The organism is Candidatus Lernaella stagnicola (assembly GCA_030765525.1).
In the GTDB taxonomy this organism is placed as follows: domain Bacteria; phylum Lernaellota; class Lernaellaia; order Lernaellales; family Lernaellaceae; genus Lernaella; species Lernaella stagnicola.
This window is the reverse complement of the sequence record JAVCCK010000035.1, coordinates 1-115,343: the sequence shown is the minus strand read 5'-3', so window position 1 is coordinate 115,343 and position 115,343 is coordinate 1. Positions and strand designations below refer to the sequence as shown.

Genomic DNA, 115,343 nt, shown 5'->3' with positions numbered 1-115,343 from the left:
CTCGCCTTCCAGTTTCGCGGCAACGCGGTCGACGACGGTCGCGAATCGCGCCACGCCGCCGGTAAAAGTGAACGCGCCGCCGCCGCGAAAACGTCGCGCCTGTGCAGCCAGAATATTCGCCACGGACTGGCAAACACCGGCGAGTATGTCCGCCGTCGCCCGCCCGTCGTTGGCGTGCCCGATCACCTCGCTTTCGGCAAACACGCCGCACTGATTGCTGATGGCCAGCGGCTGCGTCGACGTGGCGCAAAGCGCATCGATTTCCTCCACCGGCACTTCCAACTTGCGGCTCATCATTTCGATAAAGCGCCCTGAGCCCGAGGCGCACTTGTCGTTACGCACGAAATCGGCGACGTCACCCTCGTCGTCCATCCGGATCGCGGCAATGCTTTGCCCGCCGGCGTGCAGGAAAAATCGCGCGCGCGGCGCGAAAAAGCCCACAGCGACACCGGCGCAAATCACTTCGTCTTCGGTAAACGCCGCCTGCTCGACCAGCCCCGCCCCGCTGCCGGTCGCCGCCACGTACGCGACATCGCCAGGGGCCACTTTCGCCGCAGCGATGGTTTGCTCGATGAATTCCGGCAACTGCGCGGCGATGTTACCCACGGTCGGAATGATCCGGCCCGCGCGAAGGGTATCGTCCTCCATCACGACGACTTTGGTCATCAAACTGCCGACATCAACGCCCACGGTAATCATCGTTCGCTCCACGCTCGGCGGGCCAGCATCGCCGCGCCGTATGCGCCGACCAGTTGGGGATCCAATTTCAGCGTCGTGACGCGCAAGCGGAGCCGCCGTTCAATCTCCGTGCGCACGCCGATGTTTTTGGCGACGCCGCCGGTCATCACTAAGGCCGGTTGCGGCTTGATGCGTTTGACCAGCGACGCAACACGTCCGGCCATGGCTTGGTTGATGCCAGCCGCGACATCCTCGCGCGCGACGCCGCGCTGCAGATAGTGAATCACCTCCGTCTCGACGAAGATGCTGCACCGGCTGCTCATCTCGGCGGGTCGCCGGGCCCGCATGCCCAGGGGGCCCAATTCCTCGAGCGGCACATCCAGCGCGCGGCTCATTAATTCCAGAAAGTGCCCGGTGCCGGCTGCGCACTTGTCGTTCATGACGAAATCCTCGAGTTCGCCGGCGGGACCGACGCGAATCGCCTTGGCGTCCTGACCACCGATGTCAACAACCGTTCGCACCTCGGGCACGAGGCAGTGCGCGCCGAATGCGTGGCAGGATATTTCGCTGATGTTATCGCCGGCCATCCCGGCGGCCTGCACTTGTTCGCGTCCGTATCCCGTGCTGACAGCAAAATCGACCTGTTCGAGTCGCACGCCGTTCTGCTGAAACAAGGTTTCACAAACCTCGCGGGCGGAAGCCACCGGATGCGGTCGCACGCCGATTCGGGAGTGCCCGATCAGGCGGTCGTCGCACACCAATACGGCCTCGGCGGTCAGCGAGCCCACGTCGATGCCAACGAAATACAAGCTGCTACTCCTTACCCGGCGCAGGCGGCGAATCGGCCGGCCGCGGCAGGCGCCGTTTGGTTTTCCGCGCCCGTTGGTCTTTGGGCACGACCACGTTTTCGATGAACTCGGTCAACTCTTGTTGAATCACGGTGATGGGTGTGGTGGTTTTCATCCAGGAGTCGCCGTGCAGGATCAACGTGGGGATGCCGGCGCGGCGCATTAGCTCTTCACGCAGGATGGACACGACGCTCCAGGTCTGCTTGCAGGCATCGTGACCGCAGTAGACGACGCAATCCGCCCGCATTTCGCGCGCGGCGTAAATCATGTCCTCGATCCACGCGCGCGACATCGACGGCGCGCCCATCTGGCGGTTCATGGGGTAGTTCCAACAGGCTTCGATCAGCCCCCGGATCATCGTTTCGCGTGAGGTTAAATCGATGGGTTGCGGCATGCTGAGGTCGAGCGCATCCATCAGGTGGACGTACTGCTTTTCCTCCATCCACGTGTACAGGCCCGTTAGGTCGAAGTAGTAACTGGTATAGGCCCACAACACGCGCGCTTTTTGCGGCCGCAAGGTATCTTCCTTCAAACGCCGCCGCGTCGTTTCGACCAGGCACTCCATCATTTTCACGCCCGTGTCGGTGCCCCACATGCTGAAGCGCGTGCCGGCCAGCATCAGCGAATACAAATTGGGAACGGGGCACGGATTCGGTTTGTGCAACTCCCAGAGTTCCCAGTACAGCTCGGCGCAGCGATTGGCGCGCGATAGGACGTACCGCAGTTTCTCTTCGGTCAACTCTTCACCGAGAAACTCCTCGAGTTGCCGAATCAAGCCGCCAAAGTAGATTTCGTACTGCCGGTGCCCGGCCTCGGACTCGTCAACCGGTTTTTCGATAATAAATTGCGGGATGCCCAAGTAATGCGAGGCGAATTCGTGAATTTTTGAGTTCGCGTCGCACGCGCCGGGCGCGGCCGAGACAATCGCCTGCGCCATCAGATCCTCGCCCGCCAACATCGAGCCCAGTTCGATACTATTGGACGAGCAAATGTGATCGGGCAGGCCAAGCGCCATCATCACTTCCCAATACCGCTCGCCGCCGCCCTGCAAGCCCGCCGCCGCCAAGGTCGTGAGCACTTCGGTAGTGATGGGGTACGCGTTGTCGAAAGCGGTGATCAACTCGGGCGGAAAATTGAACGGCACGAGAACCACTTTCTTACCCTCGGCGGCAGCACCCTGGGCATTGCTCAACCACTCCGAGAGCATGTCGAGAAAGGTGAGGCCGGCCAGCCGCACGTGGGGTTGAAAGAATGCCGCGAGCGAGTGACGCGCCTCAGGCGGTAACAACTCGAGCAAGCCCGCCGTCGACTCCTCGCTGATGTTTTTGGGCATCCGCGGGATCAGGCTCAGCAATCCGCTAATGCGGTCGATCAGTCCGGTTTGTTTGGTCAAGGTCATGGCCGCTCCCCAATCCGCTCCAGAAAGGCCTGAACGCGAGTGCGCATACGCCCGAGGTCCGCCAGTCCGCCGTACTCTTTTTCGAGACACAACACCGGCATTTCCTTTTCCCGCAAACGCAACCTCAGCAACGCGTTGTCGATGCCATGCACGTCGCAGAATTTGTTGTGCACCAGGATGACGCCGTCGACTCGCGCCCGTTCGGCGGCGGTCAAGAGATACGTGAGTCGGTCCGGAAATTGGTCGTACATACGCGGGCACATGGATTGTCGCAGGTAGAGTTCGGCCAGCGCGCGGTAGGGCTCGTCGTCGACAACATCCCGCCGCGGCCAAAACGCCCGCGTGCCGAAGCAAAGCGTGTCGGTCACGACCGCGCCGCCCATTTCTTCGATCATCCCGACGAATTCCACCTCGTCCGTCGCCGAGCCGCCAAGCAAAATGCGCGCTTTGAACGAGCCGATGTCATGACCGGTCCGCTGCTTCAACACGTCGTCAAGAAGTTCCTCGAATTCCTTCGCTGGCACGGCCGATCCGGCCAGGATGAGCGCCAAGGTTTCGGTGCCGGTGATCGCCGGTCGCTCCGCTTCCCGCAACCCGTAAACGAGGGCGAGCTTTTCGCGGATGCGGGCTTGGATCGCAGTCGCCGCGGCCAGGTCGGCGTCCGTCGTTTTAACACCGAAATAATCGTCCAAGGCTTCGGCGAAAAGGCGCAGTTCATTCGCAAAGTAATCCACGGATTCCGGCGCGAGAAAATGCGGCCCCTTCAGGTAGTGAAAGAAATCGACGGGCCGCGCGTACTGCCAGTTCTCGAACATGCCGCGAAGCTGGTCGCAGCCGTTGGTCTCGATCAGTCCATCCAGAAAATCGAAGGTGCCGTCGAGGCCGAGTTGCAGGCAGGAACGGCAGAAACTGCAATTGAACCGCGACAGGCGGGCGTCGGCCATTTCCGTTTCCGCGTTGCCCGCGCCGCGAATACGAAACGGCAGCAACCCGGCAGCCTCGATGATTTCCACGGGCGTGAAAACGCACGTGTAGCCGACGACCTTGCCGCCCGCCGCTTTCCATTGTGCGGCGCGATCGAGGTCGAGACCGCGCACTCGTTCGAACAATTCCTGCATCATTTATTTTCACCTCGTTCGGCCTTCCGCGTCCGTCGAAACGGCCGCAGCGCCCACGCCACGGCGCCGTGCCACACGGCACCCAGCACCGGTTTCACGATTGCGGCAAAGCGCTCTCCGCTGCCGAAAAGCGCCCGCATGAAACCGCCGACCGCGTGACGCCACGCACGCGCCAACTCCCGCGTGTCCACGGCGTCGAAAAAGCGCCGCAGCCAGTCGCGCCAGCCCTGCGGATTCTCGTCCATGGCGCGGTTGAAGCGCACCAGCCACTCGTTGACCCGGGCGCCCAGCCTCTCCGGTTGTGTTTCAAGACGCACGTCGGAATCCGCCTGCGCCGCCACCCAAAAACGGCGAGCCGCTCCCTGGAACGCGCGGCCCGCTTGCTCCTTGTCCACGCCCGCGAGGAATTCCCGCGTCGCCTTCGACGGTGATTCGCCTAGGCGTTCGGCCACCGCCGCGAGCGCGTTGACCAGTCGTGCCGCTTCCGCTCCATCGACGCGCTCTTCGCACGTCGTCATGAAGCGGTCGAAGTCTTCCGGCGGCAACGTGCCAATCGCCGCAACGCCGTAGCATGTTGTCTTGATCGCAGCGTTCACGATGGCCGCTGCCGCCTCCGCGCTCGCCGACACAGCTTCGGACCCATGCAACGCGCGCTCGGTCACTACTTCAGCAATGAGTGAGAGATCTTCGCTGAGCGCGGTTACTGCCGCCGCCATGTCCTCCGCGGCGCATTCCGCCGCGACGCCGTCTACGATATCGCGACAGACCGAGCGCAGATGCGGCTCGCCGCCGCCGAGCACGCTGCTACCGGCGTGCAGTTGGTTCAACCGTCCGGCCGTGGCTGAAATCAGACCGCCGAGTTCCGCTTGATCCACCTGCAGCAAGAGGTTGAAGACCGAACTGGCAAGCACTTCGTCCGGCAAGTCGATTCGCTCGACCACGAATCGCAACGTGCGGAGAGCGGCGTTGACGACGACCGGTGCAAGGCCGAAGACGTTAGCCAGCACGACCGGATCGTCGATGGCCGGGCCGAGCGCCTGGCGGGCCAAGGCGTCAGTCATTTCGCCCAGACCGGCGACGCCCTCGCGCAACAGGCCGAAGTCGATGGCCGCCACCGCCGCTTCCAGACCCGGCCCGCACGCTTCGGCAAATGCGGCGTCTTCCGACCCGAGAGCTTGCAGCCCCGCCGTCAGCCGGTTGATCGCTTCGCCCGCGGCAAGCCCTTCGCTTTCGGTCAAACCGTTTTCGCGCCAGTGGCCGATCAGCAGCGCGGCCGTCATGCCCGTAAGCGACATCATTGCCTGGACCATACCGGCGCGAATTTCCGGATGTTCCCGCAGCAAGCGCTCCACAATCGGCGCCCACGCCTCATGGATCTCGGCGACGCGAGCGGTTTCCAATTCAGCGGCGAGGTTATTCAAGAAAGCCGCAGTAAGATCGGGCGGAAGTTGCTGGAGTTGCCGCCCCAATTCGGCGATGGAAGCAAGAAGATGGTTCACAGCGCGCGGCGCACTTGCTGCGGCACTGAGCGAAAGGTTCGGGTCCTCCCACATCAAGGTTTTGACCAGATCGCCGTTCGCCGGGGCGTCGGAATCGCGCATCACAAGTTTGGCGATTTCACGAAACGCCGGCGTGCGTAATAGTTCACGCATCACGCGCGAGGACAGGTCGGTCGTTTCGGCGGTCGGCTCGGTTCCGCGCGCGTCAACCGGTTCCATCGTCGGTCTCCTTTTGCGTCGCGTCGGTTTGCGTCGCCGCAAGAGCGTCTCGGATCGCCGCCACGAGCGGCGCTGCAACCTCGCCGGCGAATTTCGGATGCGTTTCCGGCAGGCGGCGAATCGCCGTCGCCACACGGTCCACGTGTTCCTTCACCGCCACGGGGTCCTTCTCGGCTGTTGCGTCGAGATGGGCCACCAGCCGTTCAACCAACGTCGCGGCCCCGGCGAGCAAGCTTGGCGTGAGGTCGCCATCGGCGGCGGCGGCTTTCGCAAAACCGTTTTTGAAACGTTCGGCGAAGGACGCGGTCGCCTGCGATACGTCGGTGTTCGCGGCGGCTTTTTTCCAGAGGGAAAGCCAAGACCCGAGCGCGGCGCCGAGTTGTTCGGCATTCACTTCCTCGCCGATATTTGCGACCAAGCTCGCTCTAAGTTGGGGCGGATACTGACCGATCAGCACCGCCAGTTCGTGACACATACCGATCAAGGCGTTGGCAAGCGCGGGCGTCGCCGTCAGCCCGGCCAGAAAGAGTTCTGGGTCTTCGCGGCAAACTGTGCGCACGAACGCCGGCGCGTTCTCCGGATCGAATTCGCGCAAAATAATTCGCATCGCCTCGCGGTATTTCGGCGTCCGCAGAAGTTCGCGCAGCACCCTGGCGGTGGCGTCGATGACGCCGGGCCGCGGCTCTTTAGTCTGATCGTTCATAACGTCTCGCATTCGTAAAACCACCGTGCCGTTTCCATCTGGCACAATTGCTTGCCGCCCATCCACAGTTGAATGATTTTGAAATCGCGCCAGTGTTTTTCGATGTCATGCGCCCGCTCGCAGCCGAAATGCGACATCAGATTCATCGCCGATTCGATTTGCGCCAGCGCGCGATCGCAGGCGTCGTATTTGTACGCCCTACCCTTCGTCACAACTTCCTCCGACCAGCGGGGACCGTAGAGGTCGGGCCGGTCGAGCATGCGGGCGTACTGGTAGCCGACGATGCGAATGATCTCCGTGTTCGCGGCGAGATCGGCGAGTACGCCCGCTACGTCGTCGTTTTCCTTGAGCGCCTTGCCGCGGAAGAAGTGCGTTTCACAGAAGTCGCGGATGATTTCGTACACGTTGAGCATGACGCCGCCGGCGAACGCCAAGCTGCCGAGGTTGCCCAGCGACACGACTTCTTTGAAGTACGTGAAGTCATCGCCGGGACCGCACGCGCGATACCACTTCGGTACGCGCACGTTTTCAAACCAGATGTCACTGTTTTTATCCGCCGCCATGCCCGCCTTTTGATACGGCTTGCTCTGCGACACGCCGGGCATATTCGCGGGCACAAAAATGAAGGCGAAATCCGCAGGGTCGGTCGAACCGGGATTCGTCGTGCAAACCACGCCGAACAAATCCGCCACGCCGCCGCTGTTGGTGGGCCACAACTTATGGCCGTTGATCACCCATTCGTCCCCGTCGAGGCGGGCCGTGGCTTGGATCGTCTTGCCGCGCAACAGGTCCATGTTTTCGATGTCGGCCCCGCCCTGCGGCTCGGTCATCGCGTTGGCGGCGAAGACCGCTTTGTCGGCTTGAAACAGCGGCGCGAACTCGGCGCAGAGCCGGCGGTTGACGTGCGGCTCGACGCAGATCATCGCCAGCGGCCAGAACACGACACCGAAGGCCACGGCCATGGCGGAGTCGGCGCGCGCGACTTCCTCGAAGATGCGAAACGCGCCGGTGCCCAGGTAATCGGAGTGCCCCATGCCCATGCCGCCGAATTCCTCGGGGAACAGCATGCGCTGCAGGCCGTAGTCGGCCATGAGCGCCTTGAAAGCGGGCTCAATGAGGGTGTGGTCCTCCCAATCCTCGTCGAAGCGCCGCCGGTGGGGAATGACATGTTTGTCGGCCCAGTCGCGCACGATTTTTCCCAGATGCTTGTCGAGCGGCGAGATGTAGTCGAGGGGGCGGGTGAAGTCGTCGATGGTTCGCATAACGCGTTCCTCACAAAGTCTGTAAATCGAAATAGTGACGCGCCATGTCCGCGCGCGCCGCGGCCCAAGGCCCGAGTCGGCTTTCCACGGTTTTGACGTCGCGCCAATAACGCTCGAGTTCCCACTCCGTCGCGTAACCGGCGGAGGCCATCAGTTCCATCGTGCGGTCCAGCACGTTCATGCTCTCCCGGCACACCCGTTGCGCGATGGCGGTGGCGGAAGCGAAAAGACCGGAGGCGTTCCCGGCGGCGTTGGCGTACTCATCGGCGATCAAGCGCGCCAGATCGAACACCAGCAGGCGGTTCGTGCCGATGGCACCGCCGATCTCCCCCAGGGACGATGCGACCAGCGGGTTCTCTTTGAAGATTTGGCCTTTACCTTTAATGACGCGGCTCTCGCCCCATTCTTTGAGGATCTCCCAACCCGCCAGCGTCGCGCCCACGCACGCCGCCGCGCTGCCCAGGCAGAGCCACGATTGAAACCGCCGCCAGTGCATCAGCCCACGGAATGCGCATGCGTCGTCGCCCGCGACCACATCGTTGAAATCAACCAAGGCGTCGCGACTAATCGCCAGGCCGGTGGTTTTGTACTCGTCGCCGACCGTGATGCCGGCGGCGTCGGCGGGCACCAGGAACAGAGCGGGCTCCCCTTCGACCGCCGCGCATACGGCAAAGAGCGTTGCGTCCCGCGCCATGGCCTGAGCGCGAATGTCGCTGCCGGATAAGGTCCAACCACTGCCGTTGCGGGTGGCGATAATGGGGTACGCCAAGCCGTGAAGGGTTTCGGCCGCGGCGTGGGTCGTCAGTCCCGGAAGGGCCACGCTCACAAAGCAACTTTGCCCGCCGCCGAACGCTTCGCGCCACGGTTCCGATGAGGCCGCGTCATCCTCCCGCCCCACAAACAACATCGCTTGCACGGCCAAAGCATGGGCCAGCACGAAGGCGATGCCCACGTCACCGCGCGCGGCTTGCTCCACAACCGCCGCCGTCGCCACGGCCACCTCGGGCTCGTTGCGACCGCTGCCGCCGCTTTCTTCCGGCCACATCATCGTTTGCAGGCCAATGTCCACAGCCAGACTGCGGTACGCCGGCAGCAACAACGTCTCGCGGTTCTCGCGATGCTCCAGTCGCTTGGGGATGACATCTTGCTCGGCCCAGCGGGTTACGGTCTCCGCGGTCATTTCGTCGATGTCCGAAAGCCGCCTTCCGACGAGTGGAAAAACTTCCGCCAACTTCATGCGCGTCCCGCCTTCTTGCGCCCGCCTCGCTTGGCGCGCGTGGGTTTGTCCGCTTGTTCCGTTTTCTGATTGCCCGTCGCTCGAAAGTAATCGTCGGTTTCCCTTAGGCCCGCGTAGAGAATCCATATCGCTTTCGAAATCAGTTCCTCGCGCGTGCTTCGTCCGAACACCGCCTGGCTGCCGGCGAGTGACAGCAACAGAATGCCCGTCGCCATACCCCAAAACATCACGGCCGTTTCCCAGCGGTCGATGCGCGGCATGCGCCCCTCGGTGACCGCGACATCGACGACCGTGGCCACGACGTTCAAGCAAGCGTGCTCGTGATCTTCGAGGCGCCGCCGCAACTCCTCGGACACGTTCGCGACCATGTCGGGCGAACATTCGCGGAATATCATGCGGAAATACTCAGGATTTTGGTGCGCGAAATCCATGTAGATTTCCATGATCGCGGCAATGGACGGCTCGACACCCAGGTCGGCGACGGCGACGGTTTCCAGATTTCGGCGGAGTTTTACGAGGCCTTCTTCGGCAACCGAAATAAACAAGTCATCCTTGTTCTTGAAGTAAAGATAAACCGTCCGTTTGCTGAATCCCGCCGCTCGGGCCGCTTGCTCGATAGTCGTACCGGCGTAACCCCGGCTGAAGAACAACCGACGCGCCGCCCTGATCAGATCGGGACGTCTCCCGCCTCTTTTCGTATTGCTTTTTGATGACATGATTGCCCTAGGTGAAAGTAACTGTTGGTTACTTTAGACATCATTGAGACTCTTCGTCAAGTGGAAAGAGCGCCCCCATTTGGCTGTTTGACCTACTGCCATGATGGTGTTAACAACGGACTGCTCTGCAGGGGCGAAAGCGGTTTTCACCGCAGGATCAGGGGGGACAGTTGAATAGGCACGCAACCCAGTGGGGTCGAGAATGCACACACGACGATTGTCCCGCCGCATCTATCCGATTCTTATCCTCGTTTTATTACTGATCGCGGCGAATTTCGCATGCGATGGTGATGCCGACGACGAGGACGACCCCGGCGCATCCCACGACGACGACAACGATCAAACCGACGATGACGATGACGGCGGCGAATCCACCGGCGGTCGCTTGGTGGCGGGTGCGGCCTCGGGCTATCTGAAAGTTCCCATTGGTGTTTCGCTGGGCGGTTTCGCCATGCGGTTCGGCCCGCGCATGGCCTACAACGCGGCAATGGGAGGCTCGCGCGGTTATCTGGATCGCCCCGTGGCCAAGGCGGTGGCGCTGCAAGTGGACGACCGCCGTCTCGTGATCGCCAAGGTTTCGATGATGGGCGTCACCGAAAGCCTGCGCACCCAAGTAGTGAATCAGGTACGCGAGCAGATCGGCGTCGACCTCGACCGCGGCTTGGTGCTCACCGCCTCCCACACGCACTCCGGCCCTGCCCGTTTTCTGCCGGTGCCGGATATCATGAGTTTGGTGGGCGCCGACAAATACAGCGCGGAGATCGTCGACCGAATCGCCGACAGTCTCACCGAAGTGATCGTCACGGCGATCCAACAAGCTGAACCGGCACGTATCGGTTTCGGCTACCGCGAGCCCTTCGACCCAAACAGCCTGCTGACCCGCGATCGCCGCTGCGCCAACGGCCCGGGGGATTTTCGTGAAGACCGCCTTTGGGTCGGCCGCGTGGAAAACGACGACGGCGAAACCATGGCGATGCTCGTGGGTATGGCGATGCACGGCGTGGTTTTCGGTTTCGGGGCTTTCGACTTGACCGACGACGCTCCCGGCGGTGTCGAGCGCGCCATCGAAGCGGGCTACGACCACCCGGTAACGGCGTTGTACATACAGGGATCCGCCGGCGACGTCGTGCCGCAAATGTGGGGGCCGCAGGGTCACCGCCGCATGCAGATCATCGAATGGATCGGCTCTCAGGTCGCCGCCGCCGCGCGCGAAGTCGATGAAACCATCGTAACGGACGACCAGCCGGAATTTCGGGTACTGACGCGACGCTACGTCACCGACCGCGAAACGCTCGGCTACCAACCGGGCGAGTTCGGCCATTACAACCTGGCCGGGCAGTTTGTCGAATACCGCAAGGGCGCGATGGAATGCGGCGTACTGGCGAACGAACGGCAGGGCAGCATCAGCGATTGCGACAACCCGGAAACGACGTTGGTTGACGGCTATCTCGGTTGTCTGGTCGATTTGGATTGGCCGCTGGTGAACAAACACACAAAGTATTTCATGCAATCGCCGATCACAGTGGCGCAAGTTGGCGACCAGTTCTTTTTCACGGCGCCCGGTGAAGTCACCTCGCATCTGGCCGTCGATATTCGCCAAACCGTCGCGAACAAACTCGACGTGCCGTTCGCCAACGTAAACCTGATCGGCTACGCACAGAACTACATTTTTTACATCTTGCAGGATTGGGATTGGTGGCAGGGTGGCGGCGAGGCTGAGGGTTCGCTATTCGGCTGGCGATACGGCCCTTGGCTCGAATCGGAAGTCGCTCGCTTAACCGACTTGATGCATTCGGACACTCCGCCGTTGGACGACGACCCGCCGCCTCTCATGTACCACCCCGAGGGCGAAACGGTTCCCGTGGAACTGTCCGAATCTCTGGGAACGATCACGCAACAACCGGCGTCGCAGGCTTCGCGTTTCGACACGCTGGAATTCGCGTGGCGCGGCGGGCATCCGGGCGTTGACTGGCTGACGGTGATGCTGCAGCAGGAGAAGGACGGCGAATTCGTGGACGTGTTGCGTCCCAACGGCAAGCCCTATGACGACAAGGGCTGGGAGATGGCCGTGCGGCTTTTCCCGGCGCCGAGTTACCAAGCGGAACGCGAACGCGCATCGCGCGAGTTCGAATACCGGCTCGAATGGGAAACCAGCTATAACGACCCGTCCGGAGTTTTGCGTTTCAAGGTAAGCGGCCTCGCCAAGACCGACGAGGGCGTGGCGCCCTACGAGCTTTTCTCCGAGCCCTTCGAGCTAAGCCCGGTTGATAGCGTGACGGTTTACGACCTTGCGGCAGTGCAGGCCGACGGCGTGATGCGCATTAAGGCGACGGCCGCGTATCCGCCCAGTCCGCTCGCTGCGCGGCGCATTCGCTCGGTTTGGGCCGGCGGCAGCCATCCGGCCATTTGCGGCAACGGCAGCGCCACGGCCCGAGTCACCGACGCCAATGGGAACGAGTACGAGTGCGAACTCGTTTTTCAAGCGCAACATCGCGCCCTGGTCGGCGAGCTTACGTGGGACCGCTTGGCAACTCCGTTGACCATCACGATTGAACGCGGCGCCTTCAACGACGGTTTCGGCAACACGAACGGCGAGGCCTCGGAGCCCCTGGTCGTCCAGCCCTGAACTGAAGTTATGAGGTGGTCGGCGAGTCGCTAAGCACTGCGCCGCTATTCCGGGATCGTGGTCTCCCCGCCGATCGCGTATTCGCCGTTGGCATAGATATCCACGGTGTAAGTTCCGGGCGGCAGGTTGGCGATTTCGGTTTCGACGTCAAAGGGACAAATGCACCAGCACGGATCCGGCGTCACTTCCACTTCGTACAGCGTGATCTCGAAATCCTGGATTTCCATCGTCACGTCGACGTGATCCATGCAGCAGTTGAATTCGACGTTGACGTGGGTGACGGTCAGCACGCTGTCCTCATAGGAAAACGCGATGTCTTCATCCCAGGTTTCTTCCTTTTTATCCGGCGGCATTGAGCCGTCCTTGCAGTCGGAGTGACTGATGCCCTGTATCCCTGGCACGTCGTCATCATCATCGCCGACGGCGTCGTCGTTGTTATCGTCGTCGTTGTTGTTGTCGTCGTTATTGTTGTCGTCGTTATTATCGTTGTCATCATCATCGGGATCACCGGCGCCGGGGTTATCGTCGTCGTTATCGTCGTCGTCGCCTTGGCAGGAAACCGCGAAAAGCAACGAGACCAACGCGACCACCAGCAGCAACGCCCAAATTCCGTTTTTCATGGGATTTCTCCTTCTACGAATCCTACCGATATGTTTACGCCTGTTCTCCGGGCTTTTCAAACCCAACCGCTTGGCCTCGACGACGCCGGTCGCCTGGATCGACGCGCACTTCTTGTGCATCATTCATGATTCCATACAATATGCCGTGTTTGTGAATCTTCCTCGAAAGGCTCGGACATGAAACAAATTGCGTCACTCGCCTTGGTTATATTGTTCCTGCTGCTGATCGTCGGCGCGCTTAGTTGCGATGAGAGCGATTACGATGCCGCCGATTACGGCGACGACGATGATGATGACGACGATAATAACGACGACAACAACGACGACAACGATGATGACAACAACGACACATCCGAGCCGTACCCGCCGGTGTTGCCGTTCTCCTTTGTGCGCGAGGACGACTCCGAACCTATTTCGCCTGCGGAACTGCAAGCGTTCTCCGAACAGATGCGCGATTTCTATGCCGACCGTGAGTACATCGATTGGCTGCTACGCATGAGCCACGGCATCGACGCCTCCACGGGCATGTCCGATTACCGGCTGTGGTGGGGCGAAGTGTTGGGTATCAAAAACGGCGACACGGTGTCGATCGTGCATGAATATAGCGAAGAGCACGGCGGGCATAACATCCTGAAGGGCAACTCCTTGGTGCTGACCTCCGCCGTCGCCGGCTACTTGAGCACGGGCGACGCCACGCTCGGCGAACTCACGCGGCAATTCTGCAAGGGCGTTTCTTCGACCATGCTGGGGATGGTCTACGACGAAAACGACCCGATCAAGCACCTGATGGCGCGCAACGTCGTGACCGCCAACCACACCTACACCACCCACGACGGCCGGCGGAAAGCTGTCGATTACTCCAACTGGACGTTCCCCTACGACCGGTGGAACTGTTCCCGCTTCTCCTACGAACACAACCCCTATTGGGGTGAAGTGTGGGTAACCAACACACGCTCCAAGGACGGGCTCGGGTACTTGTACCGGGCGGCGCTATCGGCGAATCACGCCGCAACCCACGGTGCGGACCCGGCCGTGCGCGAAGCGTGCGGCGAGACATGGAACCTGCTCACGCTTCTTGCGGCGGACATCGTCGATCACGACTACATCATCCGCTCCAAGCATAATGACGGCACCGCCTACCGGCCGGGTGTCGATCCCGAACCTGAAGAGGCCGACATCGGCGACATCGCATCACTGGTCAAATGGGACATCCTGTTCCCCGACGCCGAGTGCAACGCCACCCAGGCCACCGCCTTCTTGGGTTACGGCGAACGCCTGGACAACAATTGCGATCCCTTCGGCGGGCATCGAATCTATGAACTGGGAGCGATCCTCAACAATCCGCCCAACGGGCACATCATGCGTTCGTTCCATATCGCCAACGTGGCGCTGGCGTTGCATAACAGTGATAACCGGGCCGCGTTCCAAGCGCTTGAAAGCCTCGAGCAGCGCTTCACGCGGGACACGAATCTCAACCTCGCCTTCGTCGATACGCCGGAAGACTCCTGGCAACGCGACATCGCCGTGAGTCTGCTGCAATCCACAACGGTGGGTTACTACCTGACCAACGACGAAGTGCGCGTGATTCATCATTACGCCCGGCGCGCCATGGAGGAATACGGCGCTTGGGAAAATTGGGATCCGTGGGCGTCTTCCGTTCCCGAAGGCGTCGAGATCGAGGTCATGCCGCCTACCGGCAAAACGTTGCCCGATGAGTCCAAAGTTTCTTGGCTGCAGCCCTACGTGCTGGGTCTGTTCATGGATTACTGCTGGGGGATGTACCGCAATCCAGACAGCCCGCCGGTGATCGACTGCGACGTATTCACGTTTTAGCGGCGGGCGGCCGATTTCCGAAAAACACTGGTTGTTGAAAAACCGGCGTATGCGGTAAACTCCCGCTGATTGGACCGTGCGGCTACAACTTAAAGAAAATCAAACGGAAGATAACCCCAATAACGAACCGGGGAGTCTGTTATGCGTTTTCTTATTCGCTTCGCACTGTGCGTTTCGTTCCTGATGATGACCGCGTCGGGAGCCATGGCTCTCTCCATCGTTTCTCAGGATCCGCACCTCGATATGTACCAGAACCTGACGATCGATCCGATGGTCCTTGTTTTCGACCAAAGCCTCGATCGGACGTCGGTCGGCGCGACGTCGGTGAACGTGACGTACGAGAGCGACCCCGGCGTTCGGGTGGAAGTCGCCTACGCGTTCGAAACGACGACACTGCTCGACGACACGCTTGTTTTGACGCCCACGGAAAACGAGTATCGCTGGCCCTTCGCCAAACGCCTGGAACTGCACATCACCGATCAGGTACAAAGCGCCGGCAGCTCACCCTTTGATGAAAGCTACCCCTTTGGGGAAATCTTCGTCGCCAACATCCCCAGCGACATGGACATTTTGCAGGAGTGGGATCCCACCGATCCCTTCGACTTCGTCGACGCCTTCGCCAACGCGAATGTGCTGCTCGGGTACAACCCGGTCCATCCGGAGCAAACGGAGCCGTGGCGTCCGGAAACGATTCCGGGCATGGGCGCGACCGAAGCGTGGAAGGTTACGGCCGGAAGACCCGACGTCATCATCGCCGTTGTCGATGACGGCCTCGAACACTACGACTATGATGAGCTCGAAGAGAACTATTTCCTCAACCGCGGCGAACTGGACGCGCCAACCTTTCGCGGCAACCCCTGCACGCCGGATGCCTATGACTGCAATGACGACGGCCGCTTCAACATTCGCGATTACGACGAGGACCCCCGCTTCGCCAGCCTGGGCGAACCGCCGACGATTCCCGATCTGTTCGATGAATTCGAAGACGACAACGACGACGACGGCAACGGTCTTGTCGACGATATCTGCGGTTGGGATTTTCTGCGCAACACCAACAAAGCCAAGGGCGTCATTGATTTCCCGGAAGGCGGGCACGGTGAAGATCGCTCGCGCGACGCGGCCGGTATCGCCGGAAACAACAATGGCGACAAGCCGGGGTACTGCCCCTTCTGCACGATTTTGCCGGTGCGCATTTCCTCGTCGGTCATGCCTGAAGTCAACGTGCTGGAAGCCGGCATTGCGTACGCCTACGAAATGGGCGCGGACGTGGCAGTATTCGCGTCCGAATCACTTAACCAATCCGGCGACATCAACCGGGCGCTGACCATGTATTCGGAAAACGGCCTGACGCTTGTCGGCGTGGCCAGCGACGAAGACAGCTACCACCACGCCTTTCCCGGCTCCTTCGACGAGGTCATCAACGTCAAGGCAATCTTCCCGATACCGCCGATCGATTTTTTGGGTTTCTTCCCGATGGAAGTGTTCGGCTTCACAGAAACCTACTGCACCATGTGGGGCGAGCACGTGCACCTGGCCGGCTCTTCGGGCGCCTGCTCTTCCGAAGCGGCGGGGAATATTGCGGGCTTCGCGGGGCTGATCATTTCGCGCGGCCGTGATTTGGGCATCGAACTGAGCGCGAACGAAGTGAAGCAGATCATGACCATGACCGCCGACGACATCAAAGACTGGTGCCTCACGTGGACCGGCGGCACGTGCCAGCCCGGCTGGGACGCGCATTTCGGCTACGGCCGCCCCAACGCCAAGACCGCTCTGGCTATTTTGGGCGATGCCGCCAAGGACGAACCGGCGCGCGTTCCACCCGAAGTCAAATTTCGGGCCCCGGCATGGTTCAGAGTGATCGACCCCGTCGCCACGCCCCAGATCGAAGTTGCCGGGTATCTGCACGCCCGCGGGCGTTCGTTTCAGTGGGACCTGCAAGTGGCGGTCGGCAAAGAGCCGCTCGACAATGAGTTCACGAGCGTGGCCACCGGCAACGGCACGGCGGCGATCGACGACGTACTGGCGCAAGTCGACATCAGCCACCTGCTGCCCGCCGACTACGTAACCCGCCCGCCTAAGGAATCGTTCGACTTTACGGCGACGCTACGCCTGGTCGCGGGCTACAACATGCCGGGCTACGGTACCGTGCGCGGCGAGGACCGCCGCACGATCAGCATCCACCGCGACCAGAGCGCGGACTTCGGCCTGCTGCCGCAGATGCCGCTGAATCTGGACGCCTCCGGCCGCTCGTCCATCACGCTCTACGACATGGACGGCGACACCGATGGACGCCTGGAAATGGTCGTGGCCGCCAGCGGCCCGCAGAGCGTCATGGTGCTTAAATCGACGGACGACGGCTACGAAATGTCGGCCGGCTTCCCGCTGAACGTCATGGATTACAACGGGCTGGACGACGCCGCCGACGCGACACTCAGCACCCCGGCGGTCGGCGACTTGTTCGGCGATGGCGAACCCTACATCGTGGTCACGACCATTGCCGGGGCGGTGCTCGCCTTCCATCGGCAGGGCACCGAGCATCTAGACGACAACGGCCAACCGGCGCCGCTGCTCGAGGGCTTCCCGGTGCACGCGGCCGACCCCGACAACTCCTCGACCGACGCCTTCGGCCACGGCCGCACTTTTCTGGGATCGCCCGTGCTGGCCGACCTGGATCGGGACGGCATCCTGGAAATCATCGCCGCATCCTACGACGGTCGCGTCTACGCCTGGAAACCCTTCGACGCCGACAACGACGGTGCCGCCGACCCGGTGCCGGGCTTCCCTGTTTTCTGCAAATGCGAAGCGGGCAACGTACCGCCGGACAAGGTCTGCCACTCCGAGATGGAACGCTTCAATCCGCAGATCATCACGACGCCGGCGGTCGGCATTTTCGATCCCGGTTCCAACAACGACGACATCGCGCTCTACCCGTCGATTCTCGTCGGGACCAGCGAGGTTTGTGAAGATTGGCTCTTCGGCCTCAAGGGCACGCGGTTCTACGCGATCTACCACGACGGCACCAACAACGCCTCGGGTTCTCCCTTCCTGCCGAATTTCCCAGCGAAGCTTTTCGGCCCCGCCAGCGATATCTTGCCGCTGCCGCCGGTGACCATCGGCATCACCTCCAGCCCGGCACTCGCCCACCAGGACGGCAAAACGTACGTCGGCGTCGGGTCGGCGATTTGGTACCCGCAGCTTCTGGAAATCGAAAACGGTGAAATCACCGTAAGCCATTTGGGCGGTACGCCGAGTTTCAACGCGTTGGCGCACGGCAGCTTCGGCAGTTTGAGCGCCGACGGCCGTTTGCACTACGTATTGCCCTCCTCCAGCATCCTCGACGTTATCGACGGTTGGATTTCACTGCTCAAACCTAAGCTTCTTGCCTATTCGCTGCAGAATCTGAGCAAGCCGCTTTTCGCCGTCGATCAGCACGACAGCAATTGGTACACAAACCCGGCTATCGTTGACATTTCCGGCGACGGCTACGCCGAAGCGATTTGCGGAACGGGCGGCTTCACGGTGGACGCGGTGGACGGCTCCGGTTCGCAACCGCCGACCTGGCCGAAGTTCACCAACCAGTGGTCCGCCTCCGGGCCGACGGTCGGCGATGTCGACGGCGACGGCTCGCTGGAAATCTACCAGTACACGTTGGAAGGTTGGCTGTATGGCTGGCGCACCTTGGGCGACGCCTGCGGACCGCAAGGCACGACCGCCGAGTGGTGGACCGACCGCCACGACGAACGTAACACCGGCACCTACGGCACCGACACGCAGCCGCCGATTGTCGTCACCGATTTGCAGGTCGAGGAAACGGCGAGCGGCTATCGCTTATCGTTCACCGCCCCCGGTGACGACTGGCGCTGCGGCACGCCGGTTTCGTACGACATTCGTTACGCATCCAGCCGCGAAAGCCTGGAGGGACCCGCGAACTTCTACGATGCCGAGCAGCTTCCGGACATTTTGGTCCCCGCGCCGGTGATCGGTGGTCAGCGTGTCGAGATCGATGTGCCCGCCGGGAAGGGAAGTCCCTGGTTCGCCGTGCAGACTCTCGACGACGCCGGTAATCACTCGTTGATCAGCGTGCCGGTCACCGTGGGCGGCGCGGACGACGACGATTCCGGCGATGACGACTCCGGCGATGACGATGACGACACCAGTTACGGCGACGACGACGACAACGATGACGCGGGTTGCGGCTGTTAGCGTCGCGTTTGCGGCGTGAAAAGGGAAAATGTCATGAAATCCGATCGGATGCGAATCCTTCGCTGGGGCTGTTTCATTCTGGTGATTGCGGCGTTGCTCTTGCCGCTCGCCTGCGATGACGACGAGGAAGAGGAAGAGGAACCGTCATATTGTGAGGCGGTGGAGCATGCTTTCGAAAACGCTCGCGAATGCCTTGATGAGGCTGACTATTGGGGCGGCATTTTCGCATGTAACGCCGCATTTTGGGCGGAATTCACGGTCAACGCTATTTTCGCGCCCGAGGTTCTCGACGCGCTTTATTGCGTTTTTTCCGCGATGGTGGAAGACCCCGGGTCCGGCACCGACAATTGCGATTTCGAGAATCTGCAATGCGATTGGGATTGGGCTTGCTTCGGGGACTGCAACCAATCGGCCGTTTCGTGTCTTTCCGCGTGCAACTTCGGTGACTACGACTGCCGCAAAGGCTGCTATCAGGAAAACTACGGCGCGTGCATGGAAGAGTGCTTCTAGGACGCATCCGAAACCGCGAGCCTGAAGTTTTCACTTCTTGGCGCACGCCCTTTATTCCGCCCCACAAACTCGGTAAAGTACGGCGCCGCAAAGGAAAAATGGCAAGGAGATAGCCGTGCGACTTTCACAAATGTATGTTCCCACGTTGAAGGAGACTCCCGCCGACGCCGAGGTGGTCAGTCACCAGCTTATGCTGCGCGCCGGTATGATTCGCAAACTCGCCGCCGGGATCTACGACTACCTCCCGCTCGGCCTGCGCGTAATCCGCAAGGTCGAACAGATCGTACGCGAGGAGATGGACCGCGCGGGCGCGCTGGAAGTGCTGCTGCCCTACGTGCATCCGGCCGAGCTGTGGCGCGAATCAGGCCGCTGGGAGCTCTACGGTCCCGAACTGGCCCGGCTCAAGGACCGCAGCGGGCGCGAATTCTGCCTGGCGCCGACCGCCGAGGAAGTCATCACCGACCTGGTCCGGCACGATCTGCGCTCGTACAAGGACATGCCGCTGAATCTCTACCAGATCAGCCCGAAGTTCCGTGACGAAGTCCGGCCCCGCTTCGGCTTAATGCGCGGGCGCGAATTCATCATGAAAGACGCCTACAGCTTCGACGCCGATGAAGAAGGCGCCAACGCCGCCTACGAGCGGATGCGCGAAGCGTACAATCGAATCTTCCGTCGTTGCGGCCTGCGCTTCCGTGAAGTCGCCGCCGACTCGGGCAACATCGGCGGCAGCTTCAGCGCCGAGTTCATGGTGCTGGCCGATACCGGCGAGGACGCCATCGTCTATAGCGACGAGGGCCACTACGCGGCCAACGTGGAAAAAGCCGAACTACCCGAGGTGCCCGATACGCCTTTCGACGGCGAACCGGCACCGCTGGAGAAGGTCCACACGCCGGACCAGCGCACGATCGAAGAGGTCAGCGCCTTCCTGGAAACGACGCCACAGCAGATGGTCAAAACCCTGATTTTCCTCGCTGACGGCGAGCCCGTCGTGGCGCTCGTGCGCGGCGATCACGAAATCAACATGGTCAAATTACAGCGCCTGCTTGGCGCGGAAATGCTGGAATTGGCCGATCCCGACACAATTCAGCAGGTGACCGGCGCGCCGGTGGGTTTCGCCGGTCCGCAGGGATTGAAGGTCAAGCATTTGATCGCCGACTACGGCTTGCGCGGCCTGGGCAATTTGACCAGCGGAGCCAACGAGGCAGACTACCACGTCACCGGCTTGAACGTCGGTCGCGATTTCGAGCCGACGCAATGGGCCGATATCCGCGTGGCCGAAGAGGGCGATCCGTGTCCGCACGGCGGGACGTACAAGGTCGTGCGGGGCATCGAGGTCGGGCATGTTTTCAAGCTCGGACAGAAATACTCCGAGTCCATGCGCTGCACCTTCCTGGACGAAAACGGCAAGGCACAGCAGGCGGTCATGGGTTGCTACGGCATCGGCATTGGCCGAACCGCAGCGTCGGCAATCGAGCAAGGCCACGACGACAGAGGCATCATCTGGCCGATTCCCCTGGCCCCCTATCACGTTGTGATCGTGCCTGCGGGCAAGCCCGGCGGCGCCGAGGAAGTTAAGGCGCAAGAGATTTACGAACAATTGCGCGGCCTCGGAGTCGAGGTCGTTTTCGACGATCGCAAGGAGCGGCCGGGTGTCAAGTTCGCCGATGCGGATTTGGTCGGCTACCCGATTCGCATCACGGTCGGCAAGCGCAGCCTGGCCGAGAACGCGGCGGAACTGAAATTGCGGGCCGAGGCCGACGTAACCCTCGTGCCGCTGGAAGAAGTGTCCGCGCGCGTGCAACAAATCATTACGGAGGCGTTACGTGACGATGCGTGAGAAACTCATCGTCGCTCTGGACGTGCCGAACCTGGCGACCGCCGAACGCTTGGTGGACCGCTTGGCCGATTTCGTCGGCGCGTTCAAAGTGGGCAAGGAACTATTCGTCGCCGAGGGACCTGACGTGCTGCGCGCGATTGCCGAGCGCGGCAGCCGCGTGTTTCTCGATCTCAAGTTTCACGATATCCCTAACACTGTGGCGCGCGCGGTCGGCGCCGCCGCCGCCCAAGGCGTGTGGATGCTCAACGTACACGCGTCCGGTGGCCCGGCGATGTTGCAGGCGGCGCGGTCGGCAGCGGAGAACGTGGCGCTCGTCAAAAACCGCGAACGAACGATCGTCATTGGCGTCACCGTGCTGACGAGTCTGGACGCCGCCGATCTCGCAGCGGTGGGACTCGCGGGCAAACCCGACGAAGCCGCTCTTCGCCTGGCTGAACTGGCGCACGCCAACGGCCTGGACGGCGTGGTGGCCAGCGCACAGGAAGCTGCCGCGATCAAAAAAGCCTGCGGGTCGGATTTCCTGATCGTCGCACCCGGCATCCGCCCGGCCGCGGCCGAGCTCGGCGATCAAAAACGTGTCATGACGCCAAGCAAGGCGATCGCCGCCGGTGCCGATTACCTCGTAGTCGGCCGTCCCATCACGCAAGCCCCGCTGCCGGAAGCGGCGGCGGAAGCGATTGTCGAAGAAATGGAAGCGGCGGCGCGGGGCGTTGCGTAATCGAGAAAAGGAAACGCTTTGCGAACCGTCGTGATCGACAATTCGGTCATCCCCTTTTTCCTGCGCGAGGGCGAAAAGACCGCTCGTTGCCTACCGGGTGACGTGCGCCGGGTCAGCGGCGTACACGATACGCTCCCGACGCTGCTGGATTTTGACCGGCTGATCGTCACCGGCTCCGAGGCGTCGGTTTTAGCCGACGATGATTGGATCAAACGGCAGGCGGATCTGGTGTCGTACGCTGTGTTGGCGGGCAAACACGTGCTGGGCATTTGCTTCGGGCATCAACTTCTCGCGCGAGCTCTGTGGGGCAAAGACCACGTGTGGCGCACGGCGCGCGCGGAATTCGGGTGGTACCCGGTTGCTCTGGATGTCGCGGAGCCGCTTTTTGAGGACCTGCCGCAACGCGCGTATTGGTTTTGCTCGCATTATGACGAAGTACACGATCCGCCCGCGGCGGCGCGGGTTCTGGCGCACAGCGAGAGTTGCGGCGTGCAGGCGTTTCAAGTCGCCGGATTTCCGAGTTGGGGCATTCAGTTTCATCCGGAATTCTGGGGTCCGCACGCCCATTTGATGTTAGCGGCCATGACGCTGCATGATAAAATGCTGGTTGTTGCGAAGCAGTCCGCCCCCTCGGCGGCGACGGCGGCAGAGCGGGCGCGACGCCTGTTCGTCAACTTTTGGAGGCAGATGAATTGATCGACTATCCGCAACACCCGGAAATCATGGACCGCATTGCCGTGGTGTTGGTGCGCCCGATGGGCGACGGCAACGTCGGCCAGGTGGCGCGCGCGATGCGCAACTTCGGCATGTCGCGCTTAATTATCGTCCAGCCCCAATACGTCGAAACGGAATTGTGCCGACGTATGGCCGTCAGTGCCTACCAGCTCGTGCGCGACGCTGAATATCAAGACGACCTCGCCACGGCGTTGAAGGATTTTCATTACGTCGTCGGCGCGTCGCGGCGGCTGGGGAAATTCCGGCAACGTTTCTGCTCCTCACGCGCCCTGCCCGATTGGTTGCTGCCGCGTCTTGCCGACGGCCAGACGGGCGCGCTGGTGTTCGGCAACGAGCCCAGCGGTCTGAACAAGCAAGAGATGGATTTATGCAACGAGTTGGTGGAGATCATCACCGACCCGGCGCATCGCAGTTTGAACCTCGCGCAGGCGGTGCTTCTGTTGGCGTATGAACTGTTCACGCGGGCCTGCGAGGCGCCGCTGGACGTCAACAAGCACGTGCCCGCCCCGCACGACAAGATACGGCGGTTCTATGAACACATGCGCCGCGTGTATCTCGAGGTCGGTTTCATCGACAAAGACAATCCCGAGCGGAACATGCGTCAGTTGCGGCGGTTGTTTTCGCGCGCGGCGCCCAATGAACTCGAAGTCAGGATTTTGCACGGGCTTCTTTCGGATACGGAATGGTACTTGAAACACGTTGCGGAAGTGGGGAAACGAGATGGCTACCGTGAAATGGCTGGGGACGGCGAATCTGGAACTGGAACATCAGGGGAAAGTACTGCTGATCGATCCGCATCTGAGCAGGCCGAGCAAGTGGAAGACCTTCACGAAGCCGTTGATCCCCAACAAGACGAAGATTGACGACTACCTCGAGAACGTGACGGGCGAGATCATCGGCGTGGTCATCACGCACGCTCACTCCGACCACTTGCAGGACACGCCGTACATCGCCGAAAAACTCGGCCTGCCCGTGTGGGGTAACGAGAGCGTCGACACGTGCCTGAAGATCCACGGCTTGCCGGGCTGCCGGCGCGTGTTGGCGGGCGGCGAGTGTTTCGATATTGGCCCCTTCCGCATCGAGCCGATCAAAACGCGTCACGGTCTGGTGGCGCTGGGCAAAGTGCCTTTCCCCGGGAAAATCGACCCCAAGCGGAAGCCACCACTGCGGGCCTGGCATTTTCGGCACGGCGAGCCACCGTTGTTGCTGCTTGTCACCGCCGGGGGCAAGACGATCTTCCACCAGGGTACGGCGAATTTGATCGACAACCTGATCCCGCTTCGCTCGCTGGATTCGGCCTGGGTGTGTGCGTCGGGCTATCGCGCCACGGTGGATTTCATCCCGCGATTGCTGGCGCGCATCCGCCCCAAGCGCGTGATTCCGTTTCATTTTGACGATTTCTCCTTGCCACTGTCGGAAAACACGCGGTACATTCCCGGTAGCGACCCCCATGTGTTTGGCGAGAAAGTTAAGGCCGTCGCGCCCGACGTGGAGATCATCGTGCCCCGACCGTTCGAGCCGATCCCCTTCTAAAAGGACGCGACCGCCAATCCGCAAGGAGCGAGGCTTATGCGAATCCGCACGCGCATTTTGTTGTGGACGCTGCTGTTTTCGATCGGCCCCGTTGCCGCATTGTATCTGACGCTGGGCGACTTGCTTCACTCCACAGCTACACTCATCGTAAAAGATGCCGGCGATTATGCGCAGCGTAAAAGCATGCTGCTCAATTATGCCGTGCAAGACGACATGGAAGACTCCCTGCACCAAACCGCCCTGGCCGTGAGCGAAGTTTGGCGTCGCGCCTCGGACGACCACGACGGCGACTTGGACGATACGATGAGCGACGTGTTCGCCGTTTTGGAACGCACGCCCACCACCGCGTTTGTTTTCAGCGAGGCGGGAGAATTGATCGGCGCGTCCAAGGACCATCGCGCGATGGATGGCATTCAAAGGCTCGAAGAACTCAATCGGCGTCTCCAAGATCAGTATGTGACCAGCTCGTGCGAGTTGAGCGCCGACGGCCAACTGCTGTTGTTGGCGATGCCTCGCTCGCGCAACCCGCTGTGGCGCAGCGCCTCGCAGAAATTCCGCGATGACTTCACGGCCACCGTGCGGGCGAAAGTCGACGCCACCATCGGGCAACTTCGCTTGCTCGTCGTTTCTCTTTTCGTTGCCATCGGGCTGATCGCCTTACTGCTCTCGCGGTGGTTGACGCGTAACCTGACCAGCCCCTTGGACAAACTCGCGCAGGCCATGACGGAATTCAACGGCGTCGCGCCGGTGCACATGGCCGCCGAACGGCGAGACGAAATCGGCTTGTTGACCGAGCGCTTTGCCGACATGACACGCAAACTCGTGGAGACGCGCCAAAAATTGGGCGAACAGCAAACGGCATTGGAGCGCGCCGATCAGGAACTGATGGAACTGAATCTGAACCTCGAGCAGCACATCGCCGACCGTACCGCGAAATTGTCGATCGCATTAGAGCGATTGCGGGAAGTGGATAAGAACAAAGATGACTTCCTGAGCCTCGTGTCGCACGAATTGAAGACCCCACTGACCTCCATCAGCGCCAGCGCCGAAGCGTTGATGGTCGACGACCTGCCGCTCACCCCTGACGGTCGCAAGCGTTTCCTGCGTATCATCCGCATCGAAGCCGTCCGCCTCGCGCGTCTGATCAACGATCTGCTGGACCTGACCGGCTTGGAGAGCGGGCGCCTGCAATTCCATTTCGAATCCGTGGATTTGATCGAACTTGTCCGCCAAACCTGCGAAGTGCAACGGCCGGCGGTGGAGAAAAAAAAGTTAGCCTTCGAATTGAACGTCGAGGAAGATGTGCGGCTGCGTGAAGTTCGTCTTGACGCCGGCCGTTTCGTACAGATTCTCACGAACCTGCTGAATAACGCGATCAAGTTTACCGATCGGGGTCGGATTTCCGTGGCCCTGTCGGTGGCGCACGCCGATAGTGAACCGACGATTCGCCTGGTCGTGGCCGACACGGGCATCGGAATACGAACCGAAGACGCTCACAAAGTGTTTGACCGTTTTCAACAGATCGAGCGACTCGACACACACCACGAAGGTTTCGGTTTGGGCATGCCGACCAGCAAAATGCTCGCGGAGGGAATGGGCGGCAATATTCGCTTTGCCAGCAAGCCGAGCCACGGCACGGCGTTTACGGTCCAATTTCCCCTCGCCTCGTGGGAGGTGACCGGTCGAAAAAAGGAACCAGAAAACAATGTAAACCGTTGATCGACCGCCCGCCGTAAGCCTATAGTTGGATGTGTGGAATAAGCGGAAAATCGAAGGAGCTTGCATAACGCTTTGAAGTGCTATTTTCACCCGGAAGAAGACGCCATATACGAATGCACGAGTTGCCGCAAGGCGATTTGCGGCGACTGCATGCGTTTCGACGACGAGGATAACGTCGTCTGCCCCGCCTGCACGCTGGAGTACGCGGTCGATATCGCCGATGAGGATCAAGCCGCGTACCTCGAGAAGCGCCACCGCGCCATCGAGCAGCGAGAGCGCCGTAAGCGTGCGAAACAGTCACGAATCGCGATGATCAACCCTTTCTTCGTCGTGGCGATCATTTTGCTGGTGGCCCTTCACATCTTCTTCCGCCATTACGTGGGACGCGCCGGGCAGCCGGCCGTGTTTGATCCGGCGGCGTTCGCCAAGCAAGGCGACCCGGCTTTGGAGCTTTCCTACATCGCGGCGAAACTATTCGCGTACGCCGAAGACCACGACGGCGAGTTTCCGGAAAAGATCAAAGCGTTGTATCCGAACTACCTGGAGGCTCCGCCCAACGTGTTGGGTTCGAGCGAGAGCTACAATTTCACGCCGGTCAACGGAGAGGAATTGTTCGTGCTCAGTTTGTTGAAAGCCGATCGTTTCAGGTATCGGCGCTTGTACATAACCGGCGACGGAGTGCTGAAAACCGAATGATGAACCAACGCGGCGTCACCATTGTCGACCTCATGCTGATCCTGGTGATCGTCGTGCTTTCCCTTGTCAATTTCTCCTCGCTCGATGACGTTTACGACACCTATCAGCGCAAGAACTGCTACTACAATCAAACGAATCTTGACAAGATTCTGTGGGACACCTGCTTCGAGCGGCAACGCGAGATTTTTGACGTGGCCCTCGCTTATGCGATCAAATACCCCGACACAAGGCACCCGGTGATGGTCGTGCTTTTCAACCCGAACCGGAATGCCGAACTGCCGCAAAAGGACGTCGTCGTCGTTGACCTCACGCAGCAAAAGTGGACCAACGAACAGTTGTGCCCGCTGCACACCGCTTCCTCAAAGCAACCGATTATCGACTACTGGTTCGCCTTTGGCCGGTGGCACTGTTTGTACAACCGCTACCACTCCGAGTGAGGTTCCGCCCATGTTTGCCTTCACTCACCGAGCCGCGTCGTCCTGATGAGCAAGGCGAAGCCGCCAACGGGTAACGCGGGCACAAACCGGTTCGGCCGACTCTTCTCTTTTCTGCAACACAACATCCGCGAGCATGGCGTCGTCGTTCGAGTGATTCTCACCGGTGCGTTGCTCGGCGCCGCGATGACCTCTTTGGAACTCGCAGCCCTCTTTTTCGTCGCGCCGACCTACGAGTTTTTCGTGCAATGGAAACAGGTGGCCTTGAGCGCAATGCAATCCGGGCTTATCGCCATGGTCGTGCTGTTGTTTATCGACGGTCGACGCCCGCGACGTACCCAGCTCTTTGCCGCATGGGCGACGCTTCTGCTGGGTCACCAAGCGCTATGGGTCTCGCGATCCGTCGTCGTCTACAGCAACCAAACGAGTCATCTGAACGTGTATTCCATCGCGTTTGCGTTGCTGGCCATGCTGATGCTTTGGGTGATCGTCCGTTACGTGCTGCGCCAAAAGGAACGGCGTGTCCACTGGGCGGCGCTGGCGGCTTTCGTGGTCATCACACTTCTTTTTACCGTGTCGATGTCCCGCCTGCACCATGACGACACGGTTTTTCTCACCGACTTCCGCAAAAACCACGCGCCGGTCGACCATCGCCTGATCCGCAAAAACGCCCCGCAAGAAGCCAACAACGTGTTGTTGGTCGTCGCCGACACCCTGCGCGCCGATGAACTTGGATGCGCCGGGAATCCTGCGAATCATACGCCGCATTTGGACGCCCTGGCGGCCCGCGGCACGCTCTTTACCCAATGTTTCAGTGTCAGCAGTTGGACCGCCCCGGCCATGGGCACGCTGCTGACCGGGCTGTCGCCGCGCCGCCACGGCAAGACGGAATTCTACTCGCTACTGGACAACGAATTGATCACCGTTCCGGAGTACTTCCGCGCCGGTGGCTTTCACACCTTCGCCGTTTCCACGAATCCGATTCTGAAAAGCTACTTCGGTTTTATGCAGGGCTTCGATCGTTTCATCGAGACCGCCAAGAGTTACGACGCCGCCTGGTGGTTGACCGGCACGTCATGGCGACGGTGGCTCGGTCCGCTGGCCTATAAGTGCCCCGCGACGATTCCGGTCAATGACGCCGACATGGCGGTCGAGCGTTTTCTGGAATTGCTGGATATTGCCCCGCCGGATCGTCCGTTCTTCGCCTGGGTCCACCTGATGGACCCTCACACGCCCTACGCGGCGCCGGAGCCGTATCGCCAAAAGTATGTTGACGGGGACCCGCCGGATTTCACCTTCCGTAACGATTTGTTGGATGTTCCGCGGACCACGGACGCGAAATCTCTGAAAGCGTATCGCGGGCTGTACCGTGGCGAAGTCGCTTTTCTCGACGACCAGGTCGGCCGTTTGATGGCGGAGTTGGAACGCCGCGGCCGACTCGAAGATACGACCATCGTCTTTACCGCCGATCACGGCGAACACTTCCGCCGGCACGGCTTGTTGCTGCACGGTTATTCCCTCTTCGACCCGGAAACCCACGTGCCGCTGATTGTCGCGCCGCCCAAGCCGCCGGATCGCCGCCTAGTCGAGCAGCCGCGGCAACTCCTGGACGTCCCTTCCGCCCTGTTCGATCTGGCCGGGCTGGCGCGGCCGGTCGACCTGCCCGGCGACGGTTTGCGCTATCTTTTTAGTGAAGAAGAGCGCCCGCTGTTTTTGGAGACGCAAGCCAATATGCACGGCGTGCCGATCAACCAGATCGCCGTCATCGACGGCCCGCGACGGCTGATTCTCGACCGCACAAAACGCCTGGAGTTTTTCTTCCCGGACTACCCTACCCAAAGCCTTCACAACGCGTCGCCGCAAGCTAAACATCTGAGCGGATTGCAGGTCGGCGCGATCCAACTCGACGCCTTTGCGCCCAATAATCAACCCGACCCGTGTTGGAAAAAACGCTCTTGCTCTTACGCGGACGACTACCGACGCCTGCGTGATTTGCTGAAAACCTACGAGGCGACCACGCCGACTCGCCCGGCCAATCCTGTAGGAGCGATGCTCGACCAAGCAACCCGCTCGGCATTGCGCTCGCTTGGCTACATCCGTTAGCGCCACTTGTTGACTTGCCTCGTCAGCGTGCTAAAAGTGAGCTTTCTACGCCGTTGGAGGCCATCATGGGAGAACCGTTAGGTAGCTGGAAACGTTCTATTTTCTGTGGTCATTTGCGTGGCGAACACGCCGATCAAACCCACACATTGATGGGGTGGGTACACCGACGTCGAGATTTAGGGCAGCTCATTTTCATCACTTTGCGAGATCGCGAAGGCTTGGTTCAAATCGTATTTGATCCGGAACTCGATGCCGGTCTGCATGAGAAGGCGAAGAGTATTCGTCCCGAATTCGTCCTGGCCGTGCAAGGTCAGGTGCGCCGGCGGCCGGAAGGTCAGGCAAATAAAGATATGGCGACCGGCGAAATCGAAGTTGTGGCCGGCGACCTGAAAATTCTCAACGAGGCCAAAACGGTTCCGATACCCATTGACGAAGCCGCCGAAATCTCCGAGGACGTCCGCCTGAAGTGGCGTTTTCTGGACCTGCGCCGCGCCGGCGCGCAGAAGATTATGTTTTTGCGCCACCGCGCGTACCAGATTATTCGTAATTACTTGTCCGATAACGGTTTTCTCGAAGTGGAAACGCCGATGCTGACCAAATCGACACCGGAAGGCGCGCGGGATTACCTCGTGCCCAGCCGCGTGAATCCGGGCCGCTTCTTCGCTCTGCCGCAAAGCCCGCAGATTTTCAAGCAACTGCTGATGATCGCCGGCTTTGACCGCTATTTCCAAATCGTCAAGTGTTTCCGCGACGAAGATTTACGGGCCGAGCGCCAGCCGGAGTTTACGCAGATCGATATCGAAACCAGTTTTCTGGATCAGGAAGATCTGTTTGCCCTCATGGAAAGTATGATCTCCCAATTGATTCACGCGATCATCGGCTTGGAAATCGAATTACCGATTCCGCGCCTAAGCTACGCCGACGCATTGGACCGCTACGGCTCCGACAAGCCCGATACCCGTTTCGGCCTGGAAATCAAAAACGTGTCCAACATCGTTGAAAACAGCGAATTCGGCGTGTTCAAGTCGACTGTCGCCGACGGCGGCAGCGTGCGCGGTTTCGCGGCGCCCGGCCAATTCAGCCGCAAGCAAACCGACGAACTCACAGAGTTTGTTAAAGTCTACGGCGCGAAGGGGCTGATTGCGTTGAAATTTGCCGAAGGCTCCTTAAGCGGCGGCGTGGCCAAATTCCTGTCGGATACCGAAAAGGACGGCATCGTCGCGGCGACCGGTGCGCAGGAAGGCGACACGGTGTTTATCGTCGCCGCGCCGACCAAGGTCGTACTCGATTCACTCGGGGCGTTGCGCCTGCGAATCGGCAAAAAGCTGGGCTTGATCGACGAAAAGCGGCAAGATTTGCTGTGGATCGTCGATTTCCCACTGCTGGAGTACAACGAGGAAGACGGTCGCTACTACGCGATGCACCACCCCTTCACCAGTGCCAAAGAGGAGGACTGGCCTTTGCTCGAGAGCGATCCGGGCAAGGCCCGCGCGAATGCCTACGACATGGTGTGGAATGGCCACGAGATCGGCGGTGGATCTGTTCGGATCCACAATCCGGAGCGGCAAAACGCCATGTTTCGGGCCCTGGGCATCGACGAGGAGGAAGCGCGCCGAAAATTCGGTTTCCTACTCGACGCCCTATCCTACGGCACGCCGCCCCACGGCGGCATCGCCTACGGCCTGGATCGAATCATCATGCTGCTGACCGGCGCACCGTCGATTCGTGACGTCATTGCGTTCCCGAAAACGACCAAGGCCGCCTGCCTGATGACCGACTCGCCCAGCGAAGTCGACGCGGCGCAACTCGACGAGTTGCACATCAGCATAAAAAAGTAACGGCAGGCCGCGGGTCGCAGCGGGCGCATCGTTTCGTGGGCAAAACCGGAACAAACGATGTGCCCCGCGCCAACTCCGAAGAAAGAGGAATGAGCCATGAGCCAATTTGTTCTAATCAGCGACGCCGCCAAGCACATCGGTGAAACCGTGATCTTCCGCGGCTGGCTGTACAACCGCCGCAGCAGCGGCAAGTTGCATTTCCTGCAAGTGCGCGACGGCACGCAGATCATCCAATGTGTCATGTTCAAGGGCGATTTCGACGAAGACACGTTCAAGACGGCGGACACCCTGCCCTACGAATCCAGCATCGAGCTGACCGGCGAGATCAAGGAAGACAAGCGCAGCCCGCTGGGCGTTGAAATGAGCGTCAAAGAGTTCAAAGTCGTCGCCGAAACAACGGACGAATACCCCATCACGCTTAAAGAGCATGGCACTGACTTCTTGATGAATCACCGCCATTTATGGCTGCGCAGTCCCAGGCAGCACGCGATTTTGCGGGTGCGGCATACGATCGTCAAAGCGATACGCGATTTCCTTGACGACCGCGATTTTGTGCTGATCGACGCCCCGATCTTCACGCCCAACGCCAGCGAAGGCACGTCCACGCTGTTCGCCACGGACTACTTCGGCGATACGGCCTACCTGTCGCAATCGGGCCAGCTCTACATGGAACCGGCCTGCCAAGCGTTCAACAAAGTGTATTGCTTCGGCCCGACATTCCGCGCCGAGAAATCAAAGACCCGGCGGCACCTTACGGAATTCTGGATGGTCGAGCCCGAAGTGGCCTTCATGGACCTGGCCGGCGACATGGACTTGATGGAGGAGTTCGTCGAGTACATCGTGCAGGAAGTGCTCAAACGCCGCCGCCCCGAACTGGAGCTACTCGAACGCGACATCGGCAAGCTCGAGAAAATCGTCCGCCCCTTCCCGCGCCTGCAATACGATGAGGCCGTGGAGATGCTGGCCAAGTTGGGACATCCCTTTGAATGGGGCAACGATTTCGGCGGCGAGGACGAAACCGTGCTCTCCCAACAGTTTGAGAAGCCGCTGATGGTCCACCGCTATCCCGCAGCCGTGAAGGCGTTCTACATGAAAAAAGACCCCGATCGGCCCGAGTTATCGCTGAGCGTCGATATGCTCGGCCCCGAGGGGTACGGCGAGATCATCGGCGCCGGGGAGCGCGAGGATAACATCGAGAATCTGATCGCGGAGATCGAGCGCCACAATCTGCCGATGGAGCACTTCCAGTGGTACCTCGACGTCCGGCGCTTCGGTTCGGTTCCCCATGCCGGCTTCGGCCTCGGTCTGGAGCGCACCGTGGCCTGGATCTGCGGCCTGAAGCACATTCGGGAAACGATCCCCTTCCCACGCTTGATGGGACGTTTGAACCCCTAAACCGCATAAACCACCGGCCGGGCGATTCGCCTGGCCGGTTCGTTTTTCACCAATTGACCCCAAATCGGGGATATTGCACAAAAAGCGCTTGCCGTTCAATTCGTAAACCCTTACATTTGGAGAACATTAGGGCAAAACTAGGGCAAAACCTTTCGATGAAACATTGTTGTTGGCGTAAGGAGCGGGTTATGCGTAATTCGATTCTATGGGCGTGTCTGCTCGTCGTGTTTTTGGCAATACCGGCGATGGCGCAGGCTCAAGGCGTTCGATACGGCGGTTGGGGCGGTGTATCTGTCGGCCCGCAACAAATCGACACTGGCGATCTGTCCAGTAATTTGTATCCGATCATCGTCGACTTTTCCGACTTCCAGCCGGTGTTGGGCGGACATGCGTACGGCGTGATCGCCAAGTACGTCGTCCTCGGCGCACGCGGCAACTACGTACACGTGGTCGAGGACGGTCCGGTCAGTAACGCCGAAATGACCTCCTACAATTACCAAGGCGAACTCGGCGTTTCGATTTTCAATAACGAGTGGGGGATTCTGTTTCCCTTCGGCGGTTTCGGAATGGTCAAGCATCGCTTGGAATTCTCCGACAAATCGCAACCGGAAATCGTTGAAGCCTTCGGTACGGCCAACCACCTGAATAAAAACGGGATGTATGCGGTCGCGGGATTTTCATACCTCTACGCGCTGAACATCAGCGAAGAGGACGCCGCGAAACGCGCCCTGTTCGTCGGCGGCCTGCACCTGGGTGCAACCTTCGAAGTTAGCGATGAAGATTGGACGGACGAAGACGGCGACGATGTAAACCGGTCGCCCGCCTATAAGTTCGACACTTTCTTCTTGCTCTTCGATATCGGTTTCGGCGGCGGCGTCTGATTTTCGCAGCCTTTAAACAACAAGCGGCCCTTGCGATGGGCCGCTTTTCTTTTGCCTGATTCTCCGGCTTTAGTAGTCCGTCGACTCCACTTCCTTTACACCACCACCAAAGGCAATTTCGATTTGCAGGAAACCGCCGGTCGGTGAGAGATCCGGTCCGCCACGGTACAAGTCGCCACGGTATTCCCAACCTGAATCGAGCAAGCCCAGGTTAAGACCCGCGGTGACCCCCGGCATGAACATCCCGAACGCGCCGTAAGGGCTGCGGGCGAAGCGGACCGGCCAGAAGTAGCTAAAACCAACTTGCGTGTACAGATAGCTGCGTCGAATTTCGCCCTCGTCTTTCAACAGCGCCGCGTCTGCGGCGGCGATTTCGCTCGGATGGGGACCGATTCCGGCCTGCCACACATCGCCCTCGAAATAGATCCGCGTGGCGCCACCGCCCAAACCCAAGTAGGCAAAGCCGAATCCGTGGGGGCCGTTGAGCACCGCGTAGCCTACGTCGATTTGAAAGTACGTGGCGGCCATGTCCATGTTGATGCCGTCGGCATCGACGGTTGCCCCGCGATCAGACGCACCGCCGTACGCGACCACGCCGCCGGTGTCGCCCTCTGCCGCGAAAGCGGAGATTCCGCCGCGAAAGCCCGCGACCAGATGCTCGAATACGACGCCGTGTCCCTGCAATTCCAGGGTCGGCCAGAACGATGAAACACCGTCGATGCCCAACTCGTCGAGGTAATCGTTCAAATCCGTCGTGTCGACGCTGCGCACGCCGATGGCGAAGCCGCCCCAACCGCCGTGCAGAATCGGCTCTTCAGCCCACGCCACGCCGGTAAAGCCGGCCAGAAAGACCGCCGCCGTCAGGAGAATGCATAAGTGTTTCATGCCGATCAAGATACGTGATGCCCCGATCCCAGGCAAGTCGTTTCCGGCACCGAAAGAGTGCCCCTACAAGTCGTTGTCGTTTTCGTTTTGCGGCATGCGATGCCACAGGGAAGCGATTTCGCGACCGCCCCACAGTTCCACGACCGGGCCTTCGACATCCAGCGTTATCGCTTCGACGATGAACGGAGCGCGATTGAGTCCCCACTTTGAGTCGCTGACCATCACAATATGGCCGACCCGTAGATTCAGGAACTCCGGGCGTAAACGGTACGCGACACGAATCGCGGGAACCGAAAACCATTCGATAACCCGCGAGGCTATCTGCTGCGTCGAAATCTGGCTGGTCAGGTCCGGGCAATCAATGCGTAGTCGCCGTTCGAAAAACTGCCCCCGCGATTCCCGCAACCGGCCGGCATCCACCGTCGGATGATAAGTAGCGATGGCCTGCGCCAAGGGATTGCGCTCCATGAGTTCCGCCCATTGCGTGAACGCCAACTGCGAGCCTCCGAGAACCGGATTCGCAAAATGAACTTCCCGGTTTCTCCTCGGCGCCTGGGGCGCGCGGCTGTAGAACGCCTCGACGGTGTTAACGACATCCTCCAGCGGCGTGGTTTTCGGCTTCTTCGCCATTTCGAGTATCTCGCGGTCGCGGCGCAAATGCGGTCCGCCCCGGCGCAACTCCCGCGGCAACAGCCACACCGTCAGCGTTCCTCGATTCACAAAACCCACGGCTTGAAGCTGCGCAAAAATGCGGTCGTTCACGACGGACAATGGTGTGCCCTGCTCGTTGATTACGATTTCGAAATCGAGTTCGGAAATCTCCGTGTCGATTGCCACGGCGTCCAGTTCCAAGGGCACGGGGACCTTTGCGTAATGCTGCATAATCGTTTCAATCGCCGCAGGAATCGTATCGGTTTCGCGCCTCGGCCAATCAAGCGTGAAGTAAAATTCCGGAAACTCGAAATCGAGCGGCAATTCACCGGGATCCGGCTCCGGCGTATCGGGAGGAAGTGGGCAGTTAAATATTACGCCCGAATAGTCCTCTCCCGGGTCGAAACCGCCCGCACCAACCAACAATTGCTCGCCCATATACTGTTCGAACATCTCGATCAGGCTTTCCGTGTTGCCGGCAATACCACCGTTGACCAGCACCGCATCCTCCACATAAGTCGTACCGATCGATTCAAAAACACCTTTCCACGGAATGTACACTTCAATGTCAGCCAAAGTGACATTCACGGGCAGCGGCTGCTCGGAAATAATGACGAATATTCGCGCTACATCCGGCGTCTCGGTCGGTCGCTTTATTTCCGCAAACGGCAGTTGGATTCGTTTGACACCCCCCGACGAGAAAATTACCGCCGGGTAATCTACGACATCTCGCGGTTTGATTTTTTGCGTAGGCATCCAGCAATAGCGACTGCGGGGAATGCGACCTTGATCCACCTCGGCCTCAAACCGGATTTTCGCCGAAACCGTCGTCGCTTCGTCCCATTGCACCTCCTGCGCGGTGCCGCGTGCCAGGACAATGCGCTGCGCCATATCGCATCCGTATCCCACGACGCTCAGTTCGCAATAACTTCCCTCCAACACTTTCTGCGCCGAGAAGCGAAGGTCGTCGTGTGTTACCGAGAACGATGCCTCCGTACCAAGCTTGAACGTCGGATTTGGGCGCAGTTCCATCTGTTCCTTCGGCGGCGTCACCGAAATCAGCGACGGATCAACACGAAGCTCCCGCCCCCACTCAGCGCAGGATACGTATTGCAGCGACGCGAGATTGGTGAAATACCGAGTCTCGCCTTCCACCGCCCAAATCAACAAATACGCCGGTCGGACAAGTCGCTGCGAATCCACCGGACTTTGAGAAACTCTCGGGAAAATATCCATAAGCCATGCTCCGTTTTCGTTTCGAAGGGAAAGGTTTGCCGTGTTTCCCACCGCCGCGCGCGGGCCGGCGCGGCCTCATCGGCACCCTACGAAATCATCGGTGTCAGGGGGACGGGCTCTCTTTTTCGGAACCACATTCGTGGGAACACCGGGCGATTCGGCAAAAAAAAGCGGCGGACGAATCCGCCGCTTGCCCGTTTTTTCGTCACAACCGAATTACGTCTTGCGTTGCGGCGGACGCATGGGAATCTCTTCCAGCGTGACCGTCGCGTTCTCCCAGACTTCAGCAGCGGTGATGGGCTGTAACACCGACCTCTCCGTCACAATTCGTCCGAGAACCGCCTCGTAGCAGCCGCGTACGCTGTCCACGTCATTGCGTCGCTCGATCGGCAAATAGACAACCGGCGTTTCAGCTCCGCCAAGTCGCCGGAAGAATGCTTCGAGGCCGATTGCTTGACTTGGACTCAAGCCGTTCCATTTCAATGTGATTTCCCGATAGTCGTGCCCTTCGCGCACGGGATTCAACAGGCCGCTGGCGAAGCGATCATGGCGCACCGGGAACTGCAGCGTGTTGGAAAGATCCGACCACGTCCGACAGGAAGCGTCGGTGGCGACTTGATGCAAGGGACCCACGGCGATGGCGCCTAGTTGGAAGTAGCCCTCGTAGGTCCGCCCGGCGGGAATCAGCAGACGCAAGTAACGATAGTTCGCCGAGTTGGAATCCAGTTGCATCGGCAGCGCCACCAAATTGTGTCCGAAGATGTAAAACTGGTCGCCGTTCTGGGCGCTGTTATCCACGGGATTCGCGCCCGCAAAATGCAGCGTGCCGCCGACATTGTCCTCAAGCAGATACACGCGGCCGGTTGCGTCGCCCGAGTATACCTTGAGATAAAGGCCGCCCAATTCATGATCCTGCAGCGCGCTTTGCCACTGCTCGTCCTGCGTGGTCTTGCCGGTTCCCGGTCGCCACCGTCTGGTGAAGCCCAGGACCTGCAAGCCGTTACCGCGTTCTTGGCCAAACGATCCCCGCGACCGCCAGCCGTCGGCCTCGATTTCGACTTCCGGATCGTCCCACGAATTCTCATTGTTGAATTGTGCGATGACACGCGGGAAGTTTGCGCCGAAAAAGCCAAGACCGCCGGGGATGAAGCCGCGGCCGTTCGCGCGCGGATCGCTGTCGAATACGATCTCGATACCCGTATCGTCGGTGGCGGAACGCCAGGTTTCGAAATCCGGCGCAATGGCTTGCTCGATCGGAAAGTCACTCGCCGCCGAAAGCAGCCATTCATCTCCCGCCACCGGTTTGCGACCGAAGGGAATTACCTGCGCGGTGTCACCCACGTAAATACCGCCGACCATGGGATCCAACTGGCCGCCCGCAGCCAGGGCGCGATCCATCTCCGAATAGTTGTCTGTCCGACAATGCATGTTGTCGGCGGCCTGTCCCACTTGTACCGAACGCCACCGAGTTGCCCCCGGCGCGGTAGGTGAATCGTCCACGACGCCGAAATGGAAAAAGCTGTCGCCGGAGACACAGTCGGTCTTCAAGCGCACAAATCCGGCCATCGTGAAATAGGCGGTTTGCCGCTGACCGCCGGCCTGGCGCAGCCAGAGCTGCGCGGCGCGGTTTTCCACCCCGAGGTCATCGGTTTCCGGACCAATGGCGAGGATTCCCTCGATCTCGCCGGGATACTCGTCAAACTCGAACGTGGCCGCAGGCGTTGCGGAGGCGTTCACGTCATAAAGGTGTACCGTATCACCACGGGATTTGATCGTTGATGCGTCGAAACGAACCTTAACTTCCACCGCTTGTGAAATTCCCCCGCTGTCGGTTCTCAATCGTAAGTGCAAGCCGTGTCCCGACAAATCCGAGACATGCCCGCACTGGACGACGAAACGGATTTTCACGCCGTCGCTCCAATCAAAATCGGCGTCGTCAAGGCTTTCCCGATAGTACTCGCCAACGTCGGTCGCCAACGTCATGCCGTTGTCCTCGCGCAAAACCTGAACCGCGGTGTAACCGCCGCCAGTCGATGCGCTCCAAACATCTTCGTTGGGTATGTTCGGCATGTAGATTCGCGCCGGCACCGTGCGATCGGCGGGTCGTTGCCAACGCATGCATTCCATCACGATCAACCTTCGGTTCTCATCCGGACGGCAGACGATGAAGAACACGGGCCGCCCCCGCCATATGGCAAAGGCCATATTCTTGGCGGGTCGATCCGACGGCAAAGGCACGCGTGTTCGCGTCACGCCGCCGAAAGCAAACTGGAACTTTTCCGGTGAATCGCCGCGCTGCGGTCGATCGGCGATGGTCTCGTCTTCGTCGGGAAGCCAGATGTCCGGCCAATGATGCGGACCGCTGTGAAAATGTGTCAGTTCCAAGAACCGCTCTCCGGAATCATCGATTCCCGTCGACATTGCCAGCCAGTTCGACACCGACGAGTGTGACAATCCTTCCTCGACACTGCTGTTGGCGATCCGCGCCGGCAATGCCGCGAAAGTTAGTTTATAGCGTTGGTAGCTGTTGTCGCCGCTGGAGTCCGAACCCCAATAAGGACCGATCCAATACCAGTTGCTGCCGTCGCCGGACACGACCGTGTGGCAGGTATCGTAAATGTCCGGATAAGGGTCTTCGGAGATGCGAACGGCCAGGACCGCGACTTCACCGCTCCCCGAAGGGCCGGCGGTCAACGTAATGGTATTCGGGTGGATCTCCATGTCGTCCAATCGGTCTTCGTCGAACAAGTCCGCGCTTTTCGCCCACCGAAGCCAAGTCTGCCCGGCATCGTAGCTTCCCCAAATTTCCACCTCGGCGCCTTCTTCGGTCGACCCCATCGCCAAGACCAGTTTCTCACTTCCGAACGACTTGAGCGAAACGAGGCGAATCGATTGAATCGTGTCCTCTGATTTCCGAATGACAATGCCGATGCGCTCCCATCCAAAACCGCGATCCTTCCAACACGTCACGACCTTGCGGTCGATTGAGGCCACGACCATCACCTTGTGACCACTCTCCCGGTGCAGAGCGACCGCGGGCAATTTCGCGGTCGGCAACAAAATGTCGGGATTCCCCGCCTCGCCCGTCGTGTGGTCAAACGACACGGCCATGATCTGGGCGCCGTTTTCGTACACGACGAACAAGTCGCCGTTTTCGTCTTCGATGCCACTGATGTGTCGCAAGGGGTGAGTCTCCGCGCCGACATCGATGATGCGAGGGTCGCTCCACCCGACTGCCGCGCCGCGAGCCATCCAGCCGCCCGGATCATCTTGCCCCGAGCTGGATTCTCCTTGAATTTCGGCAAGGATCCCCTCTTTTGGTTGCAACACGTACTGGCCCGGCGAATTGCTGATGGCTCGAATCCGCACTTGGAAGTCATCGTCTTCAAGCGCTCCGTCCAGGGCAAGTAACGTGGTTTGGCTGCGATTCGCCTCATGCGGAGTCGGTTTGCCTAAATGCCGCCCCGACTCCGGCGGACGCTGCACGACTCCGATGTTGGGATCCACCAAGGTATCGGCGATGATGAAGCTATCCACCCACGGGTTGGCGTCGTCCACAAAGTCCGGCACGACGATTTCTTCAATGCCGGTCAAGCCCGACCAATTACCCGCATCGTCAACCGATCGCACGTAGTACCAGTAGCCGCCCGTCAGGTCGCCTATGGCTTGGCCGGTCAGGAAATCATAGTCGGGTCGCCCGTCCACCTGCAGATCGTCGAACCGAGCGACGACCGCGGTTGAATCAGGTACGGTCCCGACATCGGCGTTGCGCAGATACATGGCCGGCAACAACGACGTGTTTGTAAAATCGGCGTATTGGTCGAGCAAAATCCAGCGCTCACCAACACGACAGAAACCCGCGACTCGCGATCCGCGACGGTACAGTCGCAGCCAGAGGTCGGTTACTCCGGAGTCCACTTCGACGGCCGTGTTTTGTTCGATGGAACCTGACACATACACTGTGAAGCGCAGGCGATCCTTGACCGAGGCTCCGTCATGCTCCCTTTCGCGTTGCACAAGGATGGCATCGGCGTCGACGTCACCGAGTACGAGACCCGCCTCCACCAGATCGCCCGAGGAAGCGCATTGCCAACTTCCCGCCGCGAGTCCAACGACCGCGTCGAAATCGCCGTCAAGTTCCGTTTTGCCGCAGCATTCGGAATAGGCGGTCGTGCCGCTGTTCTCCGCGACTAATAACAGTTCACTGTTGTCGATTTCGACCGTTCCGAGGGTGTCCCACCGGTCGGTGTCGAGATTCTCGTCCGAGAAGTCCTCCGACCAAGGATCTTCCCTGAGCCACGTTCCATCTGATAACAGCCACTCGACCAGAACGTCGTCGTACGCCATGGTTTTGCTGAGCCGGCCGATATTCGTCGCGTAGAAATCACTGTCCGTGGGATCTTCCCAATCCGCGTCCCACAACTGGTCCAACTCGTTTTTGAGCATCGTTGCATTCTGCGGAACGCCCGTTGCCACGCAATCAGGCGAGAGAAGCCCGGCGCCGTTTTGGGTCCCGTAAAACACCCATCCCTGAGCTTCGGCAAGGAAGGTGATGTTCTCGTCGACCAAGGGCTGCGAAGGCGCCGGCGACACATGGAAGTTGTTCTGCAAATCGTAGTTGGGATAAGACAGCTCCGCGATTCCTTGCTCGGTGCCGACAAAAATGCGGGATAAATCATCGGCAAACGCGATGTTGGTAACATTCGCCGGCGGCAGGACGCAATGCGCCTGCGGGAAGTCCTCCGGGTCGGCGCTCTCGGCGGCAAGAGGCAGATCGATCACGGGCGAGCCCAACGCATAAACGGAATCGGTTACACCCGTGCTGTGCCGCAACATTCGCACGTGGTCTTCAAAGAGCAGAGCATTGGCGTATTGGCCCCTCATCGTGCCGACACCGGCTCCTTGCAGGCTGCCCGGGGCGATAAGATCCCGATATACCAGCGGTGAATCGTCGGTGACCCCGAAGTCGTCGAAATATGCCTGTAGAGAACCACCGGCGGATTGACCGGTGGTCACGGCTCCGATGACGCAGCACAATGCGGATTCGTCGTCGGTGTAGTGGGTAAAGAGCGTGACCCAGTCACCGCCGTCTTTGTATTGCATTCGAACGCGGTATTTCGGCGCTTCGCTCTCCCATCCACTATCCGTGTAGTGATCGACGCCGCTCGTGTTGACCTCGTCAACGTTTTCGTCTTTGGAAACGCGAAATTCGCCCGTATCGGCCGTCGAAGTTATTGAGTTGCTCGTTTCCTCCGTTGGCGCGGCGTTCCAAATGCCGACGGCGGCAACAAGGGAGTCCACGTTGTTCGCCCCGTCGAAAACCCTTTCCCGGTAGACGTGATATTGCGCATAGAGCGTGCTTGAAGAACCCAAAAACCTGACGTCGGCGCCTTCATCGGTCTGCAGGGTCGGCCAATTGGTCACCGTCCACGACGTTTCCACCGTCACCGGTCCGGCGAGAGAACCCTTTACTACACTCAGTACACCCTCACGTTCCGTAAGGGCTTCGTTGGCGTACACGGAGAACTCCCGTCGCTGATTCTGTTCGACAATCGTACCGGTTACCTTGCTGTTAACGATGTCGTACCAAAGTGTGGTGTCGTTGGTGTTGTCGTTGAAATCGTCCGCGACGCCGCCGAAAGAAAACGACGGGAAGACCGGATAGGCCTCGCGCCCGCGTACGGTATAGGTTGACACTTCGAGCAGAGAATGCAGGAAACGCCCACTGGACCAGGCCAACGTGTTTTCCCCGTAGCCACCGTCGGCTATGGTGTCGCCGCCGAACTCACAAACCGCTTTCGTTTCGTCGGTCACGTTGATAATGTTGAGGATCTCGTCGATCAACACATACAGCATATTCAGGCTTCCGCCTGCGTCCGAGGATACGCGTTCAGCCTTGATATCCTTCGCCGTGTTGGTCGCCAACCGCACGCTTCCCGGACCGACGCTCGTCGATAGATACTCTTCCAATTTTGCCGTTGAGTCGCCGTCCACGTCGTCCATTTGCAGTCGATACACTTTGTTGTCCGCGTCGGCAACGGCGAAAATATCTCCGTTCGGCAATGCCGCGACGGCAAGAAAACCGTCCGCCTTTGTGGCATAGCCTGTGCGTTGCAGCTTGCTCAGATCAATGACTACGATATCCGCCGTCGTCGTAACGATCAGATAAACTTCCTCGGGTTGCGCTAGGGCCGCAGACACGGCGCGCCAAAGCACAACCGCATCGGTGACAACGTTGCTTCCCACCAAAAACGGTCGAATCCATGGCTCCGTGGCCGTCGTTTTGAAACCAATGGTATTGCTCACAGTATGATCTCCTTATCGCCCCGGATGCCGCTGCGGCTTGTTTCCGGAAACCTATTTCTGAATGCCGTAATGAACGTTCTGTCCCGACCGCGTGCCGCTCGACCGCGATATGCGCGCCACACTCTCGTCGATGACGTTCTGGACGTCCTTTGCGAAAATGGAGCTGTTGAAATGATATTCAATGGTTGGCTGCCCAGACGCTGCGGCGAGCGCCGCCGCCGCCAGACGCGGTACTTCGAAGCTCATTCGCGCATTGATGGCGTCGCTCATTTGTCGCCCGAAACGTCCGGTCAAAATGGCGTTGGTTAAATCGCGCGGCAAGGTGATTTCGCCCACCTGCAAAATACCGGGGACTTCGTCGCCGCGTAAATCAAGCAACGCACCCAGGAAGCTGTCGACCTGGTCGCCACCGCTCTTTCCCCACAACCGGCCGCTGTGCGCGAAAACACCGCCCCCGTGGTGTAAACCGAGCGCATTCTTGACTGAGTCCTTCGCTTTGTTGAACGCGTTTTTGACTGACTTCCCGAACGATCCGCCCGCATGTTTCAAGGCATTCCAGATGGCTTTTGCCGCTTTCTTGATTTGATCGTAGAACTTTTTGGCTGCATCACCGATTTTTCCGGCTGCCGATTTCACGCGGTCAAAGAACTTCCCCGCTGCATCCTTCACACTTTTGAATAACTTCTTGGCGGCATTCCTTATTTTCTTGCCGCCGCTATTAACCCATTTGAAGAAGGTCCTGGCCGATTTGATTATTCTCTTCCCCGCGCTCCTCACCCATTTGAAGAACGTGCGGGCCGCTTTCGTGATTCTTCGGCCAGCGCTCCCGACAAACCGGAAAAATCTTTGCGCCGCCCTGACGATATTCCTCGCGCCCCGCACCACGGCCTTGGAGAAAGACTTCGCGCAAGCCGTGATCCGTTCGCCAATGTCCCGCACCATGTTACTGACCGTGTCGCAGAGGGCTTCGATCATGCCGTGTATCGTCTCGGCGACCAATGTAACAACACACATGATGGCTTCCACGAAAGCCTGAGCCATCATGTAGATGAAATCCGCCACCGATTTGATCACTAGTAACAAGAACTCGGCGATCGCTCCCAAGACGATGCCGATCACGCGGAGAACTCCCATGACCACGCCGAGAATGATCGATGAAACAAGCACGGCAACGGCTTCAATACCCCGTTCTTTCAGGAACTCAAGAATGCCGACCAGTGTGTTGTAGATCAGGTCAACCCATTTTTCGTCGACGAACTTCTTTAGTGCGTCGACAAGAACCTCGCCGACCTTTTCGAGCAGGTCCGCGAGTGTAGTGGAGATCGTCCCGACCAACGTGTTAACGACCTTTTCAAGAATCGTTAGCAGCGTGTTGATGTCCCCGTATATTTTTGTCCATAGCGCCCAGATCGCCGAGCTTAGCTTCCCCAGGACGATCATCACGTTCTTGAAGACTTCTTTCATCAAATTGTGGACGAAATTCGCGATGGGACCCAGAGCCCCGAGAACGGCGGCAACCGCCCCTTCGATCGTCTTCTTGAACTTGACAGCCGCAATGACAACCGCCGCGGCCATTTTGGTGACGGCCTTCGCTAGATCGCCGATCGCCTTCGCTAGTTTGTTGAACATTCTTTCACCTCTCGTTTGTCTTACTGATCATTTGGGGCGGGGCTTCGTGTTGGCCACCCGCGGAAAGCGGTGCAACTGGGAGATATTTTGAATCTCGTGGCTCGTTTTCCCTTTGCCCATATCCAATCGGCCCACCGAATCAAGCACCGAGGCCAACAGACGAGTCGCCCCTTCGGCATATATGTCCACTTGCCGCCACGTGGTCGTTTCGATGAATGCTTCGGGATGTTGCCCGTACGATTTCGCCAGTTCCGCCAAATTCACGGCGGTGTCTTCGTCCTTGGGCGAGCCTTGTTGCGACGAAGTTCCGCTCGTTTCGTGGAATCCGGCGATTTCGTAGGCTTGCGTGAAGACATTGATCAGTTCGTCGAACCGCAAGTGATCAGCGAGGCCCGCCCCCGCCTCGGGCACCAGGATCTTGACGATTTCGCAAGCCGTCTTCACGTCAAGGCGGCACAACGCCTCCCATAACCCGGCGGGGGCCGCTTTATCGTCGCCGGTGAGGTCGCCCGTCGCCGTTTGCAGCCGCCGGGCAACCTCACCGACTTGACGGATCGATGGCTCCAATAACCGGAATTTCTCGCCACCGATCGACACTTCGGTCTCTCGGCGTGCGACATCAAGGGCACGCAGAAAGACCATGTTTTAGTACCCGTACCCGTATCCGTCGCCGCTAAAGTCGCCCAGGTCGATGTACACGAGCGGACGTTTGCCGTCGATAATGGGCGTGCCGTACTCGCCCGAGCCGTCGGTCAAAATCGTCGCGCGCACCGGTAGCGGGTAATTGGTGTTCGGACTGAGGTTGAGTGCGTGGTCGCTGCTGATCTTCGCCTTGTACACACCGAAGCAGAAGATGCGACCGTCGTGATGCTCGTGATAGAACTCCAACCGTACCGGCGGCACGTCGCCCAGGCCCAGGTAGAAACGCCCATCCATGTCGGGCGGTTTTCCGGTCAGCAGTTCGAGGTTGTCGTCGTTCCACTCCTCCACCGTGAACGTGACCTCGCCGTTGATCGCCAACGTGACATCCATCACGGTTTGCGCGTAGCGCGCGTTGTCCTTGTGCGTGTAGCGTTCTTCGGTGATGTTAATGTTCACGTCCTTCACCGACCCCAAGACAATCGTCTCGTTTTCCCTGGTGATCGCCACGACCTTGTTGATCATGCCCACCGGAATGTCGTTAGGATCGCCGACGCCCTGTTGGCTCAATACCGCCATGTCATTCCTCCACTTCGTTCCTGATTGGTTCGTTGCAGCGCCAATCGCCGGACCGCCCGACGCGCACTGTCGATTCGCGTGTCAAACCGCTTCGCGGCAGCCTGTCACGCGGTTATGGTGTAGGTTTCCACGTCTTCCACTCTTCGTTCGTTGACGTAGTCCTCCACCAGCTTCATTCGAAAGGTCACGACCTGACCTTGCAGGCCGGCTTCCCGCGTAACTTCCAGAATCGCCCACGCCCCGCCGCGCACCCGGTACTGGCTTTTGACCAGCAAATGGGTACCCAGCGAACTCGGCTCGTCCTCCGGTTGCACGACGCCACTGAAATCGAACATTTCGATGGCGCCGCTATTCAGCCGAAACACGCTCATCACCGCGTCGACCAGACGCCGCAAGTCGACCTGCGTCGCGTCGTCTTCGCTTTTGGTGATGCAGTAGATTCGAAACTCCAGGTACCCGCCGCTCCCGGCGCCGCCGTATACGACGTGGTCGAAAACCTCCACGCCCGCCGCGTCGCCGCCGCCTAGTACGGCCTCGACGTTGTAAGCCACGACGCACGGAGTCACGCTCGGTGTGAAGTTGCTCTGAAAATGCCGCTGGACCGACCTAACCTGGTTGTCCAAACTGAATTCTGTATTCGCTATCGACATCTTTGCTCCCCTTTTTGCTGATCGCGATTGTAGTGACGGCGTCTTTTTCGCCTAGTGGACGGAATCATCTGACGGCGCGGCACCGGGTCTGTCCCGCGCTCCGGCAAACCAAGCGCGCTCGCCACCGTGCGTGCTCGAGCACCGCAGACGTATCGGATTCGTGAAAGCGCAGTTCCTCGTCATAGGCATCGTTTCTCGGCATCCGCCAGTACCGATACAGGTCAAGCTTGTATCGGAGCAACGAACACCAATTCATCGGCAGCGCGGTTTTTCCGGCCGCGATCGACAACCGATAGGCGGGTCCCTCGTTGGCGGGCTTCGCGGTTTCGTTTAGCTCCGTTCCCGCTCTCGAAACGCAACATTCGATTGAGCTGACGCGCCCATCCAGTGCCGCCGACCGCACAATCGACTGAAGCACGTGCTCCGGCGTGTTTTTCGTGACTACAATTTCAACGCCGGTATCGGCGCGAGGTTGGCTGCCGACAGGCCGGCGCTCCTCGCCTCCGAACGCAACAGCCACGGCGTGCGTCAGCCTCTCGGCGGAAAGATCCATGCACACATACGGCGACAATTCGTTTCGGCACTCTTCGCCGTGGGCGTAACAGGGCGCACAACGGCTGCCCGCTTCCAGCGCCACAACCGTTGGGTAGTAAGGAATTACCGCTGAGGCGGGAAACGGGCCGACCAATACCAATGTCGGCACCCGCAATGCCCCGGCGACGTGCAAAAGGCCGGTATCGACCGTCATCAAGCGCCCGCATCGCGCGATCTCGCGCCCGGCTTCAAGGATCGTTTTCGTCTTTCCCGTGCGATCGATCACGCCACTCGGGAGGACCCGTGGGCGACGCCGGCCGAATATCACCGGCCGCCACCCGACCGCCACCAATCCTTCGAGAAACTGCGCGCACAGATCGTCGGTCAGCGATCGCATGCGCCGGCACGCGCTGAACGGTACGACCGCCAGCAATGCCCGGTCGCCGGAACCATTTCCGAGAATTGGCAATGTCGGTGTCTTGCGACGCGGCCAAATACCGGCGGCCCGGCAAAAGGCGTCAACGCCGTCTGGGACAGGCCCCTGAACCGACTCCCGGGCCGTGCTTAGGTCGATCTCTTGACCGATCGGCCGGTCGTCAGTTCGACGAAAGCGCGCGCCGATAGCCTGCACGACCGCTCGATGCCGCGGCGCCGAGTGGCAATATACGGTCACGCCGCGGCGCTTCAATTCCGCCACAATCGGTTCGAGGCGCAGGATATCGCCCGCCGCGCCTCGCCGAATCAGGCTCACCGCGCCGCTGGCCATGTCATCCGTTTGCGCCGGTGGCGGCGGCGATCGTCTCGGCCCACTTTTCGCCGACATCTCGCCAGGTGAACCGCCGCGCCGTTTCGCGGCCCGCCTTGCCCAACCTGTCCCGCAACGCCGCATCGTCGAGCAATTGACGAACACACTCGAAAAGACATGCCGCCGTCTGCTCGGAGGCGACGAGCACATTTTCGCCGTGGACGCCGTACTCGCGCAGGCCGCCGTTGTCGAATGTCGCCACGGGAGTACCGCAAGCCATCGCTTCCAACGCCGGTAACCCGAATCCTTGATACAGGCTCGGTTCCACCAATACGGTCGACTCCGCCAATAGGTCGGCCACCTCCTCCCGATTCAATTCGGGAAAACATGTGACGTGCAAACTATCCAGGCCGTCCGCTGAGCCAACCGTGACCAGTTCGATTTTGGAGCCGTAAGTCTCGCGCAGTAAGCGGAACAGAGCGCGAAGGATCGCCCCTCCCCGCCGTTTGTGGCGAGGGCGATGAAACGCCGTCACCTTTACTTCCGCCTTGCCGGAACGCGGTCGGAACTGCTCGATGTTGACCCCGGGCGGGATAACGCCGATCGATTCTCCACCGCTGTGCTTCCGGTAAGCCTCGGCTGCGAACTCGCTGACTGCGACCGCCGGTAAACCGAGGCGGTAACATCGCTGCATGTGACGCAGGCCGCGACGCGACTTTGGCGGTTCGTCGGCGTCGTGAACCATGACGTCTTCCCAGAATCGAACTTCATCGTCCTGAACGAACGCCAGGTTCCGCAGGCTCGGGCGGCCATGACACACTTGGGTCGCGACCTCGCAGAGACCCATCGTCCCCGCGACGATCGTCCCCTTGCGTAGGCTCGTTCGCAGGCCCCGCACGAGCGCTTCCGATCCGTTAAAACCCCACGGGCGAAATAAGCGATCGCTCATCGGCGGCTTTCGCTTTTCCATCGGTGTCAGCACGGCCGCCGTGGCCTCAAGGCCGCACAGAATGAGTTCGTTACAAATCTCGACGCATGCCTGCACGCCGCCTTCAGGCCCGAACCTGTGCAAAACAAATACGATCTTCTCCGCACTCGGCCGGGAGTGCGCGTCCTGTGCGACACGCGTTTCCAAATCCCTCACCGCCGCCGCATTTCGCCGACGGTCCTCCGGACGACGCCAATCCCGGCCCCACCTCTTTGCGAGTTCCTGCAACGCGGCCCGCCCCAGTCGCTCCCGAGCTTTGCCGAATGAACCGCCGACCGCGTGATGCACAAAGGAGCGCGTGGCGAGTCCCGCCGTCCACCCCTGCCGGAGCCCGCGCAGCCAGTAATCCGTTTCCTCGCCGTAACCAATCGGCCAAGCTCCGGCGTCGAACAGCCCGACGTCGTCCAACATTTCGCGGCGCACGAGCAGGCAGAAACCATGCGGGTCTGAAAACGGCTTGATGGTCGGCGCGTCGATTTCTCGCAACCGACGGGCGACAGAAAAAACGGTTTCACCCGGTGGCATTCGCAGACAGCCAAGGCCCGGGTCGTCGCTGGCCGGGTTGACCAAACCGATGCTTTCGTCTTCCTGCAAAACAGCGATCAGGCCGCCCAGCCAACCCGGCGTTACTACGGTGTCGCTATTAAGCAGGCAGACGTGTCGTTGCGGCGCGGCCGCTTGCACACCGAGGTTGGCACTTCTCGTGTAGCCAAGACGATCGTCGGATTCCAGCAACACGGGCGCTTCGATCTCAGCCTCGCCGACGGCGGTTTTCGTCCAATCTCGCAGCCACACGGTCGTCCAATAGTCGGATGCGTCGTTGACCACGATTAGTCGAAACGGAAACCCCGTGTGAGACCGCACCGAGCGAATACAGCGCGCGACGAGATCGGGGCGGTTGCATACCGTGATGACAATGTCGACCGGATTCATGGGCGTTCTTCGACTCGCGCCTGCTCGGCCGGTTGCGTCGCTTCCAGCGTTTGAACTTGGCCCACGATCCCGGCAAGCAATTCTTCGTCCGTCGCGATCGCCTGCACCAACGCAATGAGTTCCGTGAGTTCGGTTTGGTCGCACACCTTTTGTTTGAACGCCGCAAAATCGGCCCCCGTCCCCAACTTGTCTCGGTTTGTCGGATGCCACAGCATCGCGCTGACAAACTGACCCAATGCAGCGGGCCGCCGGCTCATAAGATCGATGAGGCGGGAAATCGCCAACACGGATGCTGACTCGTCCTCGCTCGCGAACTCCCGCGCCACCTGCTGCGCAACCTCCGCCAATTGCAGCCCCTCAAAGGCTCCCAGCAGCGGATCGAGTTGCGACAGGACCGGCGCCTTAAGTTCGAGTTGTTGGTCCTCAACGTGTAAAACCAGTTCTGTACGAACGCCCATAACTTTCTCCTTTCCAAATCGTGAATTTCGTTTTCGGCCGCGTGCGATCAAGCGGTCCGCGCCGCGGTTCCCACCACCGGCCGCCGGGGAGGAAAACATAGATCAGAGATTTGTGTCATGGGTCCGAGGCGTGAGAAATGCCGACCCGTGTCATCACCGGGTTCGCCGCCGCATGATCTTCCGCGAACAAAGTGGAGTAGATATGGCAGACGTGAAAATTTTTGTTTCGGTGTGGAATCGCGCGGGATGCACTAAGCAATGCGTGCAAAGCCTCATCGCCACGACGCGCGGCAAGGCCGACATCATTCTTTTCGACAACCACTCCACGACCGATGCCCGTTCTCTCTGGTCCCTTTATCGCCGTTGGATGCTGCAAGGCGCCGTGGCTCAGATCGTGTGGAACGGAGCGCCGGTGCTGACCTCGGCGTTTTGGTCGAAAAACTATGCTTGGGCGCAGTTTCTGAATCTCGTCGATCTGATCGAACCGGACGAGCGCCGTTTCTTGGTGATGGTCGACAACGACGTCGTCTTTCATCCCCGCTGGCTGGAGACAAGTTTGGACATTCTCACGTCCGAGGCGGCGCGCGATAAGGGAGTCGTCGTGGTTTCTCCCTACGACGGAGTCCCCAACCCGAGCACGGATCCTGACACCTACCACGTAATAGAACGGCTAAGCGTCGCGGGCCATCCTGTCGAAATCCGTAACGCAGTTGCGTCTCGGGCCTGGGTAGCACGCGGCGATTTTTGGACGCGCTGGCCGCCGCCGACATGGAAGGAAATCCTCCGCAACGGCCGTCCGGATCGCATGCCGACCGATACGTACTACTGGCAAAAGATGCAAGCCGAAGGATTGCGGTTCGCCGTCATGACTCCGCCGGCGAGCGTCGATCCACCGTTTCCCTGGCGATCAGCCCGCCTACAACGCCGCATTGGCGACGACGCACGAAGATCGTGACGGTGTCGGAGATTCGACGCTTCATAGCCTCGAATCACGTTCCAATGACGCTTAGATATCACAAGGCGGCGATTCCCCAAACAACAGCTCATGCGCGCCGACATCGCAAAGCCGTTCCACTTCCGGGTCCCCTGCTTCCGGTGGTCGCCGCGTATTAAGTACAATTTCGCGGTGCGCCAATTCGTGCGCCATCGCGAATTTCGTGCGGACGTCACCTTGACGCTTGTTAACCAACAACAACCATTGTTCATTTGCACGCAGTAATCGCGCGTCCCAGTCCGTGCGCTCGTCCTCGGCGAACACCACGCGCACCCCTTCCATCTCCGCAATTACGAGCGGATCGTCGGTTCTCCATTTCTGTCGCAGTTCTTTCATCCATCCCCGCACCATGCACTCCCCCAAAAAACTGCCATGAATGCATCGCAGTGCCACGACACCTCCGAATGTCGTTTCTCAATGTTGCTTTTCTATTATCATTCAGCAAATAGCATGCCAGCCCTTTGAAACCGATACGTATAGCGCGCGTCACTCCTCGAACTCTTTGCCGTTTAGCACGGATTCCCGTCACTTCCGCCGCTTGCGCCGGTTTACGGCGTTACAGCCCCTTCGAATTCCCTCTTTCGATTTTCGTATTGCACGTCCGCTTTTCAAGAGTCCGCACCATTTTTTTGACGCTTTTGCACTCACGTGCACATGTTTATTTACGGATGAATGTCCGGATTACTTCGCGTTGGTATTGTCCCTAATCCCTCTTCACGCGATCTCGAATAAGCCTCGCCAGCTCCCTCTCGGCAATCGTTACGAACTCCTTCGACAACCGTTGTGAGCCCCGACTATAGATAGTGATACCCAGCCTTTGCTCGACGTCCAAGGTGTGTGGATCGACCGGCTCCTCCTCGCGCAGCATTCGCCCCTCGCCGAGCAACAGCCACTTGGGCGCCACGTTGACGATCGTGCAGATACGCGTCAGGACCTCGCCGTTCGGCGTCTGCCGACCCGACAACCAACTGCGCAATGTGCTCTCCGGGATCTCCAGCGTCGCAGCCATCTTTAGATTCACGCCGCCGAAAAAGGCGTCCCGAATCTCCATCAAACGTTTCGCGTACATATCATCCTCTCCGTTACCTGCGTATCGCTATTTTGACTTTTCCGTTGACAGGATCGCGAATTTTTGCGATACGTTATTTACCCTGCTTGTCTTTCATTGTATTGGATTGAGGCACATATTGCAACAAAAAACTGTATTGCCCTTATATTACAATGTCTTTACGCGCTCGCACCAAAGCATCAGTCGCATCGTCCGGCATACTCGTCACGGTTTATGTATCGCAATATACAACGCCTGCACGTCCTATACGCTAATTATTGCGCGCGCCCCGCTGTTCAGGTCTCACTCAAACAGCCGTCACGGCCTCGTTCCGGCGGTATTTATTTGTTGCCAGTCGGTTCGATGGAGCGGATTTTTCGTATTATATAGGCCCTGGGTCGTATTCGTCGGAACTGATCGCTCAGCTATACGCTACGCCAACGTCTGTGTTTTTCTTACATTCGATTTTATGGTTCGCAATATATTGCGCTTTCAAGGCTCTGGGGGAATAGTCATGTGCAATACCTTCATTACATCCAACAGATTGCATGAGCCAGGCGACGGTATGCGGGGCCGTTCAGCGCTTCCCGGCGCGATATGTTGGCCGGAGTTGCTTCGATGAGCTGGCGGGTGTGTCGACATTGCTTTTACTGCAAGCAACTTGCCCTAGACGCCGAAGCGAGGCGCCAGGGTTATCAACCCTTGGTACGCTGCGCGAAAGGCCACTTCGATTCGATAGAGCCGGCATGCATTCCGGTTCAATGGGACGTTTTCGACGGAAGAATGTGTCCTGATTTTCCGGAAGAGGATCTCGACGCTCTGCGCGAATCCTTGTCCGAAAAATCGAGCCGGCCCGCCCGGAGCGGCGATTCGTCTTATGTAAACCTGCACGACGCGCTGCCAACGAACTTATTCAGGGCGGTCGAGCGTTTCGTACACGGCCCCCTCATGGTCTACATTCCCGCCGCGCACACGGCGCGCGAACAACGGCGCGCCGAAATACTCGAAACCTATCGGGAGACGCGCAGCATACGGCGAACCGCCAAGCTGCTTCGCTGCAGTCGCACCACCGTCCGCCAGCTTGTTCGCCAAGAGTGCGAGTCGGCGTCATGATTTTCGTAGTCTTGTCAGAAAACGTCGACCTACGTCGCGTGCTTTCCTCATCGGACTGTCACGTCGGCCCGTCGGAACCACGTCGTTCAATCTCGTACGCTCGGCACGCCGAACGTCGCCCGGATCGGCCGAGGGCGTCGGCGCCCGCCTTTTACCCCCTCTCCCCAACCGGGCCGCATTGCGGCCCCTTCCTTCCACCGATTCGCGATCTGCCGAGTGAGGCTGGATCGCTTGTTCAATCTTCAGAGGTCATATGATTCATTCGAGATCAAACCTTTCGCCCGCCTGGCACGGCCAGCACGCGAGTGATTCAAAACGGCGCGTCAAGGCGCTACGAATTCGCTGTACGGCCGACCGCCTACAGCATCTGCAATTCTACGTGTGCATCACCACCTATAATCGCCCTGAAAATCTATTGGCCCTGCTTCACGACATACAACGGGAAACCGATGGCCGATGCGTGCGGGTTTCGGTTTTCGACGACGCGTCCAAACACCCGTACGACAACGTTCATGATTTCGTGCGCCGGAACCAGCACTGGATGTCCTATGTGCGCAACTCGCGGGCTTATCGCAAGGAGGGATTCTGGCGTCTGTGGAATTCCATGTTTCGCGCCGCACATCAGGAGACTCGCCCCGAATTCTACGTTTTTCTACAAGACGACGTTCGCCTGCTACCCGGATTCTTCACGCGGATCGAGCGGATCTGGGACGCCATCGACGATCCCAGGAAAACCGCGCTGAACTTGCTGGTCGATCGCCGCGGGTGTCGTGCCCATTGGACACCCATCGAGCCGCAGCTAATTCGCTTCGGTGATATTGAAGTGGCCCGCCTGGGTTGGTTGGATTGCATTTTCATGGCCGCACCATCGCTGTTCAACGTCCTGCAATGGAAAATCAAGCCGATCCGTCGCGATCGTTGGCGGCAGAATCCCGATTTATCCAGCGGCGTCGGCGAGCAGATCTCGTGGCGACTTTACGAGACGAAGCGCAGCATCTACTCGCCCATTTCCTCGTTAGTCACATTGGCCGACTGCCCCAGCGTGATGCACCCCGAGTTACGCCGGCGCCACCCGATTGTCCCCACAACGCTAAGGCTGTCGCAAGGAGTCGATTCATGAGTGACGCCGTGTTGTTCGGCAACGGCATCGGTAACTTCGTCTTGGCGACACCATTTCTGCAAAACCTGACCGCGCCGCACATTTTCATGCGCGCCGACGACCCACGCATCACCGCCATTCGATCGCTCTCGCTGTGGCCGGTACACGCCGTTGTCCCCGGCCATATCACCTCGGTTATCTTCGACCGCGTGTTTCAACTTTGGGCGGCGCCGGACATGCCCGAAGTTCGAGGCATGGAACGCATCGCCCAGCCCAAACGTGATTGGCGGCTGGGCCCCCACGAAGCAGATGTTTACTTGTCCCTGCTTCCCAAGAGCAGACGGCTGCCGACTCAGATAAGGTCGGAAAGGGTCGCGTTGCCCGCACACAAACGGCCGATCATCGCCCTGGCCAACGGCTCACACCCGGAATGGATGACGAAACGATACCCGCACGAGTATTTCGTTCGCCTCGCCACGATGTTGGTGGACCGTTTGGACGCGCAACTTGCTTTTCTCGGACGGGATGAACACGAACGAAAACTCGGCGACAACATTTGCCGCCAACTCGGTGACCGCTGCTGGAACTACGCCGCGCGACTCAGTGCCGCCGCCACGGCCGGTGTTCTGCAACATTGCGCCTTGGCCGTGACCAACGACACGGCGCTCATGCACGTCGCCGACGCCCAAAACGTGCCGATCGTGGCAATCTGGGGATGGACCAATTGGCACAAGAACCACCCGTACAACACCGGTGGGCATCGGGTGCAATGCGACTCTGGGGGCTGCCGGCACTTTCCATGCTTCCGCACACCGGCTCAAAACCGATGCCGCGACAATCTTTGTCTTCAGTCGCTGCAACCCGAGCGTGTCTTTGAGACCGTCCTCCGCCTTTGGCCCGAGGTGAAAAAATGACCGTGAAGAAGCTCTGCGTCGGCAGCGGCCGCGCCGGTGAAACCGGCCCGGAATGGATCAACGTCGACGCCGCCGATTTCGGCAACAATGTCGTGTGGGATCTCAACCGCCACCCTTGGCCCTTCGCCGACGAAACCTTTTTCGAGGTCAAGGCCATCGACGTCGTCGAACACCTCTGCGAATGCGCCGCGGCCATCAGCGAGATCATCCGCGTCGCGCGGCCCGGCGGACTCATCCTCATTCAAGTGCCCCACGCGGCGCACGCCCGCACGTGGATCGACCCGGGACATAAGCGGGGATTCATGCGCGAGAGCCTCGACTACTGGATCCGCGGCAATCGCCGAGCCAAACAATACGGCGAACTCTACCACCAGGGGCGATTTTTCATCACCGACCTCACCGTGCGCGAACAGGGGGCGAATCTGGTCTTTCGCTGCCGACGGGCGCCGGCGCAGAAATCAACCGTTTCGCTTTGACGGGGTCTGCCTTCGTGTGATAATCAAGAGCAGTTTTACGCACGACGCGAATCAGCCCCGATGGAGGAATTGGTAGACTCAGGGGACTTAAAATCCCCAGGTGGCAACACCGTCCCGGTTCGAGTCCGGGTCGGGGCAATCCTTTGATACGTTACGTAGAATCGCCGGCCGAATCGGCATCCAATCACAGTCTTGTTTCCTCCTCCTTTAAAAGGGCCGACCACGTGTGACGAAAGCAGCCGCCGCGGCCGGGGAGCGTCTATCCTCGACTGTTTTTGAATATATCTTATAATATCAACGGCTTATCCGGATAGCTGGGTCTCTGTCTCGTGGCCGGATTGCTTTCCCCCGATTTTTTTTCAAAAGTTCCTAAAGAGAATCTCTGAACATGACGATAAGTTGATTGTAAGTCGCGAAAGGCCCCGCAAAGGCCGTTCCGTGACAAAGGCAAACCCGCCGCGAGGCGGGGGCGCAAAGCAAGAGGTCTCCGGAAGGAGATAGCTCGGCTGCCGTAGGAACGGATCTGTCCCCATACAGACCGTTTCCTCAAACAACGAATAACGTGTTGTGTACGGAGGAAACCCCCATGTACCGTCTGACTGCTGCTGCCCTGATGATTTTTGCCATGCTCTTTTTCGTAACCGCTTGCGGTGATGAAACCGACAACGCCGATTTTGACAACGACGACGCCGCCCTAACCACTGAAAACGACGCTGATCTGCTTATCGAGGAAATCGCCCTGCAGGTCGGTGAAGCTTTCGCTGACGCGCTCGATCAGCAAGACTTCGGCCCGCCGATCAACAACGAAGTGGACGGGCCCAACGGCGAATTCGACCCCTTCGCCTCCATCAAAGTCCTCAACCCTGAAGAAGCTCTGGATAAGTACGCGAAACACGCCACGAGCGCTGCCGCCGGAATCGACGGCAACGAAGTTGACGAGCCCAACGGCGAATACGACCCCGCCAATTCCGGCAAGGTCCTGAACTGGGAAGAGGCTGTCAAAAAGTACTTCAAAACTCCCCCCATCGACGCCGCCGACGGCAACGAAGTTGACGAACCCAACGGCGAATACGACCCCTTCAACTCCAACAAGGTCCTGAACTGGGAAGAGGCTGTCAAAAAGTACTTCAAAACTCCCCCCATCGACGCCGCCGACGGCAACGAAGTTGACGAACCCAACGGCGAGTACGACCCCGCCAACTCCGGCAGGGTCCTGAACTGGGAAGAAGCCGTCAAAAAATATTTCAAAACTCCCCCCATCGACGCCGCCGACGGCAACGAAGTTGACGAGCCCAACGGCGAATACGACCCCTTCAACTCCAACAAGGTCCTGAACTGGGAAGAAGCCGTCAAAAAATATTTCAAAACTCCCCCCATCGACGCCGACAACAATGACGTCGAAGGTCCCGAAAACGAAATCTTCGTGAAGTTCCTTCGTACCAACGAAGTGGACCCCAACACCCTCGATTTCCACTTCCTGATTTACCGCAAAAACAAGGACAAAGGCGCGGACGACGCCGGTGAAGCCGACGGCGGCACCAACGACGACGGCGACGACTTCGGCGCTACCGGCGATTACTACTACGACGAAGAAATCAACAACGACGTCCCCGGTGGCGAAATCGACCCGGCCATCTTCAAAGCCTTCATGTACCTCGTGATCCGCCAAAAGGCCGGCGACGATGCTCCGGACGGGGCCGCGTCGATGCCGGAAACGCCGGTGAATGAGAACGTGAACAACGACAGTGAGAATTCTTACTGGATCGATGTCTACGTCTACATGCTCAAAAACTACAACTTGGGCAAAAGCTTCCCGGTGATGAACGCCCCGATCACGCCTGACAACCACGAAGCCGGCGGCCCGCTGAATCGCGAACAGCTCGAAATGCTGCGCGACTTCATCATCCGCCTCCTGAAAAGAACCGACACCTTCAATCAAACAGGTTGCTAGCAGCAGCAATAGCAGACACCAGCCGGATGGGCCGGCAAAGCGGAAAGCCCCCGGGCTTTCCGCTTCTTCGTTAATCAGTCACGGCCTTGGAAGAAGTGCGTTGGTTACAGAAGCGTGCGCATTTTCTTTTCCGGCGTCATACCGTCCTGCCACGCGAAAGACTGATCGCTTTTCCGACCCCAATACAATACGTTGAGGTCCTCGGTCGTGAAAAACGGCATCCTTTTGACCAACTCATCGGGGTCACGTTTGGCGTCAATTCGGCACGTAAATACAATGTTGATGCCCATCCCGTAGGCGTATCCGAGCTGGAAAAAGATGGCCGGCGTTAGATGAGTCACATCGGCGAGAATCAGTTCACAGACGTTGATTTCTTGAAATAGCTTCTTGGATATCACGGCCGGATTCTCATCGGCGTCCAAGCGGATCGGTTTGTAGCCGACTTCGATACAGGCCGGACCGAGTTCTTTGGTGAACAAGGATGCAATTTGTTTGTCGTGGAAGTGGCCAAGCAGGAAAATATATTTCCGCTGTTCGATCGGAGGCCGCACCAACGCCCGCCGTCCGCCCTCGATGACGTCGTAGATTTTCTTGCCGGCGCTGGTGAGTTCGAAAGCCGTGGCGTTGCGACCGCGGTAGTCCAGGCCGGTGCGCTTGATCAGCCCCAGCATGTTCATCAAGGCGAATATTTCCTGGTCGTAGATCTTGGACAGCATGCTGTATTTGAAGGGAGGCTTGCGGTCGCTTTCTACATTGCTCAGCACATGGTCGTATAAAACATCGACGGAATCCTGAGCGTTCTGCTCAAGAACAATGCTGTACATGAACAATTCCAGCAACACTTTTCGGTCGACCGCGCCAACTTTTCCTAGGACGTAAAGAATCGTTTTGTGCCGTTCTTTCAGCTCGATTGGTACTCTAATTTTTCCGCCCATTTTTCTTGATTCTCCCGCTTCGCCGATTAATTGTAGCCTCTATCCGGTACACAAATTTAACGCGCACGGATGCCAACTGATTAATGCATCGGTCGAATTACGGTAAATCTTGATCGACTTGGTTGGTCTGAGCGCCATCCCAATTTGCACGGTAGAAGTGATAAGTATGTACGATGAACGACCGGTCGGCCTTGCCCATCGTCTTCTGCATGGTATGCGCCCGCGACAAAAATCGACCATTGTCGGTCTTAATGATTCTCATGTACTTCTCATTCCATTCCGGATGGAAGTAAATAACCGCCGGGCGACGCTTTCGGAGCAGTGAGTAAAGCGCTTGCGCCCGCTCGCCGTGACCACGGCACGGTGGCGGTGTATCGGCATAAACTGCCGCCACTTCCGGGTCCGACAAGCCCACGAGGTCCAGTACCTTTCTCCCTGAGAAAAAGGTGACCAAGCCGATGTCATGCGCCGCCACGACCTCGTCCGGCTTGGTGTTTTCCTGTAACCACTGCACCACGTTCATCAAGTAGCCGCCCTCGCTGGCTGTGGCGATGGCGTTGCGGTACACACCTCGCTGAAGGGATCCGCCAAGTCCCACGATCAGCAAGAACGGAATAAGCAGTACGAGCACGATCTTTCGCGGCCGATTGCTTTCCGCGTCGTGCCATCGATTCAGCAAACGGTCGGCCCCCAGCGCCATGCCGCCGAAAACCACCGGCAGCAGCGGGTGCTGATACCGCCCCCAGTAGTGCGTTAACGCACCGGGGAACTCCACCAGGTACGCCGCGTAGAAAAGCCCGATAAACAGCGCGGGCGAAACTCGACGCCACCATGCGCCGGCCCACAAAAACAACGGAAGAAATAGGAGGAAAACGCCCAAAAGAAGGATCGGCGAAGTCGCCACCAACCCCAATCGCGCCAGGGGCGGCATGCACGCCGCGGCGAAAAAGTGCTTCTTAGCCGAAACCGTCACCGGCATGATGTGACCGACCAGCTTATAATTCGCTAACCAGTACGGGCTGATAACCACCGCTGCCACCACGCCGGCCGCCACCACCCACGCCAAGCGCCGCCAATCACGCAATAAGAGAGCCCGCACGGCCAGCACGCCAAGAATCGCTGCAACCAGAAAATACCCCTCCGGGCGGGTCAGCACCGACAGGCCGAGTAATGCACCGATGCCCACGGTGCGTCGCGGCGAGACTTCACTTCCTTCCACCAAAATGAGGGTCCACACGACCAAGGCCGCGAAGAGATTGGTTTCCAGACCGTTAAGCGCTCCGAAGGCCATCGGTCCGCCCAAGGTGATGGCAGCGCCTCCCAACAAGGCTGCGGGAACGCTGCCGTCAAGTTTTCTAATCCAGCGATAAGTTCCGGCAATCACGGCGAAAAACGCGAGCAAGCCGAGTAGGCGGTCAGCCCAGATCACGCCGATGAGTTTGCCCAGCAAGCCCACCAACAACACGTGCAGCGGACTCGTGATGCCGGCCAAGGGCGCGTCTGGATTGACGGCGAACAAGTTCCGCTCGGCCAGGTTCCGCGCGGCGCTCAGGGTGATGTAGGAATCATCGATCGGAAACGCGAGTTCCCGGCCGGCCAAGGGCAATAGATAACTCAGATAGGCCGCCAAGCCTGTCGCCATCAGCAAGCCCAACAGTATCCATTCCCGCTTCGCGCCCGATACGATCTTAGGCCGGTACAAGAGCCAGAAAATGGCGATCAACCAAACAACGGCGAGCGCAAAGCTCAATCCGCGATCCTCCTTGGCGTGCCAAATGCCACGGTCTTCCTCGAGTTAGTAACGCATGCGACTCGCGGCGAGCACGCCGGGCAGTTTACGGATGTCCTGAAGAATCTTGTCCAGTTGCGCGATATCGCGGATCGGCAGCAGAAAATGCAGCTCGACGGATTCCTCGCTCGTGGACTTACCGGAGTGAATCTCGTGGATGTTGACTTCCATCATCGCCAGGCGGTTTGTGATTTCAGCCAGAACTCCTTTGCGGTCACTGACGGTCACCATGATTTCGGTCGGAACGGTTTTCGTGTCGCCGGACAGGTCCCATTCCACGTCGACGCGGCGCTCCTCGGGCTGATCAAGGGCGTTTAGACAATCGGCCCGATGCACTGAAATGCCCTGCCCCCGCGTCACGAAACCGACTACTGCCTCGCCGGGTACCGGGTTGCAGCACTTGGCCATGCGGAACAAGACGTCGTCGATGCCGTGGATTTTTATGCCGCCCGCTTTACGGCGCTTCAGCGGGCGCAACAGGCGATCAAACGCGGATTCCTCGGGCTCGGTCTCGAGTTTTTCGGGTTCAACGAGTTCGGCCAGAATGTACTTGACCGAAAGCTTGCCGTATCCAAGGCTGGCGACCATGGTATCCGCGTCGCGGAAATTGAACTTCTCAGCCACCTCGCGTAAGCGGCCGGATCTCTCCATGCGGTTTAGGCTAACTTTATATTTTAACAGCGCTTTCTCAAGCATTTGCCGCCCGGCGGCGAGGCTTCGTTCCCGTTCTTCGGCTTTCAGAAAAGCCCTGATCTTCGCGCGCGCTGTGCCGGTTTTGACCAACTGCAGCCAGTCGCGACTCGGGGTCTGATCCTTGCGGGTGACAATCTCGACGCGATCGCCGCTTTGCAGTTCGTACCGCAGCGGCACGATGCGGCCATTCACTTTTGCGCCGACCGTCGTGTGTCCGACCTGCGTGTGAATGCGATACGCAAAGTCCAGCGGCGTGGCGCCTTTGGGGAAATTCAACACATCGCCCTTAGGCGTGAAAACGTAGACTTCCTCGGAAAAGAGATCCATCTTGAGGCCGGACAGGAAGGCGCGGGGGTCGTCGGACTCCTTGTGCCACTCCATGATTTGCCGCAGCCACCCGAACTCTTTGCCGTCGCGGTCCGGACCGCCCGATTTGTAGCGCCAGTGCGCCGCGATGCCCAGTTCGGCGACGCGATGTATCTCCCACGTGCGAATCTGCACTTCCATGCGTTCGCTCTTCGGGCCGATCACCGTCGTGTGCAGGCTTTGATACATGTTCGCTTTGGGCATGGCGATATAGTCTTTGATGCGCCCGGGCACCGGCCGCCATTGTGAGTGGATCAGGCCCAGCACTTCGTAACACTCCGCCACCGAAGAAAGGACGATGCGGAAGGCGATGATGTCCATCACCTCGTCGAAACTGAGCCGCTGCGCCTGCATTTTCTTATAGATCGAGTGCAGACTCTTCACCCGCCCGCTGATCTCCGCCTGGATGTTGTTGTGAGTCAACAACTTGCGCAGCACGCCGATGGTTTCCTCGATATACAGGTCCCGCACTTTGCGGCCTTCGGAAAGGCGCATGACCAGGTTGTAGTACGCGTCGGGATTGAGATACCGAAACGAAAAGTCTTCCAGCGCCGATTTCACCCACTGCATCCCAAGCCGGTGAGCCAGCGGCGAATATATTTCCGACGTCTCCCGCGCGATACGCCCGCGCTTTTCCCGCGGCACAAACTCCAGCGTGTACATGTTGTGCAAGCGGTCGGCGAGCTTGACCAGCAGCACGCGAATATCCTGCGCGGTCGCCACAAGGATTTTCTTGAAATTCTCCGCCTGGCGGTGTTCCAAGCTGCTGAATTTCATCTGCGAAATTTTGCTGACGCCGTCGACGAGCTCGGCGATTTCCTCACCGAATAAATTTTGGATCAGCGGCTTATCGACGTTGGCGCAATCTTCCAGCGTGTCGTGCAGCAACCCGGTAGCAATGGTCACTTCGTCCATGCGCATTTTGGCCAGCAAGAACGCGACCGCGATGGGGTGCTCGATATACGCGTGCCCCGAGTACCGCTTTTGCCCCTCGTGATGGTGCATAGCGAACACGTAAGCTCGACGGATCAACTCCACTTCGGGATTCGGCAGATAGCGCCGTACCTCGCGGATAATGTCGTCCGGTCGGACTTTACGGGGTAGTAAGGTATCGAGCGATTGCATCGCGCATATTCTCCCGTCGCTGGCGGCCGGCGCGAACTATGGCCTCCAGCGTCGTCACTGCTGCTTCAAGCTCGTCGTTGATGATTACATAGTCGAAGTCGTGGATGAATTCGATTTCCCGGCGTGCATTCTCGCAGCGCCGTTCCACTTCATCTTCCGAGTCTGTGCCGCGCGCTCGCAAACGCTCGCGCAACACTTCCATGCTCGGCGGCAGAATATAAACCAATACCGCATCCGGGTAGCGGGCGCGGATCTGCATGGCGCCCTGGCCTTCAATATCTAGAAAGATGTCTTCGCCGTTTCGGCGGGCGTTTTCGATTTCGGTGTGGCTGGTGCCGTAATAATGCCCGTGAATTTGAGCCCACTCGACCAGCGCTTCGCGGTCGATCATGCGTTGAAATTCATCGCGGTCGACAAAGTGATACGCCACACCGTCCACTTCATCGCCGCGCGCCGGTCGCGTTGTATGACTCACCGAGAAACGGATTCCCGGCAGGCGGTCGATAACCGCGTGACACAACGTCGTTTTACCGCCGCCGCTGGGCGCGACGACCACGATCAAATTACCTTGTCGCTTCTCACTCGACATTCTGCACTTGCTCCCGAAACTTTTCGACTTCCGCTTTCCCTTCCAACACGAGGCGACCGACTGCCAGCCCCTGCACCTTGTTACCCAACGTAGTCACTTCACGGTGCATTTCTTGTGCCAGAAAATCCAGCCGCCGGCCGACGCTTTCCGCGCTATCGATCATCTCGCGGGCCTGCTCGATATGGCTGTTGAGACGGACGACTTCCTCGTTGACATCCAGTTTGCCCAACCACATCGCCACTTCTTGGTGGAGGCGCGTTTCCTCCAAGCCATATTCGCCCGCCGCCTGCTTGGCTTTTTCACGGTAACGGTCCGCAAGTTCCTGTTGTGTCGGCGGTATCACGACCACGAGTTCCTCGCGCAGAGCCGCGAGGCGACCAAGAGTTTCCTGCAGATCGCCGGCCAGCCGTTCGCCTTCCCTTTCGCGCATACCGCGGGCCGCAGCGGCGGCCTCGTTGAACGCGCTCTGCAGAACCGGGCGCACCGTTTCGGCGTCCTCGTGTTCCTCGCCGAATTCCAACACGCCGGGTTGCCGGACGATCAACTCGAAGGGCGCGGCGTTCTCGTAATCGAGGCGACTGGCTAACTCGTCCATGGCTTGCTTGTATCCCGTCGCCAGAGCGGGGTCGACACGGATTTTGCCGGCGTCGTGACTCAGGCGTTCGTAGATCACCGCCACTTCCATCCGTCCGCGCCGAAACGCCTTTTTGATCCAGTCGCGCAGCTCCACTTCCAGCGGGTACAACGCCCGCGGCAAGCGAAGTTGAATGTCCAGATACCGGTGGTTGACGCAGCGGATATCGACCTGCACGCGACACGTTTGTGCGGCAGACTCCCCGCGGCCGAAGCCGGTCATCGAATTAATCATCAGCAGTCTCTCCCCTTCCGCGCTGCTCCTGTAGGATGCCGCGGTAGATTTCACGCCAATCGGCTAAGGCTCTCTGCAACACATCGTCGCGGTAATCGGCGTAGGTCCAAGGTAATTCGCGCCAGGCCCCGTCCTGCCAGAAAAGCGTCAGGTCGGCGTAGATCCCGTCCCGCAGATACGGGCGGTGCGCGAAGCCTTTGCCCGTCGCCAAGACGAAATTGTGTGAGCACAGGTACCCGGGGTCCAAGTTGACAGTGCGCCCCGCCGCGTCCGCCCATTCGTCTTCGACGGCGTTGGTGCGGAGCTTGATCGAGGCAATTTCGCTCGCATCGATGAGCCGTGCAAAAGAAACGAGCCGGCGTTTCAATCCCGGCCCCATTTCCTTGTCGTAGTAATCCGAAAAGTTGAAGTCGATCACCGCCGATTGATCCTGCATCGGCCCGAATTCGTTCTCCAGCCGCGCTTTCAACGCCGCATAGTCGCAATCAGGGCGAAAGAGCAACCCGATCACCAACATGACCGGTCCCATTTCGTGCGGTTTGCTCATGTAAGGCCCTTCGCGGTTCGAATGGCCGCCTGCAGTTGCTTACCGCTAACACTGGCGGCGCCGACCTCGGCGATGACCAACCCGGCGGCGAAATTGGCGATCAGCGCGGCGTCGTGCAAATTCGCACCGACTGCCAGCGCGCAGGTCAATGTCGCGATCACGGTATCGCCCGCACCGGTAACGTCGTAGACCTCGCGGGCCATCGTGGGGATGTCGATGATTTTATCGTCGCCGAAAAAGAGGCTCATGCCTTCTTCACCACGAGTGACGACCAAACTTTCCAGACGCAACTTACGGCGCAGGCGCCGCCCAGCGGCATGGATTTCCTTGTCGACGTTGGTCAGCTTGATGCCCAACGCTTCGCCGGTTTCGTGGTGGTTCGGCGTCATTGTCGTGAAAGCACGGTAGTGCGCCATGTTGCGAATCTTGGGATCGACGGCCACCCGCACGCCGTATTTGCGCGCCGCCTTGCGAAGTTCATCGAGCAGGTTCTTGTCGATAACACCCTTGCCGTAATCGCTAACGATGACGGCGTCGAGCTCCGGCATCATCGCCTTAAACGCCTCCACGATCCGCTTGCGGTACCGTCCGCCGATGGTCTCCGGATTCTCCGTGTCGATCCGCACGACTTGCTGATTGTGCGCGACCACCCGCATCTTGACCGTTGTGTCGCGCTCTTTGCTGACCAGCAGGCCGCGCTCGATCTCCACGCCGGCGAGCATATCGCGCACTTTGGCGCCTGTTTCGTCGTTGCCGATGACGCCACACAAGCTGACGCGTACGCCGAGTTTGCGCAAGTTGTCGGCGACGTTCGCCGCGCCGCCCAACATATGCCCCACGCGTTTGACGCGCACGACCGGCACCGGCGCCTCGGGGCTGATTCGCTCGACGTCGCCCCAGACATATTGGTCGGCCATCACGTCGCCGATGACCAGCACGCGTGCGTCGCCGAAGCGTTTGACGATTTGTTGGAGGTGCTTTTTCCGTTCGGTCAGTGTCATCGGTTGCCTTCATCCCTGGCGGCGTCGCGGGCCAGAAAAACCGCACTCGCCACCGCGAATTGATACAGCATGCACACTTCGGCATCCCCGGCGTTGTGCTGCAACGCGCTGGCGGCCGCAAAACAAACACACGCCGCCAGCGCGCCGGCCAAAAGCCGGTCGCCCTTCTCCGCTTGTTTTACATCAGACCGACGCCGGGCGCCAACGCCAATGGCCAGTCCGATCATAAGCGCGAACAACAATCCGGCCACAACACCTGATTCCGCCGCGAAATGAAGGTAGCTGTTGTGGGCGTGACTCGTCGCCGTCCAATGGATGTTATAGCCTTCACGGTAGGTCTGGGTCATCTGCCGATAAGCGCCGGGCCCGATGCCGAAAACGGGGTGGTCGGCGATCATATCCACGGTCGTTTTCCAGGTGTAGATACGCTCGAGGTTCTTGTCGACGCGCACGACCCTCTCCAGGCGATCGGCCAGGCCCGGGCTGGCAAAATACGCGACGCCAACCACGACGAACGCCCCCGCGATGACGGCCGCCAGAACGCGACGACCGAGTGCCGCGCCGAAGGCGATCAGCCCGGCCAACAGGCCCACCCAAGCCGAACGAGCATAGCTCCACAACAAGGCCATCGACATCGTGCCGAGGCAGCACGCCAACCAAATTCGGTCGCGCCAAACCCGGCCCGCCGCTATCAACCCCGCCGCGAGCAAGAGTGTCAGCGCCAGGCTGTTTCCGTAGGTCAAGTGGTGATCGAACAAGCCGACCGCCTGCACGGCGCCGGTCGTCGTCACCGGCAATTGCTCCGGCGGCATAAAGGGAAGCAGAACAGCGTTGCCGACTAGGTGCTGCGCGATGCCGTACAGCGCGACGACACCGCCGGTCGCCGCGAGCACTTTCCACGCGCGAACCAACACCTCGCGGGACGGCAAGGCCGCCAGCACCACGAAGTAGCTCAGCCAAATCCAGTATTTCGCCAATCGTGACGCCGCGCCTTCAGGGTGGAGCGAAAACGGAGCGGCAAGCACGGCCCAGGCGACCATCGCGACGATCACCCATCCCACCGGTCCCGGCCGAAATCCCAAGCGGCGACGCAAGACGGCCCGAGCGAAAACGGCCAACACCAAAACGGCCAAGACCGCCTGGCTACCGCTGATCGAAAACGGCAGGAAGAATGCGAAGACATACAGAAACCACGGCAACGCGGTGTCGATTTGCCCGGCCCAACGTTCCGACCGGTTCATCGCACGTCCGCCAAACGCCGGAAAAGCGTCTCGACACGTTCGACGCGTTGCTCCACGGCCAATTCGCGTTCGGCGTGGCCGCGCGCCCGTTCGCTCATGAAGGGCACCGCCAGGACTTCCAGGATCGCCGCCGCCACGTCGTCCGGATCATGTTGCACGAACACGCCCGATTCGCCGTCTTGAATCGACTCGCTCAGCGTGCCGACGGGCAGCGCAACCACCGGCGTGCCGCACGCCATAGCTTCCAGCGCGGCGCGGCAGGACCCATCCGACCCCTCGCCGAGCAACAGGCTGACATCCAACGCGGCGTATACCGCGGGTAAATCGTCGCTGCGGTAACCCAGGAAATGCACGCGATCGGCAAAGGCCGTTGATGCCACCTTTTCCTCGAGCGCCTCTTTACCTTCACCGCGCCCGACGACCAGTAAGCGCACGGCCGGCGTTTGAGCCAACACCTTTTCGAAGGCGGCCAACGCCAGGTCATGGCCGCGCCCCGCTTTAATACGGCTGACGATGCCCACGAGTCGGTCCTCGGCCTCGGCGCCCACTTCGTCGCGGATGGCTTGTACCGGTTGCGCGGGGTGGAAGTGCTCGGTGTCCACCGCGGCGGGCAGGACGAACACGCGTGAGGTGTCGAGCCCGTATTCGGCGATGAGTTTTTCCTTCCACGTGCGGGCCGCGACAATCACCATCTCGGTGCCGCGATACAACCACCGGTACCCGAAGCGTCGTCGCAATTGCCTGCTTTCGTGAATTTGCCGCACAAGAATCGGCGGTCGTTTCAGCCCGCGCACGACAAAGCGCGCCAGCCAATGGTCGTGCGTGTGGTGGCAGAAAACGATGTCCACGTTCTCTGCCGTGACAAAGCTGCGTAAACGCCGGTAGTCGTGCAGGATCGAAAAAGGGAAGAATCCTTTTCGTCGCAAATGGACATCCGGGAGGACCTGCAGCAAGTCAGGATTTACGTACCCCGCCAAATGCCCCAGCGGCCGACGCGTGTAAACGAATGTGACCCGATGCCCGCGCCCGGCCAACCCTCGCGCAATTTGTAGCACGGGCTCGGCCGCTCCCGTCCAATGCCGTTGCGCAAGCAGAATCAGCACATGCATCACGACTCCAAAAGCTCGACCGCGGCGCGCACGACCTGCTCGACCATCACGCCGTCCACTGGCCGATGCTTGCTGAAAGGTTCCAGCGGCTCGACACAACGCGCCTGATCCGTCCAGGGCGCCACGCGCTTCGGATCGGTCGGGCCGAACAGCCCGACGACCGCGCAGCCCATCGCCGCGGCCAAATGCATCGGTCCGGAATCATTACCTAGATACATGCGGCACCGCGAGAACAAATACGCCAATTCCTTGATCGTCGTCGGCGGCGCGACAAGCGGCGCGTGTTTCATATACCGCTGGACCGCCTCCACAAGAGGCTCTTCGCCCGGCCCCCAGGTGATCAGCGGCGTAACCCGGTGGCTCTCGACGAGTCGGTCGGCCACTTCGGCATAGCGCTCGGGCGGCCACAGCTTTTTCTTCAAGCTCGCTGCGGGATTGATCGCCACGATCGGGCCGCGTAGATTTTCACGGCCGAAAAAATCGTCGACCTGAGCCTTCTTATCCTCCGGAATATGGATCGGCTCCGCCGGAGGCGTTCCCTCTACCACAACGCCCAACGGCCGTAACAACCCCAAGTAGCGTCGGACCATGTGGTGGCTCTCCGGCAGCACCGGAACGCGCGTGTTGGTGAACAGCAGATTCCCTTCGCGCAGGCGACGAAACCCGATGCGTATCGGTGCGCCGGACTTCCAGGTGAAATAGCCGGATTTGATTAGGTTCTGAAAATCGATCGCCACGTCGTAGCCAACCTGCCGGATCTCCGCCACCGTTTCGCGCAGCGGCCGCCACGCCTTGATCGCGTGGCCCCGCTTGAGTTCCGCAGAGCTTTCTTTGCGCCGCCAAATGTGCACGTGATCCAGCAGCGGATGCCCCGAGACGACTTCCTGGCTCTTCGTCTCGACCACCCAACCCAGCGTCGCGTCAGGAAAGTGCTCGCGTAGCGCACGCGCCGCCACAAGCGTGTGCAGGCAATCCCCCACCGCCCCGAGCTTCACGATGAGAATCCGTTTCGGATCAGCCACGGGAAAAATGTCCTTTGTTTGGTCCCTATCGTATGCGGCGCCGCCCGGACCGGCAAGCGCGGCGAACTCGGTTTATCGTTGCCGTCGCGCAACGCTTATTCTATAAATAAGATGATGAAACGCGCAAAAAGGCCACCGCCGGATAAGCCTTGGATCGATTCGTTTGTTACCGGTCCGCTTGTGGGACCGGCTGCTATTACGCTCTTGCTCGGCAGTCTGTTGTCCTTCGCGCTTATCGTGTATGCGGGCTTTCCTTGTTACACGGCGCTCATTATTTATCCGATTTGCTTCGCGGTCTCGATGACCGTTTTTCTGATCTTTTTTCGCCACGGAGATCAGGTCGGTGATTTTGTATACGGCACCCGACGCAACGTGAACTCAGACGAGCGCGACATCGAACTGTGGAAGCACGAAATCAAGGCGGCCGAAACCGCCGGCAATTTCGACCGAGTTGTCCGTTTGCGCAAGGAACTGCTCGCCGGCGACTTGCCGCACGACCCGGCGGTGCAGGCTTTTCACATTGCGCGCATTTACGAGGATCGGCTTCAACGGCCCTTGGATGCGCTCCATTGGTATCAAAAGGCGGTTTCCCTGGCCGATGAAGGCGGAACGCACCGTATCGAGGCCGAAGCGGGAATCGAGCGGCTCACCGCTGCCAGCCATTTGTCGGTCCACGATCGGGACTCTCGCCTTCGGGAAATCGCCGAGGCCATCGAATTGGGCACCCTGGGTACCGCCACAAAACACTGCCGCGACATGCGGCGGATCTATCCCAACGACTCTAACCCCCTGTTTTATTTGGGACTTATCGCTTCCCGCCGGAACAACCACGTCTATGCGGCGGCCAGATACCAGGAGGCGTTGGCCTTGGATGCGAATCATGAGAGAGCCGCGTTCAATTACGCGATCGCCCTTCAGAAAGCCGACCGCGACCTCGAAGCGGTGGCCGCATGGAAAGCCTACCTGGAGCGATTCGGCACTCCGGAATCCGATCACACGAAAATAGCGCGGAAGGCCGTCGAAACCATGAGTGAGCGGCATCGTGCGGAGCTTTCGATCGGTGACGGGAGCGACGTCGATTTGACCACCGACCCTTCCGACGACAATCTTTGAATTCTTCTTTTTATAGTAAAGTTAGGTTTATTTACGCCCGATAACATAATTAGAGACTAAAGAAAGAGATTGTTCTTTGCATTACGAGTAATCACGGTTAGCCGCCGCTCGAAAGGGCAAACCCGCCGCGAGGTGGGGACGCAAAGCCAGGGGTCTTCGCAAGAAGACAGCCCAGCTACCGAAGGCGACGGGACGAGCGATCCGGATACGCCGGTTCCTCCTTGTCCCGCCCGCACTTTCGATGTGTGGCACCGGAACAAGGAGAAATTGTTATGCTGCGATACTTCTGGATCGCGTTTTTGTTACTGAGCCTGCTGGTTATCTCGGGGTGTGGGGACATTGAGGAGATGATCGAAGAGGCGACCCGCCAGGAAATCACCGTTTCACGGACCATTCATAACAGCGACAGCGAACGCAACGTGAAATCGACCATCGTGATGGAAGACGTTGCAGTCGCCTTAGGTGATCGCGTCGCCGCCGGCGCGGTAGATATCAGCAAATTGTCCGAACGCATCGACGTGTATCGCCTCGGTTTGGGCGAGGTGCGATTCTTCGTCAAGGGCTACATGCGCAACCACAGTGACTCGCCCGCCTTTGTCACGTTGAGTGCGGTTCCCAACAATAGCGCCGACGGCCAACCGGAAATGATCGGTACCGTGACCCTGCAAGCAGGCGAAGCGCTGGAACTGACCAATCCCAGCGACATGGACCAAGGTTCGGAAACCATCCATGAGAATCTCGCCGCCGTGTTCGGCGCGCTCGGCGAAGGCTACGTCATCAATCCAATCGTGGAAGTCCAGGGCGCGAACCAGGGTGAAGTGATCGTGGACTGGATCCAACTTTCCGCCCTGCCCGCCTATTGGAGAACCGGCATCCTGTCGCCCGGTGGTCTGACAAGCTACGAGAAGAACGTCAAACGAATCTACCAGGCCATGCTCGAGGGTTCGGTCAAAAATAGAGGTGACCAACTCGCCGAAGTGACCGTGTACATCAGTCCCAAGGGCGCGACCGATATGGAGGAATCCATCATCGCCCACGCCTTCCTCGAACCCGACGAAAAACTTCAGGGTTACGAAATGCTCGTTGAGGGCGGCGCCACGCGGATCAAGGAAGCTTTCGAGAAGATGGTAAGCGGCGAAGACATGCACTTTGACTTCGTCGTTGTCAGCGAGCAGCCGCTCGCCGTGAAAAGTAGGAACCTGAGAATCCAAGCCAAACTCACCGTCGAAGCCAACATTTTCTAGCCAAGCGATCCTCTTTCTCGGCGGAGCATCCCCTGCTCCGCCATTTTTTTATTCGGCGGTAAGCAACTCACGCGCGGCAGCGGTGACTTCGGCTTCGGTCACGTGGCGCATGCAATGGAAATGATCGAGGGGGCAACTGCGATACCCGTGCGGGCCGCAGGGGCGGCAAGGCAGATGACGCTGCAGGATGCGCGAAGGCGATCCCACCGGCGCGTAACCCAACTCCGGCGTCGTGCTGCCGAATACCGCCGCCACCGGTGTGCCGACCGCGCCGGCAATGTGCATCGGCCCACTGTCGTTGGTCACCAAAAGCGCGGCCCGGGAGAGCACAGCCGTCAGTTCGGTCAACGACAAGCGGCCGGCCAGATTCACCGGCAACGTGCGGCAATGATCCTGCACGATGTTGGCCAGTTCGATATCGTCCCGCCCGCCGAGCACAACCGGCGTGTAACCGTCGTCGGCCAAAGCCGACAGCACCGCCGCAAAGCCCTCGGGCAGCCACCGCTTGGTCGCCCATACCGAACCGGGATGCACGCAGACATAACGGCCGTCTTCCGGCAATCCCCATGACGCCAAGCGCCCGGCGGCTTCCGGATTGATCACCAATCGCGGCGTGCGCTGTTCGTTCGGAACGCGCCAACCCAGGGCGGTCGTGAGCGACAGAACGCGGTCGACTTCGTGTTGCGACGTATCGCGGTGTACGCGATCAGTGAAGAAGAAGCGGCCGGCGGAATCCGCAAAACCCACCCGATGGGGAATGCGCGCCATGGCCAGTAGCAGGGCGCTGCGGAAACTCGGGTGGGGGCAGAGTGCCAGGTCGTAGTGCCGCCGCCGCAAGTCGCGCGACAGCCGGAGCAGGCCGGCCAAACCCTTGTCGTGCTTTCGCTTATCGAAAACCAGCACTTCGGCCAGAGCGGCGTCTTGTTCGATCAGCGACGCCCACTGCGGCTGGACCAACACGTCGACTTGGGCTTCCGGCCAATAGGTTTTGACCGCCGCCCACAGGGGCTGCGAGAGAACGACGTCGCCGAGATAGGCCGTTTGCACGATGAGTACGCGCTTCACCGCCGCCGCTCCGCCCGTCCTAACTCCCACAACTTGGCGTACTTGCAAAACACGTAGTAGGCCGACAATCCGCAGACCAGAAAGCCATGCAGGCCGTCGAGGAAGCCGCGCTGCAAAATGTACTTTTTCAAAAACGCGAAGGGCGGCCGAAACACGAGGTCCGCCGCGGTGGCCCGTTTGCCCCTCTCCCAATACTCGTGCGCCATGATCGTCGTGTATTCGTTGATTCTCGAGAGGTGGTGCGCCAAATCGCGGTAGCTGTAATGGTGCAGATCGCCGTCCAGTTCGGCGACCGAACCGTCGCACACCACTTCATCGTGCGGATCGTAACCGCCCCAGTGCGCCCGGCCGCGGTGAAACAACCGAATGCGCTTGTCGGGATACCAACCGCTGTGATCGATCCATTTGCCTAGGTAAAAGGTTTTGCGCCGCACGGTGTAAGCGTCGCTTTTCGGCCCGGCGACCTTCAGTTCCGCGATGAGCCTCGCTAACTCCTCGCTGACCTCTTCGTCGGCGTCGAGACTGAAAATCCAGTCGTGCGAGGCAATGTCCACCGCGTGCTGCTTCTGTTTGACGTGCCCGAGCCAATCGTGATGCACGACCCGCTCGGTGAAACGTCGCGCGATTTCCACCGTGCGATCTTCACTGCCGCTGTCGACCACGACGATCTCGTCGGCGAACGGAACGCCCGCCAGGCAGCGCTCGATGTTCGCCTCCTCGTTTTTCGTGATCACAGCGACGGTGATTTTCATGGCCCGTTTACCGCCCCGCGTCGGCCAGGAATTGCGCGATGCCGGCTTCGGTCAGCGGGTGCGCCATCAATTTCTCGATCAACGAAAACGGCACCGTGATCGCGTGCGCCCCGGCCAGCGCCGAGTTTTTCACGTGCATCGGCGAGCGTACCGAGGCGACAACCACCTCGGTCATCAGGTCGTACCAATCGTAGATCTCCACGATCTCCGCGATTATTTCCATGCCGTCGGTGCTGATGTCGTCGAGGCGACCCACAAACGGCGCGATGAATGACGCCCCGGCCTTGGCTGCCAAAAGCGCCTGCGCCGCGTTGAAAATCAGCGTGACGGTCGTCCGAACGCCCTTCTCGGCAAAGTAACTGACGGCGCGCAGGCCATCTTTGCACATCGGGATTTTGACCACGACGTTATCCGCGATCGTCGCCAGTTCGCTTCCCTCGGCAATGATTTCGTCGTAGGAAATGCCAACCGTTTCGGCGTTGACCGGCGTGTCGGTGAGGCGGCAGATTTCCGCAATCACCTCGGCGTTGGGCTTGCCGGTCTTGGCAATGAGCGTCGGATTCGTCGTCACGCCGTCGCACAGTTTCATTTCGACCGCCTGCGCGATTTCGTCCACGTCGGCTGAATCAATAAAAATTTTCATCCAATTCCCCTAAAGGTTCACGCCCTGCGGCGCGTGGTAATTTGTTTACGCAATGCCTTTTTCGCGCAGCATCCGCGCGATCGCTACGATTTGGTCGAGCACTTCCGGAAGCTCGTCGCCCATGCAAACCATGCTGGCCGCGTCACATGCGGCCTCAAAGGGCGACGGATGCGTTTCAATGAATATCGCGTTCGCGCCCGCCGCCACACCGGCCCTGGCCAGCGTCGCCGCAAACTCCGGTTCGCCCCCCTCCGGGTCGGCACTCGAGCGGCCATAGATGCGCACCATGTGCGTCGGATCGACGACCACCGGATGCCCGAGGCCTTGCATGATCGGCACGGACCGCGGGTCGAAGACCAGCCGGTGGTAGCCGAAACTTGCGCCCCGATCGGTAAGCAGAATCTGCTCGTTGCCCACGTGGTGCAGCTTCGACACGGCGCTTTGCATGTCTTCGGGCGCCAGGAACTGGCCCTTCTTCACGTTGACGACCTTCGCGTACCTGCCGACCTCCAGCACGAGGCTGGTCTGTTGACACAAGTAGGCCGGGATTTGCACGATGTCGAGCACCTCCGCCGCGGCCTTCACATCGGTCTCGCGATGGATGTCGGAAAGCACCGGCACGCCGATTTTGCGCTTGATCGCCGCCAGCATTTCCAGGCCTTTATCGAGACCCGGCCCCGCGTACCCAGTCGGTTTGCCGCGATTGTCCTTCTCATAAGACGCCTTGAAAATGTAGGGCATGCCCCGCTTGTCGGCCTCGGTTTTGACAAAGTCCGCGATCGCGAGCGCCTCGTCGAGCGTTTCGAGCACGCAAGGCCCGGCAATCAATGCCAGCGGCTCCCCGTGGCCGATAGAGATATCGCCGATCTTGACCGGTATCATGTTTTGTCTCCTGTTTTTTCCGCCGCCTCGGTCCGCAGTCGCGCCACGCCGTCCTCAATGGGGTACCGCACGCCCGCCGCGTCGCTGATCAACCATTGTCGGTCATCCGAAAGCCGCAGCGACTCCCCCGAGATCGGGCAACGCAACGCGCGGAGAATCGCCTCCGGAATCATTTCTCCGCCGCGAGTAGATTTCGCATCCATTCGTACTCCGCCCGCAGGCCGTCTTCGAGAGACACCTGCGGTTTGAAACCCAGAAGTTCGCCCGCCCGCGTGATATCCGCCGCTGTGTGCCGCACGTCGCCTTTTTGGTTTCCCTCATCGGCCAGACGCAGGGGCCGGCCGTGAATTTTGGTGAGCATGTCCAGCACGTGGCGCACGGTCACGCGATGGCCACCGCCCAGATTGATCACTTGTCCCGCGCAATCGGCCGAGGCCGCGGCGATCACTCCCGCGACGATGTCATCCACATAAGTGAAATCGCGGGTTTGGTTGCCGTCGCCGAAGATCGACAGCGGCTCGTCGCGCAGCGCGGCGCGGCACCATTTATGGAAGGCCATGTCGGGTCGCTGTCGCGGGCCGTATACCGTGAAGTAGCGCAGCGAGACCGTCGGGATTCCGAAAGCCTTGTGGTACAGCATGCACAGGTGTTCGGCCGCCAGTTTCGTCACACCGTAGGGGCTGATCGGTCGCGGGTGGTCGTCTTCGTGCTCCGGGAACTTGGCGGCGTCGCCGTAGACGCTGGAACTGCCCGCATACACGAAACGAGCCGGTCTTTTTTCTTTGCATACTTCAAGCAGTTTTTGCGTGGCGTCGAGATTGAGCGCCGTGTAAACCCGGAACGACTGCCCCCAACTGGCGCGCACCCCGGCTTGCGCTGCCTGGTGATAGATCACATCGCCGGGCTCGATGAGTGACGCCAGGTCCAACTCGTTGAGGTCCGCCTCGCGGAAAGTGAAGCGCTCGTGCGCCCTGGCCGCGGCAATGTTCGCCTCTTTGAAAGTGCGCGGATAGTAATCCGTGAAGCAATCCACGCCCACGACCTCGTGGCCGTCGGCGAGCAAGCGATCACACAGATGCGACCCGATGAAACCCGCCGCCCCGGTGACAATGCATTTCACAGTTCGTTCTCCTCACCCCTCACGCGGGTGACGATGTCGGTGGTGTTGTGATCTTTCGGCCCGCCGGTGATGGCCACTCGGCCACCGTAGCTGCGAACCGTTTCGACCTCAGGCACCGTGTCCACAGTGTAATCGCTGCCCTTGGCGTGCACGTGCGGTTTCAACAAAAGCAGCAAGCGGCTGACATCGGTTTCGGTGAACGTCGTCACGTAGTCGACGCATTCCAGCGCGGCGATCATTTCCACGCGCTCGACCAGCGGCGTGATCGGACGACCCGGCCCCTTCAGTTCGCGCACGCTTTCATCGGAATTCAGCGCCACGACCAGCACGTCGCCCTCCGCCGCCGCCCCTTGCAGATACCGCGTGTGGCCCACGTGCAGCAGGTCGAACGCCCCGTTCGCAAACACGACCACGCGGCCCGCGTCCTTGTGCGCCGCGACCTCCCGCGACAGTTCGGCTTCGTTCATTACTCTTGCCACGGATGCTTCTCCAACGCGGTGCGAATCTCATCGACCGTGACCGTGGCTGTACCGTGTTTCAACACCGCCAGCCCCGCCGCGACCGTCGCCAGGCGCACCGCGACCCCCAGGTCCGCCTTGCAGGCCGCCGCCAAGGCAAATACGGCCATCACGGTGTCACCCGCGCCGGTGACATCGGCGATTTGATCCGTGCCGTATATCGGTATGAACTCGCCGCCCTTATTCGCATCGCGCACGTACATGCCTTCGCGCCCGCGGGTGATGACCACGCGCTCGGCGTTGGCCCCGTGCAACAGGCGCTCGGCAACCAGTTCCACATCCTGCCGGGTCCGAATTTCCATATGGCACGCCGCCCCGGCCTCGGGCTCGTTCGGCGTTAAAAGGTGCGCGCCCTTGAACTGCAGGGCCCGGTAACGACTATCGACCAGCACCTTGATCCAGTCGCTTTCGGCGATGGCCGACATGCGCGTAATCATGGATTCGGAGAAAACGCCGTAGCCGTAGTCGCTGGCCACCATGATATCGCTCATACCGGCGGTTTGGTCGGCCAGGTCGAGCAGCTTTTTCTCCACGTCGCCACTGACCGGCACGCGGCTACCGCGATCGACGCGCACCAATTGTTGATAGGTTGTGTGCAGACCGCTGGCCACGATTCGCTGTTTGGTCGTCGTGTCGCGGCTTGGATCGCGCAAAATGAAATCCGTGCCGATACCGCGTTCCTGCAGTGTTTCCAGAAGCTGCGCGCCCTGCAGGTCGTCGCCGATAATGCCGACGACAAGCGGGTGCCCGCCCAGCGCCAGGACATTGTGCGCACAGTTCGCACCGCCGCCCAGCGCGATCTTGTCGGCCTCGTGTTCGACGATCAATACCGGCGCTTCGCGGCTGACTCGCTTGGCTTCGCCGTAAATGAATTGATCGGCCACGAGGTCGCCGATGACAGCCACTTCGTGTTCCGGAAACTGCTCCAACAACGCCAGTAATTTGTCGTTCATCGCGTCAGCTCCGCCAAGATCCAGTCCGCCGCGCTTCCCAGATCTTCGGTGATATGGTCCGGCTCCGTGGGCCATGTATCGCGCCGGTATTCCAACTCGCCCCGGCCGTAGCCGGTCAATACGAACACGCCCTTGCCCCCGACGCCTTGGATCATTTCCACATCCGTGATTTTATCCCCCACGGCGACCGACCGAGGCAGGTCCAAATCCAAATCCCGCGCCGCCATCTCCAGCATACCCGCGTTCGGTTTGCGCCAGGGATGATCGACATTGTACGGAGGCACCTTCCCCTCTTTGACAAAGGGCGAAAAATACACGCCGTCCAGCCGGGCGCCCGCCGCGGCCAGCAACGCATCGAGTCGCGCGTGCACCTCATACACCAGGGCAATCGGGAAATAGCCTCGCGCCGCGCCAGCCTGATTGGTCACGAGCACCACCGGCACCCCGGCCTCGTTGCAGCGTCGAATGGTCACGGCGGCGCCGGGTATCAATTCCAGCCGGGAAGGATGATTAACGTAACCGACTTCCCGCGTCACGGTGCCGTCACGATCAAGGAACAAAGCGCGTCGAGACAAAGGTTCCTCCGCCGGGTGTTGTGGTCTTCGTTATCGATCCGACGCGGTCACCAGCGCCAGCAGCGCCGACAAATCGTCACCCTCTCCGATTAGTTCAATTCCGGCGACCAAAATTTGACCGGTCGCCGAAGCTCGGGCGGGTAGTTTTACCGCGTCTTTTTCGGTGGTGACAAGATAGCCGATGCCACGTTGAGCGGCAAGCTCCGTCAGACTCTGAAGATCCGCCTCGCAATAGGCGTGGTGATCGGGAAACGCTTTGGTTTCCACTACTTGTAGGTCGGCACGGCGTAGCGAAACGAAAAAATCCGCCGGCCGAGCCGTCGCCGCGAACGCCAGCACCGGCTGGTTCGCCAGCGTCTCCCCGGCCACCGTCTCCCCGCCCGGGTGGCGGCGAAAGCCCGGCGCGCCGTAGCGCACGCGAAAAATCGGCCCGCGAAAACCGGCTCGCAGCAGTTGGTCGGTGACGGCGGGGTCGTCGGCCGTGGTCGTGTTGATGATCACCGCGTCGGCCCGACGGAGCGCCGAGGGCGGCTCGCGTAGGGGACCGGCCGGCGTGACGCGGCGGTTGCCGAGTCCGTCGCGTCCGTGAACCAGAACCAGGTTCAGGTCCCGCCGCAAGCGCAAGTGGGAAAAGGCGTCGTCGCACAGGATGATGTCCGGCTGGAACTCGGCGACCGCCCGCTCCGCCGCTTCGCCGCGATTCGCGCCGATCAGCACGGGAACGCCGGGCAAACGGCGAGCCAGCATGATGGGCTCGTCGCCCGCTTCACGCGCCGTGAGGCGAACGCTGCTCCCGTCGGAAACGACCGCCGTGCGTCCTTCCAAACTGCCGTGGTATCCCCGGCTGACCACCGCCACGCGGTGACCCGCCTGGGTAAGCGACGCGGCAAGAAAAACGGTGACCGGCGTTTTGCCCGTACCGCCCATGGTCAGGTTGCCGATGCTGATCACCCGGCTATCGGGGTGCGTGCTACGCAGCCAGCCGTTGGCATACGCGGCCTCGCGAACACGCATAAACGTGCCGTATAGCCACCCCACGGGCGCCAAAATCCAAGACAACGCGTTCCACGGAAAAGGAGGATGACGCCGATAAATAGCCCGAGAAAGGCGGTCGGCGAAACTCAAGCGACCGCCTCGCTACTTCTTGAACATCTTGGTGAAGCGATTAAGAAACCCTTCGTTCTTCTTTTGCAGCAACTGACTGAGTTCGCCGTCATCCAGATAAATGCCGCCGCATTCGGTGCATTTGTCGATTTTGACCGTCTCGAATTCCAGTTCCACCATTTCCATGCCGCACTTCGGACAGCGCATCCAGTGCTTTTTCTTGAGATTCTCACGCTCCACCTGTTGCATGCGCGCGTGTTCTTCATCGAGCAGCTTTTTCCGACGCTCAAATTCAATACGCGCGAAATATTCTTGCTCCGACTGGACCGATCGATTACGTAAATCAGCCATGAAAAATCCTCCAGGTCACGTCTTCAAGATTCCCGGATAATCTACCCATGCAGCGACATTCATACAAGCGTGTTTTCAGCGGACGCTCAACACGACGTGGCTGGGGTGTTGCTGGTCGTGGTACACCCGCACGCGTGAACGCTCGAAACGAGTCGTGGAGCCGGGGTCGGCCTTCGTGCATGGATTGGGCGCAAAGCGCGGATAGTTGGATGCCGCTACGTGAACCCGGAGTTTGTGCCCCTCCTTAATCACGTGGCTCGCGGCCCACAAATCCACGTCCACCGCGGTCGGGCTGGTATCGGACAGCCACGCGTTGTCACCGCCTTTGCGGTAGCGGGCGCGGGCGATGCCGTCGGTGATGATACGGGCCTTGCCGTCGGGATACACATCGAGCAGCCAAACGACGACGTCCGCGTCGGGCGTGTCGGCGGTAACGTACACGGTCGCGGTAATCGGACCGGTGACTTCGAGGTCGCGCTTGAAGGTCGAACTCGTGTACACGAGCACGTCGTCGCGCTTCCCCTGCCCCGAGATGTCGGCCGGACCGGCGTCGCTCGGCGGATACAACGCGCCGCCCTTGGTAGGTACGGGTTTATCCGGATTGTGCGTGAAACGATCGTTGCTCTCGCGGCCCGGCTTCGTGCGGTTGAATTCGCCGTCGCCCGGCCGGTGAGCCTGCCCGCCGGAGTGAAAATACCACCGTTCGTTTTCGGCATCCGGCGGCGGCCAGTCGGCCAATTTTTGCCACTCGTTTTTGCCGGTCGTGTAGACCTTGACCCGCGGCAGTTTTGTCGAGCCGTGGTTCATCAAGTGCTCGTCGAACCATTCCACGTAGATTTTCGAAAACGTGATGACATCGGTGTCGCCACGGTAGCGCATCCCGTGCATCGAGGTGCTGAACTGATGGTTCCACGGCCCCATGACCAAACGGCTTTCCTTCTTGGCGCGCGGCCCGGCGTGGCGCCGCATGGTCTGCCAATCCTTTAGCGTGCTGCCGGCGAATAGGTCATACCACCCGCCGACGAACAATACGGGCGCGTCGATCTTGCTCCAGCGATCGGCGAGGCTGGCCGGTTCCCAATATTTGTCGAAGTCTTCGTGCTTAATCCACTGATTGAAAAAGGGAAGATCGCGCCCGGCGCGGTTGTCGATTCGGTCCAGCGGCGGTGTGAACGCGGAACCCGGGCGAAACTTCAATCCTTGTTTCGGCGTGCGACCGGCGTTGCCCAATCCCCAATGCCCCCCGGTCGATAAGCAAAAGGCGCCTTGGCGATAAAGAATGTCGTAAATGCGCGAGCCGGTTAGCGCGGCTACTGCGGCGTCTGCCTTCCCCGAATACCCGGCGCCCTGCCACGCGGTGTAACCGAAGTAGCTCATGCCCCATACGCCGACTTTGCGATTCGACCACGGCCGCGACTTGATCCACTGAATGGTGTCGGCGCCGTCCGGCCCTTCCTGCCGGAAGGGATCCCATCGGCCTTCGCTGCCGAAGCGCCCGCGCACGTCCTGCACGATCACGGCGTAACCGCGCTTGGCGTACATTTTCGCCGGTAGACTCATGCCGCCTTTGCCGTAAGGCGTGCGGATCAGCACCGTCGGGAACGGCCCTTCGGTCTTGGGCAAATAGAGGTCGGAGGCCAAACGCGCGCCGTCGCGCATTTGCACCGCGACCTTGCTCGTCTCGACGGCGTACTCGCCGGGTCGCACTCCCACGGCGCTCGAAATGAGGCGGGCGCACCCCGCGGTGGTCAGGGCGAGCAACGCCAAGACGATTCCATACCGGCGCAACCATCGACTCATGATTTTTCCTTTCCGACGGTTCTGACACGCCATTATGGAAGACAATTCAAAGCAATGCCAGCATCCCGCTTCGTGGTCCGGTGGGCCGAGGACCCCACGCGTGCTTAGTCGATCGAACTTTGTTAGGATTTCCCGGACGATAGGAGACAATCCACCATGCGACGCGCTTTGATCATGCTGGTTTTGGCGATTTTCTGCGCAACCTGCGGTGTCCTCGCCGGCTGCGATGACGACGACGGCGCGCCCACCGCCATCGACGAAATTAGTGACATCGACGATGACACCGACGCCGAATGTGACGATGACGCCATCGATGACGACGATAACAACGACGATAACGACACCGATGATGACACAATCGATGACGATGACACATCTCCGCTGCCCGACGACTACCTCGCGCCGTGGCCGCAAAGCAATATCGAGACGCCGGACTACGACGAATCACCGCCCGCCGGACCGCTCCGCGCGAAGGCTGTCGCCTATGACGACTGGTACGACCAATGGCACGCGCCGGAATACGGCGGAACCCTCACCGCCTACTTCACCGACGAAACGCGAAGCACGGTGGACGCCTACCACCACTGGGCCGACAGCTGCATTTGGACCTCGACCTATGCCGTCAGCCAGATGATGCGCTATCACGTTACCGCCGAAAGCGAAGCCAAACAGCAAGCGACCCGGGCCGTCGAAACGCTGCTAGACCAAGCCGATATCACGGACGTGCCGGGGTTGATCGCCCGCTACTACGGGCCGCAAGAGGCGACGCACCCCGGCCATGTGAATTGGATTTACGAAGGTGACCAGTGGTGCGACTTGCCGGAGCAGGAGCGGTGCTACCACATCGAGTCTGGACCCTATGCGGGCGACTTTTGGTGGGGCGGCACAAGCCGCGACCAGTACACCGGTTGGCTTTTCGCCATGAGCTACGCCTTTGACCTGCTCGACGACGAAGACCTGCGCGACCGGCTCGCGACCACCGTGGTGAGGGTCCTGCACGAACTGATGGATAATCATTGGCTTATCAAGGACCCCGACGGCCGCCCGACCGACGCCGCACCCAACGTACTGCCCAGCCAGCAACTCGTGTGGTTGACGATCGGCTACCACGTCAGCGGCGATCAACGCATCGCGGCCGAGTTGAAAGAACGGCTGCGAAACGATTTCCGCCTGACGTTGCGGATCATCGGCGTCAACTTCCTGAATCGCTACCTTCAGTACTACGGCAACAACCTGGGCCACATGAACTGGTACACGCTGCTTCGCCTGGCGCGAGTGTATTTCAGCGATGAGGATTACCAATGGTTCCGGGCGTTTTTCAGTGATGTGGAGCACTCGTTCGCCCGCCTGAGCCACAACGCCTGGTTCACGACGGTGTACATGGCCGTTGGTGATTGGGAGCCGATCTCACCGGAAGACCCCTTCGCGATGCAGATGGTCGGCGACCTGGAGGATTTCCGCGACGCGCCGAACTTCCAGTACTTCCTGCCCGACCGAGATCCGGCGACCTACGAACTCGATATCCTTTCCGTATGGATGACCGATTTGGTCGAAGCCTTCCCTTTCCTCGGCGACATCATGGGCGAGCCGGAATACCAAGCGAAATACGCCTTTCCCGTGCCCGAGCAATGTTCCACCGATTTCCTATGGCAGCGGAATCCTTTCCAAATCTACGAATGCGGGCGCGACCGTCCCCAGCGCGTGTATCCCGGCGTTGACTACCTCGTGGCGTACTGGGCCGCCGCCTACCACAAGTTCATCGACAAAGATCTGTAACCGCGCATTTCACGGGTGATCCGATTCCCGCAATTTGCTACACTTCGCCAGTAAAATGAAAGGAGTCGGCTTATGTCGAAACACTTGGTCCGCTTTTTGATTTGTCTGGTACTGGCCCTGCTGATCCTACCCGCACTGGCCTGCGACGACGACGATGACGATGATGATGACAACAATGACAACGACACCGGCGCACCCGGCGATGACGACGATGATGATGACAACGACGATGACAACGATGATGACGACACATCAACGGATGACGACACCTCGACCGACGACGATACGTCTACCGATGACGATACCGCTACCGACGATGACGATGACGACACGGCGCCGCCCGCCGATGACTTCCTAGCCGCTTGGCCTCAAAATCCGAACGAAGCCCAAGACTACGACGAAAATCCCGACGCCGGGACGATGCGTCTTAAGGCGGGCGACTACGATGTTTGGCATCGGCTTTGGCACCAACCCGACAAGGGCGGCACGGTCGAGACGGCCTTCACCGACGGCACGCGCACCGAAATCGACCACCACGGCGGTTGGGGCGACAGCACGATTTGGACCGGCACCTACCTGGCCAGCCAAGCGATGAGGTACTACGTCACCGGCGACGCGCAGGCGAAGGCCAACGCCATTCGTAGCGCCGAAGCGTTGCACGGCTACCTGCACGTCAACGGCGTTACCGGCTTCATTTCCCGCTATTGGGGCAGTCAGGATTACGACAAAACCTACCAGGGCGACGAGTGGTGCGATGCCCAGGGCCGCTGCCACCATGTCGAAAGCGGCGACTACGCCGGTGACTTCTGGTGGGGCGAAACCAGCCGCGACCAATACACCGGCTGGTTCTTCGGCCTGTGCATGACCTACGACCTCGTCGACGACGAGCCGACGCGGCAGATGATCCGCGAGGACATGGTCGAAGTGCTGCACACGTTGATGGATCAAAACTGGATGATTCTCGACGAAGAAGGCGCCCCGACCGACGCAGCGCCGAACGTCATGCCGCCCTTCCGGTTGGCGTGGCTGCTGGTCGGCTATCACATCACCGGCGACGAAACCATTAAGGCAGAACTGCAAAGCTGGCTGCTCAACGGCAACCGACTCGTGCTGCAACTGGCGAGCCTGGGTTGGATGAACCGCTACAGCCAACACTACGGCCTCAACCTCGGCCACACGAACTGGTACGGCATCTTGCGCCTGGGCCGCGCCTACATGAGCGACGACGACTACCAGTTCATGGTCAAACTTTTCGAAGACCAACTGCACAACCACGTGCGCCTACAACACAACGCCTGGTTCAACGGCGTACACATGAGTCAGGGCGACTACGTGCCGAGCAAAGACGACGAAAATCTCGCGCAGCTTATCGAGGATCTGACCGATTTCCGCGACGCGCCCAACGTTCGCTACCACCTGCCCGAGCGCACGTGCGAGCTCGACCCGGTATCGGTGTTCCTCGCCGACTTGATGGATGAATACCCGTTCCTCGCCGACTTGATCGGCAATGTCGAACGACAGTGCGCCGAAGCTTTCACAGTACAGGAACAGTGCACGACCGACTTTCTGTGGCAGCGCAACGCGTGGGAATTCCAGGAATGCGGCAACGACGATCCCGCGTTCGTGAATCCCGGCGCGGATTACCTGGTCGCGTATTGGCTGGCGAGCTACCACAAGTTTGTCGACAAGACATTCTAGGTAGACCGAGATCGCTTGATGCGTCGAGTAAGCCGCGTTCCATGGTTTTTACTGATCGCGGTGCTGCTGTTGGCCTATGCCGCCGGTTGCGATGATGGCGACGACTCGGACGATTTCGTCGACACCGATGGCGACGACGACAACGATACCTGGGACGACGACGCGGGCGAGCCGGAACGCGTTTACTTCATCAAGGACGGGCGAGCGGTCGCCGTACGCGCCGAGGGCGCGGCATGGACGCAGGAAGATACCTATGTCGAGGGCTCCGGTCGCCACGCCTTTCTGCACGGCGAGGCGTTGCCGCAACAAAACACCTTCCACATCGAAGCGCGCCTGATTTTCGACCCGCTCGCAGTCGGCAGCCCGGCGTTTGTCTTCGGCGGTCTTAATCGCTTGGTCTTTCGTGAGCCGCCCGGCCGCATGTCGCTCGTGGGTCCACTGTTTCCGAACGACGAACTCGACCTGGGCGACGTCGTCGCGCCGGTGCGTGAGTCCTTCGTGTTCGCCATGACCGGCGACGGCGAGCGCTGGCGCTTTTTGATCGACGGCCAAGTGGTGTACGACATGCCGGCCGGCGATTCCCCCGGTAGCGTGGGCTTTACGCCTGATGGCGGACGAATCGGCCTGGAGGAATTCTGGCTGGAAGGTGACGTCAAGCGTTTGCCCGACGAGCCCGAGCAGGTCCCGGTGTTCTCACGTTGGGACGGAGGCTACAGCGTTTTCCGCATTCCGGCGTTGGCCGTGACGCTCGAGGGCACGGTGCTCGCGTTTGCCGAAGCGCGGCGCTGGGGTGTCGGCGATACGGGCAATATCGATCTCGTGCTGCGCCGAAGTTTCGACGACGGGCGCACCTGGGAACCGCTGCAACTGGTGGCCGACCGCGGCCTGCACAAGATCGGCGACCCGGCGCCGATCGTCGATCGCGCCACAGGCGCCATTATCCTGTTGCTGACTTCGCACGACCTGCCCTTCAATGAAGTGGCGATTCATAACGGCCGCGCGCCGCGCGAAGTGTGGGTCACCCGCAGCTTCGACGATGGCGCAACGTGGTCGGCGCTCGAAAACATCAGCGAGGCCGCCAAGGCTCCGGATTGGCGCTGGTATGCGACCGGCCCGGGGCACGGCATTCAAATGCGTTCCGGGCGCATGATTCTCGCCTGCGATCACTCCCTCGGCCCGGACCACGCTGATTGGTTTTCGCACGTGATTTATTCCGACGACGGCGGTGATACCTGGCAGCGCGGCGGCACCGTTCCCGGCGGCTACACCAACGAAAGCACCCTCGCGGAGTTGGACGACGGCCGGTTGATGATCAACATGCGCCACTACCGCGATACCGGTCGGCGAGCCGTATCGTTCAGCGATGACGGCGGCATGACGTGGACGACGCCGGAAGACGATCCGGCCTTGATCGAGCCGGTATGTCAGGCCTCGCTGCTGGCGGTGCCCGACCCGCGGGAGCCGGATCGGCAACTACTGGTGTTCGCCAATCCCGCCGCGCGTAAGCGTGCCGCCATGACCCTGCGTCTTAGCCAAGACGGCGGTTCCACGTGGCCGGGTGGTCGTTGGATTCATCTGGGGCCGTCGGCCTATTCGGACCTGGCCCTTTTGTCGGACACGGAGTTCGGCCTGCTCTACGAGCACGGCGAGCGCAAACTTTATGAAGAAATCGTTTTTGTGCGCTTGTCGTTAGGACAGCTCGCGGCAAGCACGATCGCTAGATAATCTTCGGCTTGAAGATGTGAAGCAGGGCCGGCAACAAGAAAAGGTCGCCGATTAACGCCGTCACCATCGTCAGCGCCGAAAGCCACCCGAAATTCTTCGCCGGCATGAATTGGCTGAAGTACAAGAGCGCAAATCCCGCACACAAAATGAGGCTGGTGAACATAATCGATCGGCCGGTGCCCAGGAAAGTCGCAGTGATGGCTTCTTCCAGCGGCTTGCCCGCGCGTCTTTCGGAACGCAGGCGCGCCAGGAAGTGAATTGTGTCGTCAACGGCAATACCCAGCGCAATGGAAAACACGATCACGATGCTCGTGCGCAGCGTGATGCCGAAGAAGCCGAGTGTCGCCATCGTCAATAACAAGGGCAGCAAGTTCGGAATCATCGCCAATCCGCCGAGGCGCAGCGAACGAAAGATGAGGAAAAACACGATGACGATCACGAAGGCCGCCAGCACCAGACTGCGCGTCATGTCGCGCACGAGCCGGTTCACGATATGCCCGGCCATCACCGTTTCACCGACGACCTCGACACGGGCGTCGTCGCCGAACTCGCCTCGCGCGTAGTCGAGCAGTTCTTTTTGCAGCGGGCCGAAGGTGCGGAAACCGCGATCCTTCAGGCGATAGACAACACGCGCCGCGTGATAGTCCGTGGTTACCAAACCTGAAAAATCATCAGGTTCGCCATACAACAACATGTACTGTTTGATGAGCCGCCGCGCCCGCTCCTCGCCGCCTTCGGCTTCGGAAAATTCGGGGATTTTGCGATACGCCGGGTCGCCGCCGTTCATGGCCATGTGCATCAGCTTGATCAGTTCGCTGAAGGATATCGCGTGATCGACCGCCGGTTCGCCGTTATCCAGTTGCCGACCGCGAAGCTTCTGCGTGACACGATCGAGTCGGCGCAGCATATCGGGCCGCAAGAACGCGTCGGGTTCGGCCTCGACCAGCAAATTGAGGTTGAGAACTCCGGACAGATTCTGCTCCAAGAAGGTGTTGGCGATGTACTCCTTCGATTTCGGATTCATCTCGATCATCAGCTTTGCGTCGACGTGGATCATCGTGATACCGACGATCGAGACCGCCGCCAAACCCAGCGATACCGCCGCTACCAAGATTTTGTGCCGGCGCACGAAGCGGTCGTTCCATAGCAGGTAACGGCGGAAAATGTCATCGCCGAAACGGTCGACCGCCCGCCCCGAAAGGGGTTTGAGCTTGAGCAAAATCGCGGTCAGGAAAAGGATCGTCACGATAAAGGCGACCGCCATGCCCACGGCGCTGTAGATGCCGAACATCCGCACCAGGCGCACCCGCATCACCAGCAGCGAAAGGAAACCCACGGCCGTGGTGACGCTCGTCATGAAGATGGCGAGCAACATATGCCGGACGGTGCTTTTGACGGCGGCGTCGCGATCGCGCCCGAGGGCGAGTTCCTCGATGTAGCGACCGGTGAAATGTACTCCGTACGCGGTGCCCATCACCATCAGCAAGGTCGGCAAGGCGATTGTAATGATGTTGATGCTGCCGCCGAACAAGCCCATCAGGCCGAAGGTCCAGATGACGGTCAGCGCGATCACCACGAACATCAAGGCGACGGGCCGAACGTGCCGGTAGAGCAAGAACGTCAAGAAGCCGCACAACACGATGGTCCACGGAATGAAGACGCGGAGATCGTGCTGCATATACTGGACGAAACCGGAACGGATGACCGGCACGCCGCCGATGTGGTAGTCGCCGCCCTCTTTTTCCAGCGCGTCGTCCAGCCGGGTGAAAAAGGCTTTTCTTCCGTCGTCGCTGTTGATTTCGTGTTCCAGGCTGATGACCAGTTGCGTCACGTCGCCCGACAGAGAAATCAAGATGCGGCTCCACAGCGGATCCGTCGTCAGGTGCTTGCGCAGGGCGTCGAAATCGACGCTCTCCGGACGCTTCATGTCCACCAGGGGCACCAAGCCGAAGCCATCTTCCGTACCGCGAATCTCCTTGGCCGTGGTGAGCGACATCACGTTTTCGGTGCCGGGGAATTCTTCGATGGCTTTGCTCAAGCGCTCGACGCGCCGCATGCCTTCGGGCGTCAGTAGTTGCGGATCGGCCCAAGCCACGACGACGATGTTGTCATCCCGGCCAAAAAGCTCGCGGAAGCGGTCGGTTGGCTCCACGGCCGGGTCGTCGGTCGTGAACATTTCCGTGATTTCGAAAACGAAGGGCACATCGCGCACAAAGGGCGCCAAGACAAGCGTCACGACAGCCAGGACGCCAATCCAGAGAAGCGGACGCGAGGTCACGACACGGACGAAAAAATCGCGCATTGAGGGTACTCCAACAAGAAGACGCGAGTATGGGGGTCGGTCCTAACCTCGTCAAGTCGCGAGCCGTCGGCGTAGGTAAAAGTCCCGCCGCGGTACCGATGGCGTGTCCCCAAACGGCTTGATTGTGTATATATTCATGCCATGCCCCGCAACGCGAACGCCACCAGCGGGCCGCTGCTGCCCGCGATCTTTCGATTGGCCTGGCCCGCGGCATCGATGATGCTGCTGCAGGGCTTCTACAATTACATCGATACGTATTTCGTGGGGCGGATCGGCCCCGATGCCCTCGGCGGTATCAGCACGGGCGCTTTCGTCCTCTGGATGACCTTCGCGTTTTCGCAACTGGCCAGCGTCGGTATCGGCGCCAAGATCGCGCGCCGCATCGGGGAAAACAATGAGGAAGAGGCCGACCGCACGGCGTTACGCGGCGTAATTTACGCCACCGTGTGGGCGGCGATCATGGGCGGCGTGCTGTATGTCGCGGCTCCTTACCTATTTCAGTGGATGCACACACCGCCGGGCGTGACCGAGCAAGGGTTGGCCTACCTGACACCCTTGATTATGGGCATGCCGCTGATCGCGTTGGCCTTCATGTTCAACTCGATTTTCGCGGCGTCCGGTGATACGCGAACGCCCTTTCTGATCATGCTACTGAGCTTATTGCTGAACGCCGTGTTGGACCCGTTGCTGATTTTCGGTCTGGCGGGTTTTCCGGAATTGGGTATCGCAGGGGCGTCGTGGGCCACGATCATCGCCCGCGGGCTGTGGATACTGCTCGCGTTTCGACGCCTTACTTCATCCCGCAGCCACATCCGCCTACGCACGCACGGTCGACTCGGGTTGGACGTGAACGACATCCTGACAACCGTGCGCATCGGCGCGCCCAAAGCGCTTACCGGCTCTCTTTTTTCCGGTGTGTATATCGCACTGACGCGCATCACTTCGGCGTTCGGCACGCCCAATATCGCGGCGCTCCGAATCGGCCACATTTACGAAGGCATGTCGTTTCTCTCGGCCCTTGGCTTCTCGATCGCCGCCAGCACCCTGGTTGGGCAAAATCTCGGTGCCGGTCAACCACGACGCGCCGCCAAGGCCGCCTGGACCTCAGCGGGGATTGTCGCCTCGTTTACCGCAGCGGTCGGTTTGGTGTTTTATTTGTTCCCGGATCAGCTCGGCTCCGTGTTTTCCCGCGACGGAAACGTGATATCGGCCGCGGCCCTCTACCTGACAATTCTCGCGTTGAGCCAGCCCTTCATGGGCGTGGAAATTGTTCTGGAAGGCAGCTTTGCCGGGGCCGGCAACACCGTGCCACCGATGATCGTTCAGCTTCCCCTAACCCTGATGCGTTATCCGGTCGCGTATGTCCTGGCGTTTCATACGAATCTCGGCGTTGCCGGCGTGTGGTGGGCGATCAGCGGATCGTCAGTCTTGAAATGCGTCGCGTTGGCTTGGTGGTTCGGCCGAGGCCGGTGGGCGAAAACCGTAGTTTAATCAAACAAAACGCTTGACTTATAACACGATATAGATATATAGTCTTGTTGCTATAGGCGGTTGCTCAAAATTAGGGAGTTATTGTGATTAGCTTTGAAACAGCACAACGACGTTCAGAAACATTGAAAGCGTTGGGGCATCCGGTTCGGCTGCGCATCGTGTCCTTGCTAAACGAAGATGAAATGTGCGTCGGCGATATCGCGCAACACCTCGAGGTGGGTAGTGCGATCGTGAGCCAGCAGTTGAAGATCCTACGCCTTTCGGGCCTCGTGAAATCCGACCGCCGAAACGGCCATAGCTATTATTCGCTGGCCATCGACGAACTCTCGACCTTGTTGACATGCTTGCAGAATTGCGACCATCATTAAAAACATTGACGCCCTAGGGGATACACAACGATGAACGATCTCTTTTTCTTCTTGCTACTCATTGGGGCGTATTTCGCGCTGCAATGGTGGATATTGCCCCGGCTGGGGATCTCGACATGAGTGCGTAACGCCTGTGATCTCCCGGGTGGAGACCAAAAAAAGAAACAAACACAAGAAAACCAGGTAACTGGCGAAAAAGAACAGGATACCGCCGATGCCGATGTATGAGTTCCAGTGCGATGATTGTGGGCACGTGTTCGAAAAGCTGCGCCGACTAAGCGATAGCGGCACTCCCCCTTGCCCGCAGTGCGAGTCGGCTCAAACCCAGAAAAAAATCAGCGGTTTCGTCGCTAAAGGCGGCAAATCCGGTTCGAGCCCGGTTACCGCAGCCCCAAGAGGCTTCACCTGAGCTGGAGGTTGCTGATCCCCAGTTTGGGGTTCAAAACGTCCTTCGCAACTGTTTTTACAAGATAATCTCTTGCCATCGTCCGTCATTTGTTGTAAGGGTAAGGCATACTTCCCGGTATTTTTTTGTGTGGGAGGGTCATTTTTTACTTGACTGCCTGATCGGAATCTCCATAATAGGAATGTCCAAGTTTGAAAGGTTCCATCTCGGCGAACATGAGACTGGACATCGTCGAAAGAACGAGGGGACGATGACAACTACGGATGACCACATCAAAAAGCAAGCGTTCCAAAACTACTTGCGCTTCGGCAAGGTGCGGCAGTATCTGGATGCCGTCTATTTCGCACAGAGAAAGCTAACCCGCGAGGTCAAGAGGCTCACGGGGATCAGCCTGCGCGAAGTGAAATTTCTTCTACAAGTGGAAGTCAATCCCGGCTGCAGCTTGGTCAGTGTCCAAAAACACCAGCTACTGCCCAGTTCCACCGCAGCGTGGTTGGCCGACAACTTGGTGAAAAAGGGGCTTATGCTCCGGCGGCAAAATCCGAACAATCGGCGTGAGGTCATTCTCGAATTGTCGCCGGCCGGGCATGCCCTTTTGGGACGCATACAAGATCAGTTTCTCACCCCTGACGTGGAAGAGCGTTTGAACACGACTCCCGATCAGGCCGTGATCAATATCGAGAAATCATTGGCGACGTTGTGCGAGTTGTACGGCGTCGAATCGAAATAATCGCGTAAGTTCTTTCTCATATAGTAAAAAAATCGTGTCGGCGCAGCGCCGATGCGGTTTGATGGAAACGGCGCGCTTCGTTGTCCTACATCCGCGATTCTCCATCGCGCGGAGCGCGCCACATAAAACCGGTGGAAGGGATGCGTCCTACCAAGCCCTATTCAGTCCGACCCTCCCATCTATATCCTGCATAACAAAAGGTTGCACCTGGTTGGTCCGCCCTTCCGCCGTATTTTTCCATTTTCTTGAAAGAATCGACGGGTCACGTTTACGTGATCCGCCTTTTTTATGACGCGTCCTGGGACGCCGCCCGCAGTTCGGGAAAAGCTTCGGCGAGGTCGATCACGAACACGCCGCCCGCCGACGTGACTAGTACCCGGCCGGGTCCATTGGCGGCCACCGAGGTAAGACGGCGCCCGACCCGCAGACGGCCGATTTCACGCTCGCCGTCACCGTCAACAACCACCAACTCCCCGGCGAAATACCGCCCGACAACGACACTGCCCGTCTGTTCATCCCAATGCACGGCAGAGCCGCCTAAGCCTATATCAACCGTTTTCGCGTCTTGCAGATTCGCGGCTTCGAAGATGCGCAACCGAGTGTCGAGAATGCTGGTCGCGAACAGCCTTCTTCCCTCTTTGTCGAACGCCAAATGATGCCGCACGCCCCAAAACGGCAGCGTGCCGGTTATGTCGTTTTTGGTGTGTAACAAACGCACCGCCCCATTCGCCGCGGCGACGAACAGCCCGCCGCGTCCGTCCGGAATGATATCCGGCCACGGCCCCACGTCCCATTGATCGATAATCTTGGCGTTGTACCGATCGAGGAACGCGACGTGTCCGCTTCGCGTGGCGGCGTACACACCTTCGGCCGCCACCCGGGCGGTGCCGCCCTCACCCGGCAACTGCGCCTGCGCGGTGATCGCCATCGCTTCGTTCGCCAAGACGAAAACCGTGCCCTCGCGATTGATCAGGTAGGCGCGCCGCCGTTCAGGGTCGACGGCAAGATTGTCACCCGCGGCGCCAACGGGTATTTCCCTTAGCCGGGAAGGTTCAAGCAAATGCACGCCATTGTCGCCGCCGAATACCAATCGGTCGGCCAAGGTCGTCATCGTCCACCGCACGTCGGTGCCGATCGTGCCGCGCAAATACGCCGGCCGGTTCCGCCAAATGAGTATCGGCGTAACGCCGTCGCGATTGATCAAGTGCTCGATGTCGTAATCCGGCCCGCGCAAGAACACGTGGTTTACCGCCGTGGAAAACCAAACCGTCAAGAAGATGGTGAACAACAGCGCGCCGACCGTCCGCAAGCGTTGGGCAAAACCCGCTGCAAGCCACACCAACACCGAGGGTACGAGGACCGCCGTCGCGGCCGCCAAGGAAGTTTCCGCCGCCCTCGCCGCCCATAAACCGAGAGCGGCCATCGCAAGCGACGAGACCAATGTTGCCGCGACATCGTGTCTCGTCAGCGCCAGAAGGCCCAGCCATCCGACACCCAACGCACCGAGAACCGCCCACCACGGCGAATGCAACGCGGCGAATCCCCATTGCCCGAAAGCCATGATTCCGACGACCAAGGCGTAGAGGGCGACTGCCACGCGGGCCGTGCGCGGGAATCGGGCGGCGAACCAGCCGTACGCGGCCGTCGCCAAGCCGAGCGCCACGGCCAGCGCGATCCAACCCAGCCAGCCGATAACCGGCCGTATTACGGACCACAACACGCCGTGCACCAACACGCCGAGAATGGAATCTAAAACGCGCCGCCAGTAGTTCGCTATCATGATATTGAAAGTTTAAGGATTGGGAATCTTTTCGAGAAGCCCTTTCGCCAGCTTTTTATCCGCCGCCAACTCGCGCTCGAATCCCGGTTCGGGTGACAGCGCCAACACGCGCAACAAAACACCGCGCGCTTCCTCGTATTGTTTCTCAGCAACCAGCACCTCGCCCAGGCTTACGAGGGTTAGCGAATAGTTCGGCGCGAGCTTTAAACTAACCCGCAACCGCTTAATCGCTTCCTCATTCGAACCCACCGGACTTTTGTAGGCCAGCATCCCCAAGATACGATCGGGGCCGCCATAATAGAACGACGCGTCAAGTTTTCGGCAGGTTTTCAAATGCTGGAGGATTTCATTCTTGCGTTTCATTTTTGCGACGACACCCTTGTCCTGAAGGCTCTTTGCGAGGTTGGCTACGTACCAGTAATGGCTGCCGACGCTATTGAGGTCGATCTCCCACCCACGTTTCGCGGCTGTCGCGCCTTTCAGAAACACATCCTTGCGCTGCTTGCCTTCTGTGAATCGACCGAGAAAATAGTAGCCGCGCGCCGCTTTGTAGTACCCCTCCGCGCTACCGGCCTCGCCCGCCTTGGTAAAGAACTCAATGGCCCGGCGTACGTTCTCATCCGAGGCCGAGCGTTGGAGCCACGCGGCCTCGCCTTGAGCGAGCAACGCATCCGTGTCCGCGGCTAAGGCGGACCACGCGAACACAAGAAGCAAAACGACGATCAACGCTCCGCATCGTAGTCGGGTCATGCCGCTTCATCCTCCGCTTTCTTTGTTATCTGCCGCTCTATTTTCTGGATGGAATCCCGTGCGTGCTGGAGCATTTGTTTGTTTTCGGAACGATAGCGCCACGGAACGAACATGATCCGCAGGAGTGGATTGCTGTTGAACAACACAAATTTCCGCAGAGCGGCCCGTGCCGTCTCCGTTCCGACGGTGGACAGGGCCTTGAGCGCAGCCAGGCGCAGGCTGTTGTCGTCGCGGTAGATTTTTCCCAGATTGCCGCCGTACCGAATGCTCGCCGCGCCAATGAGTACTTGCTCGGCGTGAGTGTCGCCGACCCGACCCAGTGTCTTGACGATCTGCGCGCGGAGGTCGGGCTCGGCATAAAACAGGTCGATGAGCGCCGGCACATCGTCGGGGCCGCCCAACTGACCAATCACAGTGACCGCAGCTTCACGAACCCGTTTGTCGCTGTCGCCCAATCGCATTTTGGACAACATCCGCCCTTCGTTCTCGTCCAAGCGGGTCATGACCGTGACGGATTCGGCGCGCAGTCTTCCGTCGTTGTCGTCGGAGATGCGGCGGATCAAATCGACATCGCGCTTGCTGCCGATTTTCGCGATCAGGTCCATCGCGTTACGCGCCACGAAAAAGCCGTCGTCCGTAAGCTTCCCGTTGGTGTCGCGCGCAAACTCTTCAATCTCGCCCAGCTTCTTGAGTTTCATCGCGCAAACCAGCAGGCTCTTCTCGCCCATGGCGGTCAGAATCTGGAAGGCGCGGTTGCGCAAGCTGCGAGATGGATGCGTGAAAGCGTCCAGCAACCCTTCCACGACCGACTCGGTGGCTAGGGTTTCGAGAATCTTCATCGCGTTGTCGACGACGGACATGCTGTCGCCGTCCAATTCGCGAATTAACGCCTGCACGACCTCCTCGGTGGAGATCGCCGTTTTCATCGTGGCGCTTAATTCGCTGACCGCTCTGGCGAAATCATCGCGCTTTTCGGCCGGCAGGTTTTCGTAGTAGTTGACCATGTTGTTGACCGAGCGCAGCACTTTGATCACCGGCGGGTATTTCTTACTGAGCACCATAAAGCGCGAAATCATCGCCAACGCCTCAAACAAACGAGTGATCACCTCAATTTCGCGTTCGCCTTTGCGCAAACGCTCAACCAGGCAGTCGACGATCTGCATCAAACTCGTTTCTTTGTTGCGACTAATCGCCAGCTCGGCCATTTTCTCCAAATCGGAGACGGTGTTGATGCGGGTCTCGGCCGCCCCCTTGCCAAGAATGTTGACCAAATGGTCGATCATCTTGCGGGCCGAAGACCAGTTGATTTCGTCGCGCACGCCTTCCTTGGAAAACACTGCCACTTCGGCCAGTTTCGGATCCAAAGCCATAATCATTTGCGCCAGTGTGCGCTTGACGCCCTTGTCTTGTCGCAGCGCTGCGGAAATCAAATTCTTGATCATCGCGCCCAGTTCGGTCGGGCTGAGTTGCTGAATGCTGCCTTCGGCCAGTTTGTCGAGCACCTTGCCGAACACGACGTTTACCAACATCTTTTCTTCGGACGCGATGTTTTCGGCTTCCTCTTCCTCGTCTTCACCCAAAATGCCGTACGTAAACTGGTCGACGATGACGTGGCCGACGCCCTTGCTTTCCAGGATGCGCTTGACGCCGCCGGCTTTCTTGATTTGCGCGTCGGTTTGCGCAAACACCATGAGCAACGCCCGCACTTCTTCCAACGAAATACCGAGTTTAAGCGTTAGCGAGTTGACGTTGCGTTCTTCCAAGGCTTGCGTGAAATCCAGTATGAATTTTTCCTTGCGCTTGATTTTCACGTCTTCGATCAAAATATCGCCGCCGACGCGGCTTAAGGTAAGGCCGTCGCGGCCCTGCATCGCGTCTTCGATCGTGCCCAACATCGCCTGCAATGCGGCCGAAACTGACGGGTGGTCGGCGCTTTGATACATCTGCGTGGTGCGCAGCAACAGATTCAGGCGTTTGATGATGTTGGTGCCCATGCGCACCATCACCGCGTCCGAGAGACGCGCTTCGCCCGCGCCGCCCGCGCCCGATGAGGTCAGAATGGTTCCTTTTTGGTATTGATCGATGAGCGACTCGGTCAGCAGCATTTCGTAAACGACTTCATCACGGGTTTGGAAATCGGCTTCCTTCAACTGTTCGATCAGCATGTTCCAATACGCCCGCCCGTAATCGTTGAGGTCGAAACGCATCTTTCTTTCGGGCAAGGTCGGACTTTCCAGAATGCGAAGCACCAATTGCGGTGCCGTAATTCGCATCTCCGGTAAGCCCTCTTCCTTCGCCTGACCGCGAACCAGAAAAATGAGTTGCAGCATCATCGCTGCTTTGGCTTTAAGCGTTCTTACGAGTTTTGCGTCAAGTTGCTCGATCTGCTCATGCACCTTCAGAAGTTCTTTATACTTATCCGAAGCACGCAGCGTGAAGTGGAGCTGGGAAATCGCTTTTTTGCCGAACGCCTTTTCAAGTAACGGCAAATCTAGAAAAACCAGAAACGCCTTGGCAAAGCTTAAGTCGTCGACGGCGCGTCGGGATATATCCAACCAGTAATCAGTCGCCTGACGAATCGAGATTTGAGACAAGGCATTGTTGAGAATCTCTGCTTGCTTGCTCGGCTCCGATGCTGTGGCCACTGAGTTAATGACCCTGCGAAGATCCAGAGTTTCACCCGCCATCGTCGCCTCCTTAAAGGAACGAGAAGTCGTCACACCACTATCTCTATCTATCGAACTCTTTTATTTTACTAGATTTTCCCGCACAGCGCTGATGGTAAATGCCCACATCTTATCCTGTCAACTCAAAGTTACGATTTCTAGTATCTATCAAGTTTGTCGCCGAGGAGCAATCGCTGATGCCTCCCACGACCATATTTTTGATTTACAAAGCAAGTCCGCGGTGTTACACCTTTCTCTTATCGGCAGTCGCGAAAATCGCTTTGTAAAAAGGAGGTTGCGGCTGATTTGTTGACCGCTTTTGAAGTTCTATCCGCTATTACCGGCGGATTTTTGAGCCTCGGGATATTGGAACGTTTCAGCCACTACCGGTGGTTGTCACGCATTCCGAAGCGGATCCACGTGGCCGGAACCCGCGGAAAATCCAGCGTGACCCGCCTACTTGCCGCCGGGCTGCGCGAGGCCGGCACCATCACCGCCGCGAAAACCACCGGAACTCTGGCCCGCATGATTTTGCCCGACGGCGAGGAAATCCCCGTTTTTCGCCCGTCCGGCCCGAACATTATCGAACAAAAGCGCATCATCGCCGCCGCCGCGGAAATGGGTTGCGAAGCGTTGGTGATCGAATGCATGGCGCTGCAGCCCGAGTTACATTGGATCAGCGAGAACAAGCTCGTGCGCGCCACCCACGCCGTGATCACCAACTGCCGCGCCGATCACCTCGACGTGATGGGACCGACCGAGGCCGACGTGGCTAGGACCTTGGCGGGCATCCTTCCGGCCGGAGGCGTCGCGTTCACCGCTGAGCAGCGCCATTACGACATTCTGGAAATGGCCGCGCGCGACCGAGGCACCGAGTTGATCGCCACGACCCGGCAGGACGTGGCCGCCGTGACGCAGGCCGAACTCGACCGCTTCCTGTATACCGAACACGCTGAAAATGTCGCCCTTTGCCTCAAAGTGCTCGAGCATTTCGGAGTGGATCGCGACACCGCCATGCGTGGGATGTGGAAAGCCCAGCCGGACCCCGGCGCCATGTCGGTGTACGTAGTTGACTTCTTCGGACGCCAAATTTATTTCGCCAACGGTTTCGCGGCTAACGACCCCGAATCCACCGAGCGCGTCTGGAATATGGCCCGCGCCCGGCACCCCGACCTCGATCGGGTGATCGCCGTGTTTAACATGCGGGCCGACCGGCCTTCACGCACCGCGCAAATGGTACAAGACGCCACATTCTGGCACGATGCCGACTCGGTGCTGCTCATGGGGACCGGTGCCTACCACTTCGCGAGTTTGGCGAGCAAGCGCAATATCGGCCCTCGCCGCTTCGTATTCGTCGACCAAATGGGCGTCGACGAAGTGTTTGAGAGCATCGTCGAAGTGTGTGGTAGATCGGCGCTCGTGATCGGCATGGGCAATATTGGCGGGCCGGGCTTGCCGCTGGTTCGTTACTTCAAAAATCGGGCCGTATTGGGAGGCGCCGCATGACTGAATTGCTGTCACTCTCGGTGGGAATCGGCCTTGTCGTCGGGATGTTGTTTACCGAATTGTTCGGGATAGCGTCCGGCGGCTTGATCGTTCCCGGTTATGTCGCTTTGTATCTCAACAGCCCGTGGGATGTGGCGATCACCGTCGCGGTCGCCCTGGCCACCTTCGGCATCGTGCGCGCCCTCACCTCGTTCATGATCATCTACGGTCGACGGCGTTCGGCGCTGATGATTCTGATCGGCTATCTGCTGGGCATGGCCGTGCGCCAGTGGCTGCAACTGCCGATGGAAGAATTCACCGTCATCGGCTTCGTTATTCCGGGGCTGATCGCTATTTGGATGGATCGCCAAGGGGTGCTGCAAACGATGGCTTCGATGCTCATCGTGGCTTCCTGCGTGCGCCTCATCTTGATCCTCACCGCCGGTCCGGAGCTACTTACATGAAGAGGCTGTATTGGCGACCGCAACGCGTTTCGGTGCGGGCATTATTCTTGATCGCGGTTGTCGCCTTGGCCGGCTTGCTGCTCGTGGAAAAAAACCGCATCCAACAGGAACAGCCGTTCTTCAAAGAAAAAGTCCAGGCCGCGCGTATTGCGATGGACTCTTTCAAAGCGTTGAAAATCGAAGCCAAGCGGCGTGGCGTGCAACTCGATCCCGATGCCGATCCAACCGATTCTTATCTCATCGGACAGTTGCTTTCATCGGTCACCACCAACCCCGGCCATCTACCGGCTAAGCAGACGACCATCAATCCGAATTTCGCGGCGCTGATCGTCCATTTTTTGCGTCGGGGCGACGTGGAATCGGGCGACTTGGTCGCCGTGGGAATGTCCGGCTCTTACCCCGCTCTGAACCTCTGCGTCCACGCGGCGTTACAGGCGATCGATCTTGAGGCCATCATTATCAGCAGCACCGGTTCTTCCCAATGGGGCGCCAATAATCCCAAATTCCTATGGCCCGATATGGAAAAATACTTGTTCAAGGAGGGCGTGTTCAAGTACCGCTCTGCAGCTATTTCCCGCGGCGGCCTCGAAGACCGTGGCCTGGGTCTTTCCAAAGCGGGGCGGCGCGTGGTGGATCGCGCCATAGACCGCAGCGGCCTTTACCCGATTCGTACCGACAGCTACCAGGAGAGCGTGAGCGAGCGCATGGATATTTACCGCGAGTGGGCCGCCGGCCGTGAGATCAAGGCGTATATCAACGTCGGCGGCGGCACGGCTTCGGTCGGCGCGCGATTGGGCCGCAAGCTCTTCCACGCCGGCTTGAACCGCACCGCGCCTTCGGGCGTATCCCGTGTCGATTCGGTCATGGGCAACTTCATTCTCAAAGGTGTTCCCGTCGTCCATTTGCTGAATATCGAACGCCTTGCCACGCGTTACGGCCTACCGCTGACGCCCAAGGAAATCCCCCCGGTGGGTCAGGGCAAAATATTCGTTCGGGAAGTGCACAATACGAAACTGGCCATCGGCTTTCTCGCCTTGATCGTCTTGATGCTCTTCGCTTTTGTTCGCCTGGATTGGGGATACCGCATCTTCAACGCCGGCCGCAAGGAAAAGGCCGACGTTCGACCGGAAAAAATGGTCTGATACCCTTCCTACAGTTTGATAACGCGTTGCGTCATGTGTATAGTATCTGCAACACGCATGGACTCAATGGAGGGCATTTCGCCGCATGCCGAAAAAACGACTACGACTCTTTTCTCTCCTGGATGGCGGCGATCCGATCCACGTGGATTTCAGCGAAAGCGAACTCGTCGACCAACTCGGCGGCGAGAAAACCAGTTTGCTGTTTATGGGGCACTTCGAAAAGAAACGCACGCTGAAAGCGTTCGAACGCTTCGGCATCTTGGAACGACTGCGCGAATTGGGCTACCTCGACATTCACCTTGAATTTCACGCCCGCGGCCCTCGAGAGCACTTTATGCGCATCTACGACACCACCGACGGTGAACCGGCGCTGCTGGGCGAAGTCGTTTTGCGCGAAGGGCGGTACATCACCCACGAGCAGTTTGTCGATGGTTTCAAGCTTCCCCATCTCGACGTGCTGGCCATCGAGTGGATCCTGATGCAACACTTCAAAGGCGTGTTCCCGGAAGGCCGATCCCGCCTGCCCGGCCAACAGCATCCGGGTCTTGGCGTCGGCAGCCGCGTCCAGGAACTACTCACGTGGGTCGCGACACTGCTGGAAAAAGACGCCCTCATGAATATCCCGGAATACTTCCACAACGCCGTTTTCTACGACCGCTGGTTCAAGTTCATCGACCCGGCCGCCCACGGCGCCATGCTCGCCATCAACGAGCAACTCGCCGCGCAGGGTTACGACCTGGCAGCGATCTCCTTCGCTGTGTATCTCGACTGTTTGGTCGACAGCCACACGGGCGAAAACTACAAATGGGAAACCTCCGAAATGATGCTGCCGCAAACCCAAGAAGGTCGCAACTATTTCGCCCAACCCGATTACTCGCGGCAGCTCGACGAGGCGCGCGCCTCCATGAGCATCACGATCGACCGCCCCCGTTTCGAGCGCAAAATGTGCGAACACGATCCGAACTGTGAAGGTTAATTCATGCAATACGAAGGCATCGTCATCCGGCCGCCCAGTGAAGCCCGCTCCCTGATCTTGCAGGCCACGTTCGGCTGTAGCCACAACAAGTGCACTTTCTGCCCAACCTACAAAGGAGCACGTTTCCGCATCAAAGACGAAGCGAGGCTCTTTGCCGAAATCGACGAAATGGCGGCGCTGCGGTCGTGGCGGCGCGTGTTTCTGGCCGACGGCGACGCGTTGATCATTCCGCAGGCCCGCTTGGTGCGCATTCTGGAAAAACTGCGCGAAAGCCTCCCGGGTTGCGAGCGTGTCGGTATTTACGGCAACGCCAAGAGCATCGAGAAAAAAAGCGTGGAAGAATTACGGGAGCTGCGGGAACTCGGCCTGGGAATCATCTACTTCGGGCTCGAGTCCGGCGACGACGCCACGTTGGAGTTCATCTGCAAAGGACGCACCGGCGAGCAGATGATCGCCGCCGGCCGCCACGTGAAAGAGTCAGGCATCGCGCTGTCGATCACCGTGTTGCTCGGCATTTCGCCGGGCCGCCCCCGCGAGCACGCCATTGCGACCGGCCGCGTGCTGTCGGCCATCGACCCGGAATTCGCCGGCGCCCTGACGGTCATGGTAGTGCCCGGCACGCCGCTGTGGGAACTGCAGGAGAAAAAGGAGTGGCAACTGCCCGACGAATTCGTCGGCTTGGAAGAACTGGCGCTGATGCTCGAACACACGCACATGAGCGATGGTCTGTTCATGAGCAACCACGCCAGCAACTACGTGCCGCTTAAAGTGCGCATGCCCGAAGACAAGGACGACGCGGTACGCCGCCTGCGCGACATTCTCGAAAGCCGCGACCGCAGCGCGCTCAAACCGGAACAATTCCGCGCGCTATAAACCGGGCAGATCCGGTATCGCGTGACACTGTCCACACGAAACGCCCGACCACCCCCCGCGTAGATCGGCGCCGTGGCACTCGCGGCAGCTTGCGCCCCCTTCGCTTAACGCGAACACGCCGTGCTGGGTGGCGAGCACGAAATCCTCCCCGTGCGGATAGACGTTGTCCGACTCCGCGGGCGGCTGCCCCGGCGGCGCTTCGTCTTGGGGCGTCGCGCACGCCCACAGCCATAAGCCGGACACCACGAGCAACGCGGCAAAGAGCGCGCTGGAAATCGTGCGGCGGCTGTTTATCATTCCGGCCTCATTTTCCGTGACACTTCTTGCACATGCGATCGGAAGTGTTTTTGCCGGGCGAATTCCAACCGGGCGGGTGCGGGTTGCGACCGCCGGATGCCTGATGGCAATCCAGGCAGTACCCCGGCCCCTTGGCGTGGTGGCAGGTGGCGCACGAAACGATGTCCCGCCGCGCCTGCTCGCCGTGAAAGTGCGAACTGCCCGGCGACATCCAGCCGCCCGGGTGGCGAATGTGCGACTTGCCCGACCGTGCCGAGACGCGTTCGCGATCATGACAGCTTCGACAATCCGACTGCCCGTGGCACTTGACGCACTTGGCGCGTTCGGTCCGCCCTTCGATATGGTGTTTCGTGAGCCAGTCGCCGCGGTGGATGAATTTTCGCCGCACTTGCTCGGGAAACTTCACGCTGGGTTTGAGCCCCGGTTTCTTGGCGTGGCAATCGTTGCAGTACGCTTCGCGATGACATTGCATGCACACGCGGGGCGAGCGCATCGCCATGGCGCCGTGTTCCGCCGGGAAATTGTTGTCGTGGGTGAAGCCCTGCAAGCGGTACAAACGCTCGCGGGACATCCGACGATGGCATTTCGCGCACAACAGTTTGTGCAGGTCGGAAGCGTGGCATTCGCCGCAACGTGAATGCCCGCCGTTGGATACGGGCTTGATATCAAGCGCGTCGCCGTGACATGCGATGCACGGTTTTTTGTGTTGCGCCGGAAACTCATGCGTGAAATTCGTAATGCGTTCTTTTTTCGTGTCGGATTTCGCGGCGTCGGACCGCGTGTGACACTGTTTGCATCGGCCGGTTACGTCGTGACACTGGCCGCACACGGCGTGATCGGGCCGTTTCCGAAATACGCCGGTATCGCTCAACGTGGCCGCGTGACACGACTCGCACGCCACATTCGCCCGTCGGTGCCGTTCGTGGCTGAAGATGATTTCGTCTCGGGACGTGGCGTGCAGCGCAACCTGACAGACAAGCGCCAGCGCCACCGCCAGCCAAATCGCGTGGAAGGTCTTAGCGCGCGACATCAGTGCACCGCCCCGCGCCGCATGTCGCCGAAGCGGTACGTGAGTTTCAACAAGCCGCGCACATCTTGCGCGTAGTAAGGGCTGATGCGGTACATTCCCGAGCCTTGCAGCGCCACCTCTTTTGAAACGTCCCAGCCGAGGCTGCCGATGCTGTCGAAGCCCTGATCGACGCCGTACATCTCTTCATCGAGCCGGTAGTGGATCAAATCCAGCGAGATTTGCAGCACGCGGAGGACTCGTTGCACGGCGTACGCGCGGGTTTCGAAATAGCCGCGGTCGCCGCCGCGCAGGCGATGCACACCCAGGCTGGCCGAGTTATCGCGGCGCTCGCCCCACACGACGCCGAACGATCCACCGTAGCGGTCGGCCGGGTCGTCGTGGTCGTACACGTAACGATTGTACTCGGCCGCGAGGTTGAAGTGAGAAGCCAGCAGGACGCTGGTCTCACCCGATAATTTGTCGATGGAGTCGTACGAAAAGATCGAGAACCACGAGCCCATACCCAGAAAGGCGGACGGCATTTCGCGCTCGTAGCGGCCCAGGATTTTCATGTCCATCATCGGCCGCACGATTAACAGCGCATCGACGTCGTACCAGGATCCGAAAAGGAAATCGTAATAACCGTGGCTTAACAATTCCGCGTGCGGTACCGGCCACACGCCGAAATCGCCGCCGAAAATCAACCGATCACTCTCGCCCTTTTCCCAGAGCGCCGCGGTCGATGCGCCGAATTCGAAATACCGGCGCCATCCCGCATGCAGGCGTGCTCCCGCGCCGTAGTCGCCGTCGCGTTCTCCGACCTCGCTATACACCGGTACGCCGCCGAAGCCCTCCAAGCCAAGATACTCGATAGGGCGGAAATCGACGGCAAGGCTGTCAATCGCTTCGGCCGCCGGCCCGATATTGATGTAACGGCGACCCAGCGTCATGTCGAGACGATTGCCTTCATCGCGCCACCGCAAGAAGGCCGAGGTCACCTGCGCATCGCCCACGGCGTTGTCGTCTTCGTCGAGCTTGTCGGCCGCGTCAGCGCGTCCCCAGCCCGCGAAATACACGTCCAGCCGCTCCGTTCCCAAATTCAAGGCGCTGAAATCCAGATACTCGTACAGCGCCACATACGAACGCTGTTCGTCCTGAATGTAATCGGAAAAAAGGTAGGGAACCGTCGTGGAGGTGCCGGCAATGTTTGGCTCGGCCGCAACCGCATAGCCCGCCATCGCGACGATCATCGCCGCCAAGTAAAGCCAGCGCCCGCGAGAGAACGGTTTCACTTTACACGCTTCCCCGGATCGACTCTTAAATTCGTACACGTTGTAGGTGGTATTAACATTGCGATCATCGACCGCGTTGGCAACCTCGATTACTTATCGAGAAGCGGGTGCGATTGCCTCAGAAGTACGAACGGAAAAGCACGAAAGGTTCCGCTGCCTCCAAGCCGACACGGCTTCCCCAGTAACGCGCGGCCGCCCGCAGGGCTTCGGCCGAACGCGGGTGCGGCCATGCTCTTTTCTCGCTCGCATACGCGTCCATCGCTGCGATTTTCTGGTCCAATGTTTCCGTGATATCCGCGAACACATTCGGCACAAAGGCGGGCGCCGATTCCGCCGCGCCCCAACCGGTACTGGACGCAATCTCCACGCCGTAAAGAGCCACCGGTTTGGTGTGCGGCAGCGGGCGAAAAGCCGTCATGACCGCGTCGTGAACGTAGCGGTGATCGATGTTGAGATCTGACGGATGGTGCGTGAACACGACATCGGGCTCAAAAGACAAGCCGTGCGCCTCCACAGCTTTGATGAGATCCAACCGGTCGCGCGCATCGAAGCGGTTGTCGGGAAACTCCAGGTGGAATACGTCGTCGACGCCAAGAATTTTCGCGGCCTGCCGCAGGTGCACGTCGAGCTCTGCCACTTGGGTTTGGTCGGCATCCTCGCGGCTGGTCACGCCCTCGCCGCACACAATAAACCGCACCTCTACACCTTGCCGCCGCAAGCGGGCCACGGTGCCGCCGCAACCGAGCACTTCGTCGTCGGGATGGGCGACAACCACTAGCGCTTTCTGCATCGTCTCTACCTCCTGAATGCCGTGACGACCTTGCGCACCGCCGCGATCACGTCGCCGCGGTCGTCATCGGTCATGTCGGCAAATAGCGGCAACGAAATCTCCCGCGCGAAGAACTCTTCGGCGCCCGGCGTGTCGGCCGGGTCGTATCCGCGCTGCCGGTAATAGGGGTGTCGCGGCACCGGGATATAGTGCACTTGAACTCCGATGCCCTCGGCCCGCAGGCCCGCGAAAAGCGTTTTCTTGTCGCAGGATAACGCGTCCATATCGAACAGCGACGGATACAAGTGGTAGGCGCACAAGAAGTCGTCTTGTTGCGGCAACACCGTCACCTCAGGTAGGTCGGCCAACTCCGTGTCGTAACGCGCGGCATGAAACAACCGCGCCGATAGAAATTGGTCCAGCCGCCGCAACTGGTTTAGGCCCAACGCGCACTGGATGTCCGTGATGCGATAGTTGTAGCCAAGCGCGCGCATCTCGTTGTGCCAGCCCCCTTCGCGCCGCACCGCCGCCTCGTCGCGCACGATGCCGTGGTTGCGAAACAGCCGCAGCCGCTCGGCGTACTGCGCGTCGTCGGTCACCACCATGCCGCCCTCGCCGGTCGTGATGTGTTTGACAGGATGGAAACTGAAACACGCCATGTCGCCTAATCGCCCCGCGGGAGTGCCGCGATACATCGCGCCGAGGGCATGACACGCGTCCTCAATAATCGTGATATCCCGGCCGTCGATCACTTCCGCAAGCGCGTCCATGTCGACCGGCCGCCCCGCGTAATGCACGGGGATAACCGTTCGGGTGCGCGGCGAGAGTACGCGCGCGATATCGGCCGGATCCAGCAAGCCGGTTCGGGCGTCGACGTCGACGAATACCGGCTTCGCACCGACGAAAAGCGCCGCGTTGGCCGTTGCCGCGAACGTCATCGCCGGCACAATGACTTCGTCCTCCGGTCCCAATCCCGCTGCGAAACAAGCGCTATGCAACGCCGCGGTGCCGCTGGAAAAGGCGACCGCGTATCTCGCTCCGAGGGCATCGGCGAAGGCATCCTCAAACCTGGCCACGGCGGGCCCCTGGGTCAGCCAATCCCCCTGAAACACCCGCGCCACGGCCTGGAGATCCGACTCGTCCAGCGATTGCCGTCCGTAGGGCAAAAGCGTTTTCCGCACCGGCATTCCGCCGTTCAGAGCCAGCGATTTCGCCACCGTCGTTCCCTCCGTTTGCAGCCATGATGACATAGGTACGCGAAAAACTCACCCGCATAAGCGATACGGCGGCGCGCGGCGATCCGCAACAACGAAGAAGCGATGTTCGACGGATGTTTTACGAGGCGTCGTAATCGTGTTGAGGAAAGTCATCGGTCCCGCGCCGGATCAAATGCCGGGAACCGCGCGTTCGCAATCTGTGAAAGTAAGGGAGCTCGAGAATTCGTATTTGCGGGTTTCTAGCGCGGCGTTTCCTCGCTTTCGGCCGACCGTTCGGTCGGCAATTCATCTTCCTCGGTTTGGATCGCTTCTTGGTACGCAACCTGCAAATTTACGCCCTTCAAATCCACGCCGGCCAGGTTCGTGCCGATGAGCATGGCTTTGGCAAATTCGCAACCCTGCAACGTAGAGCGGGCCATATTGCAGGCGACGAGCCGCGATTGCGAAAAATCGCTGCCGGTCAAATCAAGTTCGGCCAGATAGGCGCAATTGAGATTGGCGCTCACGAACTTCGCATTCTGAACTTGGCAGTTCTGAATTGTCACCAGGGCCATGACGCATTTACTGAAATCGCAGCCGCTAAAATCGCCGCCGTCCAACAACGCATGCCGCATCCGCGCGGCGGCAAACGTCGACTCACGGCAGTTGCACCGCAACAGAGCCGCTCGCTCGAATTGTGCTTTGTCAAATTTCGCGCCGGTCATTTCGCATTCCTCGAAAATCGCGCCGGCGCCTCGCGCACCGGTAAAAATCGCGCCGGTAAGCTGGCAGTGGCTGAAGCAAGCCCGAGTAACGACGACGCCTTCGAAATTGGCCTCATCCAATACGCAATGGTGGAATTGGGTCATGTGCAAAACGCTGCCGTGGAAGCTGACGCCATTTAGGTCCAGTTTCTCCAGAAACAGGCCGCTCAGGTCGACTTTCCGGAGCGATTTTTCGCTCTCCAGATGCGCCTTGACGTCATCCTTCGTCAGTTTCGGAATTGACATTGTCATGGTCCCTAAAGGGCATCACGTTAACCTCGTTCTCGTTGTTGGAAAGCGAAGCGAAGGTGATTGGTTTGCGCACCACCATTGTCGCCAACTGAATATTGATGTCGACGTTGGGGAATATTTGGTTGTTGACGTGCAAGTAGCTTTTCCTGTGGGCATAAACGCTGCGGTACAGTTCCACTAACTCCAGAATGCCGTAGCGTGCGTTTTCGCGCAAGGCAGTCAGAAGATCCAGCAATCGCGTGTATATTTCCTGTCGTCGCTCATCAAGTTGCACGCCCTTGGCAGCCTTTTCACGCTGGATAATGAACACGCTCTTGTTCAATTTTTCGAGGTTTTCAAAACGCTTTTGTATCGCCGTCTCTAACTCGTTGATACGGTCCACGTCCTCTTTCGAAATACCCACCATGATCCGCGTGGCGATTTCCATCTCGCCGCCGATGTTGTTGGCGTGAATCTCGTCGATCGCCGAGGCGCTGCCGCCCAAAATTCGGCCCCGGTTCGGATTTTGGTTAACCACGTGAATCGTGTGGCCGGCTCGCAACGTGCTATTGCGCGAATACTCTTCAATTACAATGTGGCGAGCGGCGCGCAATCGTGCGTCCTGTGAAAACCTCACATAGATCGACCCCTCGGTCGTGGTAATTACCGCCTGCCCCTTGCCGAACACACCGCCGACCACGGCGATATCGCCGCGCGCCGTCAGCTTTGCCGCACCCACACTACCCATGATACGAATATCCGCCGTCGTATCGATGACAAAGCCGTCCTCGACAATGCCCTTGACGATGACCGTCCCCTTGAAATGAACATTCCCCGTTTCGGAGTCGACGTTCTCGACCTCGAGCACGTTTTCGATGCTGATCTGGTCGTTGCGGTAAATCACTTGTCCGGCGATCTCGCTGAACCATTTCAACCCCGACGGGTCGACGCGAACCCCTTTGCCGCAACGGATCTTAAGATCTTTGCCTTTGATCTGCCGAATCGGCTTGCCGGTCACCGTTTGCCCGGGTTCCCCCTCGGTCGGCGGGATTTTTTCCAACAGCAACGTCTCGGGATCGGCGCTGATTATGTTGCCCAATTCCTTGTAGTTAACCTGGCCCAGGTTATCCAGGCTGCTGTCCTGGCGCTCGATAAGCTTGTCGTAGTGATACACAAGTTGCGCGTCGAGACCGTCTTGCGGCACGTCGCCGTGGGCTACGGTAAGGACCTGAGCGTAGCTTCTTTCGGCAACGATTCGTGCCAGCGCTTCTTCGTCGATGCCGTGGATGACTTTTTTATCGGCCAGCGCCTTCCGCAATTTTTCGATGTTAACGTGTTGGCCGTTACCGGTGGGTGGAATGACCTGCACCGTCGCCCGTAAGTCGTTGAGACCGCGCTGTACGATCACTTCAGCCGCGCGGTTGCCGACGGGCGGCGGCCGCTTCGCTTGGGCCGGCGCCTCCGACTTCCGCTTGTCGGAATCCGCGGCTTTCGCTGCGCCGGCGTCAGCTTCGACGCCTGCAGCGGCCCCCTCGGGACGGTTCAATTCCTTTTTCTCCGTCTCGTTGCTCACACGATCCCCCGATGTGATGTTAACTCATCGGCGTTGTTTACCAAGAAAATTAGTATTTTCTTGTTGTTAGCTCATCCTTCGCCCAGCCGCCACGCCTGGAACAAGTCCGTCAGCGTTTGCCGCCAGGTGATCTCGGGCTGCCAACCCGTAAAGCGCGTTAAATACTCGTGCGCGCCGCGTATCACCGGGATATCATGGGCGCGTAAACGAGACTCGTCGACCTCAACCCTCACCTCGATCCCCGCGAGTTCGATCAAATCGTTTAGAATGTCGCCAATCGCCCTTTCTTTGCCACTGCAAACGTTGAAAACCGCCCCGTTCGGCAGTTTTTCCAGCGCCAGGCGATACGCCCGCACCACGTCGCGAACGTCGGCCACATCCCGCTTGGCCGAGAGATCTCCCACGCGAATGATCGGCTCCTGGCGGCCTGCGGCGATCTCGGCCAGTTGCTTGGCGAAACTTGCCGCGGCGAACACGGGCCGCTGGCCCGGCCCGATATGCGAAAAAGGCCGTGCGATTAGCAGATCGATATCCTCACGGTCAGCCACGAAACGAGCGTACTGCTCAGCCAGCCACTTGCTGAACGCGTAGGCATGAACGGGCCGTACGGCAAACTCCTCGGTGATCGGCATCTCTTCCGCCGCCGGCGCTCCGTACACTTCGGCCGACGAAATGACCAGCACGCGGGCTTTGTCTTGGTGTTTCGCCACGGCATGTAACACATTGGCCGTGCCGCCCACGTTGACGTGCATGGCCGTTGCCGGATCCCGTTCGGCTTCCGGCACGAAGGCAATCGCCGCCAAGTGCAAAACAGCGTCGAATCGCTGCGCGGCAAAAAAGCGGTCGACGGCCGCCGCGTCGGTCACGTCAAGGGCTTCGTTTTGGCAGCGGTCCCGAGCCGGGGCGTCTCGGTCGGTCGCGGTGATGCGATCGCCGCACGCGGCCAGATGCGCGCACAAGTGCGCGCCGACGAAACCGCCTGCTCCGGTGACTGCGATATTCACAAGGTTTCCGGTCCTTCCCTGCCGCTATAGCAGGCCTATTTCCATTTTCCGCTTACCTGCAGCTAGGTCCGCGTCCACCATCATTTCGACCAGTTCGCGGAATTTGACGCGTGGTTCCCAGCCTAATTTTTCTTTGGCTTTGGAAAAATCGCCGATCAAGAAGTCCACTTCGGCCGGTCGCATAAAGCGCGGATCAACGGTCACATAGTCCTGCCAATCCAGACCGACGCGTTGAAACGCGATCTCGACCAACTCCCGCACCGAGTGAGTTTCCCCCGTGGCGATGACGTAATCGTCGGCTTCGTCTTGCTGCAACATCAACCACATCGCCCGCACGTAGTCGCCCGCAAAGCCCCAGTCGCGCTTGGCGTCCAAGTTGCCCATCGCCAATTGTTCTTGCTTGCCCAGTTTGATCATCGCCGCGCCGTGCGTCACCTTTCGCGTGACGAACTCCAAGCCGCGTCGCGGTGATTCGTGATTGAAGAGGATTCCGGAACACGCAAAAATTTCATAGCTTTCGCGATAATTCACGGTAATGAAATGCCCGTATGCCTTCGCCACGCCGTAGGGACTGCGCGGATAATAAGGCGTCGTTTCTTTTTGGGGTATTTCGCGCACCTTGCCGAACATTTCGGAGCTGCTGGCTTGATAGAACTTGATCCGCGGATTGACCAGGCGCACGGCTTCCAGCACGCGCGTGACGCCGACGCCGGTGAATTCGGCCGTCAGCACCGGCTGGTTCCAACTGGTGGGAACGAAACTCATTGCCGCCAGGTTGTAGATTTCTTCCGGCTCTTCCTCTTCGATCAGGCGAATCAGACTGAGCTGGTCGAGCAAGTCCCCCTGCCGGATGTCAATCTTTTCACGCAGATGTTCGATACGCTCGAACTTCTCCGTGCTGGCCCGGCGTACCATCCCCGTAACTTGATATCCTTTATCGAGCAAAAGCTCGGCCAGGTATGAACCATCCTGCCCGGTAATGCCCGTGATAAGAGCACGCTTCATGACGCGATGTCTCCTTCCCGAGGCGGTTATAAACCCACAAAAAGAGCAAACGATCCGGCTAACAAACAGTACACACCGAAGAAGTGCAGTCGCCCTTTTTGTACGAAACGCAATAGAAGTCTGAGTGAAAGATACCCGGAAACGGCCGCCGTCACAAACCCCACGATCGCCGCCGGCGCGAATCCCGCCGGCACGCTCTCCAACTTTATGGCCTGCAACAAAACCGCACCCAAAATGGCCGGAATGGCCAACAGAAAACTCAGACGCGCCGCCGCATCACGCGCCAAACCCAGATGCTGGCCCACGACAATCGTCATGCCGCTACGGCTGATCCCGGGCATGATCGCCAAAGCCTGCGCCAAGCCCACACCCAAGGCCTGCCAACCGCGGGTTTCAAATAGCGGCGTGGCGCGCTGTCGTTTCCAAGCCGCGGTAAACAACACCAGCGCCGTAAAGAACAGCGCCGCCCCAACGGCCCGCACCGAGCCGAATGCCGCCTCGAAGAAATCGGCCAGCACCAAACCCACCACGGCCGCCGGCAGCGTGCCGACCGCGAGCCACACCAACAGGCGAAAGTTGCCGTGCTCCCGCCAAGCCCGCCTCGGCCCCCATCGCCACAATAGCGGAACAGCGGCGCACAACTCTTTTAGATCGGACCAAAACACCGCCACCACGGCCGCCAGCGTGCCCAAATGCAAAATCGTATCGAGGAATAGCGAGGCGTCGCGCATGCCGAACAAATGCTGCGCGATGACCAGGTGGCCGGAGGAACTGACCGGCAAGAATTCCGTGATGCCCTGCAGCAACCCCAACAATGCGGTGTACCCATAGTCGATGATGTCATCTCCTTCGTTAACCGTCGGCACCGATCCCTAAATACTTTTTCACCGCACTGATAAGAAGCGCAAGATCAATAGGTTTCGCGATGAATTCCACACCGCCGGCCGCCTTGCACTCCTCAATCGTCTTGGCATCCGAGTGACCACTGACAAAAATCACCGGTACGTCGCGGTATTCGCGAATGCGACCGATCAACCGACACAACTCAATCCCGTTGACCCAACTCATCATTACATCCAACAGAATCAAATCGGGTTTCGACACATTGAGGCTCGATACCAGTTTCAATCCGTTTGGCGCGGTGGAGACACGAAAGCCCGCGCGGCTTAACGTTCGCTGCAACATCTCCCGCGTGATCTCATCGTCCTCAATGACGAGGATACGTTTTTTTCGTCGTTTTGCCGGCATGTCCTTACCAAAAGTGTATCGCGCTTTGTACCACCGGCGTTCCCGGCGGGCAATCCGGTCGAGGTGTACAAACCTTGATTGTTCTGGACCGGCAGGTGCTCGACCCATCGTTTTTTCGCGGGAATTTCAACAAAACGGCTTGCGGAGATCCCGTCTCCCTCGCTATGGTGCGGATAATCATTATTGAGAGGCGAAGCACGATGAAATATTCACGGTTTCGCTTCCCGCGCGTTCTCCTTGGATTTCTACTTCTCGTATTAACCGTTGCGGGTTGCGGTAGCGATGATACCAACAACCAGGAAGACTCCAGTAGCGTCGACCTTTCCACACCCTGGGCCGAACTGACCGACTTCTTCCCGCCGGAGGAGCTGGGGCCCTATGACGTCGGCGTGACGACCTTAATGTTCATCGATGAAAGCCGGTGGGAAGTGTGGGGCGATATGCCTCGCACCCTGCCCGTCGAAGTGTGGTACCCCGCCGCGGGACCCGGCGATACGAATACGACGATGGACATGGTCGGTCCGATTCCCAAATGGGCGCAGGGAGTCATGGACGCGATTTACGGCGACCTGCTGCCGGAGGTCATGGGGCTTGTCACCAAGGCCGGACGTGACGCGCCGCCTATCGTACTCGACCAACCTTTCCCGTTGATCATTTTCAGCCACGGGCTCTCGGCCATTCGCTTCCAAAATTTCACGCTCTGCGAACACCTGGCCAGTCACGGCTTCGTCGTTGTCTCACCGGACCATTACGCCAACGCCATCTTCACCAATATTCCCGACGAGCAAGTCGTAATCCTCAACCCGCTGTCCACGCTTGCCGGCGTGTACGACCGCCTGGTGGATATCCAGTTCGTGTACGACACGATGCAAAACCTGCCAGCAGAAAGCGGCGACATCAGCCTCGTACCGCCGATCGACTTTTCTCACGTCGGCATGACCGGTCACAGCTACGGCGGCTTGACCACGATGCAGGCGGGCGCCATCCATCCCTTTATTGACGCCATCGCGCCGCTCAACCCGATCTTCTTGCCGTGGTACCCACACTCGTTCAACAAGCCCTTTTTGATGCTGCAATCCGAGTTCGACGAAATCGTCGGCATCGGCAACGAGGCGACCCGCCGCGCCTTCGACATGGCGGAGGCCGATTACAAATTGCACATCAACCTTCTGCGCGGCAGCCACTACAGCGCAACGGATGCGTGTTCCCTGGTGCCCGAGATGTTTCGCGGCCCCGAGCGCGGTTGCGACGTGCCCACGCACATCCCGGTCGCCTTGGCTAATCAGGTTTCCGCCGGATACGTAACGGCTTTCTTCAAGCGTTTTGTGGCCGAGGACGTTCGCTACGAAGACTACTTGCTGGAAAACCGCTATCCGGAAGAAGTCGAAACGGACGTTTTTTGGCCGGAATAATGTGGTCGGGATAATCGGCGAAGATTCGCTTGATTGACAATAGCCTTTTGCCTTGTCTACTATCGGGCCGATTCGTCGCGAAATAAAGGAAAAGGAAATGACAGAAACGTCCGCGCAACGCCCGACTGTTTACATTATCACGACGTGCCCCCGCTGCCGCCGTGTGAAAGAGTATCTCGACCAGCTTGGGATCGATTACGACCTGGTGGCCGTCGATACCATGCCGCGGGAAGAGCGCATCAAGATAATCGATAACTTCCGCAAGTATCACCCGATCGTCTCTTTCCCCATCATCGAGGCCGGCGAAGTGATACTCATCGGCACGAATCCAGACGAAGTAAGACAGGTTTTCGGGAGACAAGAATGAGCAAGAAACCAAAGAGCGCCGCCGATCTTTTCGAGTTGTTTAAACAAATCGCTGAGCGCAAAGGACTGCACTTCAACCCGAATGCCGACATCGTCCGTCCCTTGATCGACGGCCTCTGGAAAAATAAGCAGCGCTATGGGCATCCTAGCTGCCCGTGCCGCCTCTCGTCCGAAGACTTCGACAACGACCGCGACATCATCTGCCCCTGCGACTACTCCGAACCCGACATTGAAGAATACGGCCAATGCTACTGCGGCCTCTTCGTTCACCGCCTCGTCGTTGAAGGCAACCGCCAAACCCAGGAAGTCCCCGAACGGCGCCCGGCCGAAAAGATGTGCTACTGAGCAACCGTTTCACCGGCGTCTTCAACGCCATTGCATCACGGCTCGCGATTCGCCGACCCGCATTCGTCTTTCGATAGTATTAATTCGCCAATCCCGCACGCTAGGCAATCGCTGGTAGGTCTCACGTATATCTAGAATAACGAGCAGCCGCAGCCTTCGTCGTTGTCGTCATCGTCGTCCGAAGCGTTTGCGCCGTCGGGCGATTCGTCGTCGTTATTGTCATCGTCATCATCCGGTGTTTCTTCGTTGGTGATGACAATGATTTGCGAGCCGCTGGATACGCGCACGGCGAAATCACCCTCCAAATCGTCGTTCTTCTCGATATCATACGTCCATTCGGTATCGGCCAGTATCTTGCCTTCGCGACTCAGGCGTACAGCGAAGTACCGAGTGTCCGCGTCACATAAATGTGGGTATTCGTACCACGAGATAAAGCCGTAAGCCCACCAGTCGTCGTTCGCCCCTGCGACCGCGTCTTCCAGGTACACCGATTTGACGCCCCCTAATTCTTGTGGCTGATATCCTACACTCCATTTTTTCGTACCATCAAAGGCGTACTTAGTAGCTATTATTTTTCTTGCCATATTCTCGACCAGCAAGAACTCATCACTATTATTTCTCGAGGTTAGTTTGGCGGAATAACGCGGGAGCGCAATGGATCCTCCCCACTCAATCTCGCCTACGTTATCTACAATCACTAACTCGTTGTCGTCCCCACTACAACTGAACTGAAATACTGTTCGCCCATCAGGGCCGGCAAGTGCCGCGCCGACTTCGACACTCCACACGCAGGTCGCAATATTACACGCTTTGAACCATGAAATTGTACCGTCCCCGCGATACCTCCATATGCGCCATCTTCGCACCATTTCATCACCATTATTTTTTGTGCCGCCAATGACCGTCGCATCACCGTTTCCCGCCGCAACTAATTCCTGTGCAGATGCATGCTGACCGTCGGCTGTTTCAAGTTGACGGCGCCATATTTTTGATCCCGTATTTCCATATTAAATGAGGACAGACTATTCCTCGAGATACGAACCATCGGTAGTGGTATGGGCTCTGCCGGCGGCCCCGGCACTGTATCATCATCGGCGAATACGGGTTTCGCAAATAAGAAAAGTAGGACCGCGGCGCACACGAACACGGAAATTCCGAGGACACAGTATTTAACCATCGAACGCATTGTTTGCTCCGTCGAAGGACTCGTTCCCGGGCGAATGACATCGATGAAGGAAATCAACGTTGTGGCGGGCCGACCACCCGAATTTTGCGCCTCTGGTCGGGTGAACGCACGGCTCAGCCGCACAGCCTCCCCGCCGATTCGTAAAAAACGGGACACGTAACAAGTACATGTCCCTGGGTTTTTTCATTTTTTCCTGGTTTCCCGCCTACGCGGGAATGACGGGACGAAAGGATGTAAAAGCGGCGGCGTCCTTGTTGCCGACAATCCTTCCTACGCGGGAATGACGGGACGAAAGGATGTAAAAGCGGCGGCGTCCGTGGTGCCGACAATCCTTCCTACGCGGGAATGACGGGACGAAAGGATACAAAAGCGGCGGCGTCCGTGGTGCCGACAATCCTTCCTACGCGGGAATGACGGGACG

At 59.4% G+C, this 115,343-nt stretch carries 98 protein-coding genes, 1 tRNA gene and 2 riboswitches (1 of these 101 running past the window's edge); of the genes, 39 read left to right on the top strand and 60 right to left on the bottom strand.

The window, feature by feature from the left end; genetic code table 11:
• The 9 genes in view from P9L99_16730 to P9L99_16690 are tightly spaced (at most 10 nt apart) and all read right to left on the bottom strand, a layout consistent with a single transcriptional unit that may run on beyond the window.
• Positions 1 to 699, bottom strand: partial view of an acyl-CoA dehydratase activase gene (locus tag P9L99_16730; protein MDP8225007.1) — the 5' portion only. 72 nt of this gene lie to the left of the window's left edge; the window shows 699 of its 771 coding nt (coding positions 1-699); it begins with the start codon at positions 697 to 699; its stop codon lies off the left edge, out of view.
• Entirely contained in the window at positions 696 to 1,487 is a 792-nt protein-coding gene (locus tag P9L99_16725) for an acyl-CoA dehydratase activase (GenBank protein ID MDP8225006.1), read from the bottom strand. Before P9L99_16725 ends, P9L99_16730 begins: the two co-directional genes overlap by 4 nt.
• 4 nt (positions 1,488 to 1,491) lie before the next feature.
• Positions 1,492 to 2,925: a 2-hydroxyacyl-CoA dehydratase family protein gene (locus P9L99_16720; GenBank protein MDP8225005.1), complete on the bottom strand. Its 1,434-nt coding sequence runs from the start codon at positions 2,923 to 2,925 to the stop codon at positions 1,492 to 1,494.
• On the bottom strand, positions 2,922 to 4,046 hold the full coding sequence (locus tag P9L99_16715; GenBank protein MDP8225004.1) for a 2-hydroxyacyl-CoA dehydratase family protein: 1,125 nt from the start codon (positions 4,044 to 4,046) through the stop codon (positions 2,922 to 2,924). Before P9L99_16715 ends, P9L99_16720 begins: the two co-directional genes overlap by 4 nt.
• On the bottom strand, positions 4,043 to 5,761 hold the full coding sequence (locus tag P9L99_16710; GenBank protein ID MDP8225003.1) for a hypothetical protein: 1,719 nt from the start codon (positions 5,759 to 5,761) through the stop codon (positions 4,043 to 4,045). The genes P9L99_16715 and P9L99_16710 overlap by 4 nt, the downstream gene beginning before the upstream one ends.
• Positions 5,748 to 6,464, bottom strand: coding sequence for a hypothetical protein (locus P9L99_16705; protein ID MDP8225002.1), 717 nt, complete (start codon positions 6,462 to 6,464; stop codon positions 5,748 to 5,750). Before P9L99_16705 ends, P9L99_16710 begins: the two co-directional genes overlap by 14 nt.
• Complete coding sequence (locus tag P9L99_16700) at positions 6,461 to 7,726, bottom strand: acyl-CoA dehydrogenase family protein (protein MDP8225001.1); 1,266 nt, start codon at positions 7,724 to 7,726, stop codon at positions 6,461 to 6,463. Before P9L99_16700 ends, P9L99_16705 begins: the two co-directional genes overlap by 4 nt.
• A 10-nt stretch (positions 7,727 to 7,736) precedes the next feature.
• Complete coding sequence (locus tag P9L99_16695; protein ID MDP8225000.1) at positions 7,737 to 8,963, bottom strand: acyl-CoA dehydrogenase family protein; 1,227 nt, start codon at positions 8,961 to 8,963, stop codon at positions 7,737 to 7,739.
• Positions 8,960 to 9,679 carry a TetR/AcrR family transcriptional regulator gene (locus P9L99_16690; protein ID MDP8224999.1) on the bottom strand — a complete coding sequence of 240 codons (720 nt, stop codon included), beginning with the start codon at positions 9,677 to 9,679 and terminating at the stop codon, positions 8,960 to 8,962. The genes P9L99_16695 and P9L99_16690 overlap by 4 nt, the downstream gene beginning before the upstream one ends.
• Before the next feature lie 202 nt (positions 9,680 to 9,881).
• Between P9L99_16690 and P9L99_16685 the strand changes: the two genes are divergently transcribed.
• The gene (locus P9L99_16685) at positions 9,882 to 12,305 is read left to right on the top strand and encodes a hypothetical protein (protein MDP8224998.1); all 2,424 of its coding nucleotides are present in this window, start codon (positions 9,882 to 9,884) and stop codon (positions 12,303 to 12,305) included.
• A gap of 44 nt (positions 12,306 to 12,349) precedes the next feature.
• On the opposite strand, the gene P9L99_16680 is transcribed toward P9L99_16685, so the two are convergent.
• Positions 12,350 to 12,925, bottom strand: a complete 576-nt coding sequence (locus tag P9L99_16680; protein ID MDP8224997.1) for a hypothetical protein — start codon at positions 12,923 to 12,925, stop codon at positions 12,350 to 12,352.
• Positions 12,926 to 13,102: 177 nt separating this feature from the next.
• Between P9L99_16680 and P9L99_16675 the strand changes: the two genes are divergently transcribed.
• From P9L99_16675 to P9L99_16605, 15 genes are all read left to right on the top strand, one after another.
• Positions 13,103 to 14,758 carry a hypothetical protein gene (locus tag P9L99_16675; GenBank protein ID MDP8224996.1) on the top strand — a complete coding sequence of 552 codons (1,656 nt, stop codon included), beginning with the start codon at positions 13,103 to 13,105 and terminating at the stop codon, positions 14,756 to 14,758.
• Positions 14,759 to 14,899: 141 nt separating this feature from the next.
• Entirely contained in the window at positions 14,900 to 18,961 is a 4,062-nt protein-coding gene (locus P9L99_16670; GenBank protein MDP8224995.1) for a S8 family serine peptidase, read from the top strand.
• A gap of 33 nt (positions 18,962 to 18,994) precedes the next feature.
• Positions 18,995 to 19,471, top strand: coding sequence for a hypothetical protein (locus tag P9L99_16665; GenBank protein ID MDP8224994.1), 477 nt, complete (start codon positions 18,995 to 18,997; stop codon positions 19,469 to 19,471).
• 115 nt (positions 19,472 to 19,586) lie between these two features.
• Positions 19,587 to 21,308 (top strand): proline--tRNA ligase, encoded by a 1,722-nt coding sequence (locus P9L99_16660; protein ID MDP8224993.1) that lies wholly within the window; start codon positions 19,587 to 19,589, stop codon positions 21,306 to 21,308.
• Complete coding sequence (gene pyrF / locus P9L99_16655; GenBank protein MDP8224992.1) at positions 21,301 to 22,026, top strand: orotidine-5'-phosphate decarboxylase; 726 nt, start codon at positions 21,301 to 21,303, stop codon at positions 22,024 to 22,026. The genes P9L99_16660 and pyrF overlap by 8 nt, the downstream gene beginning before the upstream one ends.
• A gap of 18 nt (positions 22,027 to 22,044) precedes the next feature.
• Positions 22,045 to 22,722, top strand: coding sequence for a type 1 glutamine amidotransferase (locus tag P9L99_16650; protein MDP8224991.1), 678 nt, complete (start codon positions 22,045 to 22,047; stop codon positions 22,720 to 22,722).
• A complete protein-coding gene (locus P9L99_16645; GenBank protein ID MDP8224990.1) occupies positions 22,719 to 23,624 on the top strand; it encodes an RNA methyltransferase in 906 nt (301 codons plus the stop codon). Before P9L99_16650 ends, P9L99_16645 begins: the two co-directional genes overlap by 4 nt.
• Positions 23,515 to 24,294: an MBL fold metallo-hydrolase gene (locus tag P9L99_16640; protein MDP8224989.1), complete on the top strand. Its 780-nt coding sequence runs from the start codon at positions 23,515 to 23,517 to the stop codon at positions 24,292 to 24,294. The genes P9L99_16645 and P9L99_16640 overlap by 110 nt, the downstream gene beginning before the upstream one ends.
• 36 nt (positions 24,295 to 24,330) lie before the next feature.
• On the top strand, positions 24,331 to 26,013 hold the full coding sequence (locus tag P9L99_16635) for an ATP-binding protein (GenBank protein MDP8224988.1): 1,683 nt from the start codon (positions 24,331 to 24,333) through the stop codon (positions 26,011 to 26,013).
• Positions 26,014 to 26,085: 72 nt separating this feature from the next.
• A complete protein-coding gene (locus P9L99_16630) occupies positions 26,086 to 26,709 on the top strand; it encodes a B-box zinc finger protein (GenBank protein MDP8224987.1) in 624 nt (207 codons plus the stop codon).
• Positions 26,706 to 27,146: a hypothetical protein gene (locus tag P9L99_16625; GenBank protein ID MDP8224986.1), complete on the top strand. Its 441-nt coding sequence runs from the start codon at positions 26,706 to 26,708 to the stop codon at positions 27,144 to 27,146. Before P9L99_16630 ends, P9L99_16625 begins: the two co-directional genes overlap by 4 nt.
• 45 nt (positions 27,147 to 27,191) lie before the next feature.
• Positions 27,192 to 29,246 carry a sulfatase gene (locus P9L99_16620; GenBank protein ID MDP8224985.1) on the top strand — a complete coding sequence of 685 codons (2,055 nt, stop codon included), beginning with the start codon at positions 27,192 to 27,194 and terminating at the stop codon, positions 29,244 to 29,246.
• 65 nt (positions 29,247 to 29,311) lie between these two features.
• A complete protein-coding gene (gene aspS, locus P9L99_16615) occupies positions 29,312 to 31,084 on the top strand; it encodes an aspartate--tRNA ligase (protein ID MDP8224984.1) in 1,773 nt (590 codons plus the stop codon).
• A 96-nt stretch (positions 31,085 to 31,180) separates the two neighbouring features.
• Entirely contained in the window at positions 31,181 to 32,479 is a 1,299-nt protein-coding gene (gene asnS, locus P9L99_16610; GenBank protein MDP8224983.1) for an asparagine--tRNA ligase, read from the top strand.
• A gap of 188 nt (positions 32,480 to 32,667) precedes the next feature.
• Positions 32,668 to 33,360: a hypothetical protein gene (locus P9L99_16605; protein MDP8224982.1), complete on the top strand. Its 693-nt coding sequence runs from the start codon at positions 32,668 to 32,670 to the stop codon at positions 33,358 to 33,360.
• Between the two features lie 69 nt (positions 33,361 to 33,429).
• Here P9L99_16605 and P9L99_16600 read toward each other — a convergent pair whose 3' ends face one another.
• From P9L99_16600 to P9L99_16555, 10 genes are all read right to left on the bottom strand, one after another.
• A complete protein-coding gene (locus P9L99_16600) occupies positions 33,430 to 34,245 on the bottom strand; it encodes a hypothetical protein (GenBank protein ID MDP8224981.1) in 816 nt (271 codons plus the stop codon).
• Positions 34,246 to 34,308: 63 nt separating this feature from the next.
• Positions 34,309 to 36,063 carry a hypothetical protein gene (locus tag P9L99_16595; GenBank protein ID MDP8224980.1) on the bottom strand — a complete coding sequence of 585 codons (1,755 nt, stop codon included), beginning with the start codon at positions 36,061 to 36,063 and terminating at the stop codon, positions 34,309 to 34,311.
• 285 nt (positions 36,064 to 36,348) lie between these two features.
• Entirely contained in the window at positions 36,349 to 42,438 is a 6,090-nt protein-coding gene (locus P9L99_16590) for a hypothetical protein (protein MDP8224979.1), read from the bottom strand.
• 51 nt (positions 42,439 to 42,489) lie between these two features.
• Positions 42,490 to 44,067 (bottom strand): hypothetical protein, encoded by a 1,578-nt coding sequence (locus P9L99_16585; protein ID MDP8224978.1) that lies wholly within the window; start codon positions 44,065 to 44,067, stop codon positions 42,490 to 42,492.
• Positions 44,068 to 44,094: 27 nt separating this feature from the next.
• Complete coding sequence (locus P9L99_16580) at positions 44,095 to 44,709, bottom strand: hypothetical protein (protein ID MDP8224977.1); 615 nt, start codon at positions 44,707 to 44,709, stop codon at positions 44,095 to 44,097.
• A 3-nt stretch (positions 44,710 to 44,712) separates the two neighbouring features.
• Complete coding sequence (locus tag P9L99_16575) at positions 44,713 to 45,285, bottom strand: hypothetical protein (protein MDP8224976.1); 573 nt, start codon at positions 45,283 to 45,285, stop codon at positions 44,713 to 44,715.
• 104 nt (positions 45,286 to 45,389) lie between these two features.
• Positions 45,390 to 45,935, bottom strand: a complete 546-nt coding sequence (locus P9L99_16570; GenBank protein ID MDP8224975.1) for a hypothetical protein — start codon at positions 45,933 to 45,935, stop codon at positions 45,390 to 45,392.
• A gap of 64 nt (positions 45,936 to 45,999) precedes the next feature.
• Positions 46,000 to 47,235 carry a glycosyltransferase family 9 protein gene (locus P9L99_16565; protein MDP8224974.1) on the bottom strand — a complete coding sequence of 412 codons (1,236 nt, stop codon included), beginning with the start codon at positions 47,233 to 47,235 and terminating at the stop codon, positions 46,000 to 46,002.
• A gap of 1 nt (position 47,236) precedes the next feature.
• Positions 47,237 to 49,135 (bottom strand): glycosyltransferase, encoded by a 1,899-nt coding sequence (locus tag P9L99_16560; protein ID MDP8224973.1) that lies wholly within the window; start codon positions 49,133 to 49,135, stop codon positions 47,237 to 47,239.
• A complete protein-coding gene (locus tag P9L99_16555; protein ID MDP8224972.1) occupies positions 49,132 to 49,593 on the bottom strand; it encodes a hypothetical protein in 462 nt (153 codons plus the stop codon). The genes P9L99_16560 and P9L99_16555 overlap by 4 nt, the downstream gene beginning before the upstream one ends.
• Before the next feature lie 202 nt (positions 49,594 to 49,795).
• On the opposite strand from P9L99_16555, the gene P9L99_16550 reads away from it, so the two are divergent.
• Positions 49,796 to 50,548 carry a hypothetical protein gene (locus tag P9L99_16550; GenBank protein ID MDP8224971.1) on the top strand — a complete coding sequence of 251 codons (753 nt, stop codon included), beginning with the start codon at positions 49,796 to 49,798 and terminating at the stop codon, positions 50,546 to 50,548.
• 51 nt (positions 50,549 to 50,599) lie between these two features.
• Here the strand turns inward: P9L99_16550 and P9L99_16545 are convergent, their stop codons facing one another.
• Positions 50,600 to 50,980: an ImmA/IrrE family metallo-endopeptidase gene (locus P9L99_16545; GenBank protein ID MDP8224970.1), complete on the bottom strand. Its 381-nt coding sequence runs from the start codon at positions 50,978 to 50,980 to the stop codon at positions 50,600 to 50,602.
• 310 nt (positions 50,981 to 51,290) lie between these two features.
• Positions 51,291 to 51,656, bottom strand: coding sequence for a hypothetical protein (locus P9L99_16540; GenBank protein ID MDP8224969.1), 366 nt, complete (start codon positions 51,654 to 51,656; stop codon positions 51,291 to 51,293).
• Positions 51,657 to 52,418: 762 nt separating this feature from the next.
• Between P9L99_16540 and P9L99_16535 the strand changes: the two genes are divergently transcribed.
• The 6 genes from P9L99_16535 (at position 52,419) to P9L99_16510 (ending at position 57,188) form a co-directional block, all read left to right on the top strand.
• Positions 52,419 to 52,748 (top strand): helix-turn-helix domain-containing protein, encoded by a 330-nt coding sequence (locus P9L99_16535; GenBank protein MDP8224968.1) that lies wholly within the window; start codon positions 52,419 to 52,421, stop codon positions 52,746 to 52,748.
• Between the two features lie 253 nt (positions 52,749 to 53,001).
• A complete protein-coding gene (locus tag P9L99_16530) occupies positions 53,002 to 53,868 on the top strand; it encodes a hypothetical protein (GenBank protein MDP8224967.1) in 867 nt (288 codons plus the stop codon).
• Entirely contained in the window at positions 53,865 to 54,761 is an 897-nt protein-coding gene (locus P9L99_16525) for a glycosyltransferase family 9 protein (protein MDP8224966.1), read from the top strand. The genes P9L99_16530 and P9L99_16525 overlap by 4 nt, the downstream gene beginning before the upstream one ends.
• Positions 54,758 to 55,237: a methyltransferase domain-containing protein gene (locus tag P9L99_16520; protein ID MDP8224965.1), complete on the top strand. Its 480-nt coding sequence runs from the start codon at positions 54,758 to 54,760 to the stop codon at positions 55,235 to 55,237. The genes P9L99_16525 and P9L99_16520 overlap by 4 nt, the downstream gene beginning before the upstream one ends.
• A 54-nt stretch (positions 55,238 to 55,291) precedes the next feature.
• A tRNA-Leu gene (locus P9L99_16515) sits at positions 55,292 to 55,375 on the top strand.
• A 298-nt stretch (positions 55,376 to 55,673) separates the two neighbouring features.
• Positions 55,674 to 55,751, top strand: a riboswitch (cyclic di-GMP riboswitch).
• A gap of 72 nt (positions 55,752 to 55,823) precedes the next feature.
• A complete protein-coding gene (locus tag P9L99_16510; GenBank protein ID MDP8224964.1) occupies positions 55,824 to 57,188 on the top strand; it encodes a hypothetical protein in 1,365 nt (454 codons plus the stop codon).
• A gap of 104 nt (positions 57,189 to 57,292) precedes the next feature.
• Here the strand turns inward: P9L99_16510 and P9L99_16505 are convergent, their stop codons facing one another.
• The 10 genes from P9L99_16505 to P9L99_16460 all read right to left on the bottom strand — a co-directional run bounded on the left by P9L99_16505 (position 57,293) and on the right by P9L99_16460 (position 68,473).
• Positions 57,293 to 58,012: a hypothetical protein gene (locus P9L99_16505; GenBank protein MDP8224963.1), complete on the bottom strand. Its 720-nt coding sequence runs from the start codon at positions 58,010 to 58,012 to the stop codon at positions 57,293 to 57,295.
• Between the two features lie 208 nt (positions 58,013 to 58,220).
• Entirely contained in the window at positions 58,221 to 59,873 is a 1,653-nt protein-coding gene (locus P9L99_16500) for a hypothetical protein (protein MDP8224962.1), read from the bottom strand.
• A gap of 45 nt (positions 59,874 to 59,918) precedes the next feature.
• A complete protein-coding gene (locus P9L99_16495) occupies positions 59,919 to 62,096 on the bottom strand; it encodes a bifunctional (p)ppGpp synthetase/guanosine-3',5'-bis(diphosphate) 3'-pyrophosphohydrolase (GenBank protein ID MDP8224961.1) in 2,178 nt (725 codons plus the stop codon).
• A complete protein-coding gene (gene gmk, locus P9L99_16490) occupies positions 62,065 to 62,685 on the bottom strand; it encodes a guanylate kinase (protein ID MDP8224960.1) in 621 nt (206 codons plus the stop codon). Before gmk ends, P9L99_16495 begins: the two co-directional genes overlap by 32 nt.
• Positions 62,675 to 63,553 carry a YicC/YloC family endoribonuclease gene (locus P9L99_16485; GenBank protein ID MDP8224959.1) on the bottom strand — a complete coding sequence of 293 codons (879 nt, stop codon included), beginning with the start codon at positions 63,551 to 63,553 and terminating at the stop codon, positions 62,675 to 62,677. The genes gmk and P9L99_16485 overlap by 11 nt, the downstream gene beginning before the upstream one ends.
• Positions 63,546 to 64,100 carry a DUF4416 family protein gene (locus tag P9L99_16480; GenBank protein MDP8224958.1) on the bottom strand — a complete coding sequence of 185 codons (555 nt, stop codon included), beginning with the start codon at positions 64,098 to 64,100 and terminating at the stop codon, positions 63,546 to 63,548. Before P9L99_16480 ends, P9L99_16485 begins: the two co-directional genes overlap by 8 nt.
• Entirely contained in the window at positions 64,097 to 65,101 is a 1,005-nt protein-coding gene (gene rfaE1, locus P9L99_16475; GenBank protein MDP8224957.1) for a D-glycero-beta-D-manno-heptose-7-phosphate kinase, read from the bottom strand. Before rfaE1 ends, P9L99_16480 begins: the two co-directional genes overlap by 4 nt.
• Complete coding sequence (locus P9L99_16470; GenBank protein ID MDP8224956.1) at positions 65,098 to 66,342, bottom strand: O-antigen ligase family protein; 1,245 nt, start codon at positions 66,340 to 66,342, stop codon at positions 65,098 to 65,100. The genes rfaE1 and P9L99_16470 overlap by 4 nt, the downstream gene beginning before the upstream one ends.
• Positions 66,339 to 67,451, bottom strand: coding sequence for a glycosyltransferase family 4 protein (locus tag P9L99_16465; GenBank protein MDP8224955.1), 1,113 nt, complete (start codon positions 67,449 to 67,451; stop codon positions 66,339 to 66,341). The genes P9L99_16470 and P9L99_16465 overlap by 4 nt, the downstream gene beginning before the upstream one ends.
• The gene (locus P9L99_16460) at positions 67,451 to 68,473 is read right to left on the bottom strand and encodes a glycosyltransferase family 9 protein (GenBank protein ID MDP8224954.1); all 1,023 of its coding nucleotides are present in this window, start codon (positions 68,471 to 68,473) and stop codon (positions 67,451 to 67,453) included. Before P9L99_16460 ends, P9L99_16465 begins: the two co-directional genes overlap by 1 nt.
• Before the next feature lie 300 nt (positions 68,474 to 68,773).
• On the opposite strand from P9L99_16460, the gene P9L99_16455 reads away from it, so the two are divergent.
• Complete coding sequence (locus tag P9L99_16455) at positions 68,774 to 69,586, top strand: hypothetical protein (GenBank protein ID MDP8224953.1); 813 nt, start codon at positions 68,774 to 68,776, stop codon at positions 69,584 to 69,586.
• A 105-nt stretch (positions 69,587 to 69,691) separates the two neighbouring features.
• A riboswitch (cyclic di-GMP riboswitch) is annotated at positions 69,692 to 69,769 on the top strand.
• Between the two features lie 89 nt (positions 69,770 to 69,858).
• Entirely contained in the window at positions 69,859 to 70,830 is a 972-nt protein-coding gene (locus tag P9L99_16450) for a hypothetical protein (protein ID MDP8224952.1), read from the top strand.
• 48 nt (positions 70,831 to 70,878) lie between these two features.
• Here the strand turns inward: P9L99_16450 and waaF are convergent, their stop codons facing one another.
• The 12 genes from waaF to P9L99_16390 all read right to left on the bottom strand — a co-directional run bounded on the left by waaF (position 70,879) and on the right by P9L99_16390 (position 80,593).
• On the bottom strand, positions 70,879 to 71,895 hold the full coding sequence (gene waaF, locus P9L99_16445) for a lipopolysaccharide heptosyltransferase II (GenBank protein ID MDP8224951.1): 1,017 nt from the start codon (positions 71,893 to 71,895) through the stop codon (positions 70,879 to 70,881).
• A complete protein-coding gene (locus P9L99_16440; protein ID MDP8224950.1) occupies positions 71,892 to 72,647 on the bottom strand; it encodes a glycosyltransferase family 2 protein in 756 nt (251 codons plus the stop codon). The genes waaF and P9L99_16440 overlap by 4 nt, the downstream gene beginning before the upstream one ends.
• 7 nt (positions 72,648 to 72,654) lie before the next feature.
• Positions 72,655 to 73,290 (bottom strand): fructose-6-phosphate aldolase, encoded by a 636-nt coding sequence (gene fsa / locus P9L99_16435; protein MDP8224949.1) that lies wholly within the window; start codon positions 73,288 to 73,290, stop codon positions 72,655 to 72,657.
• Positions 73,291 to 73,335: 45 nt separating this feature from the next.
• Positions 73,336 to 74,172 (bottom strand): 3-deoxy-8-phosphooctulonate synthase, encoded by an 837-nt coding sequence (gene kdsA / locus P9L99_16430; protein MDP8224948.1) that lies wholly within the window; start codon positions 74,170 to 74,172, stop codon positions 73,336 to 73,338.
• The gene (locus P9L99_16425; protein MDP8224947.1) at positions 74,169 to 74,375 is read right to left on the bottom strand and encodes a hypothetical protein; all 207 of its coding nucleotides are present in this window, start codon (positions 74,373 to 74,375) and stop codon (positions 74,169 to 74,171) included. Before P9L99_16425 ends, kdsA begins: the two co-directional genes overlap by 4 nt.
• The gene (locus P9L99_16420) at positions 74,342 to 75,292 is read right to left on the bottom strand and encodes a GDP-mannose 4,6-dehydratase (GenBank protein ID MDP8224946.1); all 951 of its coding nucleotides are present in this window, start codon (positions 75,290 to 75,292) and stop codon (positions 74,342 to 74,344) included. Before P9L99_16420 ends, P9L99_16425 begins: the two co-directional genes overlap by 34 nt.
• Positions 75,289 to 75,771: an adenylyltransferase/cytidyltransferase family protein gene (locus tag P9L99_16415; GenBank protein MDP8224945.1), complete on the bottom strand. Its 483-nt coding sequence runs from the start codon at positions 75,769 to 75,771 to the stop codon at positions 75,289 to 75,291. The genes P9L99_16420 and P9L99_16415 overlap by 4 nt, the downstream gene beginning before the upstream one ends.
• Positions 75,759 to 76,763 carry a bifunctional ADP-heptose synthase gene (locus P9L99_16410; protein ID MDP8224944.1) on the bottom strand — a complete coding sequence of 335 codons (1,005 nt, stop codon included), beginning with the start codon at positions 76,761 to 76,763 and terminating at the stop codon, positions 75,759 to 75,761. The genes P9L99_16415 and P9L99_16410 overlap by 13 nt, the downstream gene beginning before the upstream one ends.
• Positions 76,760 to 77,338: an HAD-IIIA family hydrolase gene (locus tag P9L99_16405; GenBank protein MDP8224943.1), complete on the bottom strand. Its 579-nt coding sequence runs from the start codon at positions 77,336 to 77,338 to the stop codon at positions 76,760 to 76,762. Before P9L99_16405 ends, P9L99_16410 begins: the two co-directional genes overlap by 4 nt.
• A gap of 30 nt (positions 77,339 to 77,368) precedes the next feature.
• A complete protein-coding gene (lpxK, locus tag P9L99_16400; protein MDP8224942.1) occupies positions 77,369 to 78,385 on the bottom strand; it encodes a tetraacyldisaccharide 4'-kinase in 1,017 nt (338 codons plus the stop codon).
• Between the two features lie 90 nt (positions 78,386 to 78,475).
• Complete coding sequence (locus P9L99_16395) at positions 78,476 to 78,793, bottom strand: zf-TFIIB domain-containing protein (protein MDP8224941.1); 318 nt, start codon at positions 78,791 to 78,793, stop codon at positions 78,476 to 78,478.
• A 75-nt stretch (positions 78,794 to 78,868) separates the two neighbouring features.
• Positions 78,869 to 80,593, bottom strand: a complete 1,725-nt coding sequence (locus P9L99_16390; GenBank protein MDP8224940.1) for a CocE/NonD family hydrolase — start codon at positions 80,591 to 80,593, stop codon at positions 78,869 to 78,871.
• A gap of 156 nt (positions 80,594 to 80,749) precedes the next feature.
• On the opposite strand from P9L99_16390, the gene P9L99_16385 reads away from it, so the two are divergent.
• The 3 genes from P9L99_16385 to P9L99_16375 all read left to right on the top strand — a co-directional run bounded on the left by P9L99_16385 (position 80,750) and on the right by P9L99_16375 (position 85,792).
• Positions 80,750 to 82,369, top strand: coding sequence for a hypothetical protein (locus tag P9L99_16385; protein ID MDP8224939.1), 1,620 nt, complete (start codon positions 80,750 to 80,752; stop codon positions 82,367 to 82,369).
• A gap of 72 nt (positions 82,370 to 82,441) precedes the next feature.
• Positions 82,442 to 84,067 carry a hypothetical protein gene (locus P9L99_16380; GenBank protein MDP8224938.1) on the top strand — a complete coding sequence of 542 codons (1,626 nt, stop codon included), beginning with the start codon at positions 82,442 to 82,444 and terminating at the stop codon, positions 84,065 to 84,067.
• A gap of 18 nt (positions 84,068 to 84,085) precedes the next feature.
• Positions 84,086 to 85,792, top strand: coding sequence for a sialidase family protein (locus P9L99_16375; protein MDP8224937.1), 1,707 nt, complete (start codon positions 84,086 to 84,088; stop codon positions 85,790 to 85,792).
• On the opposite strand, the gene P9L99_16370 is transcribed toward P9L99_16375, so the two are convergent.
• Positions 85,785 to 88,094, bottom strand: coding sequence for an MMPL family transporter (locus tag P9L99_16370; GenBank protein MDP8224936.1), 2,310 nt, complete (start codon positions 88,092 to 88,094; stop codon positions 85,785 to 85,787). The genes P9L99_16375 and P9L99_16370 overlap by 8 nt on opposite strands.
• A gap of 141 nt (positions 88,095 to 88,235) precedes the next feature.
• Between P9L99_16370 and P9L99_16365 the strand changes: the two genes are divergently transcribed.
• From P9L99_16365 to P9L99_16355, 3 genes are all read left to right on the top strand, one after another.
• Complete coding sequence (locus P9L99_16365; protein ID MDP8224935.1) at positions 88,236 to 89,585, top strand: MATE family efflux transporter; 1,350 nt, start codon at positions 88,236 to 88,238, stop codon at positions 89,583 to 89,585.
• 83 nt (positions 89,586 to 89,668) lie between these two features.
• Complete coding sequence (locus P9L99_16360) at positions 89,669 to 89,953, top strand: metalloregulator ArsR/SmtB family transcription factor (protein ID MDP8224934.1); 285 nt, start codon at positions 89,669 to 89,671, stop codon at positions 89,951 to 89,953.
• Positions 89,954 to 90,609: 656 nt separating this feature from the next.
• Positions 90,610 to 91,089: a MarR family transcriptional regulator gene (locus P9L99_16355; GenBank protein ID MDP8224933.1), complete on the top strand. Its 480-nt coding sequence runs from the start codon at positions 90,610 to 90,612 to the stop codon at positions 91,087 to 91,089.
• Positions 91,090 to 91,375: 286 nt separating this feature from the next.
• Here P9L99_16355 and P9L99_16350 read toward each other — a convergent pair whose 3' ends face one another.
• From P9L99_16350 to P9L99_16340, 3 genes are read right to left on the bottom strand one after another with little or no spacing between them, the layout of a single operon-like run.
• Entirely contained in the window at positions 91,376 to 92,869 is a 1,494-nt protein-coding gene (locus P9L99_16350) for a hypothetical protein (GenBank protein MDP8224932.1), read from the bottom strand.
• 12 nt (positions 92,870 to 92,881) lie between these two features.
• Positions 92,882 to 93,619 carry a hypothetical protein gene (locus P9L99_16345; GenBank protein ID MDP8224931.1) on the bottom strand — a complete coding sequence of 246 codons (738 nt, stop codon included), beginning with the start codon at positions 93,617 to 93,619 and terminating at the stop codon, positions 92,882 to 92,884.
• Entirely contained in the window at positions 93,616 to 96,306 is a 2,691-nt protein-coding gene (locus tag P9L99_16340) for a HEAT repeat domain-containing protein (protein MDP8224930.1), read from the bottom strand. The genes P9L99_16345 and P9L99_16340 overlap by 4 nt, the downstream gene beginning before the upstream one ends.
• A 288-nt stretch (positions 96,307 to 96,594) precedes the next feature.
• Between P9L99_16340 and pgsB the strand changes: the two genes are divergently transcribed.
• The 5 genes from pgsB (at position 96,595) to P9L99_16315 (ending at position 101,225) form a co-directional block, all read left to right on the top strand.
• Positions 96,595 to 97,791, top strand: coding sequence for a poly-gamma-glutamate synthase PgsB (pgsB, locus tag P9L99_16335; GenBank protein MDP8224929.1), 1,197 nt, complete (start codon positions 96,595 to 96,597; stop codon positions 97,789 to 97,791).
• Complete coding sequence (gene pgsC, locus P9L99_16330) at positions 97,788 to 98,234, top strand: poly-gamma-glutamate biosynthesis protein PgsC (GenBank protein ID MDP8224928.1); 447 nt, start codon at positions 97,788 to 97,790, stop codon at positions 98,232 to 98,234. The genes pgsB and pgsC overlap by 4 nt, the downstream gene beginning before the upstream one ends.
• Positions 98,231 to 99,376, top strand: coding sequence for a poly-gamma-glutamate system protein (gene pgsW, locus P9L99_16325; protein MDP8224927.1), 1,146 nt, complete (start codon positions 98,231 to 98,233; stop codon positions 99,374 to 99,376). Before pgsC ends, pgsW begins: the two co-directional genes overlap by 4 nt.
• A gap of 85 nt (positions 99,377 to 99,461) precedes the next feature.
• A complete protein-coding gene (locus tag P9L99_16320) occupies positions 99,462 to 100,352 on the top strand; it encodes a hypothetical protein (protein ID MDP8224926.1) in 891 nt (296 codons plus the stop codon).
• 3 nt (positions 100,353 to 100,355) lie between these two features.
• On the top strand, positions 100,356 to 101,225 hold the full coding sequence (locus P9L99_16315; GenBank protein MDP8224925.1) for a radical SAM protein: 870 nt from the start codon (positions 100,356 to 100,358) through the stop codon (positions 101,223 to 101,225).
• On the opposite strand, the gene P9L99_16310 is transcribed toward P9L99_16315, so the two are convergent.
• The 11 genes from P9L99_16310 to P9L99_16260 form a co-directional block, all read right to left on the bottom strand.
• Entirely contained in the window at positions 101,220 to 101,522 is a 303-nt protein-coding gene (locus tag P9L99_16310) for a hypothetical protein (GenBank protein MDP8224924.1), read from the bottom strand. The two genes, P9L99_16315 and P9L99_16310, sit on opposite strands and share 6 nt — an antisense overlap.
• Before the next feature lie 7 nt (positions 101,523 to 101,529).
• Positions 101,530 to 102,552, bottom strand: coding sequence for a hypothetical protein (locus P9L99_16305; GenBank protein ID MDP8224923.1), 1,023 nt, complete (start codon positions 102,550 to 102,552; stop codon positions 101,530 to 101,532).
• Entirely contained in the window at positions 102,552 to 103,823 is a 1,272-nt protein-coding gene (locus P9L99_16300) for a hypothetical protein (GenBank protein ID MDP8224922.1), read from the bottom strand. Before P9L99_16300 ends, P9L99_16305 begins: the two co-directional genes overlap by 1 nt.
• Positions 103,824 to 103,941: 118 nt before the next feature.
• Positions 103,942 to 104,613 carry a PIG-L deacetylase family protein gene (locus P9L99_16295; protein MDP8224921.1) on the bottom strand — a complete coding sequence of 224 codons (672 nt, stop codon included), beginning with the start codon at positions 104,611 to 104,613 and terminating at the stop codon, positions 103,942 to 103,944.
• Between the two features lie 5 nt (positions 104,614 to 104,618).
• Positions 104,619 to 105,809 (bottom strand): UDP-4-amino-4,6-dideoxy-N-acetyl-beta-L-altrosamine transaminase, encoded by a 1,191-nt coding sequence (pseC, locus tag P9L99_16290; GenBank protein MDP8224920.1) that lies wholly within the window; start codon positions 105,807 to 105,809, stop codon positions 104,619 to 104,621.
• 239 nt (positions 105,810 to 106,048) lie between these two features.
• Entirely contained in the window at positions 106,049 to 106,798 is a 750-nt protein-coding gene (locus P9L99_16285) for a pentapeptide repeat-containing protein (protein ID MDP8224919.1), read from the bottom strand.
• Complete coding sequence (locus tag P9L99_16280) at positions 106,770 to 108,356, bottom strand: FapA family protein (GenBank protein MDP8224918.1); 1,587 nt, start codon at positions 108,354 to 108,356, stop codon at positions 106,770 to 106,772. Before P9L99_16280 ends, P9L99_16285 begins: the two co-directional genes overlap by 29 nt.
• 71 nt (positions 108,357 to 108,427) lie before the next feature.
• Complete coding sequence (locus P9L99_16275; GenBank protein ID MDP8224917.1) at positions 108,428 to 109,360, bottom strand: NAD-dependent epimerase/dehydratase family protein; 933 nt, start codon at positions 109,358 to 109,360, stop codon at positions 108,428 to 108,430.
• 24 nt (positions 109,361 to 109,384) lie between these two features.
• Positions 109,385 to 110,365, bottom strand: a complete 981-nt coding sequence (gmd, locus tag P9L99_16270; protein MDP8224916.1) for a GDP-mannose 4,6-dehydratase — start codon at positions 110,363 to 110,365, stop codon at positions 109,385 to 109,387.
• A gap of 26 nt (positions 110,366 to 110,391) precedes the next feature.
• Positions 110,392 to 111,231 carry an undecaprenyl-diphosphate phosphatase gene (locus P9L99_16265; protein ID MDP8224915.1) on the bottom strand — a complete coding sequence of 280 codons (840 nt, stop codon included), beginning with the start codon at positions 111,229 to 111,231 and terminating at the stop codon, positions 110,392 to 110,394.
• Positions 111,218 to 111,721, bottom strand: coding sequence for a response regulator (locus tag P9L99_16260; GenBank protein MDP8224914.1), 504 nt, complete (start codon positions 111,719 to 111,721; stop codon positions 111,218 to 111,220). Before P9L99_16260 ends, P9L99_16265 begins: the two co-directional genes overlap by 14 nt.
• A gap of 92 nt (positions 111,722 to 111,813) precedes the next feature.
• Between P9L99_16260 and P9L99_16255 the strand changes: the two genes are divergently transcribed.
• The 3 genes from P9L99_16255 (at position 111,814) to P9L99_16245 (ending at position 113,736) form a co-directional block, all read left to right on the top strand.
• Positions 111,814 to 113,025 (top strand): dienelactone hydrolase family protein, encoded by a 1,212-nt coding sequence (locus P9L99_16255; protein MDP8224913.1) that lies wholly within the window; start codon positions 111,814 to 111,816, stop codon positions 113,023 to 113,025.
• Between the two features lie 97 nt (positions 113,026 to 113,122).
• Positions 113,123 to 113,392: a glutaredoxin family protein gene (locus P9L99_16250; protein MDP8224912.1), complete on the top strand. Its 270-nt coding sequence runs from the start codon at positions 113,123 to 113,125 to the stop codon at positions 113,390 to 113,392.
• Positions 113,389 to 113,736 carry a ferredoxin-thioredoxin reductase catalytic domain-containing protein gene (locus tag P9L99_16245; GenBank protein MDP8224911.1) on the top strand — a complete coding sequence of 116 codons (348 nt, stop codon included), beginning with the start codon at positions 113,389 to 113,391 and terminating at the stop codon, positions 113,734 to 113,736. Before P9L99_16250 ends, P9L99_16245 begins: the two co-directional genes overlap by 4 nt.
• A gap of 131 nt (positions 113,737 to 113,867) precedes the next feature.
• Here the strand turns inward: P9L99_16245 and P9L99_16240 are convergent, their stop codons facing one another.
• Positions 113,868 to 114,224, bottom strand: coding sequence for a hypothetical protein (locus P9L99_16240; protein ID MDP8224910.1), 357 nt, complete (start codon positions 114,222 to 114,224; stop codon positions 113,868 to 113,870).
• Between the last annotated feature and the right edge of the window lie 1,119 nt (positions 114,225 to 115,343).

Bases quoted from the DNA above. Each gene is read 5' to 3' on its own strand.
- P9L99_16720 (MDP8225005.1), bottom strand. From the start codon at position 2,925: ATGACCTTGACCAAACAAACCGGACTGATCGACCGCATTAGCGGATTG.
- P9L99_16715 (MDP8225004.1), bottom strand. From the start codon at position 4,046: ATGATGCAGGAATTGTTCGAACGAGTGCGCGGTCTCGACCTCGATCGC.
- P9L99_16710 (MDP8225003.1), bottom strand. From the start codon at position 5,761: ATGGAACCGGTTGACGCGCGCGGAACCGAGCCGACCGCCGAAACGACC.
- P9L99_16705 (MDP8225002.1), bottom strand. From the start codon at position 6,464: ATGAACGATCAGACTAAAGAGCCGCGGCCCGGCGTCATCGACGCCACC.
- P9L99_16700 (MDP8225001.1), bottom strand. From the start codon at position 7,726: ATGCGAACCATCGACGACTTCACCCGCCCCCTCGACTACATCTCGCCG.
- P9L99_16695 (MDP8225000.1), bottom strand. From the start codon at position 8,963: ATGAAGTTGGCGGAAGTTTTTCCACTCGTCGGAAGGCGGCTTTCGGAC.
- P9L99_16690 (MDP8224999.1), bottom strand. From the start codon at position 9,679: ATGTCATCAAAAAGCAATACGAAAAGAGGCGGGAGACGTCCCGATCTG.
- P9L99_16685 (MDP8224998.1), top strand. From the start codon at position 9,882: ATGCACACACGACGATTGTCCCGCCGCATCTATCCGATTCTTATCCTC.
- P9L99_16680 (MDP8224997.1), bottom strand. From the start codon at position 12,925: ATGAAAAACGGAATTTGGGCGTTGCTGCTGGTGGTCGCGTTGGTCTCG.
- P9L99_16675 (MDP8224996.1), top strand. From the start codon at position 13,103: ATGAAACAAATTGCGTCACTCGCCTTGGTTATATTGTTCCTGCTGCTG.
- P9L99_16670 (MDP8224995.1), top strand. From the start codon at position 14,900: ATGCGTTTTCTTATTCGCTTCGCACTGTGCGTTTCGTTCCTGATGATG.
- P9L99_16665 (MDP8224994.1), top strand. From the start codon at position 18,995: ATGAAATCCGATCGGATGCGAATCCTTCGCTGGGGCTGTTTCATTCTG.
- pyrF (MDP8224992.1), top strand. From the start codon at position 21,301: ATGCGTGAGAAACTCATCGTCGCTCTGGACGTGCCGAACCTGGCGACC.
- P9L99_16635 (MDP8224988.1), top strand. From the start codon at position 24,331: ATGCGAATCCGCACGCGCATTTTGTTGTGGACGCTGCTGTTTTCGATC.
- P9L99_16625 (MDP8224986.1), top strand. From the start codon at position 26,706: ATGATGAACCAACGCGGCGTCACCATTGTCGACCTCATGCTGATCCTG.
- P9L99_16620 (MDP8224985.1), top strand. From the start codon at position 27,192: ATGAGCAAGGCGAAGCCGCCAACGGGTAACGCGGGCACAAACCGGTTC.
- aspS (MDP8224984.1), top strand. From the start codon at position 29,312: ATGGGAGAACCGTTAGGTAGCTGGAAACGTTCTATTTTCTGTGGTCAT.
- asnS (MDP8224983.1), top strand. From the start codon at position 31,181: ATGAGCCAATTTGTTCTAATCAGCGACGCCGCCAAGCACATCGGTGAA.
- P9L99_16605 (MDP8224982.1), top strand. From the start codon at position 32,668: ATGCGTAATTCGATTCTATGGGCGTGTCTGCTCGTCGTGTTTTTGGCA.
- P9L99_16600 (MDP8224981.1), bottom strand. From the start codon at position 34,245: ATGAAACACTTATGCATTCTCCTGACGGCGGCGGTCTTTCTGGCCGGC.
- P9L99_16585 (MDP8224978.1), bottom strand. From the start codon at position 44,067: ATGTTCAACAAACTAGCGAAGGCGATCGGCGATCTAGCGAAGGCCGTC.
- P9L99_16580 (MDP8224977.1), bottom strand. From the start codon at position 44,709: ATGGTCTTTCTGCGTGCCCTTGATGTCGCACGCCGAGAGACCGAAGTG.
- P9L99_16575 (MDP8224976.1), bottom strand. From the start codon at position 45,285: ATGGCGGTATTGAGCCAACAGGGCGTCGGCGATCCTAACGACATTCCG.
- P9L99_16570 (MDP8224975.1), bottom strand. From the start codon at position 45,935: ATGTCGATAGCGAATACAGAATTCAGTTTGGACAACCAGGTTAGGTCG.
- P9L99_16565 (MDP8224974.1), bottom strand. From the start codon at position 47,235: ATGGCCAGCGGCGCGGTGAGCCTGATTCGGCGAGGCGCGGCGGGCGAT.
- P9L99_16560 (MDP8224973.1), bottom strand. From the start codon at position 49,135: ATGAATCCGGTCGACATTGTCATCACGGTATGCAACCGCCCCGATCTC.
- P9L99_16555 (MDP8224972.1), bottom strand. From the start codon at position 49,593: ATGGGCGTTCGTACAGAACTGGTTTTACACGTTGAGGACCAACAACTC.
- P9L99_16550 (MDP8224971.1), top strand. From the start codon at position 49,796: ATGGCAGACGTGAAAATTTTTGTTTCGGTGTGGAATCGCGCGGGATGC.
- P9L99_16540 (MDP8224969.1), bottom strand. From the start codon at position 51,656: ATGTACGCGAAACGTTTGATGGAGATTCGGGACGCCTTTTTCGGCGGC.
- P9L99_16535 (MDP8224968.1), top strand. From the start codon at position 52,419: ATGTGTCCTGATTTTCCGGAAGAGGATCTCGACGCTCTGCGCGAATCC.
- P9L99_16530 (MDP8224967.1), top strand. From the start codon at position 53,002: ATGATTCATTCGAGATCAAACCTTTCGCCCGCCTGGCACGGCCAGCAC.
- P9L99_16525 (MDP8224966.1), top strand. From the start codon at position 53,865: ATGAGTGACGCCGTGTTGTTCGGCAACGGCATCGGTAACTTCGTCTTG.
- P9L99_16520 (MDP8224965.1), top strand. From the start codon at position 54,758: ATGACCGTGAAGAAGCTCTGCGTCGGCAGCGGCCGCGCCGGTGAAACC.
- P9L99_16510 (MDP8224964.1), top strand. From the start codon at position 55,824: ATGTACCGTCTGACTGCTGCTGCCCTGATGATTTTTGCCATGCTCTTT.
- P9L99_16505 (MDP8224963.1), bottom strand. From the start codon at position 58,012: ATGTACAGCATTGTTCTTGAGCAGAACGCTCAGGATTCCGTCGATGTT.
- P9L99_16495 (MDP8224961.1), bottom strand. From the start codon at position 62,096: ATGCAATCGCTCGATACCTTACTACCCCGTAAAGTCCGACCGGACGAC.
- gmk (MDP8224960.1), bottom strand. From the start codon at position 62,685: ATGTCGAGTGAGAAGCGACAAGGTAATTTGATCGTGGTCGTCGCGCCC.
- P9L99_16485 (MDP8224959.1), bottom strand. From the start codon at position 63,553: ATGATTAATTCGATGACCGGCTTCGGCCGCGGGGAGTCTGCCGCACAA.
- P9L99_16480 (MDP8224958.1), bottom strand. From the start codon at position 64,100: ATGAGCAAACCGCACGAAATGGGACCGGTCATGTTGGTGATCGGGTTG.
- rfaE1 (MDP8224957.1), bottom strand. From the start codon at position 65,101: ATGACACTGACCGAACGGAAAAAGCACCTCCAACAAATCGTCAAACGC.
- P9L99_16470 (MDP8224956.1), bottom strand. From the start codon at position 66,342: ATGAACCGGTCGGAACGTTGGGCCGGGCAAATCGACACCGCGTTGCCG.
- P9L99_16465 (MDP8224955.1), bottom strand. From the start codon at position 67,451: ATGCATGTGCTGATTCTGCTTGCGCAACGGCATTGGACGGGAGCGGCC.
- P9L99_16455 (MDP8224953.1), top strand. From the start codon at position 68,774: ATGACCGTTTTTCTGATCTTTTTTCGCCACGGAGATCAGGTCGGTGAT.
- P9L99_16450 (MDP8224952.1), top strand. From the start codon at position 69,859: ATGCTGCGATACTTCTGGATCGCGTTTTTGTTACTGAGCCTGCTGGTT.
- P9L99_16440 (MDP8224950.1), bottom strand. From the start codon at position 72,647: ATGAAAATCACCGTCGCTGTGATCACGAAAAACGAGGAGGCGAACATC.
- fsa (MDP8224949.1), bottom strand. From the start codon at position 73,290: ATGAAAATTTTTATTGATTCAGCCGACGTGGACGAAATCGCGCAGGCG.
- kdsA (MDP8224948.1), bottom strand. From the start codon at position 74,172: ATGATACCGGTCAAGATCGGCGATATCTCTATCGGCCACGGGGAGCCG.
- P9L99_16425 (MDP8224947.1), bottom strand. From the start codon at position 74,375: ATGGATGCGAAATCTACTCGCGGCGGAGAAATGATTCCGGAGGCGATT.
- P9L99_16410 (MDP8224944.1), bottom strand. From the start codon at position 76,763: ATGAACGACAAATTACTGGCGTTGTTGGAGCAGTTTCCGGAACACGAA.
- P9L99_16395 (MDP8224941.1), bottom strand. From the start codon at position 78,793: ATGGCTGATTTACGTAATCGATCGGTCCAGTCGGAGCAAGAATATTTC.
- P9L99_16390 (MDP8224940.1), bottom strand. From the start codon at position 80,593: ATGAGTCGATGGTTGCGCCGGTATGGAATCGTCTTGGCGTTGCTCGCC.
- P9L99_16385 (MDP8224939.1), top strand. From the start codon at position 80,750: ATGCGACGCGCTTTGATCATGCTGGTTTTGGCGATTTTCTGCGCAACC.
- P9L99_16380 (MDP8224938.1), top strand. From the start codon at position 82,442: ATGTCGAAACACTTGGTCCGCTTTTTGATTTGTCTGGTACTGGCCCTG.
- P9L99_16375 (MDP8224937.1), top strand. From the start codon at position 84,086: ATGCGTCGAGTAAGCCGCGTTCCATGGTTTTTACTGATCGCGGTGCTG.
- P9L99_16370 (MDP8224936.1), bottom strand. From the start codon at position 88,094: ATGCGCGATTTTTTCGTCCGTGTCGTGACCTCGCGTCCGCTTCTCTGG.
- P9L99_16365 (MDP8224935.1), top strand. From the start codon at position 88,236: ATGCCCCGCAACGCGAACGCCACCAGCGGGCCGCTGCTGCCCGCGATC.
- P9L99_16355 (MDP8224933.1), top strand. From the start codon at position 90,610: ATGACAACTACGGATGACCACATCAAAAAGCAAGCGTTCCAAAACTAC.
- P9L99_16350 (MDP8224932.1), bottom strand. From the start codon at position 92,869: ATGATAGCGAACTACTGGCGGCGCGTTTTAGATTCCATTCTCGGCGTG.
- P9L99_16345 (MDP8224931.1), bottom strand. From the start codon at position 93,619: ATGACCCGACTACGATGCGGAGCGTTGATCGTCGTTTTGCTTCTTGTG.
- P9L99_16340 (MDP8224930.1), bottom strand. From the start codon at position 96,306: ATGGCGGGTGAAACTCTGGATCTTCGCAGGGTCATTAACTCAGTGGCC.
- pgsC (MDP8224928.1), top strand. From the start codon at position 97,788: ATGACTGAATTGCTGTCACTCTCGGTGGGAATCGGCCTTGTCGTCGGG.
- pgsW (MDP8224927.1), top strand. From the start codon at position 98,231: ATGAAGAGGCTGTATTGGCGACCGCAACGCGTTTCGGTGCGGGCATTA.
- P9L99_16320 (MDP8224926.1), top strand. From the start codon at position 99,462: ATGCCGAAAAAACGACTACGACTCTTTTCTCTCCTGGATGGCGGCGAT.
- P9L99_16315 (MDP8224925.1), top strand. From the start codon at position 100,356: ATGCAATACGAAGGCATCGTCATCCGGCCGCCCAGTGAAGCCCGCTCC.
- P9L99_16310 (MDP8224924.1), bottom strand. From the start codon at position 101,522: ATGATAAACAGCCGCCGCACGATTTCCAGCGCGCTCTTTGCCGCGTTG.
- P9L99_16305 (MDP8224923.1), bottom strand. From the start codon at position 102,552: ATGTCGCGCGCTAAGACCTTCCACGCGATTTGGCTGGCGGTGGCGCTG.
- P9L99_16295 (MDP8224921.1), bottom strand. From the start codon at position 104,613: ATGCAGAAAGCGCTAGTGGTTGTCGCCCATCCCGACGACGAAGTGCTC.
- P9L99_16285 (MDP8224919.1), bottom strand. From the start codon at position 106,798: ATGTCAATTCCGAAACTGACGAAGGATGACGTCAAGGCGCATCTGGAG.
- gmd (MDP8224916.1), bottom strand. From the start codon at position 110,365: ATGAAGCGTGCTCTTATCACGGGCATTACCGGGCAGGATGGTTCATAC.
- P9L99_16260 (MDP8224914.1), bottom strand. From the start codon at position 111,721: ATGGGTCGAGCACCTGCCGGTCCAGAACAATCAAGGTTTGTACACCTC.
- P9L99_16255 (MDP8224913.1), top strand. From the start codon at position 111,814: ATGAAATATTCACGGTTTCGCTTCCCGCGCGTTCTCCTTGGATTTCTA.
- P9L99_16250 (MDP8224912.1), top strand. From the start codon at position 113,123: ATGACAGAAACGTCCGCGCAACGCCCGACTGTTTACATTATCACGACG.
- P9L99_16245 (MDP8224911.1), top strand. From the start codon at position 113,389: ATGAGCAAGAAACCAAAGAGCGCCGCCGATCTTTTCGAGTTGTTTAAA.